Below are 115343 nucleotides of genomic sequence, written 5' to 3'. Positions count from 1 at the left end.
GATCGCCTGGTCTGGCTGGCGCATGCCGGCGACGCGGCCGAGCTGTCCGAGGAGTCGCTGATCGCCGATCAGGAGCGCGGCGCGCTGCGGGCCTTGCGCCTCGCGCGGGCTTTGCAGCGCGCCGGTTTGGATTCGCAGGCGCTGGAATGGGACTGGATCACCATCGGCGCGCTGGCCACGCACAGGGCCGAAGCGGCCAATCCGGCCCACGCCGGCCTTCAGGGCCTGTGCGGAAGCTTGGCCGACGCTTACCCAGCCTGGTCGCTGAGGCTGTGCGATTTGCAAACCTGGAGCGCGGACGCGGTGGCGGCGCTGGGCGGCTTGTCGTCGCGGGGCAAGGGCGCTTGCTACGCCTGGCGCAGCGGCGAGTGGTTCGCGCGCAAGCTGGTGGAAGCCAGAATGGCGCAGCCGGCGGAGACGCCGTACCGCGCCGGCGGCGTATATGTGGCGATAGGCGGCGCCGGCGGCATTGGCGAGGCCTGGACCCGGCATGTGATGTCCGCCTGCGGCGCGCAGGTGGTCTGGATAGGCCGCCGGCCGCTGGACGAGGCGTTGCGGCGCAAGCTGGATGATCTGGCCGCCTTCGGCCCCCGGCCGGAATACATCCAGGCCGACGCCCGGCAGACCGGCGCGCTGGAAGCGGCTCGCGACGAGATCAAACGCCGCCATGGCGCCATCCACGGGGTGGCGCACTCGGCTGTCGGCGCATTCGACCAAAGCCTGAAAACAGTGTCCGAGGCCGATTTTCGCGCAGTGCTGGCCGCCAAGGTGGACATCAGCGTCCGCATCGCCCAGGCTTTCGCCGGCGAGGCGCTGGATTTCGCATTGTTCTTCTCTTCCAACGCCTCCTTCGTCCGCGGCGCGGGCATGGGCGGTTACGCGGCCGGCTGCGCGTTCAAGGACGCCTTCGCCGGCCAGCTGGCCCGCTTGTGGCCGTGCGCGGTCAAGGTGGTGAACTGGGGCTATTGGGACATCGGCGCCGGCGACAAGCTGAGCGGCGCGCTCAAGGGCTTCTTCCATGCCAGCGGATATCGTCCGTTGCGGGAAGCCGAAGCCATGGACGCGCTGGACGCCTTCCTGGCCGGCGATTTCACCCAGATGTCGATATCGCGGGTGGCGCGCGGCTCCGCCGCCCGGCTGTGCGCGGACGGCGAATGGCTGGCCGAGCCGGTCCAGGCAAAAACGCGGCTGGCGCTGCCGGATTTCGACAGCCTGCCCCTGCCCGAGGCTTTCGCGGCCCTTCAGGGCCGGGCGGGCGAGCAAATGGAGCCGCTGCTGATCCGGCTGATGGCGGGCGTGATCCGCGGCGCGGCCCATCCCGCGCCCGGCCTGCGCCGCTGGTTGGAGGAAAGCCGCAAGATCATCGCCAGGGCCGGCGTGGACGAGAACGCGTCGCTGGATGCCGCGTGGCGGGAGTGGGATGCCGCGCTGCCGGCCTGGCTGGACAAGCCCGGCGGCAGCGAGCTGTGCCGGCTGGTGGACCGCTGCGTCCGCGCGCTGCCCGACATCCTGAGCGGCGCGCGCAAGGCGACCGACGTGATCTTCCCCGGGTCTTCGCTGGAGTGGGTCGAGCGGGTATATAAAACCGACGTCCACTCGCTGGCCTTCAATCAAAGCCTGCGCGACACGCTGCTGGCGGCGGTGGACGCGCGGCTGGCGGCGGAGCCGTCCGCGCGGCTGCGGCTGCTGGAAATCGGCGCAGGGACAGGCGCCACCACCTCGGGCATCCTCGATCGGCTGGCGCCGCGCGCGGACCGCATCGAGGAGTACGGTTACACCGACATCTCCAAGGCCTTTCTGTTCCACGCCGAGCGCGAGTACGCGCCGAGGGCGCCGTACTTGCGCACGCTGCTGCTCAATGTGGAGAAGCCGCTAGCCGGCCAGGATGTGGCGCCGGGCAGCTACGATTTCGTGGTGGCGGCCAACGTGATCCATGCCACCCGCAACATCCGCAACACGCTGCGCAACGCCAAGGCGCTGCTGCGGCGCGGCGGCGCGCTGTTGATGAACGAAATCAGCCTGCACTCGGTGTGCGGCCATCTGACTTTCGGCCTGCTGGACGGCTGGTGGCTGAACGAAGACGACGAGGTGCGGATTCCGGGCTCTCCAGGCCTGTACCCGGAAGCCTGGCGGCGGGTGCTGGAGGAGGAGGGTTTCTCCGCCGTGCATTTCCCTTGCCGCGGCGCGCATGCCGCCGGCCAGCAGATCATCGTCGCCGTCAGCGACGGCGTGATGCGCCAGCGCGAGCCGGACATTCCGCCGCCGGCGCCAGCACCCCAGCTGGCCCGCGTGGAAGCGCCCGCCGCCGCCGTTCGCCCATCGGCGTCGTCGCTGCGCGAAGGCGCCGTGGCCCTGTGCAAGCGGGTCATCGGCGAGGCGCTGAAAATAGACGAGCGCGAGCTGGACGCCGAGACGCCGATGGAACGCTACGGCATAGACTCCATCGTGATCGGGCTGGTCAACCAGCAGCTGCAGCGGCATTTCGACGACGTCGGCAGCACGCTGTTGTACCAGTTTCAGACCATAGCCGCGCTGGCGGAACACCTGCTGCAGACGCAGCGCGGAAGGCTGGAGGCGATGTTCGGGGGAGGAGAGGGTTCTGCCTCGCCGACGCAGACCTCTGCGGCCGCGGCGCAGCCCGATCCGGCTGCGTTGCGGGCCAAGGCGGTGGAGCTGTGCCGCCAGGTCTTCGCCGACGCGCTGAAGCTGGACCCGAACCATATCGACCCGGCCGAGCCGCTGGAGCGCTACGGCTTCGACTCCATCATCGTCAATCTGGTCAATCAGCGTTTGCAGCAGCATTTCGGCGAGATCGGCAGCACTTTGCTGTTCCAGTTCCAGACCCTGGACGCCCTGGCCGGCCACCTGGCGCAAACCCGCGCCGACGTGCTGACCCGCCTGTGCGGGCAGGGCGCGGCGGCCGCATCGACGCGCGAGGCGGAGCCTGCCGCTGCGGTGGCGTATCCGGCTATCGCGCCGAAGCAGCCGGGACGCGGCCCTATCGCCGTGATAGGCATCAGCGGCATGTATCCTGGCGCGGACAATCTGGAAGCTTTTTGGCAGCGGCTGAAAAACGGCGACGACTGCGTCGGCGAAATCCCGGCGCGGCGCTGGAAACTGGCCGGGTTTTACGAGCCGGACGAGCAAAAGGCTGTGGATGCCGGCCTCAGTTACTGCAAGTGGGGGGGCTTTGTCGACCGCTTCGCCGAGTTCGACACGCTGTTCTTCGGCATCCCGCCGCGCGAGGCCTACAACATGGACCCGCAGGAGCGGCTGTTCATGCAGTCCGCCTGGCACGCGCTGGAGAACGCCGGCTATACCCGCCGGGACCTGCGAGAGCGTTTCGGCGGCAGGGTGGGCGTGTTCGCCGGCATCACCCGCGCCGGCTACAACCTGCACCGGCCCCTGAACGGCAACGACGAGAAGTTCTGGCCGCGGACCTCCTTCGCCTCGGTGGCCAACCGGCTGTCCTATTTCCTGGACATCAACGGCCCCAGCCTGCCGGTGGACACCATGTGCTCGTCCTCGTTGACCGCGCTGCATGAGGCCTGCGAGCACATCGCCAATGGCGATTGCGACTTGGCCTTCGCCGGCGGGGTCAACCTGTACCTGCATCCCACCAGCTTCACCGACATGTCGTCGCAGCACATGCTGTCCGCGGACGGCAAGTGCAAGAGCTTCGGCGCCGGGGCCAACGGTTTCGTGCCGGGCGAGGGCGTCGGCGTGGCCTTGCTCAAGCCCCTGGAGCGGGCGGTGGCCGACGGCGACATCATCCACGGCGTGATCCTGGCCAGCCAGGTAAACCACGGCGGCAAAACCAACGGCTTCACCGTGCCCAATCCGGCGGCGCAGGCCGAGCTGGTGCGCCGCGCGCTGGACAAGGCCGGCATCAGCGCCCGCGACGTCAGCTATATCGAGGCGCATGGCACCGGCACCGAGCTGGGCGACCCCATCGAGATCTCCGGCTTGCAACAGGCTTTCGCCCAGGACACCGCCGATACCGGCTTCTGCGCCATCGGCTCGGTGAAATCCAACATCGGCCACTGCGAGGCGGCGGCCGGCGTGGCGGGGCTGAGCAAAGTGCTGCTGCAGATCAAGCATGGTCAACTGGCGCCGTCGCTGCACGCGCAGACGTTGAACCCGCATATCCGCTTCGACAAAACGCCGTTCCAGGTCAACCGCCAGCTGGCGGCGTGGAACCGGCCAATAGCGGGCGGAGGGGAGAAGCCGCGCGTCGCCGGCATTTCCTCGTTCGGAGCCGGCGGAGCCAACGCCCACGTGATCGTCGGCGAATACCGGGCCCAGAGCCCAGCGCGTCCGGCCGGGCCGCCGGTTGGCGGCATCGCCGCGCTGCCCTTGTCTGCGCGCACGCCGGAGCAGCTGAGGCAGAAGGCGCGGGAGTTGCGCGACTACCTCGCCGCATCAGGCGAGAAGGTGGACCTGGCGGCGCTGGCCTACACCCTGCAAGTGGGGCGCGAAGCGATGGAGGAGCGGCTGGGTCTGGCGGCGGAATCCCTGGAACAGCTGATCTCGATGCTCAGCGCCTATGCCGACGAGGAGCGTGTGGTCGACGGCGTCTGGCGCGGCCAGACGCAGCGCGGGCCTGAGGGCTTGAAGCGGATTCTGCAGGACGACGACATCAGGAGCGCGATCTCGGGCTGGGCGGCCGCCGGCAGGCAGACCAAGCTGCTGGAGCTGTGGGTCCAAGGCTTCGATATCGATTGGCGCGGGTTGTACCGCGGGCGCGAACCGCGCCGGATCGAGTTGCCGGGCTATCCGTTCGCAAGGGACGAGTACTGGTTGCCGGAAACCGTTCAAGGCAGCGCCGAATCGGCCGCGCCTCAAGCTGACGGCCTGTCCCGGCTGATGGAAACCCTGGGCCGGATAGAGGACTCGACGCTGAGCCCCGCCGAAGGCGCGCGCTTGCTGAAGAACCTGGTTTGACAAGCCGCCGCGCGCCGCCAGCGCGGCGCGCGCGAGTGCGATCCATGACAGCGCGGCGGCTGCGGCCGCGCGGAGAAAGAGACGAGAGATGATGGATTTTATCGAGTACGTGGCGAGCGAATTGAAAGAAGGGCGCCTGTCCCGCGACAACGCCTTCGGCCTGATCCGGCAGTACGCCGGCCAGCGCGGCGCGGGGCGTCAGGACGGCGCGCGCCACCCGCTGCTGCAGCACAATATTTCCGATCTTTACCACCAGCGCTACGGCTCGTCCTTCGACGGTGGAGAATTCTTCCTGGCCGACCATCGGGTGGCGGTGCAGACTGGCGAGCCCATCCGGGTATTGCCCGCGGTCGCCTACCTGGAAATGGCTCGCGCAGCCGTGGTGGACGCTTCGCCGGAACGCCAGGCATCCGACGCGCTGCGCCTCGACGACGTGGTATGGCTGCAGCCGGTGGTGGCGGACGGCCGCGTCGATGTGCTGCTGGAGCTGTCGGCCGACGAGGGCGGTAGCATCGCGTTCGAGGTGCTGAGCGTGCCCGGCGGCGGCGGGGAGTCATCGCCGCACTGCCGCGGCACGGCCAGGCCGTCGCCAGACGAACCGGCGGGCAAGCTGGATCTGGCGGAGCTTCAGGCGCGCATGATGGTCGGCCGGCTGGACGCGAACGAGTTGTATGCCGCCTATCACGCGATGGGCATGCGTTTCGGCCCGGCCCACCGGCCGGTGGACTGGGTGCTGCGCGGCGATGGCGAAGTCCTGGCCTGCCTCAGCCTGCCGGCCGCGGTGGGCGACACGCTGGGCGCGTTCCGGCTGCATCCCAGCCTGCTGGACGGCGCGCTGCAAGCTGCCATGGGCTTGCTGGCCGACCCGTCCGCCGCGCCGGACGAGCCTTCGCTGCCGTTCGCGCTGGACAGCCTGACCGTTTACGCCGGCTGCGCGCGGCGCATGTTCGCCTGGGTGCGCCGCTGTCCGGGCGAGCCCGGCGGCGATCTGACCGCGCGGCTGGACATCGACCTTTGCGACGAAGATGGCAGGGTATGCGCCGCGCTGCGCGGTTTTTGCTCGCGGCCGTTGCAAAACGGCTCGGCCGACGAGCTGGTGATCGCCAAGCCGGTCTGGCGCGAAGCGGTGGCGTCCGGCAGCCATCAGGGCCGCCGCCATGTGTTGTTGTGCGGCGTGGCAGATGGGCAGGCCGATGCGCTGCGGAGGGCGTTGCCGGACGCGTCCATCGAATGCCTGCCTTGGCTGGGCGAAGACGCGGCCAGCAGCTACGAGGCCGCCGCGCTGGCCTGCCTGCGCGCGATCCAGCGGCTGTCCTCCGAAGAAGAAGGAGTCCTGTTGCAACTGGCGGTTGCCGATGAGCTGCACGCTGGTTTGTCCGGCCTGCTGCGCACCGCCGCCCTGGAGCGCCCGCGGCTGCGCGCGCAATTGCTGTTGCTTGAGCCGGATTGCGGCGCGGAGACGCTGGCCGAGCGACTGCAGGCGGAGTCCGGCGCCGACGCGCTGGTCGATTATCGCGACGGCACGCGCAAGACGCGCGGCTGGGCGGCGCTGCCGGCGGACCAGCGCGCGCCGCTGGCGTACAAAGAAGACGGCGTCTACCTGATCACCGGGGGGCTGGGCGGCATCGGAGGGTTGTTCGCCGCCGACATCCTGACTCAGGCATCGCGCGCCCGCGTGGTGCTGGCCGGCCGGGCCGCTGGCGGGGAGGGCACCCAGGCCCGGCTTGACGAGATCGCGCCCGACCCCGCGGCGCGGGAACGGCTGCACTATCGGCAGCTGGATCTGGCCGACCGCAAGGCGGCGGCTCGCGCGGTGGCCGATATCGCATCCGCTCACGGCGGCCTGAACGGCGTGCTGCATTGCGCCGGCATGGTCAGGGACAAGCTGCTGGCGGGCAAGGATGAAGCGGAATTCCGCAGCGTGCTCGCGCCAAAGGTGGCCGGCACCATCAATCTGGACCTGGCCTGCGCCGATTCGCCGCTGGATTTCTTTGCCTTGTTCTCATCCGGCGCATCCGTGCTGGGCAATCCGGGACAGGGCGATTACGCGGCGGCAAACGGTTTTCTCGACGCTTTCGCCGCGCACCGCGAGCAATTGGCGGAGCAAGGCTTGCGCCAGGGCCGCGCGCTGGCCGTCAATTGGCCGTTGTGGCGCGACGGCGGCATGGGCATGCCCGAGAGCCAGCTTGCCGCGATGTTAGAATCCACCGGCATGCGGGCGCTGCAGACGGAAAGCGGCATGTCCGCCTTCCGCATCAGCCTGGCGTCCGGCGTCTCCCAGACCGTGGTGGTAGAGGGCGATGGCCGCCGCATCCGCCAGGTTTTGTTCGACGCGCCGGCATCCGCCGCATTGGAGCCGATTGAAGAGTCGATGCCGGCCATCGGCGGCGGCGGTCTGGCCGACAAAACCCGCGACTACTTGCGCCGCCAGTTCGCGGCGCTGTTCAAGCTGGCGCACCACAAGATAGACGCGCGCGCGCCGCTGGAAAAATACGGCATAGACTCCATCCTGGCGATGGACCTGACCAGGCAACTGGAAAAGACCTTCGGCCCGCTGTCCAAGACGCTGTTTTTCGAATATCAGTCCATAGAGGAGCTGACCGGCTATTTCCTGCGCGCGCATGCGGATAAGCTGGACGGCCTGTTCGCTGGCGAGGCGCCGCAAACCGCCACGAAGCGACAGCCTCCCGCCGCTCCGCGTCCAGCCGCGCGCGCAATGCGGCCTTTGGCCAAGCCGGCAGCCGCGCCCGCCCTGTGCCGCGACGAGCCCATCGCCATCGTCGGGCTCAGCGGCCGCTATCCGCAGGCCATGGATGTGGACGCCTTCTGGCAAAAGCTGCGCGACGGCGAGGACTGCGTCACCGAGGTGCCGCGCGAGCGCTGGGACTGGCGCGAGTATTACAGCGAAGACCGAACCAAACCGGGCGCGCACTACAGCAAATGGGGCGGCTTCATCGAGGGCGTAGACGAATTCGACCCGCTGTTCTTCAACATCCCGCCGGTAGACGCGGAATACCTGGATCCTCAGGAGAGATTGTTTCTGCAGCACGCCTGGATGGCGGTGGAGGACGCCGGCTACAGCCGAGCCGCATTGCAGATTCCGCGCGACGGCGATCTGCCAGGGCAGGTGGGCGTCTATGTCGGCGTGATGTACGGCGAGTACCAGCTGTTCGGCGCCGAAGCCAGTCTGGACGGGGAGCGAGTGGGCGTGCCGGTCAGCTACGCCAGCATCGCCAACCGGGTGTCCTATCTGCTCAACCTGCATGGTCCCAGCATGACGCTGGACAGCATGTGCTCGTCGTCGCTGACCGCCATCCATCTGGCCTGCCAGGACCTGAAAAGCGGCCGCGCCGAGCTGGCCATCGCCGGCGGCGTCAATGTCACGATACACCCCAACAAGTACCTGATTCTCAGCGCTGGCCAGTATATTTCCAGCGATGGCCATTGCCAGAGCTTCGGCGAGGGCGGGGACGGCTATATTCCCGGCGAGGGCGTCGGCGCGGTGGTGCTCAAGCGCCTGTCGGACGCCGAGCGCGACGGAAACGTCATCTACGGCGTGATCCGCGGCAGCGCGTTGAATCACGGCGGCAAGACCAACGGCTATTCGGTGCCGAATCCCCGGGCCCAGGCCAGCGTGATCCGCCAGGCTTTGAAGGACGCCGGCGTCGAGGCCCGCCATGTAGGCTATATCGAGGCGCATGGAACCGGCACCAAGCTGGGCGATCCGATAGAGATCGCCGCGTTGACCGAGGTGTTCCGCGAATCCACCGATCGTCGCCAATTCTGCGCGATCGGCTCGGCCAAATCCAATATCGGCCACTGCGAATCGGCGGCCGGCATCGCCGGCCTGACCAAGGTGCTGCTGCAGATGAGGCACCGCAGCCTGGTGCCTTCGCTGCACTCCGCCCGGCTGAATCCGCACATCGATTTCGCATCCACGCCTTTCATCGTCAACCAGACCTTGCGGCCATGGGACGCGCCTGAGGAAAACGGCCGCTCGCTGCCCCGCATCGCGGGTATTTCCTCGTTCGGCGCCGGCGGCTCCAACGCCCATCTGATCGTGGCGGAGTATATCCAGCCGGCCTTTGCCGGCGAGCAGGCTGGGCCGGCCATCGTGCCGCTGTCGGCGCGCACCGGCCAGCAGCTGGCGCAAAAAGCGAGCGATCTGCTGGCCTATTTGCGCCGTCAAGAGCATGAGCCGTCGCTGTCGGCGCTGAGCCATACGCTGCAAGTCGGCCGCGAGGCGATGGACGCGCGCGCGGCTTTTGTCGTCGACAGCCTCCCCCAGCTGACGGAACGGCTGGAGGCCTTCTGTCGCGGCGAGGCGGAGATCGAGGCTTGCTTCCGCGGCGACGCCGGGCGGGATGGCGACGAGTTCGCGTCGCTGGTCCGCGACGAGGACATGCGCGAAACCGTGGAGCGCTGGATCGCGCGCGGCAAGCTGGAGCGGCTGGCCGAGATGTGGACGCGTGGACTGGAGCTGGATTGGAGCCGCTTGCGCAGCGGCGGGGCGGGCAGATTGATCTCTCTGCCGGCTTACCCCTTCGCCCGCGAGCGCTACTGGATCGCCGACCGGCGCAAGGCGCGCAAAGCCGGGGCCGCCGCCGCCGCGCTGCATCCCTTGCTGCATGAAAACGCATCGGACCTCGCGCGGCAGCGCTACGTTTCCCGTTTTGACGGCGGCGAATTCTTTTTCGCCGACCACAAGCTCGATATGGCCGGCGAGCGCCGGGGCGTGCTGCCGGCCGCTGCCTTTCTGGAAATGGTCCGCGCGGCGGCGGAGCTGGCCATGCCGGCCGAAGCCAGGCCGGCAGCCTGGCGGCTGGACAGCGTGGCGTGGCTGCGTCCGCTGACGGCCGCGCAGGCCGGAGAAGTCCATGTCGCGCTGACGCCGCGCGCGGATGGCGGCATAGGCTTCGAAGTGCTGGCGAACGGCGAAGACGAGCCGTTCTGCCTGGGCGAGGCGACGCCGTTGGCCTCGGCCGCCGGCCCGATGCTGGATCTGGAGGCGCTGCGTGGCGCAATGGGCGCCGGCGAAATGAAGGCAGCGGAGCTGTATCGGGTTTTCGAATCCATGGGCATGCATTACGGGCCGGGCTTCCGCGGCGTGGCCGAGCTGTTTCCGGGAGAGGGGCAGGCGCTGGCCAGGCTGGCGCTGCCTGGCATGGCCAATGGCTACGCGCTGCATCCCGGGATGCTGGACAGCGCCTTGCAGGCCTCAGCCGCCCTGGCCGGCGGGGCTTTGCCGGACACGCCGGCAGTGCCGTTCGCGCTGGGATCGATAACGGCATTCGCACCGTGCCAGGCCGAGATGCATGCCTGGCTGCGCCGGGACGATTCAGGCCGGATAGACATCGATCTGTGCGACCCGTCCGGCCGGGTCTGCGTGCAACTGCGAGGGCTTGAGGTGCGCGAGCTGCGCGCTGAGGGCGGGCGCGACGGGGTACTGATGGCCGAGCCGGCATGGGAGGCGTTGCCGGGTCCCGCCGCAGCGCAAGCGGCGGATGCGGGCCGGCGCCGCGCGGCGCTGTTGCTTGGCATCGACGGCATGGAGCGCGACGCGCTGCGCCGGGCCTTGTCCGAAGTGGATGTCGAAATCCTGGATTTGCCCGACGCGGCCAAGCCGGCCGAACGCTTCCAGGCGGCGGCGCTGGCGACGCTGAAACGATTGCATGCGCTGTTCGCTGGCGGACAAGCCCCCGTTTCGCTGCAAGTGGCGGTCGCATGCGGCGAAGACGAGCTGTTGGCCGGGCTGAGCGGCATGCTGGACAGCGTCCGCCAGGAACGGCCTAACTTGCGCGTCCAGCTGCTGCTGACGGACGCGGCGCGCGACGCGGCGGTTTTGGCCGACCAATTGAATGCCGCCGCGAACCTGCCGTCGGAAACGCTGCTGAAATTCCAGGACGGCCAGGCCTCCGTCCAGCGCTGGCGCGAGCTTGCCGCGCCGCAAGATGCGCCTGTTTTCCGCGATGGCGGCGTCTATCTGATCACCGGCGGCCTTGGCGGGCTGGGCCGCGTGTTCGCGCGCGCCATTCTGGAGCGGACCCGCGACGCCGTCGTGGTGCTGAGCGGCCGCGCGCCGGCAGGAAGCGAGCAGGACCAAGCCTTGCGGGAGCTGGCCGGGCAGGCTGGCGCGGCAGTCGGACGGCTGGCGTATCGCCGCGTGGACCTGGCGGATGCCGCGGATGTGGCGGAACTGGTTTCCGGCATCGTTTCGCAGTTCGGCGGCCTGAGCGGGGTGTTGCACAGCGCCGGCATGACCGCAGACGGACTGCTGGCCGGCAAGGATGCCGCCGGTTTCGCCAAGGTGCTGGCGCCCAAAACGGCGGGCGCGGTCAATCTGGATTTGGCCACTCTCGACATCGGGCTGGACTTCTTCGCGCTGTTCTCCTCGCTGGCCGGCGCTTACGGCAATGCGGGGCAAGCCGACTACGCCGCCGCCAACGCCTTCATGGACCGTTACGCCGAGCATCGCGCGCGGCTGGCGAAGGCAGGCCTGCGCGCGGGCCGCAGCCTGTCCATCGCCTGGCCCTTGTGGCTGGAGGGCGGCATGCGCCTGGACGAGGGCCAGGCGGCAAGCCTGGAGCAGGCCTCCGGCATGCGTCCGCTGGAGACGGCGAACGGCGTCGCCGCGCTGGAAGCGGCATTGGCGTCGGGGGCGGCGCGGGTGGCGGTGGCGCAAGGCGATCTGCCCAAGCTGCGCCGCGCGCTGCTGGAGGCGCGCGCCCAAGCCGAGCCGGCGGCTTCCGTTGCGGAAGGGGCAGGCGGGGAAGCCTTGCGCGACGGCGCGCGCCGTTGGCTGGCCGGCGAGTTCGCCGCGTTGCTGAAGCTGCCTTCAAGGGAGGTGGATGTCCGGGCTCCGCTGGACAAGTATGGGATGGACTCGGTGCTGGCGATGAAATTCACTCAGCAGCTGGAGTGCCATTTCGGCGCCTTGCCCAAGACGCTGTTGTTCGAGTACCAGACGCTGGACGCTTTGGCCGGCCATCTGGCGCGCCAATATCCCGGCGCTGTCGCGGCCATGGCGGGGTCGGGCCAGCATGCCGCCCAGCCTGAACCGTCGCGGCCGCCGCAAGCTGCGCGCTGGCTGCCGGGCGCATCCCGCTTCACCGCGCCGCCGGCCGCCGGCCGCGACGAGGTGGCCATCATCGGCTTGGCCGGCCGATATCCGCGCGCCGCGAACCCGGCGGAATTCTGGGCCAATCTGCGCGATGGCGTGGATTGCATAGGCGAAGTGCCGGCCGAGCGCTGGGACCACGCGCGCTTCTTCGATCCGCGCCGCAACCAGCCGGGCAAGACCTACAGCAAGTGGGGCGGCTTCCTCGATGGCGTGGATCGTTTCGATCCGCTGTTCTTCAGCATTTCGCCCAAGGAAGCGCAGCTGATGGACCCGCAGGAGCGTTTGTTCCTGGAGACCGCCTGGGAGGCGATGGAAGATGCCGGCTACGGCAAGACCGGTTTCGCCGGCCGCCGCGTCGGCGTCTATGTCGGCGCGATGTGGGGCCAATACGAGCTATACGGCGTCAACGCGCCGCAGGACGGGGTGCCCAGCTCCTCGTTCGCATCCATCGCCAACCGGGTGTCGTACTTCTTCGATTTCCATGGCCCCAGCCTGGCGCTGGACACCATGTGCTCGTCGTCGCTGACCGCCATTCACCTGGCTTGCGAGGCCTTGCGCGGCGGAGAGGCCGACGTCGCCATCGCCGGCGGCGTCAATGTCTCCATCCATCCCAACAAATACCTGAATCTGAGTCAGGGAAACTTCTCATCCAGCGACGGCCGCTGCCGCAGTTTCGGCGCCGGCGGCGACGGCTACGTGCCGGGCGAGGGCGTGGGCGCGGTGGTGCTCAAGCCCTTGTCGCGCGCGCTGGCGGACGGCGACCAGGTGTACGGCATCGTCAAGGCCAGCGCGGTCAACCACGGCGGCAAGACCAATGGCTACACCGTGCCCAATCCCTCGGCGCAGGCCGAAGTGATCCGCGCGGCGCTGGACAAGGCCGGCGTGGACGCCGCCGCCATCGGCTACGTGGAGACGCACGGCACCGGCACCTCGCTGGGCGATCCGATCGAGATCGCCGGCCTGGCGCGCGCGTTCGGCGACGGCCTGGAAGCCCAGTCCTGCCCGATAGGCTCGGTGAAGTCCAATATTGGCCACCTGGAGTCGGCGGCCGGCATCGCCGCGCTGACCAAGGTGCTGCTGCAGATCCGCCATGGCCAGCTGGCGCCGTCGCTGCATGCCGACACCCTGAATCCGCTCATTGATTTCAATGCCTCCCCGTTCCGGGTGCAGACCGCGTCTGCGGATTGGCCGCGGCGGAACGGACAAGCACGCCGCGCCTGCGTCAGCTCCTTCGGGGCGGGCGGCTCCAACGCCCACTTGGTGATAGAGGAATGCCTGGCCGCGCGGCCGCCGGCGACAGCCGACCAGCCGGAAATCTTCCTGCTCTCCGCGCGCAGCCGAGCCGCGTTGCGAGTCTACGCCGAGCGCATGCTGGCCTTCGCGGCGACGGACCAATCGGCAGCCTGGGCCGATATCGCGTACACCTCGCAGCTAGGACGCGAGCCGTTGCCTGAGCGGCTGGCGGTCATCGCCGCCAGCCGGGACGAATGGCGGGACAAGCTTGCGCGTTGGCTGCGGGGCGAAGGCGAGGCGGCGCATGAAGGCAATGTCCGCGATGGCGGAAACGGCGCGGCGCTGCTGACCGACGGCGAGGCGGGCGCGGCCTTCCTCGACGTAGCGCTGAGGCAGCGAGACCTGGATCGGTTGGCGAGGTTGTGGATCGCCGGCGCGGACATCGCCTGGGCGCGGCTGCATGCGTCGGGCCGCCGCGTCTCGCTTCCATTTTATCCATTTGAAAGGGAGCGCTACTGGCTGGCGGCGGCTTTGCCCGCCGACGCGCCGCAGGCCGCGCGGATGCCGGAGCTGGCGTTGCGCCGCTATGGTCCGGTTTGGCGAGATCAGCCGCTGGCCGGAGGAGAGTGGAGCGGCGCGATCCTGTTGCTGGGCGCCGAAGCCGCCCTGGCGGATGCGTTGAAAAACGCCGGGGCGCAGGTCGCTTCAGCGACCGCCGCCAGCGAGTATCGCCGCGCAGAGGCGGGTTGTTATGAGCTGGACATGGCCAGCGACGCCGATTTCGACCGCCTGTTGGACGATCTGGAGCAGGACGGACTGGGGCCGCGCGCGGTGTTGCATCTCAGCGCGGAAGGCGAAATCACCGCGCAGCTGGATGGCGGCGTGCATGCGCTGCATAGCCTGTGCCGGGCGCAATTGCGACGCAAGAACGCCGGCGCGCTGCGCATCCTGGCCGCGGCGCGGGGAGCTTTGCCTGCCCATGCCGCCTTGGCCGGCTATCTGCGCAGCCTGACGCTGGAAGCGCCGCGCGTCGCCGGACGCGTGATCGGGACGGAAGCCGCCGCGGCCAGCGATGAGCTGGCCGCCATCGCGCTCGCCGAGCTGGGCGATGCCGACTGGCGCGGGGAGGAAGTGCGTTACGGGGCGCAAGCGCGCCGCCAGGTCCGCGCCATCGAGCGCTGCGATGACGCCGATTTCGTGGCTGGCCGCACCGGCGTGTGCATCCGCCAGGGCGGGGCCTATCTGATCACCGGCGGGCTGGGCGGACTCGGGTATCTGCTGGCCGAGCATCTGGCGCGAGAGTACGGCGCCAAACTGGCGCTCAGCGGCCGCTCCGCGGCGGATGAAAAAACCGAACGCAGGCTGGCGCATCTGCGCGCCTGGGGCGGCGAGGCTGTCTATCTGCAGACGGACGTGGCCGATCGCGGCCAGGCGGACGCGCTGGTGGCGGAGATCCTGACCCGCTTCGGCAGGCTGGATGGCGTGATCCACAGCGCCGGCGCGCATCGGGATGCCTACGCGGTCAACAAGCCGCGCGAAGAGATGGATGCGGTGCTTGCCGCCAAAGTATTGGGAACCGTCCACCTCGATCGGGCGACGCGCGACCTGGACCTGGATTTGTTCGTCTTGTTCTCGTCCATCGCCGGCGTGGCCGGCAATGCCGGACAATGCGACTACGCCTATGCCAACCGCTTTCTCGATGCTTACGCCGAAACGCGGGCCGCGCGCTCGTCCGGCCGGACCTTGTCGATAGATTGGCCGTTCTGGGCCGATGGCGGCATGCGCATCGCCAACGCCGATCTCGAGCTGCTGCGCGAGCGGGCCGGCATCCACCCGCTGCCGACTGCCTTGGGCCTGCGCTGCTGGGATGATTTCCTGGCGTCGGGGCTGACGCAGGGCATCGCGCTGTACGGCGAGGCCGAGCGCTTGGACGCCAATCTGGCTTCGCGGCCGCATGCTGCGGCGGCGAAGCCGGCCGCGGCAAGCGCGGATCTGGGGCAGGAGGCGGTGGAGGCGTACCTGAAACGCCTGTTGAGCGGAGAAATCCGCTTGCCGGAGGATAGGATAGACTCTGACGAGCGTTTCGACGCCTACGGCCTGGATTCGGTGATGGTGAATCGCCTGAACGCCGAGCTGGAGCGCGACCTGGGCGTGCTGCCGAAAACCCTGTTCTATGAATGCGCGACGGTGGCGGAACTGGCCGGCTACCTGCGCAGGGAAGCCGCGCCGGCCCTGTCGGCCTTGCTGGCGGCGCCGATGGCGCCCGCTGGCGGAGCCGGGTCCGCCGAAGCCGCGTGGACCGTGGGTTTGGCTGTCGCATCGGCTGTCGCGCCGATGGAAAGCGGCGAAAAAATCGCAATCGTGGGCATCCATGGCCGCTTCCCCGGAGCGGATGATCTGGATAGCTTCTGGAGCCACTTGCAGGCCGGGCGCGACCTGATCTCGCCAGTGCCGGCGGCGCGCTGGGACGCCGAAGCCTGGGCCGAGGGCGAGCAGGGCATCTATTGCCGCTGGGGCGGCTTTCTCGACGGCGTCGACCAGTTCGACGCGCCGTTCTTCGGCATCCCGGATGACGACGCCAGGCTGATGGACCCGCAGGAGAGACTATTCCTGCAGTCGGCATGGAGCGCGCTGGAGGACGCCGGTTATACCCGGGACAGTCTGCGCAGGCGTCATCCCAAAGGCCGAGGAGCGGATGTCGGGGTGTTCTGCGGCGTCACCACCAACAGCTACCAGATGCTGGCGCCGGACGAATGGCGCCGCGGAAACATGGCGTCCCCGGCTTCGATGCCGTGGTCGATCGCCAACCGCGTGTCCTATGTTTTCGACTTCAACGGTCCGAGCATGCCGGTGGACACCGCTTGCTCGTCGTCGCTGGTGGCGATGCACCTGGCTTGCGAAAGCCTGCGCCGGGGCGAATGCCAGGCGGCGGTGGCCGGGGGGGTCAACCTTTACCTGCATCCGTCCAAGTATTACTCGCTGTGCGGCCGCGGCATGCTGGCGCGCGGCGCGCATTGCCGCAGTTTCGGCGCCGGCGACGATGGTTTCGTGCCCGGCGAGGGCGTCGGCGCCGTGGTGCTGAAGCCGCTGTCGCGCGCGCTCGCAGACGGCGATCATATTCACGGCGTGATCGCCGCCAGCGGCTACGAGCACAGCGGGCGAGGCAACGGCTACGCCGCGCCCAACCCCGGCGCGCAAGCGGCGCTGATCGGCCGCACGCTAGCCCAGGCCGGCCTGAGTCCGGAGGCGATGGGCTATGTCGAGGGGCACGGCACCGGCACCCAGCTGGGCGACAGCCTGGAGGTGGCATCCCTGAGCCAGGCCTTCCGCGCCGGCACCGATAAAAAGCAGTACTGCCCGATCGGATCGGTGAAATCCAATATCGGCCACGCGGAGTCGGCGGCCGGCATGGGCGGCGTGGCCAAGATCCTGCTGCAGCTGCGCCATCGGCAGATCGCGCCGACGCTGCACGCCCGAGAGGCGAATCCCAACATCGACTTTGCCGCTTCGCCGTTCTATCTGCAGCACGAGCTGGCCGATTGGAAGGCGGTCGACGGCCAGCCGCGCCGGGCGATGATCAACTCTTTCGGCGCCGGCGGCGTCAACGCCTGCCTGATTCTGGAAGAGCACCTGCCGCCGATCGGGCGGAGCCGCGAGGCGTTGAAACTGTTCCCGCTGTCCGCGCGCGACGGGGACCGATTGCGCGAGCAGGCCGCCAGGCTGGCCGAGCGCGTGGCCGGGGACCAGGCCATAGACCTGGACGCGCTGGCCTGGACGCTGCAGACCGGCCGCGAGGCGATGGAGCAACGGTTGGCCATCGCCGCGGACGACCGCGCCAGCCTGCTGGACGCGCTGCGGCAGGCGGCCGCCGGCGAAACCGCTCCAGTCATGGCGGAGGGCAGGGTGGAGCCGCATCAGCGGCGCAAGAAGCTGGCGGACGAAGAGCTGGTTCGTCTGCGCGCGCTGCGCGACGCGGGGGAGACGCTGGAAATCGCCCGCGCCTGGGTGGCCGGCCAGGCGCTGGATTGGCCGCTGCTGCACCAGGGCGAACCGCCTGCGCGGCTGCCGTTGCCGGCTTATCCCTTCGCCAAGCTGCGCTACTGGGTGTCCGACGCCGCGCCTTCGCAGCCCGAAATGCGCTCGCAGCCGGCCGCGCCGGCTCCGCGCCTGCATCCGCTGGTGGCGGAGAACGCCTCCACGCTCAAGGAAGTGGCGTTTTCGTCCAGCTTGTCCGGCGACGGTTTCTACGCCCGCGACCACCGCATCAACGGCCAGCGGCTGTTCCCCGGCGCGGGTTTCCTGGAACTGGCCTGCGTGGCCGGCTCCATCGCCGGCGAGCGGCCGGTGGCGGGGCTGGAAGACGTGGTGTGGAACCAGCCGCTGCGGCTGGACGCCGGCCGCAGCCAGCTGGTGAAGACCGTCTTGCGCGGCGGAGAAGATGGCGCGGATTGCCTGATCGTGTCCTTCGACGAGGACAACGAGCGCGTGGTGCATGCCGAGGCCCGTCTGATCTATGGCCGGGCAAGCCATGGCGAGGCGGCGGAGCCCATCCGGCTGGACGATCTGAAAGCCAGGGCTACGCAGACGAAGTCCGGCCCCGATTGCTACGCCGAGCTGGCGAAGCTGGGCTTCCATTACGGGCCCTGCTTCCAGACCATCCAGGAACTGCACATCGGCGAGGGCTACGCGCTGTCGCGGCTCAAGCTAGCCGACAGCTGCCTGGCCGATTTCGACCAGTATTCGCTGCATCCCAGCTTGGTGGACGGCGCGCTGCAAACGGTGCTGGGCGTCGCGGGGCAGGGCGCAAGCGCCGCGCCGCACCTGCCGTTCGCGCTGGGCGGCGTCCAGCTGCTGGGCCGTTTGCCGCCGGAATGCTACGCATGCGCGTGGCTGTGCGAATCTGCGCATGGCCGTCCCTCCGACCTTAAGCAGTTCGATATTCTGCTGCTCAATCAAAACGGCGAACCGCTGCTCCGGCTGAACAGGCTGTATGCGCGGGCTTTCGCCGGAGAGGCCGGCTCCATGGGGGATGCGCGGCTGCAGCACGCCGACTGAGGAGTGGATTGAGCGATGCAGCGTATGCGGATGGAGGAGTGCGAGGTAGCGCCGGTGGTCGACGTGATACGCGTCGAGCACCAGTTCATGAAGAACAACAACTATCTCGCGATGGACCCGCTCAGTCGCGACGCGGTGCTGGTGGACCCGGCCTGGCAGGATGAAAAGATAGAAGCCGCGCTGGCTGGCCGCGCCGCCAGGCTGCGCGGCATCCTGCTCACCCATGCGCATTTCGACCACATTCATCTGGCCGAGCAGCTGTCCGAACGGCACGGCTGCCCGGTATGGATGTCTGAGCGGGAAATCGCCTCCTCCGGCTACCGCGCAGCCCGCCTCGCCGCCATAGACGAAACCCCATGGCAGGTGGGCGGGCTGCGCATCCAGCCCATCCTCACCCCAGGCCATACGCCTGGCTGCGCCTGCTATCTGATCGGCGGCCATCTGTTTACCGGCGATGTGCTGTTCATCGAAGGCTGCGGCATCTGCCCCGACGAAACGGCGGCCCATCAGATGTACGACAGCCTGGAGCGGCTGAAGGCGATATTGCCCAGGGATACGCGCATCTATCCGGGGCATACCTACCAACTGGAACCCGGCCAGCCGCTGTCCAAGGTGCTGGCCTGCAACATCTATCTCCAGTTTCGCGACCGGGAAAGCTTCGCGGCATACCGGCTGCGCAGCGGGCAGAGCATGCAAAAGCTGCTCGCTTTCCGTTAGATCCGGCGCGCCTGCCCTGCGCGGCCGACCACAGTGACCTCGAAAGGAATGACGTGAGTATCGTTGGAATCGAAGCGATGAATGTGTTCTCCGGCACGGTCTGTCTGGACGTGTTCAAACTGGCGGAGCACAGGGGGCTGGACATGAGCCGGTTCGAGAACCTGCTGATGAAGGAAAAGTCGGTGGCGTTGCCGTACGAAGACCCGATCACCTTCGCGGTGAACGCGGCCAAGCCCATCATCGACGCGTTGAGTCCGGAGGAGAAGGACCGGATCGAGATGGTGATCACCTGCACCGAGTCCGCGTTCGACTTCGGCAAGTCGATGAGCACCTATTGCCACGACCTGCTGGGACTGAATCGCAACTGCCGGCTGTTCGAGCTGAAAAACGCCTGCTACTCCGGCGTGGCCGGCCTGCAGAACGCGATCAATTTCGTGCTGTCCCAGGCCTCGCCGGGCGCCAAGGCGCTGGTGCTGGCCACCGACGTGTCGCGCTTCATGGTGGAGGCGGGCGGCGACGCGCTGTCGGCCGACTGGTCGTTCGCCGAGCCCAGCAGCGGCTCGGGCGCGGTGGCGATGCTGGTCAGCGACCGGCCGCATATTTTCCAGATCGATGTCGGCGCCAACGGTTATTACGGCTACGAGGTGATGGACACCTGCCGTCCATCGCCGGATACCGATGCCGGCGACACCGACCTGTCGCTGCTGTCCTACCTGAACTGCTGCGAAAACGCTTTCCTGGAATACCAGAAGCGCGTGACCGGAGCCGATTTCGCCCAGACCTTTTCCTATCTGGCCTATCACACGCCGTTTGGCGGCATGGTCAAAGGCGCGCACCGCAACATGATGCGCAAGCTGGCCAAGGCCACCCCGGCCGACATCGAGGCGGATTTCCAGCGCCGCGTGATGCCAGGCATGACGCACTGCCAGCGCGTGGGCAACATCATGGGCGCGACGGCGGCGCTATCGCTGGCCAGCACGATAGACCACGCGCAAATCGATGCGCCGCGCCGCATCGGCGTGTTCTCCTACGGCTCCGGCTGCTGCTCCGAGTTCTTCAGCGGCATCGCCACGCCGGAAGGCCAGCGCCGGCTGCGCGGGATGAGGATAGGCGAGCATCTGGACCGCCGCCGCGCGCTGACCATCGCAGAGTACGACGAACTGCTGGAACGCAATCTGAGGCTGAAATTCGGCACCCGCAACCTGACGGTGGATACCAGCTTCGTGTCCGAAGCGCGCAAGACCATGGGGCGTCCGGTATTGTTCCTGAAAGAAATCAAGGAGTTCCATCGGGAGTATGAATGGATATCCTGAACCGGAGCTGGGAAACGCTGCAGGTTCGGCTGGAGGATGAGGTCTGCTTCATCCGCATCCACAGGCCGGACGCCGGCAACGCGATAAACGACATGCTGGTAGAGGAAATGTCCGCGGCGCTGGCCGCCTGCGACCAGGCGGCCAAGGTGGTGGTGCTGGAAGGCCAGCCCGAGGTGTTCTGCGCGGGCGCCGACTTCCGCCAGATCGAGCAAAGGCTGGACGCGGGCGACGCGAGCGGGGGCCAGCATCCGGAACCCTTGTACCGGCTGTGGCAGAAGCTGGCGCGCGGACCTTATGTCACCATCGCCCACGTCAAGGGCAAGGCCAACGCGGGAGGCATCGGTTTCGTCTCCGCCTGCGACATCGTGCTCAGCGACGACAAGGCCACTTTCGGCCTGTCCGAGCTGCTGTTCGGCCTGATGCCGGCCTGCGTGCTGCCTTTCCTGATCCGGAGAGTGGGTTTCTCCAAGGCCAATTACATGACCTTGACCACCCAGCCGGTCTCCGCGGCCTTGGCGAGGGAGTGGGGGCTGGTGGACGCCTGCGACGAAAACAGCGACAAGCTGCTGCGCGCCCAGTTGCTGCGGTTGCGCCGCATGGGCAAGACCGGCATCGCGCGCTACAAGCGCTATGCCGCGGAGCTGGACGATTCGCTGCAACGGTCGATGGCGCCGGCGCTGGCCGCCAACGTCGAAGTGTTTTCCGACGCGGACAACCTGGAAAAGATCGCCCGCTTTGTCAGGACCGGCCGCTTCCCTTGGGAAGTCCAGCCATGAGCGCGCCTGTCGTAGCGGTGGAGAACGCCTTGCCCGGCGTGGCGCTGATCCGGATGCAGGACCGCGCCAACAAGAACACCTTCACCTTCGAAATGATAGATCGGCTGACCGAAGCCTTCGCCGAAGCCGGCGCGCGGCAGGATGTCCGCGCCGTGGTGCTGACCGGCTACGACAGCTATTTTTCCAGCGGCGGCACCCAGGAAGGCCTGCGCGACCTGTTCGAGGGCCGTTACCGCTTCACCGACAAGGACCTGTACAGCGTGGCGCTGAATTGCCCGCTGCCGGTGGTGGCGGCGATGCAGGGCCACGGCATCGGCGGCGGTTTCGTGCTGGGGCTGTTCGCGGATTTGGCGGTGCTGGCGCGGGAAAGCGTCTATACCGCCAATTTCATGAAATACGGCTTCACGCCGGGCATGGGCGCGACGCTGGTGCTGCCGGAAAAACTGGGACCGGCGCTGGCCCAGGAAATGATGCTGGGCGCCGGCAACTACCGCGGCGAAGAGCTGCAGCGGCGGGGCGTGCCGTTTCCCGTGCTGCCGCGCGAGCAGGTGCTGCCGCATGCGCTGGAGCTGGCCGCATCGCTGGCGGAGAAGCCCAGGCAGTCGCTGGTGGCGCTGAAACGGCACCTGAGCGCCGCTTTGCGCGCGAAGCTGCCGGCGTTCATCGAGCAGGAACTTGAGTTGCACGAACAGACCTTTCATCAACCCGAGGTCCGGGAACGGATCGAGGCCTTGTTCGGGCGTTGACGCGCAATCGTTTAATTTAAAGGAGAAAACGAATGAATCAGGAAGGCGTGCTGGAAATCATCGCCCGTCACGCGCGGGAAATCGTGCCGGACCTGCAAGACCACGCGTTCAGCGAATCCGACTCGCTGCGCGCGCTGGGCGCCAACTCGGTGGACCGCGCCGACATCATCATGATGACGCTGGAGTCGCTGTCGCTCAACGCCCCGCTGATCGAGATGGCCAAGGCGGAGAACATCGGCGAACTGGCCCGCATCATCCATGCGAAGCTTTGAGCGACGGGATCTGTTCGTCAGCGGCTTGGGCGTGGTTTCGGCCATCGGCCAGGGCAGCAAGGACTTCCTTCAGGGCTTGATGGAGGGCCGTCAGCGTTTCGCGGTCATGCAACGGCCCGGCCGGCAACGCCCGGCGGCCGATCCGGCCTTGTCGCTCTTCCTCGGCGCGGAAATCGGCGAGCTAAGCCTGCCGGATCGGGTCTCCCCGTCGCTGCAGCGCGCCGCGTCCTGGTCGGGCAAGGCGGCGCTGGCGGCGCTGGGCGAAGCCTGGCTCGATGCTTGCCTGGATGAGGTTCCGCCGCACCGGATAGGCCTGGTGGTGGGGGGCTCCAATCTCCAGCAGCGCGAGCTGATGCTGTCGCGGGAAGCCTATCGGGGCCGCGAATCCTTTTTACGGCCGACCTATGCGTTGTCCTTCATGGACAGCGACATCTGCGGACTGTGCACCGAGGCCTTCGGCATACGGGGCATGGCCTATACGGCGGGCGGCGCGTCGGCCAGCGGACAGTTGGCGGTGCTGCAGGCATGCGAGGCGGTTGAAAGCGGCCGGGCGGATGTCTGCATCGCGCTGGGCGCGCTGATGGATCTGTCCTATTGGGAGTGCCAGAGCTTCCGCTCGCTGGGCGCGATGGGCTCGGATCGCTACGCGGACGCGCCCCAGCTCGCTTGCCGGCCGTTCGACGAGGGGCGCGACGGCTTCATTTACGGCGAAGCCTGCGGCGCGGTGGTGGTGGAGCGCGCGGGGCGCAAGAGCATCAATCCCTATGCCAGGCTGTCCGGCCGGGGCATCGCGATGGATGGCAACCGCAATCCGAATCCTTCACTCGAGGGCGAGGTGGAGGCGATACGGCAGGCGCTCGAAACCGCTGGCTTGCGCGCAGCCGACATCGACTACATCAACCCCCATGGCACAGGCTCCGGACTGGGCGACGCCACGGAACTGCAAGCGCTGCGCGCCAGCGGACTGGACCACGTCCGCCTGAACGCCACCAAGGCTTTGGTTGGCCATGGCCTGAGCGCCGCCGGCGCGGTGGAGTTGATCGCGGTCCTGCTGCAAATGCGGGAAGGGCGCTTGCACCCCACCCGCAATCTGGATAGCCCGATGGCGCCGGATTTGGGCTGGACCGGCGCAGAGGCGGCGCGGCACGAAATGCGGCACGCCTTGAACCTGAGCATGGGCTTCGGCGGCATCAACACAGCGGTCTGTTTGAGCCGCGTCTGATCTGTAAAACAATGATTCAGTGGAGGTGAAATAGGATGAAAGTGTTCATGTTTCCCGGCCAGGGCTCCCAGTACAAGGGCATGGGCGGCGATTTGTTCGACGGTTTCAAGGACCTGGCGGACAAGGCGGATGGCATTTTGGGTTATTCGCTGCGCGAACTGTGCCTCGACGACCCGCGCGGCGAGCTGAATCAGACCCGCTTCACCCAGCCGGCGCTGTACGTGGTCAATGCGCTGAGCTATTTCCGCAAGCTGGAGGAGGGAAGCGGCAAGCCGGACTTTTTGGCCGGCCACAGCCTGGGCGAATTCAACGCACTGATGGCGGCAGGGTGCTACGACTTCGAAACCGGGCTCAAACTGGTGCAGAAGCGCGGCGAGCTGATGGGCGAAGTGAGCAACGGCGCGATGGCCGCCATTGTCAACGCCGGCAAGGAGGAGATTGAAAGCGCGCTGGCCGAGAACGGCCTCTCCAACGTATTCATCGCCAACTACAATACGCCCTCGCAAATCGTCATCTCCGGCCAGGCCGACGAGATCGCCCGAGCCGAGCAGCTGTTCCAGCGCGGCAAGATGCGTTATTACCCGCTCAATACCAGCGGCGCCTTCCATACCCGCTTCATGCTGCCGGCGAAGGAGGTGTTCTCCAAATTCCTGAAGCAGTTCAAGTTCGCCAAACCGCAGATCCCGGTGATTGCCAATGTCTCGGCTCGACCCTACGAGGACAAGAAGATCGCCGACACGCTGTCGCGGCAGATCGCCAGCACGGTGCGTTGGTCCGAGAGCATCCAGTACCTGCTGGAAACGGCCGCGGAGCGCGGCCAAGACGCGGCATTCGAGGAAATGGGCGCCGGCGACGTGCTGACCCGGTTGGTTTACGGCATCAAACAGCAGATGCCGGCTTCCATAGAGGCGGCTCAAACAGAGCAGCCCGCCTCAGGGGCGGCAAAAGCGAGCGCAGCCGACAAAGTCGCCGCCTGGAATCGCGGACATCCGATCGGCAGCAAGGTGAAAACCTCGATGGAAGGGTATCCGGAACTGGAGACGCGCACCGAAGCCATGGTGTTGTTCGGCCACCGCGCGGCAGTCTATATGAAGGGTTACAACGGCTATTTCGAGCTGGATGAAGTGTCGCCGGCATGATCCGGCGTTGGCGGGAGTAGAAAAGCCGCGGTGAAGTTCGCCGCGGCTTTTCATGCGTTGAAACAAACGGTTCAGTCCAAGGTTTCGCGCAAACGAGCCAGGTTGTTCAGATCGCGCCCATATGGGGTGAGGATGGCATGCGCGCTGGAACCGCTGTCTTTTCGGAGCAGATATTTGGCGAATGTGGCCATGGTGCCGGATGGTCCGACATCGATATAGCGGCAGCCGCCATCTCGTTCCAGCCGCGCGATGGTTTCGCGCAAGCGGATAGGGTTGCGCACGACGCGCCAGAAAAAGTCGGCCGGCAGACGCTGCAACCGGTCTGCTTGCTCGCAACAGAGCAGTGGCAGCGTACCTTGTTTGAAAGATAGATGCGCGGTGCGCCGCAGAAAATCGTCCCGCGAGTCGTCTATCCAGCGCGAATGGTAGGCATGGCGCACGGGAAGGCGTTGGTGGGCGATCTCCAGGCACCGCAGCCTGGCTTCGATTTCCGGAAGTTGCGCCGCGGGTGCCGACAAGGCGAAGTGGCCGTCGAAATTATCGGCCGCCGGCTCCCATTGCAGCCCATCCAGGCAAGCAACCGTTTTATCCATTGGAGCCAGGACCGCCAGCATGCCGCCAGGCATGGCTCGATCGTGAAAAGCGCCAGCCTGGCCGATTACCGCATCCAGCGCATCTTCAACAGAAATAAAGCCGGCGACGGCTGCGGCGGCGAACGATCCCATGCTGGCCCCAAGCGTCAGGTCCGGATGCAGTCCCTCGCTTTGCAGGCACTGCGCCAGCGCGTACTCCAGCATGAAGATCGCTGGATGGGTGTGTGGGATATGGTCGAACGTCTCGCTCTTGCCGCGCGAGTAGATCGCTTCCAACGCCGATGCGCCGGTTCGCGCCTGAACTTGCCGGTCCAGCGTTTCCATCCAACTGCGGAATTCCAGGTTTGAGCCAAACAATTCCTGACCCATCTGAAAATATTGGGAACCCTGTCCCGAAAACATGAATATCGTGATCATCTGCGCCCGCCCATATCAAGCCGGTTCACGGACCGCGTCCATCGGAGGCAGATGGCCAGACTCAATCACCAGTTCGCCCAGCGCCCGGAAATAGGCGCGCCAAAATTCGACCGCGCGCAATGCGGCCTGTTGGCTGCTTACGCATTCGATTTCGAACAGATCATCTATTTGCAGCGCATCCCGCGCCGGCCAGCTGCGCAGCGGTTCATCGGTCGCCAGCTGAATGTGGCGGAGCAGGGCGTTCTTATCCAGACCCGACGAGGCAGGGACGTAATCGATCAGCAAACTGCATTCCCGGGCAGGGCTGGCGCCGTAAATGCGGTAAGGAGCCGAAGTGGTGGGCGTATGCATGGATCGTCCTTTCGAAGTGCCGAAACAATTATTCAAAGCGGCATGGCCGCGCTGAGCACTCCCGCTTGCGGCAGACTCTAGCAAGTTCTTCCCTGCTTGCATGCGGGTTGATGAATGAATGCATGACTAAGCGAAGCTGCAGTGCTTCGCGTCGATGCGCGGAGCTTCGCTGGAACCGCCCCGTCCGCCTCGAGTCCGAGTTAGATTCACGACAGGTCAAACAAATCAAATTGTCTCTCATACGGAGTATTCTGAGTGCAGAGCACCCTGTTTCCAGTTCAAATTAGCAGGTAAGGCTATGAAGAAAATTTGCATCATCGGCGCATCCGGCAAGCTCGGGCAATACATGGTTCAGCATGCGTTGGACCGGGGATACGAGGTTGTCGCAGTCTGCCGCGCGGCAAGCGTCGGGAAGCTGGCGCGTTTCAAGGATCGGATTACGATTCTTCCCGGCGCGACGGATGATCGCCGCGTAGTGGAGCAGGCTGTGGCAGGGTGCGATGGCGTCCTGACCGTGCTGGTACCATGGGGCATGCAAAAGTACTCCTCGGGAACCGCTCAGGCCGTTCTTGACTTCGCGCCGCAACACGCGCGGCTGATTTTTTCATGCGGCTGGCACATCACGCGTGATGGACGCGACGTCTATCCCTTGTCTATCAGAGCGGCGGTCCTCATCGGCGGCTGGCTGATGAGAGCGCTCCGCATCGGCGAAATCAACGACCAAGTTGAAGCGTTCCGGCGCATATTTTCGAGCAATACGCGTTGGACCGTGGTTCGAGGAAGCAATCTAGAAGAGGGCGAAAGCCAAGGCTTGCCGGTTTGGAGCCAGCATGTGGGCGACGCCATCCTGGCAAGCAACATCACGCGTCGAATCGACTTCGCGATGTTCATGGTGGAGGCGCTGAACAATGATGAGCTGATCCAGCAAGCGCCAGCTATCGTGGGCTGCCAGACGCCGTCTGCGCGGACAGCCGCGGCGGCAGCCGGTTAGTCAAAACAGCCTGCAACCAGCCGCGCGAGTCCCATATAGCCTGTTCGTGGAAACCAATCTCGTGGGCTGACATGCCAAACCGGGAACCACCGCATCAAGGGCGCGTACATGGACACTTGGGCCATCACTTGGCCAAGAACGCGGTCGGTTGCGAGTTCTGCCTATGCTGAAGTGCCGGGTCGACACAACGGCTGGCTTCACGTGTCCAGAGGCTGGCGAGAGTATCAGCGCCGCATGGGCGAGTACTTAGAGGCTATGGTGGCACTGATATCTGCTTTGTTCGCTTTTGTTCGCATAATCTATATTATGTCAAATCTTGTATAGGACGGATTTTCAAGCAAACAGCAAAAATGCTGGTGACACGATTCATGTCGCTCCTACGCAACACTAGGCAGAAACTGACGCAGTTCTCTTACCTCGCGTCGGTTTCTGCATCATGACTAGGCCTTTTGCGAACTTCCATTGCCGCCCGGATGACCTCTACCGGGCGCTTTGTTTTGGTGACATTGAGGAAATGGCCGCCGAACTCGGCGTCCGGGCGCTTTGTTTTGGTGACATTGAGGAAATGGCCGCCGAACTCGGCGTCAGCGCGCAACAGCTGGCCTACTGGCGGCGTGGACGCGAACCCGTGCCGAAGGCAGTTTTTCTGTGGCTGAACCATTTCTGGGGTTTCCGCCTCAGCCGTTACGGCGAGGCCCTAGAGTGTCCGGCAACTGGCGTTCGTATCCCCTACGACGAAATCGCCATGTTGCCGGAGTACCGGCGCTTGAGTCGGTTGGTGAAGCAGCAAGCCGAGCTGATTGAACGGCTGATGACAGAACGCGATTTCTACCAGTCAAACTGCCACCAGCAGGCCCGCGCCGGTTGGCTGATCAATCAGATTTTCCCGCCTGATGAGGATTGATGCCTTAGAATGACTACGTCATTCGATTGGTGGAGGTCTTATGAGGTTGGAAATCCCATTCCTGGCTGCAGCTCTATTCTGTGGCGCGGCAAACTCCCAAGTCCTGGAATGCGTCAACGGCGGCAAGGTCGAATTTACCAATGCAACGGAATGTCCAAACGGCCTCAAGCCCAAGCGAGCCTTACAGCTGAACGAGAACTATCCGCCTCCATCCGCTAATACCCCTCGCACCTACATCTACAACCGCAATTCGCCCACCTATTCGCGCCCTCTCGTCATTGAACCTCCCAGGCGTGCATTGCCATCATGTGAAGAGCTCCGAACATGGCGCGACTATTACATGACGCAAATGGACCCAAAAGCGAACACCAAAATCCGAGACTTATTTACCAAGCTGCGTGACGTGCAAGACAAGATGACGCAACAGGATTGCAGAATTTAAAAGCCCCTCGCCGGGCGGCATCCATCCGGGATGATTGGCTTTGCCATCACCCCGGACGGCTGTCCGGAGGGTATTTCAGCTGGTGGGGGCATCAATGACCGGCCGCCGCAGGGACTGCGGTCTCCCGAGCCGGTCATTGACACCCAGTGAGGCATCTGGCGCGCGCGATGGCGCGACAGAAAAGGAACTACCACATGACGGGGTTGGCCAAGCATTTGACCGACACCCGGTCAACTAAGGCCCAACTGGCCTCCCCTTCCGTCCAATCTATAGGCACGGCCAGGATGCACACCACGCCATCCTGATCCCGCGACGTCAAGTAAGCCCTATAGCCAAGCTTGAGAAGACCGACATCGCCAACATTGTCTTGACGATGCCTATCCAGTGCGCCACCAATGAAGTCGACAACTGTGCTCGACATGTTTGTCACCACTTGCCATGGCCATAGTTGAAATCTAGCCAGTTTGCAGTTGTGATGATATATGAAAAATTACTTATTCAAATCTATCAGTATATTAAATCCGGCCTATTTAATATGGCTTCTCGGACTTCGCTTTCTGACCAGGTTAAAGGTACGGCTATCACGTGCTTTATATCGCCGAGCTGGGATTTGATAATTAAAGCTTGGCGATATCCAAGATGTGTCAACTCAACCTCATCTACCATGCTGCGCGGCGACCCATCAAGCACTCCACCGATAAAAAATGTCTTCATAGCAGGCCCTTAACAAGCTGGATCTATTTTTAAACGCTTGAGGGGTTTTAAAGTCGAAATATAGCACTCCCCCAGCATGCTAAAGCATTTTCGCTAGCATAGGAGCTGTCCATTAGCGCAAGCTGCGGATTTGAGGCCGGATGCTCACCAGTTATCGCACATTCTTGATCAAAGACACGAGCAACACCGGCACGCCAACGGCAGCAATCACAAAGCATACGAGCCACAAATAGAATTCCATCTCTCCCCTCCCCTTTATGAATGGCTGTCCTGGCGCTTCTCTGCCGGTGAATCCTGACGATGGCGATCAAACATATTCGGCTTGTGCGAGCTGTCGCCCAGCATCTGGATGTTGCCGCCCTGCTCTCTTGGCGTCGGCGCGGGCTCGACCTTGGCCACGGGCGCGGGGGCATCCCTGGCGACTTCCACATACGGGTTGAACCGTGGCGCGTTCATTTCTTCCCGGCACTGTTCTTCCGTCATCTGAATTCGCGTGCCTTGCTGGGTGTAGGCGTGGCAGGTATGGCGATTGGCGATGAAGGCGACGGCTTGCGGCATCTGCCTGACCTGGCGCATTTGGTCATACGCCGGCGCGGTTTCAGGGCGGCCAGCAAGACGCGGGTTTTCAGCTTCGAATAGGCTGGCGGCGGTCACGGCGGGTTGTGGCGTGGCGGTGGCTGTCGGTAGTGGTGGCGCGGCATCGGGCGAGGCCTGGGCGGCGGGAGCCGGCTTGCCCGGGTCCATCTTGTTGCTGATGGAGCGGAACGACAGCCACCCCAGGGCGAGCATGGCCGCCAGCGCGCCGCCGAGCAGCCAGACGTAGCCGGGAATGCGCTTGCTTTGCTTCAGGTGCAGCGAAGCCGACTTGTATTGCTCGAACGCTTTCTTGGGCAGCTTGTAGCGCTTCCTGGCGGCAACGTCGCGCGAGGCCTTGGACTTGGGGTCGCCGCATTCCGACCATTCGTAGAGCTGGCGGCCGAGCGCCATATTGCGGATGTGCAGATGGCGGCCAATCAAGGATTTGATATTGGAGTCGATCAGGTGCGGTCCCTGGGTGATCAACCAGAAGTCGACGCCGGTATGGCGGTGCGTTTCGAACGCGGCGACGATGTCCGGCACCTTGGACGCGGCCGAGCGCGGCCGGTAGACGTTTTGCGCTTCGTCGATGACGATGATGGCGTTCGGCGGGAAGGTGAAGACGGGGCGGAACAGGCTCGGGTCCTCTGGCAGTGGCTGTAGCTTGGTCCATTCGGCAATCGGCGGCGTCGGTTCGTGGGTGATCTTCAGCTCGGGGATGCCCATCACGAACAGCGGCCGGTTGCCGACCTCTTCCATCAGCAGCGACACCGCCAGCGCGGTTTTGCCCGCCCCTGGCTCTCCGGTAATCAGCGTCAGCATGGGATCAACTCCGTTTGAATTCGATGCGTTTGAACACGTTCATGGACAGGCGGAAGGCGAACGCGCCGATGACGATGCCCAGCGCTTCGCCCAGGCCGGCGAGGCCCAGCAGATTGGCGGCGATGGACGGGATGCCGCTGAGATTGGCTTGGATCGCCTGATTGAGCTGATCGACGATCAGTTGAATGCCGGTGTAGGTGACGACGGACAGGCCCAGGCTGACCAGGATCTGGCCGATGATGGGCTTGACCATGCCGACCAGGAACGAACTCATGGTGGCCATTAGCTACCCTCCCCCTTTCTGGCGCTGAAGATGATGAAGTAGGCGCTGATGAGAGCGGCCAGGATGATCAAGGCGCGGATGGCGCTGGCGAACTTGCAGAACCATTCGAACGAGTAAGAGAAGTGCTGGCCGTTCGAGAGCGTGAATTCGTAATTCGGCGGACAGGCCGCCGGCATGGAGAAGGCTTTCGGGGAGAACGACACTTCCCGCTTTTCCTCAGGGATCGGCACGGTAGGCGGGTCGCCCCACTTGCTGCAGCCGATGGAGTCGGGGTACTTGTCGCAGTCGGTTTGCTGAGGCTCTGACGGTGGCGGCTTGTTGGTGGTGCTGGTCGAGGTGGAGGTTGAGCAGCTGCCGGCGCCGGTGCAGCTGTTGACCGTGGTGGTCGAGGTGGTGCTTTGCTCGAAGCCGATCGGCTTGCCCATCAGGCCGCCCCCGGTGGGCTTGTAGGTGGTTTGCGTCTGCGTTTGCGTGGTGACGGTGGAGCCGTCGGGGCGGGTTTCGGTGCTGGAGCCGGTTACAGTCTTGGGACCGGTCACCGGATCGCCGCTGACGCTGGATTCGCCGGCGTCGTCCAACTCCAAAATGGTGCCATCCTTGGCCACCGCTTCAATCAGCGGCTTGTACAGCTTCAGAATGACATCGTCCGCCATCGCATCGACATCGGCATCGTTCACCCGGGTTCGCGGCACCGGTGTGCGAATGGGGATATTGGGGTCGGTCTGTTTGGTGTGGAGATCGGCAACCGTGCCGCCGCATACTGAAACCACAATCGCGTCGGGTTTGGTCACGTATACGGGGAAGTAGAATTGTCGATTGCAGCTGGTTTTATGGTCGTCGTAAAACCGATCCAGGCAGGTGGAGAGCGATTTCGCTTTCGGGTAATCCCAGCACGACACCGGATAGTCGGGGTTATAGCCCTGGTGGTACGGGTCGCGCTCGCTGCCCGGGCCGGTGGAGCCGGCATTGGTGGGCCGGGTCCATTCCTGGGCGTCTCCCATCCATTCCCAGCCCTTTTCGATGGCGTAATCAATGGCGATGCTGGCCGCCGCGCCGCCGATCATGCCGCCGAGCCCGCCGCGCATATTCTTGCGCAGTGCCGGGCCGATGCGTTCGGACAAGGATTTCGCCGGGATTTTGTAGTGATCGAACATCCGGCCCTGAATCATATTGGATTCCATGCCGTAGGCGATCTGGGTGGTGACGCCGAGAGATTTTCGGTCGTCCAGGTAGACTTTCATGATGGTCCCGGACAGGCGTTCTTTATCCGCCGCGGTGGTGGCCTTGCGGGTGATCTGGTCGCCGTAGCGGTAATAGGTGCCGACTTGATAGCCGCCGGCCTGCGCCGGGGGAATGAGGAGGCCGAGCAGCACGGCCAGGAACAGGATAGGCGGGGTGGTCATTTGAGGATCACCCAGCCCGCCAGGATCACGGACAGGAAGCCCGCCAGGAAGTAGACGCTCATGTTTGCAAAGTCCTGCGCAAGACAACGATGCCCCAGGCGATGAAAGCCGGCAGCAGCACCAGCCAGCCCAGCGCCACGCCGTCGCGAACCTGTTCGGCCGGGTTGCATTCCGGCAGCTGGGGCGACATGCCGACGCTGGAGGTTAAAACGGCCCGTTGCGGGCCGTTTTGGTAGGTGTTCAGCTGCCAGCCGGCCCCGGTTTTTTCAAAGGCGCTATAACCGGTATCCGAGAGGTGCGGCGCGGTGGCGCTGTAGTAGGCGTCCGCCGCGTCAGCCAGATTCGAATAGCAGGCCGTGCCGACGCTGTAGCCCATGTCACAGCGCCTTGCGCATCCATTTGAAGCCGAAGATCGCGACGATCACCGCCAGCACCAAGCCGCCCATGATGGCGGCGTCCTTGCCGGAGTTGGTGATGGAGGCTTTGACCTCTTCCGGCACGTCCGCCAGCGCGGAGGCGGCGACGGTGGTCATGGCGGCGGCCAGGGCGGCGCGGGAGCCGTAGCGGCGAGCGATTTCACGGAATTGCATGTTGTTCTCCTTACGATTACGCGCTGAGCGCGGGATGTGCTACGGGGTAGCACGGTGCACATCGAATTGGCGTGGCCAATCGAATTCAGTTAGTGAATCCAGGGTGAATCCGATGGCGGAGAGGAGCCATCAAAGTCAGCGCTGGAGTCCTGTTCATCTAGCAGTCCATCCCTGAATGCGGTCCGGCTAGCTATCCGGATTTCGGTTTGCGTACAGTTATTGACACGAGTCCAAGGGCGGCTTGCGCCGCCATATGCCTCTCGCTGCGCTCGCGTCACATGGCCGTCGGCTGCGCCTGCCTGTGTCGTCAACGTCCATGTGTGTACGCGCGAAATCGTGATGTCCGTCATCGGGACATCCAAAGCGGGATGCTGGCCGAGGCTGAGCTCGACGCCGCGCACGATGGCGGATTCCTCGCCATAGCGATTGGTGACAGTCTCCCTATAGGGGCGGCAGCGCAGGTCTTTGCGGGAGATTTGCGCCCCACCCTGAAGCCGGACGTATTCCGCCCAGTCGCTGGCATCGGCGGCATGCGCCAAGGGCGCCAGTTCGGCGCGCACTTCGTCGGGGTCCAGCCGGCGCAGTTCTCGCCAGACCGTGACCGGCACGCAGCCGATTTGCTGGAATTGGCGGATGCCCCACCCGGCCCAGGCTTCGACCCGGAGCGCGGTTTCGCAGAAGCGGGCCGGATTGGATGGGCTCGACTCGCCGTCAAAGTCCGGCAGGTCCTGGCCGGAAGCGGCGCGGCCGTCCACGTTCTTGGATATGTATTTGGCGACATAGCCGCAGGCGGAGCCGCGCACCATGTCGATGCGCTTGAAGGTGCAGCGGCGACGCCATGCGCCCTTCTCCAGCGGATCTATTTGCAAGGCGTAGTGGCGCAGGATGCGGCGGATTTCCTTGCGTTCGGCTTCATCGAAGAACAGCACCATGTGCCAATGCGGCGTGCCGTCGTGATGCGGTTCGGCGACGCGGAAGCCGTACACGCGGATGTCTTTGCGGTGGAGCTTGGCGCGGGCGCGGGACCAAACGCGCTGAAGGTGTGCTTGCGCCTCGCGCGGGCCGACCTTGGGGTCATAGTTGGGGTTCGGCGCGCCAGACTTGGAAAGCCGCGCATGGTAAGCCCCTGGGCAAGTCAGCGTGTAGAAGTCACAAGCATGGCCCTGCTCTTTCGCGTAAGTCTCGAAGCCGCGCAGCCGGACCATCAGCTCGGCGCGGCGGATGATGGGATTCGACGGCGACACCGCAGCCAGATCGGCAAGACTGAACTCTTGTCCCAGCTCATTGACGACAAGAAGCGTGGACAGCAATTCATTGTTGCGGCGTTTGCGGGCGCGCTTGCGCTTTACGGCGTCGTCTGAGGCGTATAGCCCGGCGCGATTATGCACACGTCCGGCAAGTCGGGCTCCTCGCTCTGCAAGACGAGCGTGAGCCGTCCTAATCTGGCGACGCCAGAATGATGGGTCAGCGGCGCGACTCCACACGCTTTCTTCTGTGTGCGGCTGTCGTGTCCAGTCCGGTAGGTGAAGATGGTAGAGTCCGGCCAGCGCTTCGACATCAGCAAGGGAAGCGCCACACCGCCGCAACCAAGTCGCACGCCGAGCAAGTGCCTTCGCCTTTTCATGGATGGAATCCTCGTCCAGGAGCAGACGACGAGGCATGCCGATTTCCCGGATCGCCTCTGTCGTCAGGTTCAGCCACGCGTTAGCCTCCGGGCTGCGCAGCCAGGATGCCGGCGTCGCAGGTTGCGCCAGCCGGGCAAACCATTCATCGCTGATGGTGTCCGTCAGCGCCGACGGCAAGCCCTTCAGGTGCGGCTTGAGGTAGGCGCGGTTCGGGATCAAAAGCGAATGGATGTTCACGGTTACAACTCCACGAATTCCATGGGGGTCAGGAAGGTCAGGCCCTTGGGCGTGCGATAGATGGCCAGCTGTTCGGGCGTGTACTCGTTGAAGAACTGCGCGCCCAGCTTGTCGAGCTCGACCTTTTCGGAAGCCGTCAGCTCATTGAAATGGACGCGGTTCCAGTCCCAAAAACGGGGGCTATGCGGCATCAGCTCAGGCAGATTGGGCGCGAAGTTCATGGTTAGGCCGCCTTGTCCTTGCCAGGAGCCGGAACGCGCTGGGTGACGGCTTGGCCGATGAGCTTGGTGCACTCCTCCACCGCGACCAGCTGGGCGTCAACGGCCAGGGAGTCGTAGCGGTCCGAATAGATCGATGTCGGGGACAGCATGTAGAAGCCCGGCTGGTAGGGCTTTTGGTCATCCGGCAGACGCAGCTTCACTTCCGTCGGGTAGCGCTTGAGGCTGCTGGTATCGGGATCGAACAGATGGGCGTAAACGACTTGGTTGCGGATTTTCCAAGGCTGGCCGTTATCGCGGGTACCGGTGCGCTCTTGCACGTCGGCGCGTTCAACTTCAATGACGATCATTTTTTTAGCCTCCCCTGCTAGAATTGGTAAGCGAAAGTCGAATACAGCTGTATACGACGAGCAGAGTATACGGCCGTAGACTTCAAAGGGAAAATGACATGAGACAGAGCATCGAGTACCTGCAAGAGGCGATTGAAAAGCTTGGGGTTGAAAATGACACGCAAGCCGCAGCTGCGTTGAAGGTCACGAAGCAAGCACTAAGTCACTACAGGACGGGCATCAGAATCATGGACGACTTCACATGCATCATGGTTGCCAAGACGCTTGGAATCGATGGCATGGAAGTGATTGCGGCGGCACAAATGGAACGCGAGAAAAACGAGGAACGGCGGGAGATTTGGGCGGATTTTCGGAAAAAGTTCGGCGTCAAGGCGGGGATCACCGGACTGGCGGCAGTTTTGATGCTGGGGAGCCTCGCCCCGGATAGAGCATGGGCTGAAAATACGCGCATATCGCAGCATTTCGATGCTGTATATGATGACGGTCTATATTATGTCAAATCTTGTACGTCGAATTAGGGAGAAATTCTACCAGAAGATTTTTATGCGACTGACACGATTCATGTCGCATGCGCGCAACAATTTCGCGAAACTGACGTCATTCCCTGATTCAATCCTTGCCGTCTGATGAAGCACTACAACCCTGTGACCACCTTTCCATGCCGCCCGGACGATCTGTACCGGGCGCTTTGCTTTGGCGACGCCCAGGCCCTGGCCGACGAGCTGGACGTTACCCCGCAAAAGGTTGAGCGCTGGCGACGTGGCCGCGACCCCGTGCCGAAGTTGGTTTATCTCTATCTCACCAAACGTAGCGGCACGATTCTTGGCGAGCAATACGGCCCGTTCCGTGACTTCCGACTCAGCGACCGCGCCGACGCTCTGGTATGCCCAGGAACCGGCACCCGGATCAATTACGCCGAGCTGCCGCTACTGGCCGAGTATCGACGGGCGCACCGGCTGGCGCAGCAACAGGCGGAGTTGATTGAAAGGCTGATGAAGGAACGCGACTACTATCGCCAGAACTGCCACCAAGACGCCCGTTACGGCATGCTGCTGAGCGGCATCTTCAATCACAGAGATAAAGGCTAGCCCGGCCTTTTGCACACCATCAGGATTGGTAATGACAAAAAGGTAGAAAATGGAGGTTTTCCTTGCTGGAGTCCTATCGTGAGCTACCTACTTGTTTTTGTCCTGCTGCTTCTGGTCCTTCTCGCCTTCATCGTTCTGGCCCTAAAGAAAACATCAGGAACGCCCCGCGCAGGCCATACCCAAGCCAGTAAGAGCCGCTTCTTCCTCAAAAGGAAGCAACTGCTGACAGGCCGCGAGATCGATTGCTACAAGCTGCTGGTCAAGGAGTTGGGGCCAGACTTCATCGTGTTCCCACAAGTCGCTTTCAGCCAGATCCTCAATGTGACAGGCGGCACGCAGTCCGAAAACAGAAAGCTGTGGATGACCATGAGCCAGAAAGTGGCCGATTTCGTCATCTGCAAAGACGACCTCACCATGCTGGCCATCTTGGAATTGGATGACCGGTCGCACCAGGGCAAACAAGACAAGGACCGCGCGCGGGATGGCGTTGTGGAAAGCGTCGGACTGAAGGCGCTGCGGATTGCCGGCCCGGCGAAGCAAGAGGACATCGCACGGATCGCCATGAGACTGCGCGGCATGGCCAGCCCGCAGGCAATGGCGGCAGGCGTGACGTTACAGCCCCCTGCCCCGCGCCCTAATCCGGTTCCGTTGCGTGCTGTAGAACGGGACATCCGGCAATAGCTAATATTCAGAATGGTTTTGGGTTTCTCTGTAAAAACTTGCCTATGCTTAATACTCGTGTTCAGCAATATAAGGAGAAACTCTTGAAGACTCTGATGATTGACTTGGAAAACTGTTATGGCATAAGGAAGCTCGAGGAGACGCTGAATTTTTCCACAGCCTCAGCTATCGCAATCTACGCACCTAATGGATCGATGAAGACATCGCTGGCGAAGACTTTTCAGGATATCGTCAGCGACACGGAATCCAAAGATCGCATTTTCCCGAAACGGGATTACAAGCGGATCATCACGGATGAGAGTGGCGCAAATCTGCAGAAAGACAGTGTGCTTGTGATCTGTCCCTATGAAGAGACTATGGGAAGCTCAGCGAAGACTGCTACGCTGCTGGTCAATCCGGGTCTGCGTAAGGAATACGAGAGCTTGCATGCTGATATTGATACTGCACGAGACGAGTTTCTGAAGGGCATGCGCGAGCAATCAGGCTCTAGGCGTGACCTTGAAAAGGAAATCTCGCTGGCCTTCACTGAGTCACCCGATAAATTCTACATTGCGCTGAGCCGTATCAAGGATGAGGTTTCAGATCTCGCGGAAGCTCCGTTGAAGGACGTGCCCTATGACTTGATCTTCGACGACAAGGTGCAAAACTTCTTGGATACCAAGGATTTTAAGACGGCTATTGATGGTTTTGTCAGGAAATACAATGATCTTTTGGCTGCTTCGACCTATTTCAAAAAGGGTGTTTTCAACTACTATAATGCTGCGCAGATAGCCAAGCAGCTGGCTGAAAACGGGTTCTTCGAAGCCAATCATTCCGTAAACCTCAATTCAGCCGAAAAGAAGGAAATCACGACACAGAAAGAACTGGAAGACCTGATCGCCAAAGAGAAGGAGGAAATATCCAGCGACAAAGAATTGCGTAAAAAGTTTAGTGAAATCGAGAAGGTCATCCATAAGAACGTCACCGTGCGTGATTTCGAGGCCTATTTGCTTGATCATGAAGAGATTCTAACCAAATTTACTAATATGGCTGGCTTCCGCCAGGAGGTGTGGAAGTCTTATATTAGTAGTCGCTTTGATCTCTACAAGGCGCTTCTAGATAGCTATCAAGCGGCAGAGGCACGTCGCAAGGAGATCGAAGATCAAGCAAGCAAGGAGCGTACGCAGTGGGAAGAAGTCATCGATATTTTTAACGACCGCTTCTTCGTGCCGTTTAAGCTGAAAGCCTCCAATCGGATCGATGTCATCCTAGGCCAGCAGGAGTTTTTGAACCTGGACTTTATCTTCGACGATGGTACCGAGCAGGCCCCCGTTGACCGTAACTCCTTATTGCAGGCACTCAGTACTGGTGAGAAGAAAGCCTTATATGTGTTGAATATTCTGTTCGAAATCGAGGCCCGGAAGAAAGCAGCGCAAGAGACACTGATTATTGTTGATGATATTGCCGATTCGTTCGACTACAAGAATAAGTACGCAATCATCCAATATCTGATGGATATTTCGGAAGCCCCATACTTCAAGCAGATTCTGCTGACACACAACTTCGACTTCTATCGTACGGTCGAAAGCCGCTTCGTTGGCTATAGCAACTGCTTGATGACTTCAAAAACTGCCGCAGGTGTCAAATTGGAAAAAGCGGTAGGTATCAAGAATGTGTTCTTGAACGACTGGAAGAAAGCTTTCTACACTAACGCCATGAAGAAGATTGCTTCTATCTCCTTCATGCGAAATCTGATCGAATACACGCGGGGATCCGCAGCACCAGCCTTCTTGACGCTGACTTCACTATTGCACTGGAAGGCTGACTCGGCCGTGATTACTGTGGCTGACCTTGACACGATCTACAACGAATTGTTCGACAAAACGGGAACATCAGTCGACAACACCAAGTCAGTGATTGGTCTGATCGCCGAAGAGGCAGATGCATGTCTTCGGGCAGCTGACGGGATTAACTTCGAAAACAAAGTCGTCTTGGCTATAGCTACGCGTATTGCCGCCGAGCAGTTCATGGTCAAGAAAATCAATGATCCCGCGTTTGTCGCTACGGTTGATGCTAACCAGACTGCTCTCTTTCTGAAGAAATTTCAGACGCTGTTCTCAGATGACCGTGCATCACTAGCTGTATTGCAGCGGGTAGTTCTTATGACGCCAGAAAACATCCATCTGAATTCATTCATGTACGAGCCGATCCTCGACATGTCTGATGGGCATCTGCGCAAACTCTATCAGGACGTGCAGAAGTTGACGTAAGGCGCTCTAAGTCGAGAATGACAATGGTATTGCTTTATCTAGAGATGGAGGGGAAATAGCCCAGATTTTGGTCAAAATGGGAAAGAAAGACGGGTAATACCAGTCACCCGTCTAGGCCGGCTTCGCCGGCCTTTGTGGAACCTTGCAGCCGCGCCGCTGGCCACCAGGAAAGAAAAAGCGATGAACACATCTCAACCTCAATGGACAATTACAGGTACCGATCAGGATGGCAATGATATTGGCGCCGAAATAGAGTCATTCAGGCAGTTCACTGGTCTAGAACAGGTGGTGCCTGATCGGTATAGCTTCCTGCTGCTGCTAAGCCTATTTGGTGGCTGGAAGTCGGGAACAGTAAATCCACACAAAGTAGTCCACGAAATCAAGCTACTTGAGAATGGTGAAGCCAGCGTCTTGAAGCCGCCGATCCAGAATCGCCATCCACCTCTTAAGGGACTATGGCATAAGCACTATCTTGAACAGGGTCTTGCGTCGCTTGCGATGAACCTCAAGAGAGGTCTTCACAAGTACGGGATCCCATGTATTGATCAGAAAATCGCCGACGCAGAGGCTGCAGGGGAAACCCGCTACTTCACTACCGAGGATGTGCAAGAACTGACAGCAGATGTAGTGCTTGGCAATCTCCGGCGATTGAGGGAAGCGGAAGCAATGACCGGGGAGTGGATTCTATTCGCGAAGTACGAAGGCAAAAACTACTACCTCGACATCACTACGCACGATCAGAGCTTACATGACCAAGTGCGCAATAATATCAATGCCATCTGTTGCCAAGAGTTTCCATTTCTCAGCGATCTGCTGGAAAACCCCTGAAGTTAGAAAAAGCAGAAATAGATATACGAGGCAACACTTATGAAAAAACCCGCCGAGGCGGGTCCTTGCTTCCGGTAGGCTCAACACCTCATCCTTCTGTCTTCTGAACCTTGAAGTCAGCCCAATCAGGGGTCCAGCCAGACTGGCCGCCGCACTCAACCCGCTTGAACAGATAGACCTTGTTCTGTTGCTCCTCCGTGAACAAGCAGCTCTCCCCGGCCTGCACAACAAAGGCAATATCCTGCGTGCCATCAATTGGAGCCTTGTAGACCTTCACTTCTTTCTGTGCAATGGCCTGCTGTGGAGCATAAGAACAACCAGCAAAACCAAGACCAGCTAGCAAAACAAGTTTCTTCATCAGCCACCTTTCGGGTGCGGTATGCGTTGTTGCACAGACTTGCCGTATCCAAGTACTGCGTGCGTCGGCGCACCCTGCCTCAGCTGTGAGGCTGATTTTTGTTAGCCACTTTTAGAAAGCAAGCATCTTTGTCTCTGCTTGGCTGGCGCGCTCGTCCAGCCGTTGTTCCAGAAGAACCCGGAGACCTTCCGGCTCAAGATGCTTGCACCACTCCTTGGCGGAAATGGCGTCGTTATAATCTCCCAAGGCTTGCAGCAAGCCGCGCAACTTGTTCAGAAAGTGCTTGTGGTTGCCATTCAGTTCTAAGTCTGAAAAGAACTCGATGGCATAGCGCAGTTTTTTGCCTTGCTTGCGTAATTCGTGCAGCTGTTCGGCTGAATGCCTTTTTTGTTTCCATAGTTTGCGCATGTCCGCCCGCTGGCGTTGCAGCGCATGGCTGGCGAATCGCTGCAGATTGTCGAGGCGCGAGGGCGGCAGGCTGGCTAGGCCATCCAGCAAGCGGGTTGGAAGCGTGCGCCATCGATGGGAAGCCAGCGCCACGCGGCAGGCAGCCCGGCCATCCCGTCGGGCGGCGTCCAGCGCCGCCAGGGCGGGCTTCATCGTTTCGCTGGATAGGCCATCCTGGATAGCCGGCAATGTTTCCAACGCCAGAACATCCAGATCGCGCGCCTTGCCGAATATGCGCGCCAGCCATTTCAGATCGTTGGATATGATTCTCCATCTCCGGCCGCGAATCAGCGGCGCAAAGGTTTTGAGCGCGGTTCTCAGCCGCCGGATGGCCACCCTGCCCTGATGAATAGGCTCGGCGTCATTCCCTTCGCAAATGCTTGGCGTATTGGCCAGGAGTTGGCGCAAACACTCCTGAGCGATGCGTTTCAGCGCCGCCGCGCAACTCATTTCGGCTCGCAGGCGTGGAATGCGCGCCTGCGCGCGGCTGCGCATCGAGCAAGAAAGTGGGCGCTGTTGTCGTGCGGAGCGGTTTTTTTCCATGGCGCATGTCTCGGCTGACCGGTGATGGCGGGTATTCATGACAAAGTTTGGCGGTTCCTGTCCTCATTTTGATTCATGAGTATTTTTCACGGCGTTGCGAATCTTCGCTGGCTGCTGCGCAGCCGAGCGACTGCAAATATCAGCAGCCACCATTAAAAATAAATCTACAACTGTACTAATTGACAGTCATGATGATTGGCATTGCCTGACAGCGGTTTGCTCTGGATTTATCGCTGCGCTCATCTGTTTCTGATATGGATAAGCTTGTGTTGGAATGTTGCAATACATGAAAATGCAATCAAATCCAAATTGCACCTTGAACCTGAATGAATTTGATTGCAACCGGCAAGGCGCTGCCAAGCCAGCTTGTCACCGCTGATGACCTTGATGTGAAGCTTGGCTGCCGCCGCGGCCACAGTTTGAAAAAAAGCGGCGTCCATACCCGGCATTTCGCCGGCGATCACGAATCCCAAAGCCAACTTGGCGCCCGCGCGTTGAGGGACGCGCTGGACCGTGCGGAAATAAGCGCATCCGGCATCGATCTGCTGATCGGCGCTTGCGGCATTCCGGAGCAGGCCCTGCCCGGCACCGCCAGCTTCATCGCCCATGCGGCCAACTTGCCGGCCGGGCTGCCCGCCTTCGACGTCAACGCCAGCTGCCTCAGCTTTCTGTCCGCGCTGCAGGTGGCAGACTGCCTGCTGCTTTCCGGCGCGTATCGCCGCATCGCCATCGTATCGGCCGACCTGGCCTCGCGCGGGCTGGACTGGGCTAATCCTGAGGCTTCGCTGATTTTCGGCGACGGCGCGGCCGCCGCCATCGTCGAGCGCGGCGCGCCGGGACGCGGCTTGCGGACTTTCAAGCTGGCCACCTATCCGGAAGGCCGCAATTTCTGCGAGATTCGCGCCGGCGGCACCCAGCGTAACCCGCGCCAGGGCGTGGTCGACGGCGATTTCCTGTTCGACATGAACGGCAAGGCGGTTTTCAAGCTGGCCTCGCGGCTGATGCCGGATTTTCTGGATGCGTTGATGGACGCCACGCCAGGCGGGCTGGGCAGCATCGATTGCGTGGTGCCGCACCAGGCCAGCCACCTGGGCATGCAGCACATGGCCAAGCGGCTGGGCATCGCCGCCGGCCGCATCGTCGACATCTACGCCTCGCATGGCAACCAGGTGGCGGCCTCCCTGCCCACCGCCCTGCATGAGGCCTTTGTCGATGGCCGCGCCCGCGCCGGCAAGCGCCTGTTGATGGTGGGCACGGCCGCGGGACTCAACCTGGGCGGACTGGTATGGGACCTGTGACGCGGGTGCTGGTGACCGGCGCCACCGGGGGACTTGGGCGCAATGCCGTCGCTTATCTGTTGAACAAAGGCTGCGCGGTGCGCGCCACCGGCCGCAATCGGCAGGCGGGCATCGAGTTGGCCGGCCAGGGCGCGGAGTTCGTCGCGCTGGATCTGGCCGCCGCCGATGAGCGCGAGTTGGCTGGCCTGATGGAGGGCGTGGACGCGGTATGGCACTGCGCCGCCCTTTCCGCGCCCTGGGGCCGGGAAGCCGATTTCGTCGCCGCCAACGTTCATGCTACCGACAAGCTGTTGAAAGCCGCGGGACAGTCGCGCGCGCGCCGCTTCATCCATATTTCCACGCCGGCCTTGTATTTCGATTATCAACACCGTTACGCGGTGCCGGAATCGTTCCGGCCGCGCCGTTATATCAATGCCTACGCGCGCACCAAGGCTCTGGCCGAGGACAAGGTTTTGCAAGCTGCGCGCGCCTATCCCGCGCTGCGCACCACCATCCTGCGCCCGCGCGCCATTTTCGGCGAGCACGACCAGGTGCTGATGCCCAGGCTGGCGCGCATGCTGAGCCGGCGCGGCGGACGGCTGCCGCTGCCGCGAGGCGGCGCGGTGACGCTGGATCTGACCTATGTCGGCAACGTGGTCCACGCGATGTGGCTGGCCACCGCGCACCCCAGCCTTGCCAGCGGCCAGGCGTTCAATATCACCAATCAGCAGCCGGCGGTGCTGCGCGATGTGCTGACGCGGGTGTTCGCCCAGGAGCTGGGCCGGCCCTTGCGCATCGTCAGCCTGCCCTACCCCTTGCTGAGCGCGGCCAGCCGCCTGGCGCAGCTATGGGCCGCGCTCACCGGCAGGGAGCCGGCATTGACGCCTTACAGCCTGGGTGCGATCCATTTCGACATGACGCTGGACAACACCCGCGCGCGCGAGGTGCTGGGCTATTTGCCGCCGCACACGCTGGACGAAGGCTTGGCGCGCACCGCGCGCTGGCTGCGGGAGCATGGGCATGGCTAGCGTCACCGCGTTCAGCGTCGGATACTGCACCCACCCGGCCTGCATGGCGCTGAAAGGCGCGGGGCTGGCCAGCCGCTGTTTTCCTTCGCGCGCCTATCTGATCGAAACCCGGGACCGCCTATTGCTGTGGGACACCGGTTATTCCGAGCATTTTTTCGACGCCAGCCGCCGCGGCGCCTACCGGTTGTACCCGATGGTGACGCCGGTGCATTTCGACGGCGCCCGATCGCTGCGCGAGCAGCTGCGCGGGCGCGGCATAAGCCCAAGCGATATACACACATTATTGCTGTCGCACTTTCATGCCGATCACATCGCCGGCCTGCGCGACTTCCCCCATGCCCGCATCGTGGTTTCGGAGCCAGGCTGGTGCGCGGTGCGGGGGCTGAGCGGGCTGGCCGCGGTGCGGCAGGCTTTTCTGCCCGGCTTGCTGCCGACCGACATGGCAAGCCGCCTGTCTTTTATCGAGGCGCTTCCCCTGCAGGCGCTGCCCGCCGAGCTGGCGCCGTTTAGCCATGGGCGCGACGTCAGCTGCAGCGGCGAAGTGTTCGTGGTGGATCTGCCCGGACATGCGGCCGGCCACCTGGGAGCCTTCGTGCTGGGCGATTCGGGTTGGACGCTGCTGGCCTCGGACGCGGCGTGGTCGGAGGAAGGCTACCGGGAGATGCGCGGCCCCTCCGAGCTGTCTTTCCTGGTGCAGCACAGCCGCCGCGCCTACTACGACACGCTGGCCAGGCTGCACGCGCTGCACAAGGGCGGACGCGCGAAGATTCTGCTGACGCACCAGGAGGCCGACACCGCATGCTGAGACTGATCCGCATCCTGGCCGCCTACTGGCGGACCCGGCGGCTGGCCTTTCGCGACCGCGCGGCGCTGGAGCGCCATCAGGCCCGGAAGATGGGCCGTTTCCTGGCCGCATTGCGGCGCCGCAGCCCCTATTTCGCCCGGCTGGGCGCCCTGCCCTTCGCGCACTGGCCGCGGATGGACAAGGCCGCGATGCTCGCGCATTTCGACGAGATGAACACCGCGGGGCTGAAGTTGGCCGATGTGATGGACGCCGCGCTGCGCGCCGAGCGCAGCCGCGACTTTTCCCCCACCTTGAACGGCCACACGGTTGGCCTGTCGTCCGGCACGTCCGGCCAACGCGGCGCTTTCGTCGTCAGCAAGGCCGAGCAGGCGCAATGGGCCGGCATCATGCTGGCCAAGGCGCTGCCTGAGGGGTTGCTGGCAGGCGAAAAAGTGGCGCTGTTCCTGCGCGCCAACAGCAATCTCTACGGCGCGGTGCGCAGCCGCTGGCTGACTTTCCGCTTTTTCGACCTGTTCCAGCCGCTGGACGGCCATTTGCCGCCGCTTGACGCTTACGCGCCCACCATTCTGCTGGCGCCGGCGCAGGTGCTGCGCGCGCTGGCGCTGGCGCAGCTGGATGGCCGGCTGCGTCTTTCGCCCAAGCGGGCGTATTCGATCGCCGAGGTGCTGGAGCCGCAGGATCGCGCGGTGATCGAGCAGGCTTTCGGCTGCGTGCACGAAATCTACCAGGCGACCGAGGGCTTCCTGGCCAGCAGCTGCGAATACGGCACGCTGCATTTGAACGAGGAATACATCCATGTCGAGCCGGAATGGCTGGATGAGGAGCGGCGCCGTTTCGTCCCGGTGATCACCGACTTCAGTCGTCTCGCCCAGCCCATCGTCCGCTACCGGCTGAACGATGTGCTGCAGGCGCGCGCCGAGCCCTGTCCATGCGGACGCGCGGCGATGGCGCTGGACGCGGTGGAGGGCCGCTGCGACGACATGCTGAGGCTGCCGGGCCGCGATGGCGGCGAGCTGACGGTGTTCGCCGACGTGATGGGCCGCGCGCTGGCGACCGCCCTGCCGCTCGAGGCCGATTACCGGCTGCGCCAGACCGGCCCGGCCGAACTGGCGCTGGATGCCGAGGTGCCGGCGGCGGCCTTGCCGGCTATCCGGCATTGTCTGGAGCGGACGCTGGCGGACCTGGGCGTGGACGCCGGCGCGCTGCGTTGGACGCTGTCGGACCAGGTGCCGCCGATGGACGCCACGCGCAAGCGCCGGCGCATCGTCAGGGCGTTCGCATGAGGCGCGCGCTGGGCTGGCTGCCGTCCAGGCTGCGCCACATGCTGCTGGGCTGGGCTTCGGTCGGCTGCGCTTACTCGCTGGGCAGCCTGTGGCCCCAGCGCGCGATCGTCCTGCCCGAGCTGGCCGTGGATCGCTGGATTCCCTTCAATCCAGCGGCGATCTGGCTGTACGCGTCGTTTTTCCTGATCGTGCCCGCGGCCTACCTGTTCGCCCGTGCGGAGCGCTTGCTTTGGCTGCAGCGTTCGATGCAGTGGTGCGCGCTGGCCGCGGGCGCGGCCTTTCTGCTGTGTCCGACCACGCTGGCGTATCCGCCCATCATCGGCGACGGATGGCATGCCGAAGCGTTGCGCTTCTTCCTGCGTTTCGACACGCCGCACAACTGCCTGCCCTCCCTGCACGGCGCGCTGACCGCGTTGGCCGCCTGGGCCTTGTGGGATGGCCGCAGCAAGCTGAGCTCATGGCTGTTGCTGGCGTGGGCGCTGGCCATTCTGTTCTCCGTGGTCCAGTTGCGCCGCCATCTGTTCATCGACCTGTCCTCCGGCGTGGCGCTGGGGCTGCTTTGCGGCCTGCTGGCGGCGCGGCCGGCAACCGTTTTCTCTTTTTCATATCGACGCACATGAACGTATTCGCCCTCACCTTCGCCGTCATGTTGGCGGTCGTGCTGCTGGAGCTGTTCGCCTTGCGCCATTGGCGCCGCGAAACCATTCCCTGGCGCGAGATCATTTTCAACCTCAACTCCGGCCACATCGTGATGTGGGTGTTCCGCGGCGTGGAGGTGGCGGGTTTCGGCCTGCTGCTGCAATACGCCAATCTGCATCTGGTCGACCGGCTGCCGGTGTTCTGGCAATGGGTATTCGCTTTCGTCGCCTGGGACTTGAGCTTTTACTGCATGCACCGCGCCCACCATGCCTGGCGCATCTTCTGGGCGGTGCACGTGGTGCATCACCAGGGCGAGCATTTCAGCCTGTCGCTGGGCATACGCAACTCCTGGTATTCGTCGCTGACCTCCTTCCTGTTCGTCGCGCCGCTGGCGGTGCTGGGGCTGCCGCTGGAGATGTTCGTCGCCGCGTCGTCCTTTCATTACGCAGTGCAGCTGTACAACCACAACGCCTTCGTCGGCAAGAGCGGCTGGCTGGACCGGGTGCTGGTGACGCCGTCCAATCATCGCGTCCACCACGCCACCCACCCGGTGTACCTGAACAAGAATTTCGGCGGCACCTTCCTGATCTGGGACAAGCTGTTCGGCAGCTATCAGCCCCAGCGCGACGACGTGCCGCTGCATTACGGCGTGAACGGCGCCTCGCCCGGCTACAATCCTTTCTGGGCCAGCAACCAGAGGCTGCAAGCCTGGTTCCGGCGCCGCTTCGATCCGTCCGGACTGCCCGCGATGCGGATGCCCGCCGCCTACATCGCCACCGGCGGGGTATTGCTGTTCGGCATGGTGATCTATTACGTGGAGCGGGTGGCCAGCTGGGACGCCATCGGCCGCTGGAGCGTGTTCGCCTGCCTGGTGGCCGGCACCATCGCCATCGGCGGCATGTCGGATGAGCGGCGTTGGGGCTGGCGGGGTTGGCTGGCGCTGACGCTGGCGATGCCGGCGCTGTGCGCCGGTTTGTTCGGCATGCGCGACGGCTGGGCATTGGCCTTGCTGGCGTTGCTGCTCGTGCACGGCCTGGCCGGGCTGCGTCTGCGGGAGGCCGCATGGGCAAACTGAGATTCCAATCGTCGGCGCAACTGCCGTTCCGCATCGACCTGCAGCGCGCAGCCCAGGCCTACCTGGCCGAGCGCGGCGACCATCGCCACGCCGACTGGCGCGTGGGGCTGAAAGGCGCGGCGCTGGCGGCGCTCAGCCTGGCTTGCTATGCGCTGGCATTGCGCGCGACGACGGCGTGGTCGTTCGCGCCGGCCTACATCGCGGCCATCGTCATGGCGATGCTGCTAGCGATGAACACCTTGCACGATGCCGCCCATGGCGCGCTGTTCCGCAACGCAAGGCTCAACCGGTGGCTGACCCGCGCCGCCAGCCTGCCGATGGGCATAGACGCCGATATCTGGACCCGGCGGCATGTGCACTTGCACCATACCTACCCCAATGTCGACGGCTACGATCTGGACATCGAGCCCAATCCGTTCCTGCGGCAAACGCCGTTCCAGGACTGGTCGCCGCAATTCCGCTACCAGCACCGCTACTGGCCGCTGGTGGCGGCGCTGTCCCTGCCCTACCTGTGCTGGTACGGCGATTGGCTGGACCTGCTGGGCAAGAGCAAGCTGCGGCAGTACGACAGCCAGCCCATTACCGCAGGCGGATTCCTGCTGGGCAAGCTGGGACACCTGATCCTGCTGCTGGCGTTGCCCTGGTATTGCCTGCCGGCCGGCGCGATCAGCTGGGGCGGCCTGCTGATTTGCTATCTGGCCGGCTTGATGGCGGCTTCCTGTTTTCTGGTGGCGATGATTCTGGGGACTCATTGGGCCGAGGTGGAGTTTTTCCGGCCCGAAGGCGCGGAAATGCCGCATACCTGGCATGAGCACCAGTTCCTGACCTGCTGCGATTGGCAGCCCAGGCCGCGGGCGCTGGGGCATTTATTCGGCGGCTTGCATTTGCACCTGACCCACCATTTGTTTCCGGCCTATAGCCACCGCCACTATCCAGCGCTGGCGCGCATCGTCGAAGAGCAGGCGCAGCGGCATGGCCTGCCCTATCGTTGCATCGGCTATCAGGGGCTCTGGCGCGCGCAGCAGAACTTCCTGCGGGGTATGGGCCGTCGGCCCGAATAAAAAATGTCGGTTTGAATCAAAACGCCCGCGCAGCTGCGCGGGCGTTTTGCTTTCTAGCCGCGATGGCCGTGCGGATGCGGCGCGAAGAGCCTGCTCAGGCGGTTCAGCAGCATGCGCCCGGTGGCGTGCGCCATGCAGCCCAGCGTGACCGGCACCAGCGTCAGCAAGCCATGGCCCTTGGTGTAGCCGGGGTTGCGATGGATATAGAACTGGGCCGCCGAATTGGGGCTGGCTTGCCACTGCCTGCGGTCGCCCTCGTTGTCCCGCGTTTGCCAGCCCACGTGGACCACGCCCGGCTTGTCCGGATCCACCGGCTTGAGACCGAACAGCCGCGCCAGCTGGCCGATCACGCCGCCGTAATCCAGCTCAGAGGATTGTTGGGCGCTGGGCCATACCCGGGTGGCGTACTTGTCCAGCAGCATATAGCTGGATGGATGCACCAGGGCCCCCAGGTAATAAATCCGGCGGCCAGGCCGGGTCAGGCGGTAAGCCAGCACCTGGCGGCAAACGAACGGCGCGTTGCGGTTTTTGCCACGGTAGGCGCGCATCAGCCCCGCCTCCATCCGGATTACGGTCGACTCTCGTCCTTCCAGGTTTTGTTCGAAGAAATGGATCGCGCAATAACCAACGGATTGGCCTTGCGCATTCTTATGAATCAAAATGCGGGTTTCATTGGCTTTGGAATATACGACATAGCTGGCGAAATCCTCCTTGCTGACGCCATCGAATATATCGCAATGCACCAGATATAACTCATCCACCAGTTTTTCCCTGTCGTGCGCCGCCATCAAAGCCGGCGCAACAACAACAGACTTTCCCATTTCAGACATGTTAGCCCCTATTTTATTTGAATGGAAAATATCAATTTCACTGCTAATAACATGAAATTTATTGCAATAAAACGGCAAATATCCGATGTAAATATTAATTCAAACGTTTGAGTGACTGAAATAGGAAAAAAGGCCAGTCAAAGACTGGCCTAGTTATATTTGGATGAATTTAATTTTATTAATGAAAATATTGAAGGATATATTTTCTAAGCTGAAACCATTTTGCGAATGAAATAGCCTTTCATTCTTTGGGCCGGCTTGGCGGCCGCAATGGTCAATGCTTCCAGCTCCACCGCCGCCTGGCCGGTCAGGTTGATCCAGCCCTCGTCGGTGACGGCCAGGGTGTCGGAATGGCGGTAGCCGCCTTCGTCGGCGAGATAGATGCCCGGCTCTATCGATACCACCATGCCGGCCTGCAGTACATCGGCGCTGCCCTGCGCCAGCCAGGGGGCTTCGTGATTGCCCAAGCCCAGGCCGTGGCCGCAGCGGTGCAGCCGCAAGCGCCAGTCACCGAAGCTCTTGTCCTGCAGGAAATCGTTGACCTTTTCGTCGATCTCGCCGCAGGCGACGCCCGGCCTCAGCATGGACATCGCCAGCCTGCGCGCTTCGCTCATCAGCTGGAAGCGCTCGCGCTGGGCGGCGGTGGGCGCGCGAGTGAAGAAGGTGCGCTCGCATTCAGCGGTGTAGCCGTCCAGGCGCACGACGGAAATCACCACGTGGGGGCCATCCTTCAGCCGCTGCGACAGCTGCGGAATCGCATGCGGCTGCGCGCTCAGCGGTGCCGGCCAGGGCGCCAGCAGCACCCGGGTGCACAGCGGGTCGAAATCCGGCTCGTCGCGGATGATCCGCCGCAGCAGCTGCTGGCCGGTGGCGTAGCCCTCCGCCACCGACACGCCGTCGTAAACGCCGCGCAGCAGCTGATTCACGCCTTCCGCCGCGTAGCGTCCGGCGCGCGCCAGCTTGGCGATTTCCCATGGCGATTTGACCATCCGCATCCGGTCCAGCGCGTCGTCGGCGCGGCCGCCCACCGACTGCATGAATTCGGCGTGGTGCAGCGGCGTGGCGGGGTCGAAAGCGAAGCGGTCGTCTAGCAGCGGAATTAGCGCGTCCTCCCAGCGTTGCCCCGCCGGCGCCGGGTACTCGCGGTAGCTGTGCACGTCTTCCTCGGCGACGTTCCAGGCCTGTTTCAGGTGCGCGTGCTCAAGCTGCGGCACCAGCAGCTTGCGCTTGCCGCTGGCGGCATCCAGCAGCAGGAAGAACGGGCGCTCCAGCGGCTCGTAGCTGATGCCTGACAGGTAGTAGATGCTCTCCGTGCCGCTGGCGACGTACTGGCGTATGCCTGCCTGCAGCAGGCGGCTGCGCAGCAATTGGTCGCGGCGCGCCATTTCCAGATGGTGTTCTTGCGCGAAATGCGCCATGTCGTCATCCCCAATCCATGATCAGAGATATCAATATGGCATGTTGGAATTGACTTTTCCGGTCAAGAGGCATTATTGGCAGCCAGACGCCCGCCGCTGAGCAGGGCCAGTTGCCGCCATAGCAACGCCGCCACCGCCAGGCCCAGCGCCAGATTGACCAGCGGCATCGCCAGCCAGACGCCGTCCAGGCCCATGGCCATCGGCAGCAATGCCAGCGCAGGCAGCAGCAGCGCGGTCTTGCCAACGGTCACGCCCAGCGCGAGGCGGGTCAGCGCCATCGCCTGCAGCGCGGTGGCGCCGACGACGACCAGTCCGTCCAGCGGCATGGCCAGCAAGTGCAGACGCAGCGCGCGGCTGCCCGCTTCGATCAGCTCCGCGCTGCCATCGCTATACCAGCCGGCGATCCAGGCCGGAAACAGCTGCACCGCCGCCCATGCGGCCGCGCCGATGGCCAGGCCCACCTTCAGACCGTGCAGCAAGGCCGCGCGCGCCCGTTCCGGCTGGCCTGCGCCAATGGCGTGTCCCAGCAGCGGCTGCATGCCCACCGCCAGGCCGTGAATCACCAGCGTGAACAGCGACTCACTATAGCCAGCCACCGCATAGGCGGCCACGCTCAGGTCGTCGCCCCACACCAGCAGCTGGCGGTTGTGCGCGAACAGCAGCAGGGCGAGGTTGAGCTCCATCAGCAGGCTGGGCGCGCCCAGCGCCAGAATGGGCCACAGTCCCTGCCAGTCCGGCCGCTGCCGCCCCAGCTGGATGCGCAGAGCCGCGCGCGGGCTGAAAAAATACGCCAGCGCCAGAATCAGCACCACGGCCTCGGCCAGCAGCGTGCCGATGGCCGCCCCGGCCAGGCCTTGGCCCATCACGCCGACGAACAAATAATCCAGGCCGATGTTCAGCAGCGCGCCCAGCGTCATCAAGGCGGTGGCCAGCTTGGGCCGCCCGTCGTTGCGCACCAGATAGGTCAGAAGCATCGGCCCCATGGTCAAGCCGGCGCCGGACAGCATCAGCAGCAGATAGCCGCGCGCCTGTTCCGCCACCTGGGGCTGGACGTCGGCTTTCAGCCAGGACAGCAGCAGATCGATATTGGGCAGGCCCAGCGCGGGGATCAGCGCGCTCAGCAAAACCAATAGCGCCAGCGCCGCCAGCAAAGTGCCGCGCGCGGCGCTCATGTCGCCGGCGCCTTGCTGAATGGCGATGCGGGTGGCGGCGCCCATGCTGATCATCGCGCCCAGGCCCACTTGCAGCATCACCAGCGGATAGGCCAGATTGATCGCCGCCAGGCCGTGGCTGCCCACGTAGTGGCCGACGAAAATCCCGTCTATCACCGCATACAAGCCGGTGACCAGCATGCCGGCGATGGAAGGGATGGCATAGCGCCAGAAAAGCGTGGAAACGGGAAGCGTGTCCAGATCACGGATGTGGGTATTGGTATTCTGCATGGGGTGGTTGCGGCAAAGAGCGATGGGGAGCGATCATTCTAACACTTAATTAATCATGCATGATTGATTAAATAATGACAGAATGTGACTGTCCATGACATGAAAGAACAGACGGATGGCCCGCAAAACCAAGGAAGACTCGCAGAAAACCCGGGACGCGATACTGGATGGCGCGGAACGGGTGTTTCTGGACAAGGGCGTCGCCAACGCCACCATGGCCGAGATCGCCGACGCGGCGAAGGTATCGCGCGGCGCGGTGTACGGGCATTACGACAACAAGATGGAAGTGTGCCAGGCGATGATAGACCGCGCGTTCGCGCTGGACGCGTTGCGCTTCCCTTCTCAAGGCGAATCCGCCGGCGACACGCTGCTGGCGGCCGGGGTTTACTACCTGGCGCAGTTCCTGGAGCCGGGCTCGCCGCAGCGGGTGTACCAGATCCTGTATCAGAAGTGCGAGCAGATCGAGGAAAACCGCAGCGTGCTGCGGCGCCGGGAACTGGCGGACCGTCTGACCATGCACTACGCGCGCAGGCAGCTGCGGCGGGCCATCGCCCAGAACGAGCTGCCCGCCTCGCTGGACGTGGGGCTGGCCGCGGATTATCTGGTCTGCCTGTTCCTGGGCTTGTACGAGCTGTTGGAAGCCAGCCCAGGTGCCCTGCCCCGCTGCGAGCGGATTCTGCGCGGCGCGCTGCAGGGTCTGCCGCATGCGGCCAGCATCATGCGCGGGCCGCCGCTACTCGACATGGCGCCGGAAGCGCCATAGCGCCAGGCTCAACGTGGCCGCGGCGATCAGCCACAGCGGCAGCAGCCAAGGCCAGGCGTCGGCGAAGCCATAGCCTTTCAGGAACACCCCCTTCAGGATGGGGATGAAGTAGCTGAGCGGATTGATCCGCGCCAGCCATTGCAGCGCGTCCGGCATGTTCTCGATCGGTGATACGTAGCCGGACAGGATCACCGCCGGCACCATGAAGGAAAATACGCCCAGAAACGCCTGCTGCTGGGTGCGGCAGATCGACGAGATGAACAGCCCCACTCCGGCCAGCGCCAGGCCGTAGCTGGCCATGCTGGCCAGCAGCAGGAAAATGGAGCCGCCGAAAGGCACCCGGTAGGCCCAGACCGCGGCGATGGCGATCAGTCCGCCTTGCAGCAGCGCCACCAGCACGCCCGGCACTGCCTTGCCCGCCATCACGTAAGCCGGGGTCAATGGCGACACCAGCAATTGGTCGTAAGTGCCCTCCTCGCGCTCCCGCGCCACCGACAAGGCCGTGACGATCAGGCAGCCTATGGTGGTGATGATGGCCACCAGGCTGGGCAGCACATGCCACTGAAACGCCAGATTGGGATTGTACAGATTGCGGACCGACAGCTGCGCCCCCGCGCCGGCGCGCTCCTGCCGGTAGGCGGCGACCACTTGTCCGATGTAGGCGCTGGCGATCTGTCCGCTGTTGGAGCGGCGACCATCCACGATCACCTGCAGCGCCGCGGGTCGGCCGGCGGCCAGCGCGCGCGAAAAATCCTGCGGAAACACCACCGCCAGCAGCGCGCATTGCCGGTCTATGCAGTCGCGCAGCTCGGCATGGCTGCGCATCGGCACGATATGGTCGAACGTGGCGCTGGCCGCCAGCCGCTTCACCAGCTCCTGCGAAGCCGCGCCGGCATCCTGGTTGTAAACCGCCAGGCTGGCATGCTTGACCTCCAGCGTGGCGGCGAAGGGAAACACCAGCAGCTGCAGCAGCACCGGCACCACCAGCAACAGGCGTCCCTGGCGGTTGCCGGCCAGCGCCTGCAGTTCCTTGATGATCAGCCACAGCAAGCGTTGCCACATGGCTTCAGTCCAGCGTGCGGCGGGTTTTGCGCACGGTCTGTCCCAGCCAGAACGCCCCCAGCAGGATCAGACTGCCGGCGTTGAACCACAACAGGGACGGAATCACCCCGGCCTGGAACAGCGTCTGCAGCGTGCTGGCGAAATAACGCGCCGGCAGGATGCGCGTCAGCCATTGCAGCGGCGCCGGCATGCTGGAGATTTCGAACACGAAGCCGGACAGCATCAGCGCCGGCAGATAGCCGGCGGTCAGCGCGGCCTGGGCGGCATCGAACTGGGTGCGCATCACCGTGGACAGGAACAGGCCCATGCCCAGCGCGTTGGCCAGGAACAGCGAGGACATCAGCCACAGCAGCCACAGCGGCCCGCGGAACGGCACCCGCATCACGAACACGGCGACGACCAGGCACAGCAGCATGGCGGCGATGCCCAGCGCGTAATACGGCAATATCTTGGACAGCAGCAGCTCGGCACGGCTCACCGGCGTGGCCAGCAGGGCTTCCATAGTGCCGCGCTCCCATTCGCGCGCCACCACCAGCGAGGACAACAGCGCGCCGACGATGGTCATCACGATGGCGATGGTGCCGGGCACCAGGAAATTGGGGCTCTCCGCGCTGGGGTTGAACCAGAAGCGCTGGCGGATATCGATGGCTGGGGTGAAGGGCTGCGCGCGCTCGTCGCCTTCGGCCTGTTGCCAGCGCAGCCAGGCGCCCTGGACATAGGCGGCGACGAAGTTGGCGGTGTTCGGCTCCGCGCCGTCGGTCAGCAATTGAACCGTTCCCCGCCCGTCGATCCAGTCTCGGGAGAAGCCTTCCCGAATCACCACCGCGCCGCGTATCTTGCCATGGGCCAGCTTCTCCTCCATCTCCGGGCGGGAACGCAGCGGCTGCACGTCCAGCGCCGGCGTGGCGCACAGCGTCGCGGCCAGCCGTTGCGCGGCGCCGCCGGCGTCCTCGCGCAGCAAGCCCAGCCGGATGTGGGCGGAGTCCAGGTTCACCGCATAGCCCAGGATGAACAACAGCGCCACCGGCAGGATGAAGGCGATCAGGATGCTGCTCGGGTCGCGGACGATCTGGTAGCTTTCCTTGCGGCACAGCGCAGCTAGGCGGCGCAGGTTCATCGGTCGGCCTCCTCCACCAGCTGGATGAAGGCATCCTCCATCGTCGGATCGGGCAAGGCCGCGCTTTCTACCCGGCGTTTGAGCGCGTCCGGCGTATCCAGTGCCAGCAGCCGGCCGCGATAGACCAGCGCGATGCGGTCGCAGTATTCGGCCTCGTCCATGAAATGGGTGGTCACCAGCACGGTGACGCCTTTCTCCGCCAGGCCGTTGATGTGGGTCCAGAACTCCCGGCGGGTTACCGGATCGACGCCGGAGGTGGGCTCGTCAAGAAACAGCAGCGGCGGCTCATGCATCACCGCGCAGGCCAGCGCCAGCCGTTGCTTGAAGCCCAGCGGCAGCTCGCCGGCCGGGCTGTCCATGTGCGGCCCCAGGCCGAACACCCGCTCCATCTGCGCCACCTTGTCGCGCTGCGCCTTTCCGGCCAGCCCGTAGACGCCGGAGTAGAACATCAGGTTGCGCCGCACCGTCAGCTGCGCGTACAGCGAAAACTTCTGCGCCATATAGCCCAGCTGCTGGCGGGCGGCGCTGGGGCTGGCTTTCAAGTCCAGCCCCATGACCAGAGCCTGCCCCTCGCTGGGCTTGAGCAGGCCGCATTCCATCTTGAATGTGGTGGACTTGCCGGCGCCATTCGGCCCCAGCAGGCCGAACACCTCTCCGCGGCGCACCGCGAAGCTGATGTCGTCAGCGGCGCGGAAATCGCCGAAACGCTTGCTCAGCCGCCGAGCCTCGATCACCGCTCCGTCATCGCGGCGCGGCAGGTCGGGCATCACTTCCGCCAGCGCCGAGTCTCCGCCCGGACCGCCGTCCAGCAAGCTGATGAACGCGTCCTCCAGCCTGGGCCGGGTGGGCTGCAGTCTGGCATCCGGGCCCGCCTCCGCCGCGGCCAGGTCGGGCCAGCGATTTTCGTCGCGCAGCAACAGGCGCAGGCTGTGGCCCTGTATCGTGCCGTCCATCAGCGCCGGCTGACGCAACAGGCGCTGCAGCAGACGTCGGCGGCTGCCCGAGATGCCGGCCAGTTGCAGACAGCGCCCGGCCAGCGGCGCGGTCAGTTCGGCGGGCGGCCCGCCGGCGCGTATCCGGCCGCCGGCCATCAGGTAGACCCTGTCGCAGGATTCGGCCTCGTCGAGGTAGGCGGTGCTGAGCAGCACGGTGATGCCGTCGGCCGACAGCGCGCGGATCAGCTTCCACAGCTCGCGCCGGGAGATGGGGTCGACGCCGACGCCGGGCTCGTCCAGCAGCAAGGCGCGCGGCTTGCCCAGCAGCGAGCAGGCCAAGCCCAGTTTCTGTTTCATGCCGCCGGACAGCTTGCCGGCGTGGCGGCCCGTGAACGGCGCGAGATCGGTCAGCGCCAGCAGGCGCGCGAAATCCCGCTCGCGCTCGGCGACGGGCACTTCCCGCAAGTCGGCGTACAGGTCCAGGTTTTCCTGCACGGTCAGGTCTTCGTACAGGCCGAACTTCTGCGGCATATAGCCTATGCTCCGCCGCAGCGCGTCCCTGTCGGCGACGGGATTCAGCCCGGCCACGCTCGCCTCCCCCGCGCTGGGCGTCAGCAAGCCGGCCAGCATGCGCAGCAGCGTGGTCTTGCCGGCGCTGTCCGGCCCGACCAGTCCGGCCACGCAACCGGGGGGGATGTCCAGATCCACGCCGGATACCGCGTCCGCCGCCGCGCCGGGAAAGCGTTTGCCCAAGCTTGCGGCGCGGATGGCGGCGCTCACTGCGCCAGCCTCACCGTCACCGGCATGCCCTGGCTGAGCGCGGCGTCGGCATCCCCGACCACCACGCGTATCCGGTAGACCAGCGCCGTGCGCAAATCGGGCGTCTCCACCGATTTGGGCGTGAACTCGGCAGTGGGCGACACGAAACCCACCACGCCGCGATAGCTCTTGTCCGGGCGGCTGTCGCTGGAGACCCGCACTTCGGTTCCGGTGGAGAACTTGCCTAGCTGGAATTCGCCGACATAGGCGCGAACCCATACCGGCTGGCGCAGCGACAGCGTGAACGCCGGCGTGCCGGCCTGGACCAGGCTGCCGGCCTCCACCGCGCGGGCGAGGATGATGCCGGCGCTGGGAGACTGCAGGCTGGCGTCTTTCAACGCGAGGCGCGCGGAGGCGACGCTGGCCCGCGCCTGCTTCAGCTGGGCATCGGATTCGGCGATCTCCTCGGGCCGGAAGCCGGCGACCAGCGCCTTCAACTGCTGGGCGGCGGCATCGCGCTGGGCGAACGATTGATCGCGTTGCGAACGGGTGGCCTCCAGCAATTGCCGGCTGCTGCCGCCGGCCGGGACCAGGTCGCGCTGGCGCCGGTATTCGCTCTCGGCCTGGGTCACGGCGGCCTGGGCCGCCTCCAGTCTGGAACGCGCCTGGGCGATGTCCTCGCTGCGGCTGCCCTTGCGTATCAGCGCGTTGCGCGCCGCCAGCGCCGCCTCGTTGGCCAGGGCGGCGTTCAAGCTGTTCTTCAGCGGCTCGATATCGAGCCGCGCCAGGATCTGCCCCGGCTGCACGCTGTCGCCTTCGTCCACCAGCACGGAGGCCAGCCGGCCGGAAACGCGGAAGGCGAGCGCCACTTCGCGAATGTCGACATTGCCGTAAAGCGTGCCCTGGCGCGCGGTCTCGGCCTCGCGCTGGTAAAGGTAATAGCCCCCCGCCAGCGCCGCCGCCAGCAACAGCGCCGCGGGCGCCATCCATTTTTTCATTCCGCCCCCCTGTTCCGGCCGGAAGCGGGCGCATCCGCCATTCGGCCTCGCCGCCGCCCAAGCAGTCAGAATGCGGCGGCTAGCCGATAGCATACCCGCGCGGGGCCGCCGCGCATGGCATTCCGCGCGGGATTGCGGAGGCGGAACGGCTTCCGGGGCGCGGATGCAACAGCTAAAGCGCGCGGGACATCAAAAAGCCGGCGCCGAACCACAGCAGCACCGTCATGATGGGCTCGGCCATTTTGGGGCGCAGCAGCATCAGCGGCGCCCGGAAACGCACCCGGATCGGCCACAGCAGCGGGATGCCGGCGGGCGTCAGCCAATCGCCGACCAAATGGGAGGCGTAGCCGACGCACAAGCCCAGCACCATGGGCATCGCATGGCCCAGCCGCACGTTCCAGCCATGCAGGCAGGCGGCGCTGGCGTAGAACACGCCGACCACCGCCAGCAGGCTATGGGTGATGCCGCGGTGGCCGAACAGATAGGCGATGGGACGGGAAAGAAAGGGAATGCGCCGGCCGAGCCAGCTTTGGGGGTGGTCAATGTCCGGCAGCAGCGAGCCGGCCAGCCCGCCGGCCAGCAGCAGCACCGCCATCATGGCGGGCAAATGCAGGATCAGCGCCGCGGAGACCGCGCAAAACGCGCCGAATGCGACATGGGTGGCCACCATCATGACGCCACCCCGCCGCGAAAATTTTCAGTCATTATTGTTGTCGCCTTTGCGGCCTGTTGCTTCGTTGTCCCGCCGCGCCCTTGCGCGGGGCGCACATGCTACTGCAGTCTGGCGGCGGAAGCAAAAACGGCCCGCTGAAAAGCCCAGTCTGCGCCGTTGCGGCAAGGCAGACCGCGCGAAATCCGTCAGTAAGGCAGGAACAGACCGTCCGCTGAGCAATTGGTTGCTGAAAATCGACGGTCTAGAATGAATTCAGCGGCCTGGGCGCCGCATGGAGTGCCGATGCTCGCGTTCCCTCCCGTCATCTCGTGGCGCAATCTGGCCCGTTTCGCCCTGTTGGCGCTTGCCGCCGCCGCGGCCCGCGCAAGCGAGCCTTACCAGATCACCTGGGTGTTGTCCGACTGGGCGCCCAACTTCATCATCCGCGACGGCAAACCCACCACCGGCCAGAACGACATTTATCTCAAGCTGATCATCGCGCGCTGGCCGGAGGCCGAGCATCGATTCATGGTGATGAGCACCGCGCGCAGCACACTGGAGCTTCAGCGCGGCAGCCAGCTATGCAGGATGAACCTGATTCCGACGCCCGAGAGGGAGAAATTCGCCTTTTTCACGCTGACCCACATGCAGCTGCCGTTGCGGCTGGTGATCCGCAAGGAGGCGGCGGCGCAAGCGCCGCTGAACGAGGCGGGAGAGGCGGTGCTGGACAAGCTGATCCGCAAGCCCGGGCTGCGCGGCATCGCCGCCGCGGGCAGAAGCTACACTGCTGAAGTCGATCGCCTGCTGGCGGATGGCAAAGGGGGATCGAACGTCAGGGAGATTCCCAATCTCCCGACCAACGACGGTTTGTTCAAACTGCTGGAATTGGGGCGCGCCGACTACACCCTGGATTACGAACCCAACTTCAAATACCGGGACGAGCAGAGCCGGGAGCACCCGCTGACCAGTCTGCCCATCGTCGGCGCGACCTTGATTCCGGTGGGCATCGCCTGCCCGCGCACCCGCTGGGGCAGGATGGCGATATTGAAGATAGACCAGTTGCTGAGCGAGGTTGTCGCCGACCCCGCCTACCGCCAGGCCCAGGAGCGCTGGCTGTCTCCCGAATCCTCGCAGCGCTACCGCGCCGAGCTAGACCGTTTCTACCGCCAGCGCGCGCGGGCGGCGGATCCCGCGCGCTACTCGCTGGCAGGGCGCTGAGCGTCAGACCTGGAATTGCGCGACCGACAGCCTGAGGTTGCCGGTCACCTCGTCTATCCGCTGTATGCTTTCCGACGCCTGGGTGGCGGCGACCGCGTTGCCGGACGCCACCTGGGCGATCTGCTCGACATGCCGGGCGATGTCCTGGCTCGCGGTGCCCTGCTCCTGCAGCGCGTGCGAGATGTCGTTCACCACCTGCACCACCTGGCTGGCGCTGCCGCGGATCTGCTGGATCAGTTCGCCGCCCTGCTCCGCCAGCTCCAGGCCGGTTTTCACCTTGGCCACCGTATCGCTCATATTCCTGCGCGACAAGTCCGAGCTGGCCTGGATTTCGGCGATCATGTCGGCGGTCTGCTCGGTGGCCTTGGCCGTGCGCTCCGACAGCTTGCGCACCTCGTCCGCCACCACCGCGAAGCCGCGGCCGGTCTCGCCGGCCCGCGCCGCCTCTATGGCGGCGTTCAGCGCCAGCAGATTGGTCTGATCGGCGATGTCCTTGATCACCTGCATGATGCTGGAGATGGTGGATGTCTTGCTGGCCAGCTCGGAAATGGCGGCCTCGGTCAGGTCCACGGTGGCGCTGATGCCCTGCATTTCCTCCACCGCGCGCGCGATCACCTGGCTGCCGGCTTCGGACAACTGGCCGGAATCCTGCGATACCGCGCGGGCGTCGGACGCGTGCTGGGCGATATGGTTGATGCTGACCGTCAGTTGCTCCACCGAGGCCGCCATCGCCGCCGCGCCTTCGCTCTGCCCCTGGGAGTTGCCGGCCACCATGCGCGCGCCATCCACCACGTCGGCGTTCAGACGGCCCAGCTCCTCGGCGTCGCGCATGATGTCGCCCACCAATTGGCGTAGCTGTCCCTGCATCTCCCGGATGTGGGCCAGCAGGCTGTCCTGATGGCCGGCCCCCACCTGTATCTCCCGGTCGAGCTTGCCGGCGGCGATCTCGCGCACGATGTCGGCGGCTTCGGACGGTTCCGTGCCCAACTCCCGCATCACGCTGCGGTACACCCACCAGCCAAGCGACAAGCTCACCGCCATGAACAGCAGCACCTGCGCGCCCACGCTCAGCAATTGCCGCGTCAGCGTGGCGTTGATGTCGTCCAGATACAGTCCGGTGCCCACTACCCAGCCCCAGCGCGGCGTACTCTGGAAATAGGCGAGCTTGGGCTGCGGCGAGCTGGCGCCGGGCTTGTCCCATACGTAGTTGACGAAGCCCTTGCCGCCGCCGCTGCGCATGGTTTGCTCGAACAGCGCGCCGATATTGGCCCCGGCGCCGTCCTTGACGCTGTGCATGTCCTTGCCGACCAGCTTGGGGTTCATGCCGTGCGACAGCCACTTCAGATTGCGGTCCAGCGTGAAGAAGTACTCGTCGCCGTCGAAACGCAGCCTTGCCAGTTCCTGCAGCGCCATTTTCTGCGCCTCCGCCTCCGGCACCAGGCCGGCGGCGGCCTGCTCTTCATGCATCGCCACCAGGCTGGCGGCGTTTTCCACCTGGGTGCGCACCTGGTCGTGCCGGTCATCCATCATCTGCCGATGCAGGGCGTTCATCAACAAGGTGCCCAGCACGCAGACCAGGACGATCGCGCTGACGGTCTGCAGCAACAGCCGCCGTTTCAAGGAAAGGGTTCTGGCCATGTTTCGCTCACGGAATTTGTAAACAACTGCCAACGATAACCGATGCCATTATTCAATTTCAATATTCAAATGTATTTTGTTGATTTTTGTCATGGAAACGGCGCTCAGGCTTGATCTGCCCGCCAACCTGGCTTCTTCACTTGACTTTATATCTTACGATATATATCGTAAGACACATCATCCAGAAAAAGGCCTGGCCATGCCGTGCAATCCATACCGACATCCGATTCGCCGTAGGTTGCGGGCAATGCGCGGATCGCATCGCCGCGGAGGCGATGACGGCGCGCTGGCCCGCGGGCGCAAGTTCGGCTCCGACGATCTGCAGCTGCTGCTGCTGGCGTTGATCAATGAGCGCTCCTGTCATGGCTATGAACTGATCAAGGAGCTGTCCGCCCGTTCCAACGGCTATTACAGCCCCAGCCCGGGGGTGGCCTACCCCGCCCTCACCCGCATGGAGGAAGCGGGCCAAGTCACCGCCTCCAGCCACGGCAAGCGAAAGTGCTACGCCATCGCGGACGCCGGCCGGGAGCGGCTGGCGCTCCATCGCGAACATGTGGAGCTGACGCTGGCCAAGCTGACCCACATCGGCCGCAAGATGGAGCTGGCGCGGCGCGCCTACGCCGGCGAGGAGATCGGCGAAGACGGCGCGGCCGGCTGGACCCGCGAGCTGATCGAGGCCAGGCGCGCGCTGAAGCACGCGCTGCTGCTCCGAGACCAGGCGGAGCCTGACGAACAGCGCCGCATCGCGGCCATCCTGCAACGCGCCGTCGCCGAAATCGCCGGCGCGGAAAAATCCTGAGGAAATCTTATGAATACCGAACTTGAGATCCAACGCCTGCGCCATCCCTTGCGCTTCCGCCTGCTACTGGTGGCGCGCGTATCGCGGCTGTCGCCTTCCATGTTGCGCGTCACCCTGACGGGCGATGATCTGGATGGATTCGTTTCCGCATCCTTCGACGATCACGTGAAGCTGTTCTTCCCCGAACCTGGCGCCGAGCAGCCAGCCTTGCCCGCCGTCGCCGAGGACGGCGGCATCCGTTTCCCGGCCGACAAACCCAAGCCGCCGATGCGCGACTACACCCCGCGCCGCTACGACGCGGCTGCCGGAGAGCTGGATATCGATTTCGTCGTCCACGCGGGCGGCATCGCCGCCGACTGGGCCTTGAGCGCCAAGCCCGGCGACATGCTGGGCATCGGCGGTCCGCGCGGCTCGCGCGTCATTCCCTCCGGTTTCGACTGGCACTGGCTGCTGGGCGACGAGTCCGCGTTGCCGGCCATCGCCCGCAGACTGGAGGAATTGCCGGGCGACGCGCGGGGATTGGCGCTGATCCTGGCCGACAGCCCGGATTGCCGTTTCGAGCTTGCCGCGCCGGCCGGAGTGGAGATCGTCTGGCGCTACCGGAGCCGGGGCGAGGATCTGGAGCAAGCGCTGGACGGCCGCGATCTGCCTCCTGGCGCCGGCTTTGTCTGGGCGGCCGGAGAAAGCGGCGAGATGCGTTCCATCCACCAGTTGCTGAAACAGCGCGGTTTGTCCAAGGACAGGATGCGGGTGGCGGGCTACTGGAAGCGCGGCGACGCCGGCGCGCATGAAAGCATCAGCGAGGAGTGACGCCGGCGATGCGATCCGCATCGCAAACGGGCCGCCGCCAATGCCAACACGCTGACCTGGCGGTTCTCGCGCGCGTTTCGTCTATATTGGTTTACACGAGGGGTGGCGCTGGGTAGAATCTCGCCGCTTCAATGGGCGGGTTGCATGCGCTGTCTGACGACGGCGCGGCGCCCGCCTCGTCGCATCCTGTCGCTCGAGGCCTCCCTCTCCCCGGCACGGCATGTCCCCTCGTTGAAGCGCCCGCGACAGGCTCGCGGGCAAGCCATCTCGAAAACTACTACTAGAAAAGCTGATGAAAATGACGTTTGCGATCAAGACCGCAGGATGCGCCGTAGCCGCCGCCCTGCTCGCCGGCTCCGCGCTGGCCAAGGACTTCAACGTGGCCGTGGTGTACGACCAGGCCGGCAAGTTCGACAAGAGCTTCAATGAAGCGGCCTATACCGGCGCCGAACGCTTCAAGAAAGAGTTCAAGATCAATTACCGCGAAGGTCAGCCCAGCAACGATGCGCAGAAGGAGCAAGTGCTGCGCAATATGGCGCGCAAAGGCGCCGACCTGGTAGTGGCCGTGGGCTTCGCCTACACCCAGTCGATCGAGACCGTGGCCAAGGAATTCCCGAACACCAAGTTCACGCTGGTGGACTCGGTGGCCAAGGGCGCCAATGTGCAGAGCATCGCCTTCAAGGAGCAGGAAGGCTCCTTCCTGGTGGGCATGGCCGCCGCGCTGAAATCCAAGACCGGCAAGGTGGGCTACCTGGGCGGCATGGACGTGCCACTGATCCGCGCCTTTGGCTGCGGCTATGCGCAGGGCGCCCGCTACGTGAACCCGAAGGCCGTGGTGCTGCAGAACATGCTGGGCACCACCCACACCGCCTTCAATGACCCGTCCCGCGGCAATGAGCTGGCAAAGAGCCAGTTCGATCGCGGTGCCGACGTGATCTTCGCCGCGGCCGCGCTGTCGAACGTGGGCGTGATCCAGGCCGCCAAGGCCACCGGCAAGTACTACATCGGCGTGGACAGCAACCAGAACTACATGCAGCCGGGCACCGTGCTGACCTCCATGGTCAAGCGCGTGGACAACGCGGTGTACGAAACCATGCGCGATGCCAAGGACGGCAAGTGGAAGCCCAGCGTCAAGGTGATGGGGCTGAAGGAAAACGGCGTGGACTGGTCGCTGGACCAATACAACCGCGCGCTGATCACGCCGGAAATGGAAAAGAAGATCGTCGCCGCGCGCAAGGACATCATCGCCGGCAAGATCAAGGTGGTGGACTACCGCGCAGCCAACAGCTGCCCGGTGAACTGAGCCTCGCCGCATCCGGTTTGCAGAAAAGCCCCGCGTGCGGGGCTTTTTTTATCGGCCCGCCGCTTCGGCTTCAGCGCAAATGCCATGTTTATGGTATCCTTGCGCCCCCTCGTTTACTTGCCGTGACCCGTCACTCTTCGATGAAAGACCCTTGCGATCACTACACCTTCGACCTGATAGGCGGAGTGCCCAAGAAACCGGGCCGCAAACCGCTGGGCGAACGGGCGATGACGGTGGCCGAGCGCAAGCGCCGCAGCCGCGAGCTGCGCCGAAACCGGCTGCAGGAGTTGTCGGTGACGGTGGAACTGAGCCGGGACGCGCAGAAGTCTTTGGACAAGATGATCGAATGGTGGGGCGTCAGCAAGAAAGAGGCGATCAACCGCGCGCTGATGATCGCCTGCCAGTCGCAAACCGGCCGCACCGGCAGCCTGTTCGAGCTGGAGCTTGGCATGCAATTGCCGGCCAAGGCGCCGCGCCGCAAAGCGCCGCGCTGACGCTCAGATTAACTCTCCCGGCGGCAAGCCCAGATTGACCGTCGCGCCGCGGAACGACGCTTCCGCCGCCCTGGCCCGCTCCGACAGCAACTCCAGCACCACAACCTTGCCCAGCGCGTCGCTGCGCAAGGCCTCTTCGTCGTCATTGGCAATCAGCACGATGTCAGCCGCCTCCCACCCCGCAGCCCGCCGGTAAAACGGCAATAGCCCGGCATCGCAGGAGAACGCCGCGATGTCGTAGCGGCCGCAGGTTCTGAGCCAATCCGAAGCGGCGGCGACCACGCGCTCGCCCAGGCCGCGGCCGCGCATTGCCGGCTGGGTGGCGACGCAACCGAGGCTGCCCAGCGAAAAGACCGCTCCCTGGTGGATGATGGTTTTGCCAAACGCGGACGCGTAGGCGGCAAGCCGCCCATTGTCCGCCAGCCAGAACGCGCGGGCATCCAGCGCCGGCCTGTGCAGCGCCTCGTCCAGATCGGGCTCGCCTTCGCATTGGTAGGCCAGATGCAGCATGGCGTTGATCTCCCGGCGCCAGGCCGGCGGCAGATCCTGATACGGCGCGCTTGTGACTTCCATATTCGCTTCATTTCCTTGACGCATTGAGATGGCCGGGTTGGTCTGCGGCATCCCCAGCCAAGTTCCCGTAAAAAAAACGCCGCCCGCCCATGCGGGCGAACGGCGCCATCACCAAGGTAATCGATTCGGCTATCAGGCCTTGCTGGCGGCCAGCTCCTGATATTCGGCGATCTGGTCGAAATTCAGGTACTGGTAAACTTCTGCGCTCTTCTCGTTGATGATGCCGATATTGGCCTGATACTCCTCCACGGTCGGGATCTTGCCCAGCTTGGAGCAGATCGCGGCCAGTTCCGCCGAGCCCAGGAACACGTTGGAGTTCTTGCCCAGACGGTTCGGGAAGTTGCGGGTGGAGGTGGACATCACGGTCGCGCCTTCGCGCACCTGGGCCTGGTTGCCCATGCACAGCGAGCAGCCCGGCATTTCCATGCGGGCGCCGGCGCGGCCCAGCACGCCGTAGTGGCCTTCTTCGGTCAGCTGCTTGGCGTCCATCTTGGTCGGCGGAGCGACCCACAGCTTGACCGGAATGTCGGCCTTGCCTTCCAGCAGTTTGGACGCGGCACGGAAGTGGCCGATATTGGTCATGCACGAGCCGATGAAGACTTCGTCGATCTTGGTGCCGGCCACTTCGGACATGAATTTCACGTCGTCAGGGTCGTTCGGGCAGGCGACGATCGGCTCTTTCACGTCGGCCAGGTCGATGTCGATCACGGCGGCGTATTCGGCGTCGGCGTCGGCCTTCAGCAGCTGGCCGTTGGCGATCCACTCTTCCATCGACTTGATGCGGCGCTCCAGCGTGCGGGCGTCCTGATAGCCGTCGGCGATCATGGCCTTCATCAGCGTGATGTTGGAGCGCATGTACTCGACGATCGGCTCCTTGTTCAGGTGCACGGTGCAGCCGGCGGCGGAGCGCTCGGCCGAGGCGTCGGTCAGCTCGAACGCTTGCTCGACCTTCAGATCCGGCAGGCCTTCGATTTCCAGGATGCGGCCGGAGAAGATGTTCTTCTTGCCGGCTTTAGCCACGGTCAGCAGGCCTTGCTTGATCGCGTACAGCGGAATGGCGTTGACCAGGTCGCGCAGGGTGACGCCCGGCTGCAGCTTGCCCTTGAAGCGCACCAGCACCGATTCCGGCATGTCCAGCGGCATCACGCCGGTGGCGGCGGCGAAGGCCACCAGGCCGGAGCCGGCCGGGAAGGAAATGCCGATCGGGAAGCGGGTGTGGCTGTCGCCGCCGGTGCCGACGGTGTCAGGCAGCAGCAGACGGTTCAACCAGCTGTGGATCACGCCGTCGCCCGGGCGCAGCGATACGCCGCCGCGGGTGGAAATGAAGGCCGGCAGTTCCTTGTGCATCTTCACGTCCACCGGCTTGGGGTAAGCGGCGGTGTGGCAGAACGATTGCATCACCAGGTCGGCGGAGAAGCCCAGGCAGGCCAGGTCTTTCAGCTCGTCGCGGGTCATCGGGCCGGTGGTGTCCTGAGAGCCGACGGTGGTCATCTTCGGTTCACAGTAAGTGCCCGGGCGCACGCCCTTGCCTTCCGGCAGGCCACAGGCGCGGCCGACCATCTTCTGGCCCAGGCTGAAGCCCTTGCCGGAATCGACCGGCGCCTTCGGCAGGCGGAATTCGGTGGAGGCCGGCAGGCCCAGCGCTTCGCGCGCCTTGGCGGTCAGGCCGCGGCCGATGATCAGGTTGATGCGGCCGCCGGCGCGCACTTCGTCCAGGATCACTTCGGATTTCAGCTTGAACTCGGCCACCACGGCGCCGTTCTTTTCAATTTTGCCGGCGTACGGGTAAACGTCGATCACGTCGCCCATTTCCAGCTTGGACACGTCCACTTCGATCGGCAGCGAGCCGGAGTCTTCCTGGGTGTTGAAGAAGATCGGCGCGATCTTGCCGCCCAGCGTCACGCCGCCGAAGCGCTTGTTCGGCACGAAGGGGATGTCCTGGCCGGTGGCCCACACCACCGAGTTGGTGGCGGATTTGCGGGAGGAGCCGGTGCCTACCACGTCGCCTACGTAAGCGACCAGATGGCCTTTCTTCTTCAGATCGTCGATGAACTGCATCGGGCCGCGCTTGCCGTCTTCTTCCGGCTTGAAGGCCGCGTCGGCGCGGGTATTCTTCAGCATCGCCAGGTAGTGCAGCGGGATGTCCGGACGGCTCCAGGCATCGGGGGCCGGCGACAGGTCGTCGGTATTGGTCTCGCCCGGCACCTTGAACACGGTGACGGTGATTTTCTGGGCCACTTCCGGGCGGCTGGTGAACCACTCGGCGTTGGCCCAGGACTCGACCACTTCCTTGGCGACGGCGTTGCCCTTGTCCATTTTCTCCTTCACATCGTGGAAGGAGTCGAACATCAGCAGGGTTTTCTTCAGGCCGGCGGCCGCGATCTTGGCGACGGACGGATCGTCCAGCAGATCGATCAGCGGCTTGATGTTGTAGCCGCCCAGCATGGTGCCCAAAAGCTCGGTGGCCAGCTCGCGGGAAACCAGCGGCGATTTCACGCCGCCTTCGGCGACAGCGGCCAGGAAGGAGGCCTTGACCTTGGCAGCGTCGTCCACGCCCGGCGGCACGCGGTGGGTGATCAGGTCGACCAGCACGCTCTCTTCGCCCTTGGGCGGATTTTTCAGCAGTTCGACCAGTTCTTCGACCTGCTTGGCGGACAGCGGCAGGGGCGGAATGCCCAGCGCGGCGCGCTCGGCTACGTGCTGACGGTAAGCTTCTAACATGACTCGAGACCTTCTTGGCTTAAGGTTGTCGCAGGCCTGGCGGCATGCCGCCAGTCTCCACTTGCAGGGTCTGCATCGCTCCCGGCTCATCGCGCCGGAATATGCACTTTGTAGTGACTGAAGATTACGCTGTTCGGCGCTTGCATACAAACGAGTAATCGCAACATGGATTGTGAGATAAAATCACAACATGAGCACTTACCCCCCTCTTAATTCATTGCGCATTTTCGAGGCCGCGGCAAGGCTGGAAAGCTTTTCCGCCGCAGCTGGCGAACTCTTCGTCACCCATGGCGCTGTGAGCAAACAGATTAAGCAGCTGGAAGATTGGCTGGGCGTGCCGCTGTTCGAGCGCAGCGGCGGACGCGTCAGGCTGACCGACGCCGGTTGGCGCTATCTGGTGCAGGTGCAGGACGGCCTGGACTTGATCGCCAACGCCACCGCCCAGCTGCTGCAACCCAACCGCCAGCGGCGGCTCTCCATCAATTCCACACCCACTTTCGCCGCCTATTGGCTGCTGCCCAGACTGGGGCGCTTCCGCGAGCGCTTCCCCGATCTTGAGCTGCACCTGGCCACTTCGGACCGCGATCTGAGCCGGCTGGATTCGCCGTTCGACATCGCCATTCGCCGCGGCCCCGGCGATTGGCCCGGCCACATCGCCAAGCCATTCCTGAAGGAGTGGGAGCTGCCGCTGTGCAGCCCGGCGCTGCTGGACCAGCTGCCGCTGAACCGCCCGGACGATCTTACCACCCATACACTGCTGCACGCGGACACTCGCCCCACCGCCTGGCCCCGCTGGCTGACGCTGGCCGGCGTTCCGGAGCTGAAGCCCGCCAGCAGCATGCATTTCGACAAGTTCTCGCTGGCGCTGCAGGCCGCGATAGACGGGCTGGGCGTGGTGTTGGGCCCCATGCCGATGGCGCAGGCGCTGATAGACGCGGGCCGGCTGGTGTCGCCGCTGCCGGCGCCGGTGGTGACGGTGCGCGACTATTGCTGGGTGGCGCCGCGGATGTCGGCGGAGGATGCCGCCGTGGCGACCTTCTGCCGCTGGCTGGAAAGCGAAGCGGACAAGGCCGGAACTTCGCCGCGCTGAGCCCGGGCTTGCCTCTGCATCGTTTCGGCCAGTACAATCGGTTCAAGCGGAGATGGCATGCCTCCCGTAACCGCCTCGCCAAGAGGCTGATGATGCCTACAGTATTCCTGGACCGGGAAGCTGTAGGCCTGCCCTTCAAAGCATGCCCGTCCAGACGTTTGCCATGACAACGCATTGGACGCCCATGAGACACCTTCTCTCCCTGGAAAGATTTTCCGCCCCGCTCTATATCGGCAAATGGCTGCTTTTGTCCGCGCTGGTCGCCGCGCTGGCTGGTAGCGCCTCCGCCTTGTTTCTGTTTTCGCTGGATTGGGCCACGCAAACCCGCCTGAGCCACCCGTGGCTGGTCTGGATGCTGCCGCTGGCCGGCTTCGCGGTCGGCCTGGCCTACTGGCGACTGGGGCGCGAAGTGGAGGCCGGCAACAATCTGCTGATCGATGAAATTCACGATCCCAAAAAAACCATCCCGTTGCGCATGGCGCCGCTGGTGCTGATCGGCACCGTCGCCACGCATTTGTGCGGCGGTTCGGCCGGCCGGGAAGGCACCGCGGTGCAGATGGGCGGCGCGCTGGCCGACCAGATCCACAAATGGCTGCCCCTGAGGCGGGAAGACCGCCGCATTCTGCTGATGGCCGGGATCAGCGCCGGCTTCGCCTCGGTTTTCGGCACGCCGCTCGCCGGCGCGATCTTCGGCCTGGAAGTGCTGGCCATCGGCCGCTTGTGCTATGACGCGATTCTGCCCTGCCTGGCGGCGGCCATTCTCGGCGACCAGATCGGACTGCTGTGGGGCGTGCATCACACGCACTACCGGATTCCTTTCATTCCCGCGCCCAGCGCCTGGGGATTGTGCGCGGCGGTGCTGGCCGGCGCCGCCTTCGGCCTGGCCGGCAAGCTGTTCGCAGAATCCGTTCACAGCGCGGCCGGCTGCTTCAAGCGCTTCATCCCTTACGCGCCGCTGCGGCCATTGATCGGCGGCGGCGCGGTCGCGATCGCCGCTTCGCTGATGGACGCGCAGGCCTATCTGGGCCTGGGCATCCCCACCATCGTGTCCGCCTTCCAGCAGCCGCTGCCGGCGTATGATTTCATCGGCAAGCTGGGCTTCACCGTGGCGACGCTGGGATCGGGATTCAAGGGCGGCGAGGTGACGCCGCTGTTCTACATCGGCGCGGCGCTGGGCAACTCGCTGGCGCCATGGTTGCATCTGCCCTTCCCCTTGCTGGCGGGCATGGGCTTCGTCGCGGTGTTCGCCGGCGCGGCCAATACGCCGCTGGCCTCCACGGTGATGGCGATGGAGCTGTTCGGGCCGGAAATCGGCGTTTACGCCGGGCTGGCCTGCGTGGTCAGTTATTTGTGCTTGGGACATTCCGGCATCTACCGCGCGCAGCGGGTGGGCGTGGCCAAGCGGCGCGGCGTGCCGGAAAACATCCGGCTGGCGGAATGGCCGGCATTGCGCCGCGCCGCCGGCCAGAAGGCGGGCGCGGCGGAGCGCGGCGCCGATTAGCGCGCCGGCCCGGGAGGCAGGCCGATCAGCTTCACCTCCATCGGCGCGGCGTCCCGCGGCAGCCATTTGTTATAGGTGCGCTTGTAGGTGCCGTCTTTCTTGATCGCCGCGAAGCCATCATGCCAGCGCTTGACCTCTTCGGCCGGCGTGCCGCGGGAAAAGGCCAGGTAGAGCTCCAGCGATTCCAGCACGCGCACCACTTCCACCGCATCGGCCGGCTGATGGATGTCCTTCAGGACCGAGGGGACCACGAAGCCGCCTTCCACCCACATGTCGTAACGCCCCATCAGCATCTTCTGCGCGGTCAGTTGAGGGGTCGGCGCCAGGTCCACTTCGACGAAGCCGGCCGCGGAGGCCGCGTCGGCGAAGATGCTGCCGCGATAAGCGCCCACCGGGCGCTGATAGATGCCGGCGCCCAGCGCCAGCAGCTTGGCCGCCTCGCCCTTGCGCGCCAGCAGCACGGTTTGCGACACCGCGATCGGCCCCAGCAGCGTCATCTGCCTCTCCCGCGCCTCGCTGCGGCCGACGGTGAACAGCATCACGCCCGGATTGGTCAGCAGCTCTTTGTAGCCACGCGCCCAGGGAACGACGTCGATCGGGCTGTTGTCGTGGATGCGGGCCTGGATCTCGCGCACAACCTCCACCGCCATGCCGTCGGCGATGCCGTTGCGTTGGAAAGTGATGGGCGGCCACTCCTCGGTGAAGATGGTGATCGCCTGCGCCCGGGCCGACCAGGCGGACAGGCTGAACAGCAATAGGACAAGGGCGCGCACTGGCATGGGATTCTCCTACGTATAACTACCTTTTTCTTGATAGCCTCCGGCCGCCCCGCCTGCCGGCTTATTCGCTATAATGCCGCGTTGTGCCGCCAATCCGGTGGCATTATCATTCGCGCACCTACCCAGCCTAAGGAACGTCATGAGCCGCATCACCCTCTCCCGTTTTCTGATCGAACAACAGCGCAAGGCGGGCACGCTGCCGCCGGAACTGCGTCTGCTGATCGAAACCGTGGGCCGCGCCTGCAAAGCCATCAGCTATTCGGTGAACAAGGGCGCGCTGGCCGACGTGCTGGGCGAAGCCGGCACCGGCAACATCCAGGGCGAGGCGCAGAAGAAGCTGGACGTGATCGCCAACGACTTCCTGCTGGACGCCAACGAATGGGGCGGCAGCCTGGCCGCCATGGCGTCTGAAGAAATGGAGCTGCCTTACCACATCCCGGGCGAGTACCCGAAGGGCGAATACCTGCTGATGTTCGACCCGCTGGACGGCTCGTCCAACATCGACGTCAACATCTCGGTCGGCACCATTTTCTCCATCCTGCGCTGCCCCGAGGGCGTGACGCAGCCGACAGAAACCGATTTCCTGCAGCCGGGCACCCACCAAGTCGCCGCCGGCTATACCGTGTACGGCCCGCAAACCATGCTGGTGCTGACCTTCGGCAGCGGCGTGCACGGCTTCACCCTGGACCGCGAGCACGGCTCTTTCGTGCTGACCCACCCGGACATGAAAGTGCCGGAACGCACCGCCGAATTCGCGATCAATATGTCCAATATGCGCCACTGGGAAGCGCCGGTGCGCCGCTACGTGGAGGAGATGCTGGCCGGCAAGACCGGCCCGCGCGGCCGCGATTTCAATATGCGCTGGGTGGCGTCGATGGTGGCCGAAGTGCATCGCATCATCACCCGCGGCGGCATCTTCATGTATCCGAAGGACGCGCGCGATCCGTCCAAGGCCGGCAAGCTGCGTCTGATGTACGAAGGCAACCCGATGGCCTTCATCATCGAGCAGGCCGGCGGCGTCGCCACCAACGGCCATCAGCGCATCATGGACATCCAGCCGACCAAGCTGCACGAGCGCGTGGCGGTGTTCCTGGGCTCGAAGGAAGAAGTGGAGCGGGTGACGCGCTACCACGCCGAGCAGCAATAAGCGTCAGTCTCCCTCGGAAAAGCCCGCGTCCCGCGGGCTTTTTGTTTGACTCAGTCGAACAGCGATCCCTGCTGGGGCGGATTCGGGATTTCGCCTTCCGCGCGCATCGACTCGGCGGCGAAGAGCTGCAGAAAAGCCCGGGCCTGCTCGGGATTGCGGCAATGCAGCCACTCCTGATGCAGCGCCGCGGGGATGATGACCAGCGAGCGCTTCTCGTCGCCCGGCCGATGCATGCGGCCCATCACCCCGTGGCCGTCGGCGTTGATGGTGATTTGGGTGAAGGCCAGGCTGACAGAGCCGTCCGCCTCGCGCCATTCCCGCCACAGCCCGGCCACCGCGAACGGCGCGCCATCCGCCATGCTTATCTTGGTGCGCACCGCCCGCCCGCTCTCATAGCAGGGTTCGTAAAAGGCCTGCATCGGCACCAGGCACAGCTGGCAGTTGCGCCAGGCGTCGCGATAGCTGCGCAGCTGGCCTATGGTTTCGGCGCGGGCGTTCATGGTGCTCAGCCGCACCCCTTCAGGCTGATGGCGCTTGGGGATGAAGCCGTAGCTGGCCATCCGCAGGCCGTCGCGGGTCAGAATGGGCGCGAGGTAGTCTTGCCAGGCTTCGTCCTGCCATTGCCACTCGCCCGGATCGCAGCCGAACCATTCGCGCAGCTGGCTCCGGCTGGGCGGAATGAAATTGACGCACATGCTCAGGCCTTACTCCGCCTTCGAGGGCGAAATAAAAACAGCCGGCACCGCTTCGGCAAGCCAGACGCCGTTGTCGGCGAGATAAAACGTTAAGCCGGCCTTCCGCATTGCGCGGGCGTCGATGTCCAGCACCATCGGCTTGCCGTGGCGGGCGCCCACTTTGCGAGCGGTCTGCCAGTCGGCGGACAGGTGCACGTGCTGGCGTTGCCCTGGCCGCAACCCTTCCGCCAGGATGGCGTCCAGGAAACGGGTGGCGGTGCCGTGATACAACCTGTCGGGAGGCTCGCTGGCGGAAAGTCCCAGGTCTATTTTGATCGAGTGGCCCTGATTGGCGCGGATGCGCAGGCCATCCTCGCTGATGGCGAAGCGTTGCTTGTCGTTGTCGCGGACGATTTCGTCCAACTGTGTGCGATTCAAGGCCCTGCCCCTGGCGGCGAGTCGGGCCAGCAGCTCGGAGATGTCGGCCCAGCCATGGGCATCCAGTTTCAGCGCTATGGTTTCCGGCTGATGCCGCAGCACCAGGCTGAGGAATCGGGAATGGTCGTCTTGCTTGTTGCGCATGGAATGATCTTGCTTGATGGGGCTTGGCGCAATCATACCCTGTCAGCGGCGGATGGACGACCCGCAAGCCTGCGGCCGCTCTCTTTGCAAAATGCCGACATGCCCCCATGTCATTCCTTCCACTCTCAAGCCAGAAAGCGAACGATGATAGACCTCTATTACTGGACCACGCCCAACGGCCACAAGATCACCCTGTTCCTCGAGGAGGCCAGGCTGCCTTACCGCATCGTGCCGGTCAACATCTCCACCGGAGAGCAGTTCAAACCGGACTTCCTGCGCATCGCGCCCAACAACCGCATCCCGGCGATTGTGGATCATGCGCCGCAGGGCGGCGGAGAGCCGATCAGCCTATTCGAATCCGGCGCCATCCTGCTGTATCTGGCGGACAAGACCGGGCGCTTCATTCCGCAAGATTTGCGCTGCCGCAACGAGGCATTGCAATGGCTGTTCTGGCAGATGGGCGGCCTGGGGCCGATGGCGGGCCAGAATCACCATTTTTCCCAGTACGCGCCGGAGAAGCTGCCGTACGCGATAGACCGTTACGTGCGCGAAACCGCCCGCCTCTATCGCGTGCTAGACACGCATTTGTCCGATGGACGCGACTTCATCGCCGGCGAATACTCGATCGCCGACATGGCATGCTATCCGTGGATCGTGCCGCACCAGCGCCAGCAGCAGAATCTGGACGACTTCCCCTCCCTCAAGCGCTGGTTCGACCGCATCGCCGAGCGTCCGGCCGCGCAGCGAGCCTACGCGCTGGCGGAAACCATCAACACGTCGCCCTCGGTCACCGACGCCTCCCGCGCCATCCTGTTCGGCCAGGACGGCAAGCAGCGGAGCGGCTGAGTCCGATCCGCATCTTGCCCATGCGCGGCGGCCGGCAGGCCGCCTTTTGATTGGAGCTTGCTAGTGCGAGGCCATCGTTTCGCCGCGCCGCTCATGGCTGAAGCGGATCAGGATCGCGATCGCCAGCGCGACGATGCCGGCGACGATGGCCATCGCCAGGCCGTAATCGCCGCCATTAGTCTTGGCCATATGCGCCTGCAAGGGGCTGTTGACCGAGGCCAGCAGATTGCCCAACTGGTAGACCAGGCCAGGAAAAGTGGCGCGCACCGCCGACGGCGAGATTTCGTTCAAGTGGGCCGGGATCACGCCCCACGCCCCCTGAACCGAAATCTGCATCAGGAAAGCGCCGATGGCCAGCAGCAGCGGCGTGCTGGTGAACGCCCATAGCGGCAGCACCGGCAGTGCGAACAGCGCGGCCAGCGTGATCGCGTTGCGCCGGCCGATTTTCTCGGACAGGCTGCCGATGGCCAAGCCGCCGGCAATGGCGCCGACATTGAGGCAGATGGCGATCATCTGCACGGTATGCGGATCGAACTTGTGCTGCACGCGCAAGAAGGTGGGGTACATGTCCTGCGTGCCGTGCGAGAAGAAGTTGAAGCAGGTCATCAAGACGATGGCGTACAACGACAGCCGCCATTGCGCCGATATCGCCTGCAGCAGGCCTGGTTTTTCGTGATGGCGGGAAGCTTCCCAGCTGGGGCTTTCCGGCACATTGCGGCGGATGTACAGCGTCAGCAGCGCCGGCAGCAGACTGAGCATGAACATGCCGCGCCAGCCTATGTGTTCGAACAGCTGCCCGAACGCCAGCGTCGCCAGCAGGTAGCCGCTGGGATAGCCCGCCTGCAGCAAGCCTGAGACGAAGCCGCGCGATTCCTTGGGTATGCTTTCCATGGTCAGCGAAGAGCCCACGCCCCATTCCCCGCCCATCGCCACGCCGAACAAAGTGCGCAGCACCAGCAGCGCCATCAAATTGGGCGCGAAGGCCGACGAGAATCCCAGCACCGAATACAGCGCGATATTGGCCATCAATACCGGCCTGCGGCCGAAACGGTCGGCCAACCGGCCGAATATCAGCGCGCCGATCGGCCGCGCCGCCAGCGTCAGCATGGTGGCCCAGCTGACCGCCTCGATATCGGTGCCGAAATCCCGGGCGATGTCCTTCAAGACAAACACCATCAGGAAAAAGTCGAACGCGTCCAGCGTCCAGCCCAGATAACAGGCGAACACGGTTTGTTTCTGCTCCTTGCTCCAAGCCATGCCTCTTCTCCAGCTCTAGTTATTGTCAGGTTGCTCATTCATGATAAGTGCATTTCGCGCAGGGGTCTGGCATCGCAAAAAATAGCAACAAACTTCCACGCGCCCTGCTGCGTCGCGCCAGCCCATTCCAATGCCCGCGCGCCCCGATGCGTGATGAAGAAATATCCATACGCGCTTGCGGATTGACTAATCTGGGAGCACAGCCGTATGAACCGAGGGGGAAAAGGAATGAGAATCCATCGCGCGTTTCTTGGACTTGCCTGCTGCGCCGCACTGGTTTCATGCGGGGGCGGCGGAGGTGGAGGCGGGAGCACAAGCACCGGCTCTTCCAGACTATCCGGCACGGTCGCAGTCGGCGCGCCGATGCAGAATGCCACGCTGACGGTGCTGGGAGCCAATGGCCAGACCGCCAGCGTCAGCGTCAATAGCGACGGCAGCTACAGCAACCTGGACATCAGCGCGCTGACCACGCCCTTCCGCCTGCAAGCCTGCGGCCTGGTCAATGCGGTCTACACCTGTCATTACGCCGTGGCCCAAAGCGCAGGCACCGCCAATGTCACGTCACTGACCACCGCGCTGGTCACGCTGGCCTCCGGCAGCGACGCCGCCAGCATCATGAGCGCCGGCGCGCCATCCGCCAGCGCGCTCAACAGCAGCCAGCAAACACTCCAGAACGCCTTATCGCAAGTGCTGACCGCATCCGGCCTCAGTAGCGGCGCCGATCTCACCACCACGGCCTTCAGCGCCAACCGCACCGGCATGGACAAGGTGCTGGACGCCATCGCCACCAATACCGGGACCAATAACGGGCATACCTTCGTGCAACTGGAAGGGCGCTTTGGCAGCAGCAATTTCTACGCCGACAATAGCGGCAGCCAATCCGGCAGCCTGAGCGACAACACCTTGCTAAACGGGCTGGGTTTGGACCTGACCAGCATCAGCCAGATATTCGCCGCATTGAACAGCGCAGCCGGCAGCAGCAGCGCCAGCGCCTGCACTGCCGTGCTGAACAACAACGCCAGCATGCTGGATCCGCAGTTCACGCTCAGCATCAACCAGCAATCCCTCAATACCAGCAATTTCGCTTCGTCGATCTGCGGCTTCCTGTCCCAAGGGAGCTTGCTCGGCGGCAGCGTCGCCAACCCCACGCTGCGCGATTGCGACTTCTCCGGCAGCGACAAAACCTGCACGGTCGGCTTCGATGTCATCAACGGCAGCACCGTGCAGGAAGGCGCGGAAATGGCGGTAGTGCTGCGCAACGGCGCCGCGGCATGGAAATTGCTGGGCCAGGCGTCACCCTATGAAATCCATGTCAACGCCAATGCGCAGCGCACGCTGCGGGTTGGCATCAGCAATCCGCAACCCAGCTATTACCGCGCGATTTCGTTTGACATCAACACCAGCGCCAACGGCGTGAGCAACGCTGTTCAATCCGCCAAGGTTTACCAGCGCAACGCCGCCGGCACCGGCTGGGACGGCACGCCCATCGCCACCCTCAGCAACGCCGGCTGCAGCAGCCAGCCCAGGCTGACCATGCAAGGCAGCACTTGCGGCAGCACCTGGCTGGGACTCGACAGCTTCAACAATGGCAGCCTGGCATCCGGCGACGCTTTGATCTCCGCCTTCTTCCAGCGCGGACGTAGGGTGAAGATCGACCTGTACTCCGACAATGCCTTCAGCAGCCTGCTGGCCAGCGTCGTCACCCGCGTGGATGGCGTGCCGCCGCAATCGTCCCAGCTGGCGACGCTGCCCTGGCTGACCCTGGACAGCGCCAGCCAGAGCGCGCTGGCAAACTATGCCAGCGCCCAGGGCGGCGCCTTGAGCTTCTCCTGGACCGGCAGCAATAGCGTCGTCCCGCATGATGCCTCATTCTGCAACGCCGGCAGTTGCAACAGCCCGGTGCAAATCGATCTGAGCGGCAAGCTGGGCAGCGCCGGCAGCGCCAGCTTCAACCTGTCCAGCCTGACGCTGGCCGCCAGCGACTACAAGATGATCGCGCTGTACGGGCGAGACCGCAGCAATCTAGGCTTCGAGAGCAATTACGTCAGTTGTACCAGCGGCAGCAACAATTGCCCGTGATCCGGCGCCCAGCCTGATCAGGCGCTGATTGTCCGATCCCCGCCAGGGCTTGCTTGTCGGCAGGTCCTGGCGGTAGCGGCCGTCTATCAGCACATCGACGAAGTGCAGCACCTCCAGCTCCCGCACCTCTTCGTAGTCATAGCCGGTCCACAGCCAGATGTTCTTCTCCGGATAGCGCTGCTTGAACATCCGGCACAAGGCCAGAATCTCGTCGCGGTTGGCCGGCAGCAGCGGGTCGCCGCCGGACAGGCTGAGGCCATCATGGCTGGCGCAGTGACGCAGCAACTCCTCCCTCGCCTCCGGCGTGAATGGCCGCCCGCTCTTGCGATCCCAGGTCGAGCGGTTGTGGCAGCCGTCGCAGGCGTGCGCGCAGCCGGTGACGAAGAGCGTGACGCGCACGCCCTCGCCGTTGACCAGATCGCAGGTGTAATAGCGATCGTAATTCATCCCGCGCTCAATGCTCGCCGCCGAAGTGCTTGACCCGGCGCATCACTTCTTTTTGTTTGCCGGCGTTGAATGGCCGCGAGTTGGGGCTGCCTAGATAGCCGCACACCCGGCGCGTCACCGACAGCGAGGCGCTGTCGCGGTTGCCGCATTGCGGGCAGCAGAAGCCGTCGGCGTCCGCCTTGGCCTCGCCCATGAAGCCGCAAGCGCCGCAGGAATCCACCGGCGTATTGCTGCCGAAGTAAGGCACCCGCTCCAGCGCGTAATCCCAGATCCGTTCCAGCGCCTGCAGGTTGTGCTTCATATTGGGCAGTTCGACATAGGTGATGTGGCCGCCGGTCGCGAGTTCGGCATAGCCGGCCTCGAAGTCTACCTTTTCAAATGGATTGACCTTGCGGAAAACATCCAGATGGAAGGAGTTGGTGTAATAGCCCTTGTCCGTCACCTCGGCGATATCGCCGAAGCGCTCGCGGTCCAGCTTGCAGAAACGGTGGCACAGCGACTCGCTGGGCGTCGAGTACAACGAGAAGCCGAAGCCGGTTTCGCGCCGCCACTCCGCCGCCGCCGCGCTCATGCGGCCAACCACTTGGCGCAAGAAATCGCGGATCGCCGGGCTGTCGGCCGGGTGCGAGCCGAACAGCAGTGTGCCCACCTCGTGCAGGCCGATATAGCCGAGCGAGATCGAGGCGCGGCCGCCCTCGAACAGCGCCATGATTTCCTCGTCCGGCCCCAGCCGCACGCCGAACGCGCCCTCGGTGTAGAGAATCGGCGCCACGTTGGCCTTGACGCCGCGCAGCCGCTCTATGCGCAGCATCAGCGCGCGAAAGCATAGGCCGAGGCGCGAATCCAGCAGCGACCAGAATGCCTGCTGGTCGCCCTTGGCTTCGATGGCGATGCGCGGCAGATTGAGACTGACCACGCCCAGATTGTTGCGTCCGTCCAGCACCTCCCTGCCCGTCTCGTCCCGCCAGGCGGGCAGGAAGCTGCGGCAGCCCATCGGCGAAACCGGCGTGGAGGAGCCGGTGATGCGCCGGTTCAGCTCGGCGGAGATGATGTCCGGATACATGCGCTTGGACGTGCACTCCAGCGCCAGCTGCTTGATGTCGTAATTGGGGTCTTCCGGCCGCAGATTGACCCCCTTGTCGATGAACATGACCAGCTTGGGAAAAACCGGCGTGATGCCTTCCTTGCCCAGGCCCTTGATCCTTACCTTCAGGATGGCCTGCTGAATGATGCGCTCTTCCCAGGCGGTGCCCATGCCGAAGGAGAAGGTGACGAAAGGCTGCTGGCCGTTGGAGCTGAACAAGGTGTTGATCTCGTACTCGCAGGCCTGGATGCCGTCGTAGCACTCTTTCTCCGTGTGCTCGCGCGCATAGCGTTCCGGCTCGGCGATGCCGTACTGCTCCGCCACGTCTAGGTTCTTGCGATAGCTTTTCAGCACGTAGGGCGCCAGCGTCTGATCGATATTCGGGATGGTGGTGCCGCCGTATTGGTGGCTGGCCACCTGGGCGATGATCTGCGCGGTGACGGCGCAGGCCACGCCTATCGACCTGGGACTCTCTATCTGGGCGTTGCCCAGGCGAAAGCCCTGCTCCAGCATGCCTTTCAGGTCCACCAGGCAGCAGTTGGTGAAAGGCAGGAACGGCGAGTAATCCAGATCATGGAAGTGGATATCGCCGGCGTTGTGGGCGGCCAGGATGTCCTTGGGCAGGAAGTTGCCGGCGAACTGCTTGGACACGATGCCGGCCATCAGGTCGCGCATCACCGGGAAAACATTGGCGTCCTTGTTGGCGTTTTCGGTGGTGGCTTCCTCGTCGGTCTTGTGCACCAGCCCCATCAGCTTGGCGTGCAGTTCGGAGCCGCGGGCGCGCACCATCTCGCGGTCGTGGCGGTATTCGATGTAGACGCGCGCCACTTCCGGGTAGCGCTGCATCAGCGCGTCCTCCACCCGTTTCTGGATGGCCGGGATGTCCAGCCGGCCGTTCCGGGCCAGCTCTCGGCATTCGCGCTCCACCTGCGCGGCGATTTCCAATGCCAGTCTGGCCGGTTCAGCATGCCCGGCCGCCATGGCCGCCCGCTGGCAAGCATTGGCGATCTTGCCGATGTCGAATCCCACTACCGCGCCGTCGCGCTTGCTCACTTGCAGCATCGCCTGGTTCTCTCCTGACTCTTGGCCGTATCCGGCCATATAGAACACGCCTGCGCCAAGCAGGCCCTGAAACCGTCAATACTGTAGGCGATTTAACCGGGAGGCGGGCTGGTTTTTCTTCAAAATATGGTTATCAATCTTGAGTACGATCAATATATTGTGTTCGTCGTCTAAAAAAGAGGCGATTCCGGACGGGATTGCAATCGTCATCGATTTCGGATTGAATGTCATGTCATTGTTTTGACGGAAACCTCCAATGAAACGCATGCTCTGCCTGCTGCCGCTGACGTTCTGCCTGGCGGCCTGGGCCGCCGGTAACGAACAAATACAGGGCCAGGGCGGCCGCATCCTGCACTACAGCTCCACACAGGTTCGGGTGGAACCTTCGAGCGAAGACATGCGCAGCTATCTACAGGCGCGGGACGCGCGACTGGAGGGCGCGAGCGCGGCGGCGGCGCTGCAGGCCGGCCGCAAGGCATTGGAGCGTCTGGGGTACGGGCGGGTGGATGTCGATGCCGATTACGGCGTGATCCGCGCGGAGAAGGACGAGAAGCTGATCAGCGAAGCGCGCCAGGTGCTGCGCGGGCTGCTGAAATTGAAATTCCCGCTGCCGGGCAAGCCGGATCATCAGACCACCGAGGTGCTGCTGACGCTGAAGCCGGGCGGCCAGCCCCGGCAGGTATTGTTGCGGGCGAACATCCGCCAGACCATCTGGGACAGCAACGGCAATTCGCGCACGTTGCTGTGCAGCGATCAGGCGGTCTATCGCCAGCTGTTCGACCAGTTGAGCGACGCTCTGGCCAGGCCGAACTAGCGCGCAAAACAAAAGCCCCGCTTGCGCGGGGCTTTGCTCATGCCGGACAAGGTCCGGATTAGATGCTTTCCACCTTGGCCATCTTGCGGCGCTCGTGCTCTTGCAGGTAGCGCTTGCGGATGCGGATGGACTTCGGCGTGATTTCCACCAGTTCGTCGTCGTCGATGAACTCCACGGCGGATTCCAGCGTCAGCTTGATCGGGGTGGTCAGGCGAACCGCTTCGTCGGTGCCGGAGGCGCGGACGTTGGTCAGCTGCTTGCCCTTGACCGGGTTCACCACCAGGTCGTTGTCGCGGCTGTGAATGCCGATGATCATGCCTTCGTACAGCTTGTCGCCCGGGGAGACGAACATGCGGCCGCGGTCTTCCAGCTTCCACAGCGCGTAGGCGACGGCTTCGCCGTTCTCTTGCGAGATCAGCACGCCGTTGTGGCGGCCCGGCAGGTCCGGCTTCACCGGAGCGTAGTCGTCGAACACGTGGCTCATCAGGCCGGTGCCGCGGGTCATGGTCATGAAGTCGGACTGGAAGCCGATCAGACCGCGCGCCGGAATGTGGTATTCCAGGCGGGTGCGGCCCATGCCGTCGGATTCCATATTGGTCAGCTCGCCGCGGCGGCGGCCGATCTCTTCCATCACGCCGCCCTGGTGGTCGTCTTCCAGGTCGATGGTCAGGTTCTCGTACGGCTCGCACTTCTGGCCGTTGATTTCCTTGAACACCACGCGCGGCTTGGCCACGGCCATTTCAAAGCCTTCGCGGCGCATGCTTTCCAGCAGGATGGTCAGGTGCAGCTCGCCGCGACCCGATACGCGGAAGATGTCGGCGTCGGCGGTGTCTTCGACACGCAGCGCCACGTTGGTCAGCAGCTCTTTGTTCAGGCGGTCGCGGATCTGGCGGCTGGTGACGAACTTGCCTTCGGTGCCGGCCAGCGGCGAGGTGTTCACCATGAAGTCCATGGTCAGCGTCGGTTCGTCCACTGACAGAACCGGCAGGCCGACCGGCTGCTCTTTGTCGCAGATGGTCACGCCGATGCCGATGTCTTCGATGCCGGAGATGATCACGATGTCGCCGGCTTCGGCTTCGGGCACTTCCACGCGCTCCAGGCCCTTGAAGCCCAGCACTTGGTTGATGCGGCCGGTGGCCACTTGCTCTTCATGGTTCATCACCACCACTTGCTGGCCGGACTTGATGCGGCCGTTCAGGATGCGGCCCAGGCCCAGGCGGCCGGTGTAGGTGGAGTAGTCCAGAGCGGAGATCTGCAGCTGCAGCGGGGCTTCCGAGTCGCCGGCCGGGGTCGGCACATGCTTCAGCACGGTCTCGAACAGCGGGCGCATGTCGTTGGACTCTTCTTCCAGCTCATGCTTGGCGAAGCCGGACAGGCCCGAAGCGTAGATGATCGGGAAGTCCAGCTGCTCGTCGGTGGCGCCCAGCTTGTCGAACAGGTCGAAGGTTTGGTCCACCACCCAGTCAGGACGGGAGCCCGGACGGTCGATCTTGTTGATCACCACGATGGGGCGCAGGCCCAGGGCCAGCGCCTTCTTGGTCACGAAGCGGGTCTGAGGCATCGGGCCTTCGACCGCGTCGACCAGCAGCACCACGCCGTCAACCATGCCCAGCACGCGTTCCACTTCGCCGCCGAAGTCGGCGTGTCCCGGGGTGTCGACGATGTTGATGTGCACACCTTCGTAATTGATGGCGGTGTTCTTGGCGAGAATGGTGATGCCGCGCTCTTTTTCAAGATCGTTGCTGTCCATTACGCGTTCGTCGACCTGCTGGTTTTCGCGGAAGGTGCCGCTTTGTTTCAGCAGTTGGTCGACCAGGGTGGTCTTGCCATGGTCGACGTGGGCGATGATGGCGATGTTGCGGATTTGTCGGGTCATGTTTAGCGTGTTTCGGCTGGAATTCTGAAAACAGAAAAATCGAAAGATTATAGCATGGTAGAACCACACCGAGAAAATTTCAGTAAAGACAGATGACAATCCTGTAAAGGCCGCGTGTATTTTTCAGGGATTAGTCCGAACCGCGGTTTGGCGCTACACTTCCGGCCATCTGGCAACAAGGAACACGCAATATGTACGACTGGAACGCACTGTGGCATGAGCGCGAGGCCTACCGCACCGGTTACGACATCCACCATGACGACGTGAACGAGCTGGCCGGCGCGCTAAAGGCCCGGCTGATCCACCCCGCTGCCGCCGGTCAAATCGCGGTATACGAAGATGACAACCGCTACATCCTGGCCGGCCATGACGAAGGGCTGCAACTGCTGGAAGTGATGAAGCATGGGCTGTTCGACATCACGCTGCGCTTTGTCAGCGAGGACGAAGGCCAGGACGTCCCCCTGCCCTATGTCGAAATCCACGTCGACAATCTCTCCACCGAAGAGCAGGCAGTCTGGCGCGCGGAAACCCGCGTCGACGACGAGGGCCGCGTCTGGGTCGGCAAGCGCACGCTGGACGAGAACGTGCTGCCGGCCATGCCGTTCGACGACCTGTCCTTTACCGACAATGCCGAGTTTCGCGAAGAGCTGGCGCGCGTCTGGCACGAGGATCTGCCGCAACTGCGTCCGCTGATCGAGGCCTGGTTCCATCATGGCGGCGAAATCGGTCCGGTTGACGAGCCGGCGCATTACGGCGACGCGGAGCGGGTGCAGCAGATGTGCGACCGTTACGCGGAAATCGTTCGCCGCGAGCAGGCCCAACTGTCGCGGATGTTCAGCGACGATGAATTGCGCCTGATCGCAGGCGTGATCGCAGGCATCCATTTCGACAGCGCCGCGTCTTGCCGCGGCGTCTGGCTGGCGGTGGAAGCCAGAATCATCGAGGACGAGCTCGACCAGCAGCATCAGATCGACGCCGAAGCGCTGCTGTCCAAGATGAAGGGCTTGAGCTACGCGCAAGAAGTGGCGCTGATCGAGGCCCTATCCCCGCTGAGCTGAGCCCCGTCCCTGGTCTTGCCGACGCGCATGCGGGCAAGACCGCTCCCTCCCTCTTCTTCACCCGACCTTCCCGGGCCCATCGGTTTCGATGGATGCGGCTGATTCGTGCGCGTCTGCACCATAGGACAGGTTCTTTCCATCCTTGGCCATCTACCCTCATTCATAGGGCGCAGTCTGGAGGACCGGACTGTTCGTGCCATGGGGAGAGTCGCATGAAGCCATTGACGGGCCTGTCGGGCCGCGCATTCCTGCTGATGACCGTTTTGACAGCCTCGCCTGCCTGGGCCGCCTCGCCAACCGCGGCCAGCTCGGGGAGCCGGCCGGGCGGCGTCCCGCAAAACTATGTCGTCACGCCCTTCGGCTACTTCCATCCCTCCTGCGTCCGTGAGGCGGCGGACGGCGCCAGGCTGGCGGATGCCGACGCCCCGCCCGCCTGCGCCAGCCGCGCGCATTACGACGCGCAAGGCAAGGCTGTGACGGCGCCCGGTTCCGCCACGAAGGCTGCGCGCGCGGGAGCTCCCTTGGCGGCAATCAACGGCTGGGTGGAGGATTCGGAGCTGATCGCCTCGTCTCCCTATGCGGGAATCAGCGCCAGTTGGCCGGTTCCGGCGGCGCCGGCGAGCAAGATTGGACAAGTAATCTATTTCTTCCCGGGCCTGCAGGACAGCGACAATGTGCAAAGCATTCTGCAGCCCGTGCTGGGCTGGAATGCGTTCAATGATCAGGCCTGGACGATAGCCAGCTGGAATTGCTGCAGAAACGGCGCGGTGAATTACAGCGCGCCGCGCAAAGTGGCCAGCGGCGACTTGATCACGGGCCGGGTCTGGCATGACTGCGCGGCAGGCGCGGCCGCTTGCGGCTCCTGGAATGTGGAAACGCGCGACGCCACGCAAAATACGCTGACAACGCTGAGCCATGCCAGCAACTACGGCCAGCGCTTCAACTGGGCATTCGGCGGCGTGTTGGAAGTGTATGGCGTCGCCAATTGCGAAAACTATCCAGCCGACGGCGCGATCAGCTTCAGCGACATCCGGCTGCTGGACATCAACAAGCGGATCATTTCGAACCCGGCCTCGCTTGCCTGGAACGCAAGCGTTCTGCAACAGGGCGGCGGCTGCAACTACCATGCGGCCGCCAGCGCCGCCGCCACCACGCTCAGCTATTGATCGTCAAACAGGCAAAAGCCCTCATTTCGATTTCACCGCCGCCGTGGTTGTCAGCCCCCCTGTCGCCATGGCGGTTTTTTTATTCTTCCTTGCTCGCGGCGGATCGGTCCTGGCGGGCGTAGACCATGCGTCCAGAACCGTCATCCGCCTCCAGCTTGCCGTCTTTCCGCACTGTCAGCGTCAGGTTGCGGAATGGAGGCTGGCTCAGATAGGCCGCATCGTCGATGGCGAAGGCGGCCAGACGCTGGGCGGAGCGCGCCGCGGGCACGTCTAGCCACTGCACGGCATCCTTGCCCTCGGCGCGGCGCAAGCCGGCCTTGGTCCAGGTCTCTCCCGCGGGCGCGCTGACCGAGGCGTCGCCATTGCGGTCGGTGATCGCCGTCAGCACTTTGCCGGATCGATCCTGAAAGCTGACCTCCACGCCCGGCATCGGGCCGACGCCAGGCATGCCGACGATCGCCAGCCAGGTGCCATCCTCCGCCGGCCGGCGGATTCGAAACTCTTCATCGCGGAACGGGCGGAAAACCGGGGCTTTTTCCGGTCTCGCGCTCAGGAGCTCCACTTTGCCGGCGCGCTCAGTCCACCTGCCTTGCGCATATTGATCCACGGCGCCATAGCTCATGCCCCACTCAAAACTGCCATCCGGCTTCAACAGCAGTTCCGCGCCGACTTCCCGCACGCCTTGCAGATAGTAGTGGCCGCTCAGGGGCTGCGCCTCAGGATTGGCGGCCGCGACCAGGCCGCTCCACGCGAATGCGCACGCCAGTATCGTTTTTTTCATGGCCCGCTCCAAAAGTTTGAGATGCGGGCATTCTATCCCACTCGAACGGCATTCGGAATTGAACGATATCAAGCGCTTGGCAAAATCGACTGCGGATGAAAAAAGCCCCGGCCAGGAGGTCGGGGCAGATTCAACCGACCGCCCTGAGGCCGATTGAAACTTGTTCCATATTCAGCATAGTCCGTTTGCGGGCGATCGTAATGGTTTTGGCGCGCCTCGCCGCCGAGGCGGCGTTTGTCAGTCGCGAAATTGTCTGCGGAGTTCGGCAATGCTCTCCCGGCGAATTCTCACCGGCATCAGGGCCCGGCGGATCGGCCGCTCGCGCCCCAGCACGAGCTCTTCCAGTTGCAATGCGGTCGCGCCATCTTCGCCGGGTTCGCATTTGATGCCCATCCGGTTCAGGCACAGGGTCACATTCTCCAGGCTGAAGTAATCGCCCGGATGCTCAAGCACGTGCCGAACCGTGTCCAGCGCCCCTTGCAGGCTGTTCAATTCCCGCAGGCTCTCCAGCTGAGGGCGCACTTCCGACAGGCGCTTGTCCAGATCGGTCAGCGTATTTGGGAGATCGTCATCGCCCTGCCCGTCCACAACCACCCGGGAGGGGGATTGCAACGTCAGCCTGCGCAATTGCAAACGTCCCAGTTCCGCCTCCAGGTGGAGCCGGGTCTGCTCCAGCCATTCAAGCTGACGGGCGATGACCGCCGTCAGCACGTGCAGCGCCCGCTCTCCGGATTGCTTGCGAAATGCCTCCTCGCTGGCGCAGGGCATCTGCAATCCATGGCCATCGAAGCTGACGACGATTTGGGCGACGTCATTGCGCAGCTCGCCATTTTCCATGGCGACGCCGAATCGGCTGGTTTCGCTGCGCAGCATGGTCATCAGCGCCCAGGCTTCGTCGCCATTCGAGGCCGCAGAGAAAAACGTCCGCAACGATTCGCTGCTCTCAAGGACGTCGAGCAAGCTGGACGGTCCGGCGAACAATAAGCCCAGGCGGGGGTCGCGGGAAAAGTTTTGCAGCGACAACTCCAGCGCCGGGGGCAGTTTGTCGCTTAGCGAGGCGAGGTAGGACTGGGCGATGCGTATGCCGGGCGTCAGCGCATGCTGGCGGCCGGGCAACAGGCACAGTCTTCGATCGCACGCCTCCAGCAATTGCTCGACTTGCCGCGCCAGCTCGCGGGCCTGCTGCCGGCTGGCGGCATCCCATCCCAGTTTGCGCAGCAAGAACTCGAACATGCCCACTCTCCCGCCGCTAGTCAAAATTGCTCGTCGTCCCTAAGGTAGCGCCACTGTCCGGTAGGAAGGTTGCCCAGTTTGACATTGCCGATGGAGATGCGCTTCAGTCCGATCACTCTCAAGCCCACCAGCTCGCACATGCGGCGAATCTGGCGCTTTTTGCCTTCACGCAGCACGAAGCGCAGCTGATCATCATTCTGCCAGCTGACTTTGGCGGGAAGCAGCTTTTTGCCATCCAGGGCCAGTCCGTGGTTGAGCAATTTCAGGCCGTCGGCCGACAGCTCGCCTTCGACGCGCACCAGGTATTCCTTTTCCACCTCGGAATGCTCGCCGATCAATTGCTTGGCGATGCGGCCATCCTGAGTCAGCACCAGCAGGCCGACGGAGTCGATGTCCAGGCGGCCCGCCGGGGCCAGGCCGCGCAGGTGCGACGGCTGGAAGCGCTTGCGGCTGCCGTCTTCGGCCCAGCGATTTTCGGGCTTCACCAGCGCCGCGGCGGGCAGATAGCCATCCTCGGCCTGCCCGGAGACATAGCCAACTGGCTTGTTCAGCAGAATGGTCACGCGCGCGGACTGCGCATCCTGCGCCTTCCTGTCGACTTCTATCTGGTTGTGCGGCAGGACTTTCTGGCCCAGGATGGCCACTTCGCCATCCACTTTGACCCAGCCCTGTTCGATATAGCTGTCGGCTTCGCGGCGCGAGCACAGCCCCAGTTCGGCCATTCGCTTGGACAGTCGTACAGGTTCCATTTGGTCTTTCCGTAATGAAAAAGCGGGCTCCGGGCACGCGTTCGCGCATGGAGACCGCCATTGAATCGACCATCATTGTAAGAGATTGCCGCCCGGCTGACCATGCGGGGCGGCAAATTTGGACTGCCGGGAGGCGGGTCTCAGGCGGGGACTGCCGGCGTGGATGGCGGCGCGCCCGCGGCGCCGCTTGCCTGCTGGGCCGGAACCGTTGCAGCCTGAACCGTCTGAGCGCGGCCCTCTTTCGACTTCATGCCGACGTAAGTGGCGCTGCTCAAGCCTAGGACCACCAGCCAGTTTGCATCCATCGGATAAAAGCTCTGCAGTTGCGCCGACTTGTACAAGAATGCGACGCCCAGGCCGACATTGGCCAGCAAGGCTTGGTAGCGGTGGATCGATACGCCCTGGCCGTCGTCCAGGACATCCCGCAGCCAGCCCTGGCTGCGCAGTACGGGGGCGGGAGCCGCGCCCGCGGGAGCGTCTATCAGCGAGGCTGCGCCGGAGGTGGCTACGCTGATGCCCAGCAATCCCAGCAGTTCGAGCGTCGGCGCGGGCAGATTGTTGGTGGTGAGCAGCGTCCAGCCGGCAATCACGGCGACCAGAAAGGTCCACCAGATCAATTGGCTGCGCGCCAGGCTGAAGGTTTGCTGTCCATCGGCGACTCCCGGCGCGAGCGGGCCGCGATCGCGCAGGATGTCCGTTTTCCAGACGACGGCGGCGAATAGCGCGATGACAAGCGCCGAGTAGAGTACGGCATAGCCTTGCATGGTCATATCGACTCCCTGCTGTGAGTGGGCGAAACTCATTCAGCATAGACAAGGGGCGCGTGATTTCTGTCGATCCTGCCTGTTCCGACGGACAGGCGGCTTGCTCAGTCCGCGAGTTGCTCGCCCAGCCAGTCGCGCAGGGTTTGCTCAGGCGCCGGCCGGCTTCCCGCATCCCAGACCGCGCACGCCCGCTCCATGCCTCTGGCGCGCTCCTGCCTGCTCCGCTCCTCCAGGCGGGCGCATCGCGCGGCCAGCTCCTGCAGCTGGGCGCTGCCGGCATCCAGCGCCTGCTGCCTGGCTTGCGCCTCCTGGCGCAAGGCTTCTTCTCTTTGCCCCATCAGCTCCAGCCGCGCCTGCAGGCCGCCGTTCTCCCGCTCTCGCTCCAGCAAGCGCTCGCGCCACAGATTCTCCACCGCGGCGGCGTCCTGCCGGGCCTGGCTCAGCGCGTCCTCCAGTTTTTGAGTTTGCAGCTTCATGTCCCGGCGCTCTTCTTCCACTTGCTGGTACAGCCTGACGCGCAGGCCCTCCAGTCGCTCGTAGGCTAGCGCCTCCTTGCGTTCCGACTCCTCCCGTTCTGCCTGCAGCTGCTGCTGGTGCTGGCTTTCTTGCTCCTCCAGCCGCTCATTCGCGCGCTTGCGCTCCTGCTTCAGCTCGTCGCGCAGTTGCGCGGCTGCGCTCTGTAGCTCCGCGCGCTCCTTTTCCAGCGACTCGGCCAGCAGTTTTTCCCGTTGCAACAGGCTGTTCAGCTCAACTTGGCGCGCCGCGCGCAGCTCCAGCTCATGCCGCAGGGACTGCGTCTCCGCTTCGGCCTGCTCATGCTTGCGCGCCAAATCTGTCAATTGCCTGCCCAGCGCTTCGACTTCGGCTTCGGCCTCTTCGCGAACCGCGGCCAGCTGTTGATCAGCCTCGTCGCAAGCCTTCTGCCATATCTGGTCAAAGGCTTCAGCCAGCGCGGGAGGCCAGTCCGGCCTTCTCGAGGAAACGGCCACTTTGCTCAGGAACTCCTGCCGCCAGGTTTTCAGCGTGTTGTTGATGGTGGTGTTGGAGCCGCTGCCGAGGCGGGCTCGCACGTCCACCACGGTGGGCCAGACCCCTTCCGCAACCAGCTCGAACGCCGCCTGGCGTATCCGCGAATAAATATCGGCCGTCACTTGGGCTTCCTTTGCGCACTTTTGTCCGGACTGAAGTGTAGCAGAAGCATGCCAATAAATATATTACGTATAACATTTTAAATTTATCAAATTGTTTAAATTTTTCCTATAATTTTACTTATCGGAATTATTTTATGGCGTATGTCGATGAAAGTCTTCTGTCGAGCAGACGCACACCCACGCAGCGCTCCGAAGTGAAATTCACACATTTCTTGAACCAATTCTCACACATCATATTTTTGCATTCATGTATAACTTTTAGTTCACAGCGTGAGTCAGTCTCGCCCCCTGTGACCGAACTAGGGCGATGACGCTGCCCCCAAAATGGGCGGACCGCAGCCGATCAACGTGCACGACTGGGTCTGAAGAGCGAACTGACTTGCGATTGATCCTCAATGAATGACATCATCATCAGCGGAGTGCGAGGGATGTGAAACGACATGGCCTGCAGATAGGCGCATGCCATTCTGCTCATAGCCCTGATGCCAGGCTCCACGCCCACCGACCCTTGAAACGAGGCAGACATGACAACTCCAGTAGCAGCAGAAGCATCGCCCATCAGTCAGTGGTACGACATGATGACTCGGATGTTCCCGGACAGTCGCCTGACTTTCCTGAATTACGGCGTGCAAGAGGAAGGCGAGAAGTTTGACTGGATCCGGGACGAAGACCGCGAGCAGCGCTGTTCTGTCAATTTGATCCGGATACTGCTGGGCAACGCCGACCTTCGAGGCAAGAAGGTTCTCGAAATTGGCTCAGGGCGAGGCGGCAACTGCTCTTATCTGGCGCGCTACGCCGGCGCCGCTTCGGTGACGGGCGTGGATTTCTGCCCCGCGCACATCGAGTTCTGCGAGCGGGTGCATCGTCTGGAAGGCGTGTCCTTCATCGGCGGCGACGCGACGAACCTGCCTTTCGAAAACAGCGAATTCGACGCTGTGGTCAACATCGAGTCCTCCCACTGCTACCCGGACCTGAACAAGTTCGGCGAGGAGGTCCGCCGGGTGCTGAAACCGGGCGGATTATTCTTCTACGCCGACACCATGCAGGGAGACAATCGCAGCGAGTTGTCCGAGCAGGACAAGGTAGGCGTCGACTTTTTCACCAACGTGCTGGAACAGCATCTGACGATGATCCGCCACTCCGGTTTCGAGGTGGCGCATCATGCCGACATCTCCGCTGGCGTGGTCAGGGCGTTTGAAAGCGAGCATGGCCATCTGAAACACATGCTCAAAACGCTGGTAGACGAGAAGAAACAACAGGCCAGCGCGCTGCCGCCCGAGGTATGGCATGCGTTCGACACCATGTTCCACTTCTTCGACGACAGCGGCGTCAAGGCTTACAAGAACGGCCACTTGGTATACAAGCTCTGGCGCTTGACGAAAACGGTCTAAGCGAAAACGGCCATACCGGGCAAGGCGTCCAGCGCCTTGCCCGGCCCTTCCTCTCCGGGCGGGTCAGACCTGGACATTCTCCATCCGCTCCTGCGTATACAGCCCGCTGCAGAACTCGGCGATGATTTCGAACGGTTCCGACTCACTCAACAAAGTCATGTGATTGGACGAGGGCACGTCCCGCAGCACGAACCTGGGCAGTTGCTCTCGCCACTTCTGACAATAATCGGAGTGGTTGAACGCGGCGAATTCGCTGTCGTCGATGGAGAAATACGGCTCCAGCGCCCCCAGCCACCATCCGCCGGCGTTGCGGAAGTAATAGCAATCCACCTCTTCCGCGCGCGGCAAGGGCTGGATCCGGTATTGCTCCACCTGATATCCATCCTGTATCCGCGCGGACTGCTCAACCATCCGCCCCAACCGCTTGTCGTCCATCTTCAACCCCCGCTTCCGCGCCAGCGCCGTCAAACGAAGCCGGTATTCCGGCAAAGGCAGCGACGCGTCCACTTCGTCGCGGCGGATCAGCACCTCGGCGAAGCGCTCCGGCTCGTCGGCTATCGTCATCTGCAGTGCCATGTTCACAGCCTGCAGCACGCGGGTGGCGTCGGCCAGCTTGGCGCAGCGTTCGCCGGTGACGTCCGGGGAGTCAAGCATCACCAGCGTCTTCACCGTCTCGTCCCGCTCCTGCAACTGGCGCGCGGTTTCATAGGCCAGCATGCCGCCCAGCGAATAGCCGCCCAGATCGTAAGGGCCATGCGGCTGCACCGACTGGATGGCCTGGACGTAATAGGCAGCCATCTTGGCGATACCCTGCAACGGGGCCCGCTCGGTCATCCAGCCGCGGGCCTGCAGTCCGTAAAACGGACGCTCGATTCGAGCCGCCAAGGGCTGGTAGATTTCGCAGCCGCCAAGCGCGCCGTGGAACCAGAACACCGGCCTGCCCTGGCGTTCCGCATTGAGCAGCTGCAGTTCGAGAAAACGTCCGCGCCCACTTTGCCCTCTTCCGCCCACCGGGCCTTGCTTATCCCGCGCGCCAAGCAACACCATCAGGTCCCGCACGGTCACGCACTCCATCACCTCCGCCAAAACCGGTCCGGCATCCATTTCCGTTTGCAGCCGCATCGCCAGTTGCACCATCACGATGGAGTCGGCGCCATAGGCTGCCAGCGGCTTGCCCGGGGACAGTTCGCCGGGAAGCATGCCCAGCAGCTCGGCCAACAGACGCAGGCCATGCTCGCCGCCGGTCGCGCTCCGCTCATTTGCCCGGGAAGCCTCGGCCGGCGCGGCTTCTCCGATTGCCGCGGTCTTGGCTTGCGCGTCGGGAGGCGTCAACCAATAGCGTTTCTTGTCGAACGCATAGGTGGGCAGCGGAATGATCGCAGGACGGCGAACGCCGGCCGCATATTCCGCCAGCCGGACCCAGGGCACTTCGCCGCCCTGGGTCCAGAACAAAGCCAGCTGGCGCCGTTCGTCGGCGGCGATCAGGCCCAGGCCGAACGCCTCCGCTCCGGGACCGGACAGCAGGCTGGCCGTCGCGGCCGGCACTTCGTCCACATTGCCCAGGCAGATGGGCAGGTCCAGCGCCTCCAGCGCGGCCGGCCCCTGATCCGGCCCCCAAGCCCGCAGCATATTCGCCAGCGTCGCGCGCAGCTCCTCCAGGCTGGCGGCCAGCAGGGCCAACCGCCATTCCATCGCCTCCCGCCCGGTTTGCAGGGTGTAGGCGAGATCGACCAGTCCCGCATCCGGATGGGCGTCCAGATGGTGCATCAGCCTCTCCGCGGCGCGGCGCAGCGCGCCCGCGGTCTTGGCCGACAAGGGCACGACGCAAAGCACGCCGGCCGCTGGCGGCTGGACTGGCTCCAGAGCCGGGTACTCCTCTATGACCAGATGGGCGTTGGAGCCGCCAGCGCCGAAAGCGCTGAGGCAGGCCCGCCGCGGGCATTCGCTCCGCCCATCCGGCGTCTCCACCGTCCGGCGCGGCCAATCGGCCAGCTCGCGCTGCAGCGCGAAAGGCGTGGACGCGAAATCCAGCTTGGGATTTTGCGGCGCCAGCAACAGGGACGGCGCCAACTGGCGGTGCCGCAGCTGCAGCACCAGCTTGCTCAGCTGCGACATGCCCGAGGCCGCTTCGGCGTGCCCCAGATTGGACTTGACCGAACCGATCGCGCACGACTGCCGCGCGGCGCCGGCCTCGCCGAACACCCGGCTCAGCGCGCTCAGCTCGATGGCGTCGCCCATCGCCGAGCCGTTGGCCGCCGCCTCGACATAGCCTATGGTGCGCGGATCCACGCCGGCGCGACGGAAGCCGGCTTCCAGCAACTCCGCCTGCGCCTTGGCGCTGGGCATGGAAAAACCGTGGGTATGGCCGCCGTGATTGACCACAGTGGACTTGATCACCGCCAGGATGGGATCGCCATCGCGCTCCGCGTCCGCCAAGGTCTTGAGCAGCACCGCGCCCACCCCTTCGGACGGCAGGTAGCCGTCGCCGTCGGCGAAGCTGCGGCTGCCGGCATGGCTGCCCAGCACCTTGCCCACGCTCAAGCCTATGTATTTCTTCGGGTGCAACGTCAGGTTGACGCCGCCGGCGATCGCCAGCCGGCAATCGCCGTTGCGCAGCGCCTCGCCCGCGGCGTGGATGGCTGAAATCGACGACGCGCACATGGTGTCCAGCGCAAGGCTGGGACCCTGGAGGTCGAAAAAATAAGACACCCGGTTGGCGATCGCGCTTGGCGAGCTCACCGATACCAGCGATTCCCGCACCAGGTCGGATTGGAACGCCTGGTACTGCTGATACATCACGCCGACGAACACGCCCACCTGCTGCCGGTACTGCCGCTTCAGCTTCTGCCGGGTCAGCCCGGCGCCTTCCAGCAGGTTCCAGCACGTTTCCAGGAACAGCCTGTCATTGGGATTGATGATTTCCGCATCGCGCGGCGACAGGTTGAAGAACAGCGGATCGAAATCCTCGACGCCGTCCAGAAAGCCGCCCCATTTGCAGTAAGTCTTGTCAAAGCTGTCGCGCTGCTCGTCGAAATAGGCGGCATGGTCCCAGCGGCTGGCCGGCACCTCGCGGATCAGGTCCTCTCCGCCGGCCAGCCTGCGCCAGAACGCGTCCAGATCGTCGGCGCCGGGAAAACGGCCGCTCAAGCCTATGATGGCCAGTTCCTGTCCTTCGCGCGCGGGCGCTTCCGTCCGCTCGACGCGGCGGGCCGCTCGCTCCCAGTTCCGCCGCCGCGGGGCCGCCGCCGCGGGTTCGCGATCTTGCGCCGGCTTGGCGGCCGCGCCGCCGAACAGCAGGCCCTGCAACGCCGCGCGGTGCTTGTCGACGAAATAGCCGCTCAATTCGGCCACCGTCTGGTATTCGTACAACAGGGTATTGGGCAGCGAGCCGAATGCCCGCGCCAGCTCGGCGGTCAGTTCGGCCAAGATGATGGAATCCACACCGTACTGTTCGAACGAGCCTTCGCTGGCGATCTTCTCCACCGGCCGTTTCAGCATTTTCGACAACAGCTGCTTGAAATGGCGGACAGCCGCTGCGGCCAACTCGTCATCCGGCGCATCGCCGCCAATCCTTGCCATCGGCTCCCGTGGCGCGCCGGACGCCTCCTCCTTCCATTCCAGATCGGCAACGAAAGCGCGGATCCGGCCGGCATCGCCCTCCAGAACCATCAGCCGTTCGGGCGCGCCGGCATCGGCGAGCGCGCGGCGCAACAGCCCCAGCCCGGTCCGGTCGCTCAAAGGCCGGATGCCGGTCTGCTCGGCCATCCACTGCTCGCGCCGCGCGTCGATGCCCATGCCGCCGTTGCGCCACAACGGCCAGTTCACCGACAGCGCGCGCCCATGCCGCAGTCCGGCCTCCGCCAGAGCGTTGCGCCAGCCGGCGAACGCGTCCAGAAACGCGTTGGCCAGCGCGTAGTCTCCCTGGCCCGGATTGCCGATCACCGCCGCCAGCGACGAGAACAGCGCGAAGCAGTCCAGCCTCAGATGGGCGCTTGCCCGGTCCAGATTCAGCGCGCCCGCCGCCTTGGTCGCCAGCACGGCCTGCAAATCCGCCTCGCTCTTGCCGGCCAGCAGGCCGTCGCGCAGCAGCCCGGCGCAGTGGAAGATGCCGTCCAGGCCACCGAACTCGCGCTCGATGCGCCCGATCAGCGCCTCCACCGCCGCTGCGTCCGCCACGTCCAGCGCCTCAAGCCGCACATCGGCGCCTTGCGACCGCATGGCGTCTATCCGTTCCAATGCCGCATCCGGCAACCGGCCGGCCGAACGGCTGGCCAGAATCAGACGAACGCCTTTCGCCTCCCCGGCCATGGCTTCGGCCAACAGCAATCCCAACCCGCCCGCGCCGCCGGCCAGCAGGTACACTCCGCCCTCGCGCCAGGGCGCGCGGCCGTCATCCGCAAGCGCCGCCTCCCGCCACGACAATACCCTGCGTCCGGCCAGCCCGCCCGCGCCCAGGCGGACTTGATCGCTGTGTTGGCCCGCCTCCTCGCGCAAGCGCGCCGCCAGCCATTCCGGGCTGGCTTCGCCCGCCAATCCGACCCACTGGCCGCCAGCGATCAGCCCCTCCTTGCGCGCGGTTTTCAGCAGGGCGTGCAGCGACGCGTATACCGGTGCCGACGATTCCATCCCGCCGCCATCCGGCACCACCAGCTGCACCAGGCAATCCCGTCCGCAGGTTTTCAGCCTGGCCAACAGGAAGCCGGCCAACGCGCTCAGCGCGGCGGCCGGATCGCCATCTGCAGCCGGCAACACATCAACCGCGACTCGAGCATTGCCGGCTTCAAGGGTGCGGCAACGCTCGGCCAGCGCATCGCACGCCATCGCCAGGCCGGAGGCCAACAGAACCAGCCGCTCCGCAGATCCGCGGGAGGCTTCCACGCCCAACGGGCGGTCGATCCAGACCGGCGCCATCGTCAGCGCGCCGGTTTCTCTCCCTTCCAGCCTTCTCGACGAAAAACCGCGCAGGCCTAGCGCGACCCGCCCCTGTTTGTCGCAAATGTCCACATCCAGCTTGCTGATCCGGCCCGGCCTGAGGCCAGCGGAATAACGCACCCAGACGAGGCAATCTCCAGCCAGCAGATCGAGGTTGCCCGGCACCGCCGCATCCAGCGCGAAAGGCACCATCGCGCCCGGATCCCGCTCTTCAGACTCAAGCGGCGCCAGCCCCAGCGCCGACTGCAGCGCGGCGTCCAGCAAGCCGGGCGGCAGCCTCAGCGCCTCTTCGCCATCCGCCCCCGCCAATTCGGCAAGCGCCTGCCCCTCTCCCGTGCGCATCGCGCGGATGCGCCGGAAAGCGTCGCCATAATCCAGCCCCATGCCGGAGAAGACGCGATAGCATTGCCCCGGCTCCAGGCTCCGCGCCGACGTGGCCGCCGAAACGGCGGAAACATCCACTGCAGGCAGCGGCTCGGCGGCGCCTATCACCGCAGCGCCCCGGCAATAGCTGACGCCGGCCGCGTCGACCACCTCGAAGCGGATCTCGCCGTCACCACCGCGCTCCAGTTCGATGTCCACCGCCAGTTCGCCGCCATCATGGCGCAACGGGCGCAGCCAGGCGACATGCTTCAACCTGGCCAGCGTCTCGCCGCCGGCCAGCGACAGCTCGATCGCCGCGCGAGCCATTTCCAGATACGCGACCCCGGGCAGCACTTTCTCGCCGTTGACCCGGTGCTGGTCGAAAAAGAACTCTCCGCCGTCGAAGCGGCTGCTGAAGCGCAGCCCGGCCAGATCGGAGGTGTTGCGCTGCGCCAGCGGATGCAGGACATCCACCCCGGCTCGGCGCGGGGGTTCGGCCGCGGCGCCGCCCAGCCAGTATGGGTCGCCGCGGAACGGATAGGTGGGCAACGCCAACCGCGGCGCGCGGCCATTCGGGTACAGCGCCCTCCAGTCCACCTGCTCCCCTCTGCGCCAGCGGGATAGCTCGGATGCGGGTGTCGCGGCGGGATCGGCTTCCCCGTCATCAGCGAGATAGCGCCGGAGGCCGGCCAGCAAACCATCCTGGCTGTCCGCCGCGATCGCCAGCCGGCATTCCATCCCTTCCCGCCCCAGCTGCAACCCGGCGGCCAGCGCCGGCAATGAAAGATCGGGAATCCGCTCGATAAGGTCGACCAATTGCTCCGCCCGCGCCCTCAGCGCCTCGGGCGTCCGGGCCGACAGCGGGAACATCGTCGCCGCGGCGCCTGCCGGGACGACGGGCGCCGGTTCGGCCTCCTCCAGCACCACGTGGGCATTGGCGCCGCCGAAACCGAAAGAACTGATCCCGGCCCGCCGCGGCGCGCCGGCCTGCCTGGGCCAAGCCCGGCCCTCGCGCAGCACCTCGAACGGGCCGCCCTCCAGGTCGATATAGGGATTGGCCGGCTCGCTGTGCAGGCTCCGGGGCAGGTAGCCATGGCGGAGCGCCAGCAGGGTCTTGATCAGCCCGGCGACGCCGGCGGCGGACTCCAGGTGGCCGATATTGGTTTTCACCGAGCCCAGATAACAGCGCCTCTCGCCGCTGCGCCCCAATTCCGAGAACGCCTGCTTCAGGCCGCCGATCTCGATCGGGTCGCCCAGACGAGTGCCGGTGCCATGGACCTCGATGTAGTCGATGCTGTCGATGTCCACACCGCGGCAGGCCTGCCGGATCAGATCGGCCTGAGCGCCGGGGTTCGGCGCGGTCAGCGAATTGGCGTGGCCGCCGTGGTTTTCGGCCGAGCCGACGATGACCGCGGCGATATTGTCGCCGTCGGCCAGCGCCTGCCGGTAATCCTTGAGCACCACGATGCCGACGCCCTCGCCCCGCACATAGCCGTCCGCCTCCGCGGAAAAGGTCCGGCACAGCCCGGTAGGGCTCAGCATCCCGGCCTTGGCTGCGCCGATGAACACCATGGGCTCGAAGCAGAGATTGACGCCGCCGGCGATCGCCAGCGCGCACTCTCCATTCAGAATGGACCGCGCGGCGCGGTGCACCGCCACCAGCGAACTGGAGCAGGCGGTGTCCACCGGAGCGCTGGGGCCGTGAAGATCGAACAGGTAGGAAATGCGATTGGCGACGATGGAGTGCGCGTTGCCGGTGGCGTCGTGCGCGCCAGCCGCCGCTCGGGCCAGCAGGCCGCTGTAGTCCGCCGAGGAAATCCCGATATATACGCCGGTATCGCTGCCGCGCAGGCTTTGCGGCGGAATGCCCGCGTCCTCGAGCGCCGCCCAGGTCTGCTCCAGCGCCAGCCGGTGCTGCGGGTCCATCGCCTCGGCCTCGCGCGCCGATATCTTGAAAAAATCGGCGTCGAAGGCCAGCGGATCGCTGATGAAGCCTCCGGGGCAAGCGAACGTTTCCCGCAGTTGGCGGCGCTCGGCGATTCCCGGCAGATCCCAGTATGGAAACTCGCCTATCGCCGAACGCTCCTCCCGCAACAGGCGCCAGAACGCCTGCGCGTCGCCGGCCCCGGGAAAACGGCCGGAAAAGCCGACGATCGCCACTTTGCCCGCGGCGGACGGCCCTTCCGCGCCGCGCGCCACCTGGCGTCGTCCGGCGCGCTCCTGCTTGGGCAGGCTGATGTCGTTTGCGTGATTCTTTGTCATGATTTCCAATGCCCTTGCCATCGCGCCCGACCCGGCAACGCGTCAGCCGGGCCAGAACGCCAGATTCCCGCGGTCAGACCGCGTCCAGCCGCGCCGCCAGCTCGCCCAGCCGCCGCTTCTCGTAAAACAGATCCGGCATCAGCCGGGTGCCGAACCGCTTGTTCACGCTGTCGGTCAGCTGCACCACCATGATGGAGTCCAGTCCCAGGTCCTGGACCTGGGCCGATTCGCCGACCTCCTGCTCCGAAAAGCCCAGCTTGTCCCGCAATTCCTGCCGGATGAAGGCCAGCATCCGCTCTCCGCGCCCCAGCTCTCCCCCGGCCTTCTCCTGCGCCGTTGCTTGGCGCTCCTCCATTTCAGGCTGCGGCCCCTCCGCGGAGGCTACCGCAGCCGGCTCGTCGTTTTCTTCCGCCGACAGCCAGCGGTGATCGCGCCGGATGCCTTCCCTTTCCAGTTGGCTCAGATACAAGCGAATCCTGTCCGCCTGAATGAGGACGCGCGCCTGATCGTCCAGCACCCGCAAGCCAAGCGACAGCTCGTCGCCGGCAAGCGCGATATCGGACAGGACCACCGAGTAGCCGTCCGCCGGCGGCCCGTCGCTGCGCAGCCCGTCGATATTGCGCACGATGGCCCGGCCGTTCGGCAGCCCCAGCTCGTCCAGCAACAGGATCAGCGCCTTGTCGATGGCCGTCGCCAGATGCGGCGGCAGCGCAAGCCCGGCCGCGCGGTGATTATGCAGATGCTTCGGCCGGCGTCCCGCCAGCAGCAGGCCGTCGCGGCCTATTCTCAGCGCGAGTTCGCCGTCGAGATAGGGCGTGAAGTCATAGCCGGCCTGGGTCAGCCGCCGCTCCGCCTCGCCGTCTGGCGACAAGCCGGCGCCAAGCAGTTGGAGGACCGCCTCCGGAAGCTGCGCGAAGCTTTCGCCGTCGCGGCGCGGGCGGACCAGCGCGAAGCCGAGGCCCGTCCATTCGCCGCCGTTCCGGCTCAGCTCGAATTCCAGCTCCAGCATGCCGTCTTCCACCTCATACATCCGGTATTCCAGCCCATTCACCGTCGACCAGTCGGCGACGTGGTGTTCGAAGGCGCAGGATACCGACAACGGCCGTCCGGACAGGCGTCCGGACAACTCCGGCAGCGCCAGCGCCGCGTCCGCGAAATGGAATACGCTGAAACGACGCCCGCCTCCGTCACGGTAGAGATAATCGAGCAAGCCCGCCTCGGCGAAACCGGCGCGGAACCGCGCTTCCGGCTCCAGCGTCGACACGCTTTCCTCCACCAGCGGATGCGGCCGGGCCCGGAATATCTGCGGATCGAGAATGGACGGTTCTTCCCCATCTTCCAGATACCAGCAGCGCGCCTTTTCAAAACGGTAGACCGGCAGGCTGACCGGCAGCGGCTTGTGCGCGTAAAGGCCGGACCAGTCCACCCAGTTGTCGCCATCCAGCCAACGGACCAGCATCGCCGCCAGCTCATCGCCTCCGACAACTTCCGGCAGCCGCGCGTCGCCGCTCTCCGGGAAGCGATAATGGATTTCGCAGTCTCCGCCGGCGCGATAGCCGCCCTCGATGCAGGCATCCAGCGCGTCCAGCAACGCCTCTCGGCTGCGGCAGCGGATCGCCAGGCGGTTGCGCAGATTGTTGCGCCCCGCCTGCAGGGTATGGGCGACGCGGGACAACGCCGCGTCGTCGCCGGACAGCCAGTCGCGGAAGGCCGTCAGGTTCTCCGCCAGCAAAGAAAGCTTGTGCACCGAGAACACGAAGACCAGCTTGTCGTCCGTGGCGGCCCCCGCGCTGTCTGACGGCTCCGGGAACTCCTCCACGATCATGTGGGCGTTCATGCCGCCGGCGGCGATGGAGGTGATGCCCGCGCGCCGGGGGAACACCTGCAACCGCCCATCCACCATCCGCTCGGGCCGCCGCCACTCGACCAGCCGCTGCGGCACCACGAACGGCGTGTCAGCGAAATCGATGTCGTGGTTGAGCTCGCCGGAGTGGATGGACGGCGCGATCTGGCCGTGCTTGAGCTGGAGCAGCACCTTGGTCAGCCCGGCGATGCCGGAGGCGGCCAGCAGGTGGCCGATATTAGACTTGATCGAGCCAAGGTGGCAGAACTGCTTGTCGTCGGTTTCCCGGCGGAAGGCGTTGGCGAGCCCCAGCACCTCGATGGGATCGCCCAATTTGGTGCCGGAGCCATGGCCTTCCACGTAGGAAATCGTGGCCGGATGCGCGTTGGCCTGTTCCAGCGCCTGGCGGATTGCCAGCGTTTGCAGCTCGGGATTCGGCACATTGAAGCCGTTGCGCTCGCCGGCGTTGGTGATCGCCGAGCCCTTGATCACGCCGTAGATGCGGTCGCGGTCGGCGATCGCCCGGTCCAGGCGCTTGAGCAGCACCGCGCCCACGCCCTCGCCTATCACCGTGCCGTCGGCTCCCACCCCATAGCTGTTGACCGAGGTGGAGGTGATCGAGGTGAAGTTGCCCTGCGAAGTATTCACCGTGGTGTACGGGTGATACATCAGGTTGAGCCCCCCGGCCAGCACCATCCGGGTTTCGTCGTGCTTGAGCATCTGGCAGGCGGTGTGGATGCAGGTGGACGACGACGAGCACATGGTGTCGATGAACAGGCTGGGGCCGGTCAGACCGTAGAAGTAGGAAACGGTCATCGGAATGGTGGCCATGCCGGAACCCGACGCCATCGCGCCGCGGAATACATTGCGCTCGAAACCGTAGTAGTGGTAGTCGTTGGCCATGGTGCCGACCAGCACGCCCACGTCGCCGCCATATCGGCTTTGCATGGTTTCGCGAGAGTAGCCGGCGTCCTCGAAGGCATGCACGGCGACCTGCAAGAACAACCTGACCTCCGGCGACATGTGGTCGGCGTAGACCTTGGGCATCTTGAAATAGCCGTAGTCGAACTTGTCGACGTCGGCGATGAAAGAGCCGTTGATGCAAGTGGTCTTGCCCAGCACCGAGCGGTTCTTGTAATAGATCCTGCCATGGTCCCAGCGCTCGGCCGGAAACTCGCCCATGCAGTCGACGCCGGCCGCCAGATTGCGCCACAACTGGTCGATATCGTCCGCGCCCGGGTAGTAGCCGCCCAGACCGATCACCGCGATATGGTTGCGCGAATCCTCATCCGACTCCGCGGCTGCGGGCGACCCAACCGGTGCGACGGATTCCGGCGCGGTCCACCGCGGATCTTCCGAAGCGGCCGCGGGAGATTCTTGCGCCCTCTTGCCGCCGAACATCGCCGCGAACGTCGCGCGGTGCTTCGCCGCGAAATGATCGGCCATGCGCGCGATATTGACATGCTCGAACAGCAAGGTCTTGGGCAAGGGCCCAAGATGCTCCTCCAGCGCCTGGGTGACGCCCACCGCCATGATGGAATCGAAACCGTAGGCCTCGAACTTCTCCTCCGGGTGGATCTTCTCCGAGGATATCTGCGCCACCTCGGCGACGATGCCGGCGATGAAGTCCGTAATCCGCCGCCGCAGTTCGCCCTCGTCGATGTCGACATTGGCCGCGTCGAGGTTCGGCGCCGGCGCGGCCGGCATCGAACCGGAAACGCCGGGCACGCCGATGGACGACAGCCGCGACGCCTCGCCGTAGACCACCCAGGCCTGGGCGCCTACCGAAGCCAAGGCGCTGTGCAGACACTCGACGCCGTCTCGCGACGGCAACGGCGCGATGCCGAAGCGGCGGCGCATCTGCTGCTCGATCACCTGCGGCAGCCGCATGCCGCCATCGCGCCACAGCGGCCAGTTGACGCTGAGCGAACGCCCCTTGCGCTTGCCGTCCGCGGCCAGAGCCTGGCGGCGATGCATGAAGGCATCCATGTAGGCGTTGGCGGCGGCGTAGTCCGCCTGCCCCAGATTGCCCATCGCCGACTGCGACGAGCAGCACAGCAGGAAATCCAGCGGCCTGTCGCCTATCGCCTGGTCCAGCGCCTCCACGCCGGCCACCTTGGCCGCCAGCACCTGCGCAAACTCGTCCGCACTCTTGTTGATCAGCATGCCGTCGCGGATCACGCCCGCTGCGTGGATCAGCCCGTGCAGCGCGCCATGCTCGGCGCGGATGCCGGCTACCCATTCGGCCGTCGCCCCGGCGTCCGCTACGTCCAGCGAATGGTAATCGACCCGAGCGCCGTTCGCCCGCAGCGCCGCGATGTCGCGCGTGGCTTGCGGTGACGGATGCTCCGATCGTCCCGCCAGGCAGAGAATCGGCGCGCGGCAGCTGTCGGCGATGTGCTTGGCGAGAATCATCCCCAACCCGCCCGCGCCGCCGGTGACCGCATAGACGCCGCCGTCGCGGAACCGCTGCGCCGCTTCGCGCGCGTCGCCGTCATCCAGTTCGCGCCATCGCCTGCCGTACAGGCTGCCGCTGGGGAAGACGCGCACCGCCTCCGGCCGGTGCCGGCGGCTCTGCTCGGCCATCGCGCCGAGCAGAGCCGCCTCGCCCATCGCCGGGTCCAGCGCCACCAGCCGCGCCTTCAACTCGCCGTTCTCCAGCATCGCGCTTTGCAGCATCCCGTCCAGCGCCATCATGCGCAGATCATCCGGCTCCTGGCCGACGAAAAGCTGCAGATAGCCGCTGCGCTGTTCCTTCAGCCGCTCGAACAGCGCCAGCGCGGCCGCGCGGTAGGCCGCCGCGCCGTTGTCTCCCGGCTCGCCGGGCAGCGCGTCCACGTTGTCGCCGAACGCCTGGCGCGCGCGGGATACCACGGCGGCAGGCAAGCCAAGCAACAACAGCCGCGGCCGCGCGGCCGCCGGCAAACTCTCGCCCGCATCATCCAGCGGCTGCCAGAACGGCGCGCGGATCAGGCTGGCCAACGCTTCGTCGGCGAGCGGCTCAACCAGCGCCTCAGCAGGCGCTACGCCCGCCAGCCTGCGCGAGCTGAAGCCCCGCAGCTCTGCCAGGCAAACGCCGGCTCCGTCGCAGATGCGCAGGTTGATCTTTTCCATCGTGCCGCCGGCGGCCGCTTCGCCGTATTCGGCGACGACGGTCAGCGGACCGTTTCGCCACGCGCCGGCCGGCTCCCCATGCAACCGAAGGCTCTCCAACGCGAAAGGCAGCGCCGGTCCGGAACCGCCCCTGCCGCCCACGCCCAGCGAGGAAGCGACATGCAGCGCGCTATCCAGCAACCCCGGCGGCAACAACGCGCCCTCTTGCTGCGGGTCCAGCGCCTCCGAGCTCAATTGGCCGATCGCCAGGCCGCCGCCGACGCGGATATGGCCGGCCGCGCGAAAGGTCGGGCCGTAGTGGACGTCCAACGCCTCAAAATCGCGGTATAGAGCCTCCGCGTCGCGCTCGTCCCCGCCACGTTTGGCCAGCGCCGGCAAATCGACAAGCGGCGCCGGCGCGTCGACGGCCGCCAACGCCGCATCGCCTTGCGCATGCACCCGCTCCTCCGCGCCGGCCGCGCTGAAAATCCGGAACGAAAGGCGATCCTCGCTTTTTTTCTCCAATTCGCAGAACAATTCGATTTCGGCGCCGCCGCCGACTGGAAAAACCAGCGGCCGCAGCCATGCCACATTGCTCAGCGCCACCCGGCCAGGCGGCAATTCGCTGGCCCGCACGGCCGCCTCGCGCGCTAGTTCCAGATAGGCCGCGCCGGGAAAGACCAGTTGGTCGCCGATGCGGTGGTCGGCCAGGAACGCTTCGCGGCCGGTGAAACGGCTGGCGAAACGCAGCCCGGCCAGCGTCGACGCGTTGCGGTGCAGCAGCGGATGCAGCCGCTCTCCGCCTACGGCAGTCGAAAGCCGGACGCTCTCGCGCGGCTCCGGCCAATGGCGCTCACGGGCGAACGGGTAGCCCGGCAGCGACAGCCGCGGCGGCGCGGCGCGGCTTCCAGCCTCGGAGAACAGCCGACGCCCATCGATGTCGTAGCCCTGGCGGTAAAAGTCTGCCAACGCCGCCAACGCCTCCCGCGCCTCGCCCTCTCCGGCGGCGCGGCTGTCGTCCAGCAACTGGTCGACATAGCGCGACAAGGTTTTCTGCGGCGCGAACCCGCGGTCCACTTCGCCAGTGAACAGATTGGGACGCCGCTCGCCGGCCAGATGCTGCCGCAGCGCATAGCAGGCTTCTTCCAGGTCCGCCGCGACCACCGCCAGACGATGGCGGAACGGATGGCGCCCTTCCAGCAGCGTGAGGCTGATCGACGGCAGCCATCCGTCGCCGTAAGCGCCCGACTCCAGCGCGTCCGCCAGTCTTTCCACGCGTTCGCGCAACGCTTCGGAGGTCTTGGCCGACAACGTCAGCAGGTAGCAGGACCGCCTGAACGGCGCGCAGTCTGGCTCGCGGCCATAGCTCTCCAGCACCGCGTGCGCGTTGGTGCCGCTCATGCCGAAGGCGCTGACCGCGCCGAGGCGTTCGCTAGCGCCTCTAGGCCAGGGCTTGTTGGACGTGTTGACGTAGAACGGGCTGTCCCTCCACTGGATGTAGTCGTTCCCGCGCTCGCAATTCAGGCTGGCCGGAATGGTTTCGTGGCGGAACGCCTGCAGCAGGCCGATCACGCTGACCAGCCCCGAAGCGGCGAAGGTGTGGCCGAAATTGGTCTTGGTCGAGGTCAGCGCGCAATGGCCGGGCCGGTTGCCGCGAAACGCATCGTTGAGCGCGTTGATTTCCACTGGGTCGCCCAGTTGGGTGCCGGTGCCATGGGTGACGATGTATTCGATGGACTCGGTCGCGATGCCCGCGCGCCGGTAGACGTCTGTCAGCAGGCGCTGTTGCGATGCCCCGCTGGGCGCGGTGATGCCGTTGGTCTTGCCGTCGTAGTTGACGCCGCTGCCGCGCAGCACGCCGTAGATGCGGTCGCCGTCGGCCTCGGCCCGCTCCAGCGGCTTGAGCACCACGCAGCACACAGCCTCGCCAGGCACCATGCCGTTGGCCCTGGCGTCGAAGGCGAAACATTTGCCGTCCGGCGACAGCATGCCGGCCTGGGTCATGCCGATGAAGGCGTCCGGCGAGAAGACCAGATTGACGCCGGCGGCGATCGCCATCTCGCACTCACCGTTGCGCAGACTGGACGCCGCCTGATGCAGCGCGACCAGCGCCGACGAGCAGGCGGTGTTGATCGCCATCGTCGGCCCGGTGAGATCGAGAAAATAAGCCAGCCTGGAGGCCAGGATGCCGTTATGGCCAGAGGTGAGGCTCTCCTCGCCGGCCAGGCGCTGGAAATCGCCCTCTTCCACGCCGACGAACATGCCGACCCGCTGCTCGGCCAGATGGCGCGGTCCGATGGCGGCGTCCTCCAGCGCGTTCCAGGCTTCCTGCAGCAGCAGCCGCTGCCGAGGGTCCATATTCCTCGCTTCCCGCGGCGAGATTTCGAAAAACAGCGGATCGAACTCGTCCACGCCGGGCACGCTGCCCATCCAGATGCAGCGGGTCTTGCCCGGGTCCTGCCGCGGGTCGCCGTAGTAGTCGCGCCAGTCGTACCGCTCCGGCGGAATCTCCCCAACCCGGTCCACGCCCTCGGCCAACGCCCGCCACATTTCGTCCGCGTCGCGCGCGCCGGAAACCCGGCAGCTGACGCCGATCACCGCGATGGCCCCGCGGTCCTGCCTTGTCTGCGCGGAAGCGGAAACCGCCGGCAGCGCCGGCGCCGGCGCGGGCGACGGCCGGCCGGCCGGCTTCGCCTCCGCCAGATAGCGCGCCTCTACCGCCGGACGATGACGCTCCAGCAAATGGGCGGCTATCCTGGCCAACGTGGAATGGCTGAAAAACAGTTCGGGCGTCAACGCGAGGCCGAAATGCCGGCTGAGCAGGACGGCGTACTCGGCCAGGCTGATGGAGTCGAAACCGAAGTCGGCCAGGTTGGCGTTTTCATCCAGCGCGTGCCGCTCCGCTTTCAGTGGCCGGCTGGCCAGATCGCGCAGATCCCACAATAAGGCCTGCTCCAGGCTCAAACCCTTGAGTTCCGGCCGTGCGCGCGCCAACTCACGCGACTCCGGCAGCTCGGCAGACGGCGCGCCATTCCGGCGCGCCGTCTGGTTGACCGAGGCCACCAGCCGCCGCAGCTTTTTCGGCTCCCCCGCCAATGCCAGTACTTGGCCGGCGTCGGAAGCGACGACGCGGTCCAGCAGCGCCAGCCCTTCGGCGCTCTCCAACATGCGGAGGCCGCTGGTCCGCAGATAAAGCTCTGTCGCGCCCCGGTCTCCCGCCGCCATGCCGCCCTCGCGCCACAAAGGCCAATTGATCGCCACCACGCGGGCCGCTCGGCCAGCCTGTGCATAGGCAGCGTAGGCCTGCAGAAAGCGGTTCGCGATCGCATAGCAGCAGGCGCCCATATCGCCCAACTGCGCGGAGCTGGAGCTGAAATGGCAGATCAGCCGCAGTGGCTGTTCCGCCAGCGCCCGGTCCAGCGCCTGCGCGGAATCGATCTTGGCCCGCAGCACCGCGTCGAACGCCTCCGGTGCGCTGTCGAACGCGCTGCCACCGGCCTGCAAGCCGGCGGCGTGGATCAAGCCGTCTATCGGTCCGCTTTGCGGCAGCACTTCGGCCAGCGCCGCCGCCAGCTGTCCCGCGTCGGCGCAATCTGCCCGCATGTGGAAAACCCGACACTTGTCATGGCGCAGCGACTCCAGCCGCGCCTGCTTGTCCGCGGTCAGCGGCGAGCGGCCGTTGAGAATCAGCGTCAGCGCGCCGGTCTCGCGGCTGCGCGCGCGTTCGGCCAGCGCCGCGGCCAGCAACAACCCCAGTCCGCCCAACCCGCCGGTGATCAATACGGTATCGAGCCGCTCCAGGGCCAACGGCGATGGCTGCGGCTCAAGCCCGACCGGCTCCAGCAGCGGCCTCAACGCGGCAGCGTCATGGTAGGCGCGGCTGCCGGCCGCCGCACCGCCAAGCTGGCGCAGCAAGCGGCGCAGCCAGCGGCCATCGTCGGCTTCTTCTTGCGGCAGGTCCATCGCCACCTCGACCGGGCAACCCGGCAGCACCGCGCCCAGCGAGCGCTCGACGCCGATCCAGGATTCCAGATGGCAACGCGCCAGCGCATCTTCCGCCCGCCCGGCCAACAACAGGCGATCCACTTTGGCCGCTCCGCCGACCGCCTTCAGCAAGGCCAGAATCGCCCCGCCATCCCGCAGCCAGCGCGCATCATCCATGCTCCACAGGTACAGCACCCGGCCGCCGCCAGTTTCGGACAGAATCCGGCGCAGGCCTTCCTCCAGCCGCGCCGGGTCGCCGGCGTTCACTTGATAGTGGCCATCGGCGTCCCGCCCGTGGCTTTCGCCCGCCGCGACGAAAACCAGCTCCGCCCGCGGGTTCAGTTCTGCCAGCGCCTCGGCCAGCGTTGTCCTCAACCCCTGATCGCCCAGCAGGCAGATCACCCGCGCCGGCGCGACGCCGGCCTCGGGCTCCCCGGCCTCCGCCCATCGCTCGGCGTAACAGACCACCGTCGACGCAGCGGCGCTCTCGCCGTCCGCTTCCGGCGTTTCCAGCCAGTAGCGCTGCCGGGCGAAGGGGTATGTGGGCAGTTCGATTTTCGCCGGCATAAGACCCGAACCGTACAGGCGGGACCAGTCTATTTCGGCCCCATCCTCGCCGCCGGCCAGCCACAGCGCCGCCAGCTGGCTCAGATCGCCTGCGGCCAAGGCCGCTTCGGCGGTGATCCGCGCTGCGCCGAAATCCTCGCTGTTTCCGCCATTGATGAAGGTTTGCAGCTGCCGCCGCAGCCCATCCAGACTTTCGGCCAGGAACGCCGCGCGCGCGGCCATCGCCTCGCGCCCGGTTTGCAGCGTGTACGCCACCGCTGCCAAATCCGGCGCATGCCGCCCCAAATGGTTCAGCAGGCGCTCGGCTTGTTCCCGCAAACGCTCTGGGTTGCGGGCGGACAACGGAACCAGCACCGCCCCCCCGCGGTGGACGGCGAATACGCGGCCTTCTCGGTACTCCTCCAGCACCGCGTGGGCATTGGCGCCGGAAAAACCGAAGGAGCTGACTCCGGCCCGGCGCGGCTCCGTCTGTTCCGGCCAGTCTGCGCCTTCGGTGTCGATCCGCAGCGGGGAATCCGCCAGCCGGATATGCGGGTTGCGCCGCTGGAAACCAGCCAGCGCCGGCAGCTTGCGGTGGCGGATCTGCAGCAGCGCCTTGAGCACGCCGGCGATGCCGGCCGCGCCCTCGGCATGGCCGATGTTGGCCTTCACCGAGCCGATGCCGCAGAAGCCCACATCGGCGGTATGGCGGGCGAAGGCGCGCTTCAGCGCGTTGATCTCGATAGGGTCGCCCAGCTTGGTGCCGGTGCCGTGGGCCTCGATATAACCCAGGCTGCGTGGATCAATGCCGGCGTTCTGCCAGGCCTGCGCGATCACGTTCTCCTCGCCGGCCACGCTGGGCGCGGTCAGCGACGGCGTGTAGCCGCCATGCAGCGCCGCCGATCCCTTGATTATCCCGTGGATGGGATCGCCGTCGGCCAGCGCCTTCGACAGCGGCTTCAGCAGCAACATCGCCACGCATTCTCCGGGCACGTAGCCGTCCGCCCGCTCGTCGAAAGTGTGGCAGCGCCCGGTTGGCGACAAAGCGCGGATCGCCGAGAAATAGCGGTAATGCCAGGACGACAGCAGCAGGTTGCTGCCGCCGACCAGAGCCATGCCGCATTCGCCGTTGCGCAGCGAAACGCAGGCCGCGTGCAGCGCCACCAGCGACGATGAGCAGGCGGTGTTGAACATCAGGCTCGGCCCCTTGAGGTCGAACCAGAAAGAAATTCGGTTGGCGGCGATAGCGCCGCTGCCGGTGGCGATGTAGGGGTCCATCGGCAGGCCAAGTTCGCTGATCTTGTCCAAGTACTCGTTGAAGCAGGAGCCGATGAAGACACCGGTGTCGCTGCCGCGCAGGCGCGGGATCGCGCCTGCGTGCTCGGCCGCCGAGTAAGCGCCTTGCAGCAGCAACCGCACCTGAGGGTCCATCCACTGCGCTTCGCGTCGCGACATGTTGAAGAAATCGGCGTCGAACTTGTCCACGTCACGGATAAAACTGCCCCACTTGGAATAAGTGCGGTCATGCGCGTCCGGATCGGGATCGAACCAGGGGCCGACCTCCCAGTGATCCGCCGGCACTTCCCTGATCAGCTCCCGTCCCTGCCAGATATTGAGCCAGAACTGCTCCAGATCGTCTGCCTCGCCGAAGCGGCCCTGCAGGCCGATGATGGCGATGTCGCGCTCCTCCCCGGCGTCCGCGCGCGCCCTTGACGGCGCGGCGGCCGGCGCGACAGGCGGAATGGCGGCGGCGTCGGGTTGCGCGATCTGTCCCGCCGCCAGCGAAGCGAACGCGGCGCCATGCTCCCGCTGCAGGAAATCCGCGAGTTCGGCGATGTTCGGATATTCGAAGAACAGCGTCGGCTCCAGCTCCATCTTCACTTCGCCGGCGATGCGCCGCGCCAACTCGACCAACTGCCCGGACTCCAGCCCCAGATCCATCAGATTCCGCAGGCGCTGCTTGCGGCCTATCCCCTCGGCGCCCAGCTCCCGCAACAGGGAAAACAGGTAATCCTCGATGCTGCGGCCGTCCGCGACCAGCGCCTCTCGCCGCAAGCGCTTCAGCATGCCGCCCTTGAGTTCGACGATCAGTTGGCCGTCGTCGGCGTACAGCTCGGCGTCGAACAGCACCAGTTCGCCGGAATTCTTCTCCAGCCGGACATGCAGCCAGCCCGACGCCGGCGCGGGCCAGCGGTGGAGGGTCAGCGATTTCACGCCGAATGGAATGAAGTTGCCGGCCAGCCGCTCATCCGCCAGCAACGGGATCAACGCCAGGAAGGCGCTGTTGAGCAGCAAGGGATGCAGGCCGTAGCGGCGATCTGCCGCCTCGGCCTCGCCCAACGCCACCCGGGCGAACGCCTCGCGGCCACTCGGCCGCCGACGCAGCGCCCGCAGCGTGCGGTAGCTGTCGCCGACGTGGATTTGCTCGCTGATCCGGTAAATGGCGTCCAGCGGCTCGACAGCCTCCATCCCCGCCATCAGCCGCTCCAGGTCCGCGCTCTCGGCGCGGGCGACGACGGCATGGAGCTCGCCGCCCGCCGCTTGCCGCCACGGCAGGGAAGCGGCATGACGGCAAACCGCCTCGAACGCCGCGCCGCCCGCCGCGCCGGCGCGCAACGCCACTTCCAGCGCCTGTCCCTCGTCCAGCGCGACGGGCTCGGCGAACAGCAGGTTTTTCAGGCGCAACGCCTCGCCTTCGGCCAGCTGGGCCCGACCATGCTCCAGCGCCAGGCTGGCATAGGTCAGACCCAGCAGGATGCGCCGCCGACTGAACTGGTGATCCCGCAAATAGGGCTCGTCGTAGCGATAGACAGCGGTCGGGGCCGGATTGCCGCTCCCCGGCGGCGGCTGGATCGCCCGCTCCTCATGGCCGAAACGCATGCCCGCCCGGATTTTCTCAAACTCCCTGGCGGCCTCTTCGACGCTGATCTCTTGCGCTTGTATCTTGCGGTGCAGAACCCTGATTTGACTATCCACTGTCTTCTTCACTCTCTGGCGCGCGCTTGGCGGGCGCTGTCCGAATCGATTTTCCCCTGGCCGCCGCTCAGCGGCCGGTCAGGTTCAGGAAGGCCTTGTTCGACGGCCTCAGGAACGGCAGGTAAGCCGGCGGCGGCATCTTGCCGGCCAGCTTGGGCGCGATGCCCTTGGGCCCCAGCTCGCGCGCCAGCATCGCGATGAACAGCGTGATCTCCAGCGCGGCGACATGGCGGCCGAGACAGGCGTGCGGACCGCCGCCGAATTGGCAGGTCTCCACCTGGCTCAACGCCCGGTCCACGCCCAGCCAGCGGTCCGGCAGCCAGCGGTCCGGCTCCGGGTAGCGCTCCGGATTGCGGGAAACGTGCAGCAGGCTGACGCCGACCATCGTGCCGGCCGGCACCTTGCGCCCCATCATGTCGAACTCGGTGTGCGTCTTGCGCATTTCGAACGGCGCCGGCGGATAGAGCCGCATGGTCTCGCGGAAGATCGCCTCCGCCAGCGGCGTCTGGCGGGACAGCTCATCCTGAGTGTGCGGCAGGCGGTCCAGCGCCACCACCTCCTCGCAAAGCCGCTGCCAGACATCCGGATGCTGCGACAGCATCAGCGCCGACCACGCCATCACCGCGGCCGTGGTTTCGGAGCCGGCGAAGCCCAGCCCCAGGATGTTGTGGACCAGCTCCACTTCGGACATGCCGTTGCCGTCGTCGTCGCGGCCGAACACCATCGCGCCGACCATGCTGTCTCGATCGCTGCGCGCCCGCGCGTCGGCGACGATGCGGCCCACCTTCTCCTCCAGCCAGCCGCGCGCCTTGCGGCAGCGCCAGGCGGGGAAGCCCGGCAGGTCGACTTTCAACGGGATCATCCCGAGGAAGAACTCCTCATACTGGCGGCGCCACTGCGACAGCTCGCTGGTTTCTATGCCCATGATGCGGAACACCACTTCCAACGCGATGTCCTTGGTTTCCGGGAAGATCGCCAGCTTGTCCTTGCCGGCCCAGTTGTTCAGCCGCTTGGCGATGGTCTCCTCGATGAACTGGCCCACCTGGGCGCGGGTCAGCCCCTTGGGCGAGAAAGCGTCCATGCTCGCGCGACGCGCGTTGCGGTGGCGGGGACCGTCGAAGGCGTTCATCGCCTCGCCGGTGATCACCGGCATCTGTTCGCGCAGAAAGGAATTGTCGGTGTACTTGTTCTGCAGGATGGCCAGGCCCTCCTCGTCCAAGATCTGCAGCACCGGCAGCTTGGAACCGAAATAGGTCCAGAACATCGGACCGCAGGCCGCCTCCGCCTTGCGCAGCTCGCTCAGCGCGTCCTGTCCTATCTTGTGCACGTGACCCAATAGCGGAATCCGGCCCGGCATCACGGGAAAGCCGTCCTTCATCGCCAATCCGGCGGCGACCGGACGAGCCGTTTTCAACGGCCTGCCGTCTCGCGCCGCATCCGCTTTTTCCTCCGGCGCGGACGCCACGCCCAGCGTCGCCTCCTCGCGGCCTTCCGCCATCGCGGCCGTATCTTGCTTGTGGTTCATCGTGTTCCCCATGAGTCGTCAGATGGTGGTGATCAGCCGTTCGAACTGCTCCGCGTCCAGCTCCCCGCTGACAATGCGGCGATACAGCAGGCTTTCGAACGATGGTTGCGGTATCGAGGCGTCCGCCGCCGGCGCGGCGCGCTCGAACGCGTATCCCGGCAATGGAATCCGGTTGCCGCCCGCCGGATGCAGCATCGCGGCGTCAAACTCCGCCCCCAGGCAATAGGCGGCGGCGATATCCGCCGGCGAGCCCGGCGAAGCGTCGGCGCCGCCCGGCTCCACGCCGTCGGCAGCGGAAATCCAGCATCCGTCGGGCAAAGCCCCGTCGGACAACAGCGCGGACAGCCGCTCGCGGGCTTCATCCAGGCTGGCGGCGGCGACCGCGGCGCGATGGCCCAGCCGCCGGTCGCGCAGGGCCAGGCTGTAGGCCAGGTCCGTCAGGCTCAGATCGGGATGGCCGGCGACAAAGGCCTGCAGGCGTTCCAAATAAGCCCGCAGGCTCTTGCGGCTGGCCGCGGCGAAGAGCAGCACTTGCTCGCCGCCGTCGCTTTGGCGGCGTGGCGGCGGGGCCGGAGCCTCTTCCACCACCAGGCTGGCGTAACTGCCGCCGGCGCCGAAGGAGTTGATCAGGCAGCGGCGCGGCTGTTCGCCGCCGGAGCCGTCCGGCAGCGCCGGCCACGGCGATGCCCGCTCCTGCAGCCGGAAGGCGCTGCCATCCAGCTTGATGTGCGGATTGAGCGGCTGGGCATTGATCGACGGCGCCAGCTCCCCATGCCGCAGTTGCAACAGAACCTTGGTCAGCTGCGAGATGCCGGATGCCGCCTCCAGATGGCCGATGTTCGACTTGACGGTCCCCAGCGCGCAGCTTGCCGGCGCGATGCCGCCGAACGCCTTCTTCAGCGCGGCCACTTCGATCGGGTCACCCAGTTCGGAACCGTTGGCCGCCGCCTCGACGCAGTTGATCTGCTCCGGCCGCAAGCCCGCGCGGCGAATGGACTCGGATATCAGCCGCGCCTGCTGCCCGATATCCGGCGCCGAGTACCGCTGCCTGCCGCCGCCATGATTGGCGCCGGAGCTCTTGATCACGCCGAGAATGCGGTCGCCGTCGGCCAGGGCCGCGGCCAGCGGCTTCAGCAGCGCCATGCCGGCGCCTTCGCCCGGGATCATGCCGTCGCCCTGGCCGAAGCCCCGGCTCAGCTCGCCGCTGCCCAGATAGTTGGCCAGCTGCAGGGTCCGGTATTTGGACGGATCCAGAATCAGGTTGACGCCGCCGGCCAAGGCCATCGCGCAATCGTTCTGCGACAGGCTCTGGCAGGCCAGATGGATAGCCGTCATCGAGCTGGAGCAGGCGGAGTTCACCGCCAGGCTCGGGCCCTTGAGGTCGAAGTAATGGGAAATGCGGTTCGGAATCTGCCAATCAGTGACATTGGACTTGATCGCCGCCCGCTCCAGGCTGCTCTCAGCCCATGGCGACTGGTGGTACATCGAGCCGACGAACACGCCTACGCCGGCCGGATCGCGCCGTTGCAGCCCGGCGATGGCGTCGCGGCTGTAGCCGGCATCCTCGAAAGCTCGCCAGCTCACCTCCAGCATCTGCCGCAGTTCGGGAGAAAGATTGCCCGCCTCCTCGTCCGTCAGGCCGAACAGCGCATGATCGAAGCCATCCACCTCGTTCAGGAAACCACCGTAGCGTTTTTCCGCCGCCCACGGCTCCGCGCCGGTCAACGATCCGGCCCAGCGCCGCGCCGGCGCTTCGCCGACGCAGTTGCCGCCGGCGCGCAGCGCATCCCACAAGATATCCAGCTCATCCGCCATCGGGTAGCGGCCGCCCAGGCCGATGATCGCGATGTCCTGCCCGCCGCCGCTCACCGTCTGGGCCGCCCGCTCCGGAAGCCGGGCATCCAGGACGGTGGTTTCCGCGGCAGAAATCGCGGCGAGGCGAGGCTTGCGGGCGGAAACGACGGGCGCGAAGGCGGGCTCGGACCGACGAGTGTCCGCGCCGCCGAGATGCTTGCGCAAGGCATCGCCGCGCTCCGCCGCCAGGTAGCCTGCCAGCTGGTCCATCGTGTTGTATTCGAACAGGATGGTACGCGACAACTCGCCGGCGGCCTGCTCCAGTGACTGGATCAGGCTGATCTGCAGAATGGAGTCGATGCCGTAGCGGTCGAAGCCGACATCGCCGCGCAGCCTTTCGACCGGGATGTTCACCAGCCTGGACAAGGCATCCGCCAACAACCGGCGGCATTGCGATTCCAAGCCTCCATCGGCCTGTCCATCTGCCGGAACGGGCCGCGCGACAGGCGGGGCAAGCTCGGCGACAACGGTCTTGGGCGCCCCGCGC

At 64.8% G+C, this 115343-nt stretch carries 78 protein-coding genes and 1 riboswitch (1 of these 79 cut by a window edge); of the genes, 39 read left to right on the top strand and 39 right to left on the bottom strand.

Going from position 1 to position 115343, the window contains the following annotated elements; all coding sequences use genetic code 11:
* The 9 genes from ACY3GB_RS02695 to fabD form a co-directional block, all read left to right on the top strand.
* On the top strand, positions 1 to 4944 hold the end of the coding sequence (locus ACY3GB_RS02695) for an SDR family NAD(P)-dependent oxidoreductase (protein WP_463087373.1). The gene continues 9183 nt to the left of window position 1, outside the view; only the last 4944 of its 14127 coding nucleotides appear in the window; its start codon lies off the left edge, out of view; its stop codon occupies positions 4942 to 4944.
* Positions 4945 to 5032: 88 nt separating this feature from the next.
* On the top strand, positions 5033 to 18352 hold the full coding sequence (locus ACY3GB_RS02690) for an SDR family NAD(P)-dependent oxidoreductase (protein WP_463087372.1): 13320 nt from the start codon (positions 5033 to 5035) through the stop codon (positions 18350 to 18352).
* A gap of 15 nt (positions 18353 to 18367) precedes the next feature.
* A complete protein-coding gene (locus ACY3GB_RS02685) occupies positions 18368 to 19069 on the top strand; it encodes an MBL fold metallo-hydrolase (RefSeq protein WP_463087371.1) in 702 nt (233 codons plus the stop codon).
* A gap of 53 nt (positions 19070 to 19122) precedes the next feature.
* On the top strand, positions 19123 to 20382 hold the full coding sequence (locus ACY3GB_RS02680; RefSeq protein ID WP_463087370.1) for a hydroxymethylglutaryl-CoA synthase family protein: 1260 nt from the start codon (positions 19123 to 19125) through the stop codon (positions 20380 to 20382).
* The gene (locus tag ACY3GB_RS02675) at positions 20370 to 21158 is read left to right on the top strand and encodes an enoyl-CoA hydratase/isomerase (RefSeq protein WP_463087369.1); all 789 of its coding nucleotides are present in this window, start codon (positions 20370 to 20372) and stop codon (positions 21156 to 21158) included. The genes ACY3GB_RS02680 and ACY3GB_RS02675 overlap by 13 nt, the downstream gene beginning before the upstream one ends.
* A complete protein-coding gene (locus ACY3GB_RS02670) occupies positions 21155 to 21904 on the top strand; it encodes a polyketide synthase (protein ID WP_463087368.1) in 750 nt (249 codons plus the stop codon). The genes ACY3GB_RS02675 and ACY3GB_RS02670 overlap by 4 nt, the downstream gene beginning before the upstream one ends.
* Positions 21905 to 21936: 32 nt before the next feature.
* Positions 21937 to 22176: an acyl carrier protein gene (locus tag ACY3GB_RS02665; RefSeq protein ID WP_463087367.1), complete on the top strand. Its 240-nt coding sequence runs from the start codon at positions 21937 to 21939 to the stop codon at positions 22174 to 22176.
* Complete coding sequence (locus ACY3GB_RS02660; RefSeq protein ID WP_463087366.1) at positions 22163 to 23398, top strand: beta-ketoacyl synthase N-terminal-like domain-containing protein; 1236 nt, start codon at positions 22163 to 22165, stop codon at positions 23396 to 23398. Before ACY3GB_RS02665 ends, ACY3GB_RS02660 begins: the two co-directional genes overlap by 14 nt.
* Before the next feature lie 35 nt (positions 23399 to 23433).
* Complete coding sequence (gene fabD, locus ACY3GB_RS02655) at positions 23434 to 24537, top strand: ACP S-malonyltransferase (RefSeq protein ID WP_463087365.1); 1104 nt, start codon at positions 23434 to 23436, stop codon at positions 24535 to 24537.
* A gap of 71 nt (positions 24538 to 24608) precedes the next feature.
* On the opposite strand, the gene ACY3GB_RS02650 is transcribed toward fabD, so the two are convergent.
* Positions 24609 to 25547, bottom strand: a complete 939-nt coding sequence (locus ACY3GB_RS02650) for an acyltransferase domain-containing protein (protein WP_463087364.1) — start codon at positions 25545 to 25547, stop codon at positions 24609 to 24611.
* A 15-nt stretch (positions 25548 to 25562) separates the two neighbouring features.
* Complete coding sequence (locus ACY3GB_RS02645; RefSeq protein ID WP_463087363.1) at positions 25563 to 25898, bottom strand: hypothetical protein; 336 nt, start codon at positions 25896 to 25898, stop codon at positions 25563 to 25565.
* Positions 25899 to 26196: 298 nt separating this feature from the next.
* Between ACY3GB_RS02645 and ACY3GB_RS02640 the strand changes: the two genes are divergently transcribed.
* The 3 genes from ACY3GB_RS02640 to ACY3GB_RS02630 all read left to right on the top strand — a co-directional run bounded on the left by ACY3GB_RS02640 (position 26197) and on the right by ACY3GB_RS02630 (position 28235).
* Positions 26197 to 26889: an NAD(P)-dependent oxidoreductase gene (locus ACY3GB_RS02640; RefSeq protein ID WP_463087362.1), complete on the top strand. Its 693-nt coding sequence runs from the start codon at positions 26197 to 26199 to the stop codon at positions 26887 to 26889.
* 436 nt (positions 26890 to 27325) lie between these two features.
* Positions 27326 to 27793 carry a hypothetical protein gene (locus tag ACY3GB_RS02635; RefSeq protein ID WP_463087361.1) on the top strand — a complete coding sequence of 156 codons (468 nt, stop codon included), beginning with the start codon at positions 27326 to 27328 and terminating at the stop codon, positions 27791 to 27793.
* Between the two features lie 40 nt (positions 27794 to 27833).
* Positions 27834 to 28235, top strand: coding sequence for a hypothetical protein (locus ACY3GB_RS02630; protein WP_463087360.1), 402 nt, complete (start codon positions 27834 to 27836; stop codon positions 28233 to 28235).
* A gap of 969 nt (positions 28236 to 29204) precedes the next feature.
* On the opposite strand, the gene ACY3GB_RS02625 is transcribed toward ACY3GB_RS02630, so the two are convergent.
* From ACY3GB_RS02625 to ACY3GB_RS02590, 8 genes are all read right to left on the bottom strand, one after another.
* Positions 29205 to 30347, bottom strand: coding sequence for a zonular occludens toxin family protein (locus ACY3GB_RS02625; RefSeq protein ID WP_463087359.1), 1143 nt, complete (start codon positions 30345 to 30347; stop codon positions 29205 to 29207).
* 4 nt (positions 30348 to 30351) lie between these two features.
* Entirely contained in the window at positions 30352 to 30630 is a 279-nt protein-coding gene (locus tag ACY3GB_RS02620; RefSeq protein WP_021476140.1) for a DUF2523 domain-containing protein, read from the bottom strand.
* Positions 30630 to 32033, bottom strand: a complete 1404-nt coding sequence (locus tag ACY3GB_RS02615) for a virulence factor TspB C-terminal domain-related protein (protein ID WP_463087358.1) — start codon at positions 32031 to 32033, stop codon at positions 30630 to 30632. The genes ACY3GB_RS02620 and ACY3GB_RS02615 overlap by 1 nt, the downstream gene beginning before the upstream one ends.
* 58 nt (positions 32034 to 32091) lie before the next feature.
* Positions 32092 to 32409, bottom strand: coding sequence for a hypothetical protein (locus ACY3GB_RS02610; protein ID WP_463087357.1), 318 nt, complete (start codon positions 32407 to 32409; stop codon positions 32092 to 32094).
* Position 32410: 1 nt separating this feature from the next.
* The gene (locus tag ACY3GB_RS02605; RefSeq protein ID WP_463087356.1) at positions 32411 to 32623 is read right to left on the bottom strand and encodes a major capsid protein; all 213 of its coding nucleotides are present in this window, start codon (positions 32621 to 32623) and stop codon (positions 32411 to 32413) included.
* Positions 32624 to 32712: 89 nt separating this feature from the next.
* A complete protein-coding gene (locus tag ACY3GB_RS02600; RefSeq protein ID WP_463087355.1) occupies positions 32713 to 34485 on the bottom strand; it encodes a replication endonuclease in 1773 nt (590 codons plus the stop codon).
* Between the two features lie 2 nt (positions 34486 to 34487).
* Positions 34488 to 34706: a hypothetical protein gene (locus ACY3GB_RS02595; RefSeq protein WP_076228458.1), complete on the bottom strand. Its 219-nt coding sequence runs from the start codon at positions 34704 to 34706 to the stop codon at positions 34488 to 34490.
* Positions 34707 to 34708: 2 nt separating this feature from the next.
* Positions 34709 to 35053: a single-stranded DNA-binding protein gene (locus ACY3GB_RS02590; RefSeq protein ID WP_070978643.1), complete on the bottom strand. Its 345-nt coding sequence runs from the start codon at positions 35051 to 35053 to the stop codon at positions 34709 to 34711.
* 98 nt (positions 35054 to 35151) lie between these two features.
* Between ACY3GB_RS02590 and ACY3GB_RS02585 the strand changes: the two genes are divergently transcribed.
* From ACY3GB_RS02585 to ACY3GB_RS02565, 5 genes are all read left to right on the top strand, one after another.
* Positions 35152 to 35571 carry a hypothetical protein gene (locus ACY3GB_RS02585; RefSeq protein ID WP_463087354.1) on the top strand — a complete coding sequence of 140 codons (420 nt, stop codon included), beginning with the start codon at positions 35152 to 35154 and terminating at the stop codon, positions 35569 to 35571.
* Between the two features lie 108 nt (positions 35572 to 35679).
* Complete coding sequence (locus ACY3GB_RS02580; RefSeq protein WP_463087353.1) at positions 35680 to 36141, top strand: helix-turn-helix domain-containing protein; 462 nt, start codon at positions 35680 to 35682, stop codon at positions 36139 to 36141.
* A 78-nt stretch (positions 36142 to 36219) separates the two neighbouring features.
* Positions 36220 to 36822, top strand: coding sequence for a DUF2726 domain-containing protein (locus tag ACY3GB_RS02575; RefSeq protein ID WP_463087352.1), 603 nt, complete (start codon positions 36220 to 36222; stop codon positions 36820 to 36822).
* 83 nt (positions 36823 to 36905) lie between these two features.
* Positions 36906 to 39071 (top strand): hypothetical protein, encoded by a 2166-nt coding sequence (locus ACY3GB_RS02570; RefSeq protein WP_463087351.1) that lies wholly within the window; start codon positions 36906 to 36908, stop codon positions 39069 to 39071.
* 180 nt (positions 39072 to 39251) lie between these two features.
* Positions 39252 to 39899: a hypothetical protein gene (locus ACY3GB_RS02565; protein ID WP_463087350.1), complete on the top strand. Its 648-nt coding sequence runs from the start codon at positions 39252 to 39254 to the stop codon at positions 39897 to 39899.
* Between the two features lie 88 nt (positions 39900 to 39987).
* Here ACY3GB_RS02565 and ACY3GB_RS02560 read toward each other — a convergent pair whose 3' ends face one another.
* Together ACY3GB_RS02560 and ACY3GB_RS02555 are read right to left on the bottom strand one after the other, a co-directional pair.
* Positions 39988 to 40257, bottom strand: a complete 270-nt coding sequence (locus ACY3GB_RS02560) for a hypothetical protein (protein WP_463087349.1) — start codon at positions 40255 to 40257, stop codon at positions 39988 to 39990.
* 111 nt (positions 40258 to 40368) lie between these two features.
* Positions 40369 to 41247 (bottom strand): CHAD domain-containing protein, encoded by an 879-nt coding sequence (locus tag ACY3GB_RS02555; protein ID WP_463087348.1) that lies wholly within the window; start codon positions 41245 to 41247, stop codon positions 40369 to 40371.
* 326 nt (positions 41248 to 41573) lie between these two features.
* Between ACY3GB_RS02555 and ACY3GB_RS02550 the strand changes: the two genes are divergently transcribed.
* From ACY3GB_RS02550 to ACY3GB_RS02520, 7 genes are read left to right on the top strand one after another with little or no spacing between them, the layout of a single operon-like run.
* Positions 41574 to 42545 carry a 3-oxoacyl-[acyl-carrier-protein] synthase III C-terminal domain-containing protein gene (locus ACY3GB_RS02550; protein WP_463087347.1) on the top strand — a complete coding sequence of 324 codons (972 nt, stop codon included), beginning with the start codon at positions 41574 to 41576 and terminating at the stop codon, positions 42543 to 42545.
* A complete protein-coding gene (locus ACY3GB_RS02545) occupies positions 42533 to 43552 on the top strand; it encodes an NAD-dependent epimerase/dehydratase family protein (protein ID WP_463087346.1) in 1020 nt (339 codons plus the stop codon). The genes ACY3GB_RS02550 and ACY3GB_RS02545 overlap by 13 nt, the downstream gene beginning before the upstream one ends.
* Complete coding sequence (locus tag ACY3GB_RS02540; protein ID WP_463087345.1) at positions 43545 to 44357, top strand: MBL fold metallo-hydrolase; 813 nt, start codon at positions 43545 to 43547, stop codon at positions 44355 to 44357. Before ACY3GB_RS02545 ends, ACY3GB_RS02540 begins: the two co-directional genes overlap by 8 nt.
* A complete protein-coding gene (locus ACY3GB_RS02535) occupies positions 44351 to 45640 on the top strand; it encodes a F390 synthetase-related protein (RefSeq protein ID WP_463087344.1) in 1290 nt (429 codons plus the stop codon). Before ACY3GB_RS02540 ends, ACY3GB_RS02535 begins: the two co-directional genes overlap by 7 nt.
* Positions 45637 to 46260, top strand: coding sequence for a phosphatase PAP2 family protein (locus ACY3GB_RS02530; protein ID WP_463087343.1), 624 nt, complete (start codon positions 45637 to 45639; stop codon positions 46258 to 46260). Before ACY3GB_RS02535 ends, ACY3GB_RS02530 begins: the two co-directional genes overlap by 4 nt.
* A complete protein-coding gene (locus ACY3GB_RS02525; RefSeq protein WP_463087342.1) occupies positions 46257 to 47354 on the top strand; it encodes a sterol desaturase family protein in 1098 nt (365 codons plus the stop codon). The genes ACY3GB_RS02530 and ACY3GB_RS02525 overlap by 4 nt, the downstream gene beginning before the upstream one ends.
* Positions 47342 to 48415, top strand: coding sequence for an acyl-CoA desaturase (locus tag ACY3GB_RS02520; RefSeq protein WP_463087341.1), 1074 nt, complete (start codon positions 47342 to 47344; stop codon positions 48413 to 48415). The genes ACY3GB_RS02525 and ACY3GB_RS02520 overlap by 13 nt, the downstream gene beginning before the upstream one ends.
* 53 nt (positions 48416 to 48468) lie before the next feature.
* Here the strand turns inward: ACY3GB_RS02520 and ACY3GB_RS02515 are convergent, their stop codons facing one another.
* From ACY3GB_RS02515 to ACY3GB_RS02505, 3 genes are all read right to left on the bottom strand, one after another.
* A complete protein-coding gene (locus ACY3GB_RS02515) occupies positions 48469 to 49323 on the bottom strand; it encodes a hypothetical protein (RefSeq protein WP_463087340.1) in 855 nt (284 codons plus the stop codon).
* Positions 49324 to 49451: 128 nt separating this feature from the next.
* On the bottom strand, positions 49452 to 50663 hold the full coding sequence (locus ACY3GB_RS02510) for a M24 family metallopeptidase (protein ID WP_463087339.1): 1212 nt from the start codon (positions 50661 to 50663) through the stop codon (positions 49452 to 49454).
* Positions 50664 to 50725: 62 nt separating this feature from the next.
* Positions 50726 to 52105, bottom strand: coding sequence for an MATE family efflux transporter (locus ACY3GB_RS02505; protein WP_463087338.1), 1380 nt, complete (start codon positions 52103 to 52105; stop codon positions 50726 to 50728).
* Between the two features lie 115 nt (positions 52106 to 52220).
* Between ACY3GB_RS02505 and ACY3GB_RS02500 the strand changes: the two genes are divergently transcribed.
* Entirely contained in the window at positions 52221 to 52868 is a 648-nt protein-coding gene (locus tag ACY3GB_RS02500) for a TetR family transcriptional regulator (protein WP_463087337.1), read from the top strand.
* Here the strand turns inward: ACY3GB_RS02500 and ACY3GB_RS02495 are convergent.
* The 5 genes from ACY3GB_RS02495 to ACY3GB_RS02475 form a co-directional block, all read right to left on the bottom strand.
* On the bottom strand, positions 52839 to 53930 hold the full coding sequence (locus ACY3GB_RS02495; protein WP_463087336.1) for an ABC transporter permease: 1092 nt from the start codon (positions 53928 to 53930) through the stop codon (positions 52839 to 52841). The two genes, ACY3GB_RS02500 and ACY3GB_RS02495, sit on opposite strands and share 30 nt — an antisense overlap.
* A 4-nt stretch (positions 53931 to 53934) precedes the next feature.
* Positions 53935 to 55047 carry an ABC transporter permease gene (locus tag ACY3GB_RS02490; RefSeq protein ID WP_463087335.1) on the bottom strand — a complete coding sequence of 371 codons (1113 nt, stop codon included), beginning with the start codon at positions 55045 to 55047 and terminating at the stop codon, positions 53935 to 53937.
* Positions 55044 to 56762, bottom strand: coding sequence for an ATP-binding cassette domain-containing protein (locus tag ACY3GB_RS02485; protein WP_463087334.1), 1719 nt, complete (start codon positions 56760 to 56762; stop codon positions 55044 to 55046). Before ACY3GB_RS02485 ends, ACY3GB_RS02490 begins: the two co-directional genes overlap by 4 nt.
* Positions 56759 to 57739 (bottom strand): secretion protein HlyD, encoded by a 981-nt coding sequence (gene hlyD / locus ACY3GB_RS02480; RefSeq protein WP_463087333.1) that lies wholly within the window; start codon positions 57737 to 57739, stop codon positions 56759 to 56761. The genes ACY3GB_RS02485 and hlyD overlap by 4 nt, the downstream gene beginning before the upstream one ends.
* Positions 57740 to 57911: 172 nt before the next feature.
* Entirely contained in the window at positions 57912 to 58412 is a 501-nt protein-coding gene (locus tag ACY3GB_RS02475) for a metal-dependent hydrolase (RefSeq protein ID WP_463087332.1), read from the bottom strand.
* A 282-nt stretch (positions 58413 to 58694) separates the two neighbouring features.
* Between ACY3GB_RS02475 and ACY3GB_RS02470 the strand changes: the two genes are divergently transcribed.
* Positions 58695 to 59609, top strand: a complete 915-nt coding sequence (locus tag ACY3GB_RS02470) for a TIGR02285 family protein (protein ID WP_463087331.1) — start codon at positions 58695 to 58697, stop codon at positions 59607 to 59609.
* Positions 59610 to 59612: 3 nt separating this feature from the next.
* On the opposite strand, the gene ACY3GB_RS02465 is transcribed toward ACY3GB_RS02470, so the two are convergent.
* A complete protein-coding gene (locus tag ACY3GB_RS02465; protein ID WP_463087330.1) occupies positions 59613 to 61247 on the bottom strand; it encodes a methyl-accepting chemotaxis protein in 1635 nt (544 codons plus the stop codon).
* A 247-nt stretch (positions 61248 to 61494) separates the two neighbouring features.
* Between ACY3GB_RS02465 and ACY3GB_RS02460 the strand changes: the two genes are divergently transcribed.
* The 4 genes from ACY3GB_RS02460 to ACY3GB_RS02445 all read left to right on the top strand — a co-directional run bounded on the left by ACY3GB_RS02460 (position 61495) and on the right by ACY3GB_RS02445 (position 64653).
* Entirely contained in the window at positions 61495 to 62046 is a 552-nt protein-coding gene (locus ACY3GB_RS02460; protein WP_463087329.1) for a PadR family transcriptional regulator, read from the top strand.
* A 9-nt stretch (positions 62047 to 62055) separates the two neighbouring features.
* Positions 62056 to 62856 (top strand): siderophore-interacting protein, encoded by an 801-nt coding sequence (locus tag ACY3GB_RS02455; RefSeq protein ID WP_463087328.1) that lies wholly within the window; start codon positions 62056 to 62058, stop codon positions 62854 to 62856.
* A gap of 292 nt (positions 62857 to 63148) precedes the next feature.
* Positions 63149 to 64159, top strand: coding sequence for a BMP family lipoprotein (locus ACY3GB_RS02450; protein WP_463087327.1), 1011 nt, complete (start codon positions 63149 to 63151; stop codon positions 64157 to 64159).
* Positions 64160 to 64299: 140 nt separating this feature from the next.
* Positions 64300 to 64653, top strand: a complete 354-nt coding sequence (locus ACY3GB_RS02445) for a hypothetical protein (protein ID WP_166439110.1) — start codon at positions 64300 to 64302, stop codon at positions 64651 to 64653.
* A gap of 3 nt (positions 64654 to 64656) precedes the next feature.
* Here ACY3GB_RS02445 and ACY3GB_RS02440 read toward each other — a convergent pair whose 3' ends face one another.
* Positions 64657 to 65226, bottom strand: coding sequence for a GNAT family N-acetyltransferase (locus tag ACY3GB_RS02440; protein ID WP_463087326.1), 570 nt, complete (start codon positions 65224 to 65226; stop codon positions 64657 to 64659).
* 132 nt (positions 65227 to 65358) lie between these two features.
* Positions 65359 to 67947, bottom strand: coding sequence for a bifunctional aconitate hydratase 2/2-methylisocitrate dehydratase (gene acnB, locus ACY3GB_RS02435; RefSeq protein WP_463087325.1), 2589 nt, complete (start codon positions 67945 to 67947; stop codon positions 65359 to 65361).
* A 190-nt stretch (positions 67948 to 68137) separates the two neighbouring features.
* Between acnB and gcvA the strand changes: the two genes are divergently transcribed.
* Together gcvA and ACY3GB_RS02425 are read left to right on the top strand one after the other, a co-directional pair.
* Positions 68138 to 69037, top strand: a complete 900-nt coding sequence (gcvA, locus tag ACY3GB_RS02430) for a transcriptional regulator GcvA (protein ID WP_463087324.1) — start codon at positions 68138 to 68140, stop codon at positions 69035 to 69037.
* A 39-nt stretch (positions 69038 to 69076) separates the two neighbouring features.
* Positions 69077 to 69143: riboswitch (Fluoride riboswitch) on the top strand.
* Positions 69144 to 69221: 78 nt separating this feature from the next.
* Complete coding sequence (locus ACY3GB_RS02425; RefSeq protein WP_463087323.1) at positions 69222 to 70538, top strand: voltage-gated chloride channel family protein; 1317 nt, start codon at positions 69222 to 69224, stop codon at positions 70536 to 70538.
* Here the strand turns inward: ACY3GB_RS02425 and ACY3GB_RS02420 are convergent.
* Complete coding sequence (locus ACY3GB_RS02420; protein WP_463087322.1) at positions 70535 to 71317, bottom strand: substrate-binding periplasmic protein; 783 nt, start codon at positions 71315 to 71317, stop codon at positions 70535 to 70537. The two genes, ACY3GB_RS02425 and ACY3GB_RS02420, sit on opposite strands and share 4 nt — an antisense overlap.
* A 139-nt stretch (positions 71318 to 71456) precedes the next feature.
* On the opposite strand from ACY3GB_RS02420, the gene ACY3GB_RS02415 reads away from it, so the two are divergent.
* Positions 71457 to 72464 carry a class 1 fructose-bisphosphatase gene (locus ACY3GB_RS02415; RefSeq protein WP_463087321.1) on the top strand — a complete coding sequence of 336 codons (1008 nt, stop codon included), beginning with the start codon at positions 71457 to 71459 and terminating at the stop codon, positions 72462 to 72464.
* A gap of 50 nt (positions 72465 to 72514) precedes the next feature.
* On the opposite strand, the gene ACY3GB_RS02410 is transcribed toward ACY3GB_RS02415, so the two are convergent.
* Positions 72515 to 73159, bottom strand: a complete 645-nt coding sequence (locus tag ACY3GB_RS02410) for an SOS response-associated peptidase (protein ID WP_463087320.1) — start codon at positions 73157 to 73159, stop codon at positions 72515 to 72517.
* Between the two features lie 9 nt (positions 73160 to 73168).
* Positions 73169 to 73720, bottom strand: coding sequence for an RNA 2'-phosphotransferase (locus ACY3GB_RS02405; RefSeq protein WP_463087319.1), 552 nt, complete (start codon positions 73718 to 73720; stop codon positions 73169 to 73171).
* 144 nt (positions 73721 to 73864) lie between these two features.
* Here ACY3GB_RS02405 and ACY3GB_RS02400 point away from each other — a divergent pair, with 144 nt between their 5' ends.
* Positions 73865 to 74566, top strand: a complete 702-nt coding sequence (locus ACY3GB_RS02400; protein ID WP_463087318.1) for a glutathione binding-like protein — start codon at positions 73865 to 73867, stop codon at positions 74564 to 74566.
* A 60-nt stretch (positions 74567 to 74626) separates the two neighbouring features.
* Here the strand turns inward: ACY3GB_RS02400 and ACY3GB_RS02395 are convergent, their stop codons facing one another.
* Complete coding sequence (locus ACY3GB_RS02395; RefSeq protein ID WP_463087317.1) at positions 74627 to 75823, bottom strand: MFS transporter; 1197 nt, start codon at positions 75821 to 75823, stop codon at positions 74627 to 74629.
* A 363-nt stretch (positions 75824 to 76186) separates the two neighbouring features.
* On the opposite strand from ACY3GB_RS02395, the gene ACY3GB_RS02390 reads away from it, so the two are divergent.
* Positions 76187 to 77902 (top strand): hypothetical protein, encoded by a 1716-nt coding sequence (locus ACY3GB_RS02390; RefSeq protein ID WP_463087316.1) that lies wholly within the window; start codon positions 76187 to 76189, stop codon positions 77900 to 77902.
* Here ACY3GB_RS02390 and nrdG read toward each other — a convergent pair.
* Complete coding sequence (gene nrdG / locus ACY3GB_RS02385; protein WP_463087315.1) at positions 77846 to 78349, bottom strand: anaerobic ribonucleoside-triphosphate reductase activating protein; 504 nt, start codon at positions 78347 to 78349, stop codon at positions 77846 to 77848. The genes ACY3GB_RS02390 and nrdG overlap by 57 nt on opposite strands.
* 7 nt (positions 78350 to 78356) lie before the next feature.
* Positions 78357 to 80495: an anaerobic ribonucleoside-triphosphate reductase gene (gene nrdD / locus ACY3GB_RS02380; protein WP_463087314.1), complete on the bottom strand. Its 2139-nt coding sequence runs from the start codon at positions 80493 to 80495 to the stop codon at positions 78357 to 78359.
* A 256-nt stretch (positions 80496 to 80751) separates the two neighbouring features.
* Here nrdD and ACY3GB_RS02375 point away from each other — a divergent pair, with 256 nt between their 5' ends.
* Positions 80752 to 81309 carry a hypothetical protein gene (locus tag ACY3GB_RS02375; RefSeq protein WP_463087313.1) on the top strand — a complete coding sequence of 186 codons (558 nt, stop codon included), beginning with the start codon at positions 80752 to 80754 and terminating at the stop codon, positions 81307 to 81309.
* Between the two features lie 58 nt (positions 81310 to 81367).
* On the opposite strand, the gene typA is transcribed toward ACY3GB_RS02375, so the two are convergent.
* Positions 81368 to 83185 (bottom strand): translational GTPase TypA, encoded by a 1818-nt coding sequence (gene typA / locus ACY3GB_RS02370; protein WP_046158126.1) that lies wholly within the window; start codon positions 83183 to 83185, stop codon positions 81368 to 81370.
* Between the two features lie 191 nt (positions 83186 to 83376).
* Here typA and ACY3GB_RS02365 point away from each other — a divergent pair, with 191 nt between their 5' ends.
* Both ACY3GB_RS02365 and ACY3GB_RS02360 read left to right on the top strand, forming a co-directional pair.
* On the top strand, positions 83377 to 84243 hold the full coding sequence (locus ACY3GB_RS02365; RefSeq protein ID WP_463087312.1) for a hypothetical protein: 867 nt from the start codon (positions 83377 to 83379) through the stop codon (positions 84241 to 84243).
* 212 nt (positions 84244 to 84455) lie between these two features.
* The gene (locus ACY3GB_RS02360; RefSeq protein ID WP_463087311.1) at positions 84456 to 85409 is read left to right on the top strand and encodes a hypothetical protein; all 954 of its coding nucleotides are present in this window, start codon (positions 84456 to 84458) and stop codon (positions 85407 to 85409) included.
* Between the two features lie 79 nt (positions 85410 to 85488).
* Here ACY3GB_RS02360 and ACY3GB_RS02355 read toward each other — a convergent pair whose 3' ends face one another.
* From ACY3GB_RS02355 to ACY3GB_RS02335, 5 genes are all read right to left on the bottom strand, one after another.
* Positions 85489 to 86262 carry a hypothetical protein gene (locus tag ACY3GB_RS02355; protein WP_463087310.1) on the bottom strand — a complete coding sequence of 258 codons (774 nt, stop codon included), beginning with the start codon at positions 86260 to 86262 and terminating at the stop codon, positions 85489 to 85491.
* A 165-nt stretch (positions 86263 to 86427) separates the two neighbouring features.
* Positions 86428 to 87429 carry a hypothetical protein gene (locus tag ACY3GB_RS02350; protein WP_463087309.1) on the bottom strand — a complete coding sequence of 334 codons (1002 nt, stop codon included), beginning with the start codon at positions 87427 to 87429 and terminating at the stop codon, positions 86428 to 86430.
* 14 nt (positions 87430 to 87443) lie between these two features.
* A complete protein-coding gene (locus tag ACY3GB_RS02345) occupies positions 87444 to 88172 on the bottom strand; it encodes a pseudouridine synthase (protein WP_463087308.1) in 729 nt (242 codons plus the stop codon).
* 140 nt (positions 88173 to 88312) lie between these two features.
* The gene (locus tag ACY3GB_RS02340) at positions 88313 to 88975 is read right to left on the bottom strand and encodes a hypothetical protein (RefSeq protein WP_463087307.1); all 663 of its coding nucleotides are present in this window, start codon (positions 88973 to 88975) and stop codon (positions 88313 to 88315) included.
* 65 nt (positions 88976 to 89040) lie between these two features.
* On the bottom strand, positions 89041 to 90087 hold the full coding sequence (locus ACY3GB_RS02335) for a DNA-binding protein (RefSeq protein ID WP_463087306.1): 1047 nt from the start codon (positions 90085 to 90087) through the stop codon (positions 89041 to 89043).
* A gap of 524 nt (positions 90088 to 90611) precedes the next feature.
* Between ACY3GB_RS02335 and ACY3GB_RS02330 the strand changes: the two genes are divergently transcribed.
* Positions 90612 to 91478 (top strand): methyltransferase domain-containing protein, encoded by an 867-nt coding sequence (locus ACY3GB_RS02330; RefSeq protein WP_463087305.1) that lies wholly within the window; start codon positions 90612 to 90614, stop codon positions 91476 to 91478.
* Positions 91479 to 91541: 63 nt separating this feature from the next.
* Here ACY3GB_RS02330 and ACY3GB_RS02325 read toward each other — a convergent pair whose 3' ends face one another.
* From ACY3GB_RS02325 to ACY3GB_RS02310, 4 genes are all read right to left on the bottom strand, one after another.
* Positions 91542 to 99035, bottom strand: coding sequence for an SDR family NAD(P)-dependent oxidoreductase (locus ACY3GB_RS02325; RefSeq protein ID WP_463087304.1), 7494 nt, complete (start codon positions 99033 to 99035; stop codon positions 91542 to 91544).
* A gap of 73 nt (positions 99036 to 99108) precedes the next feature.
* A complete protein-coding gene (locus tag ACY3GB_RS02320; RefSeq protein WP_463087303.1) occupies positions 99109 to 111477 on the bottom strand; it encodes an SDR family NAD(P)-dependent oxidoreductase in 12369 nt (4122 codons plus the stop codon).
* 67 nt (positions 111478 to 111544) lie between these two features.
* Positions 111545 to 113002 carry a cytochrome P450 gene (locus tag ACY3GB_RS02315; protein WP_463087302.1) on the bottom strand — a complete coding sequence of 486 codons (1458 nt, stop codon included), beginning with the start codon at positions 113000 to 113002 and terminating at the stop codon, positions 111545 to 111547.
* Between the two features lie 18 nt (positions 113003 to 113020).
* A partial coding sequence (locus tag ACY3GB_RS02310) for a beta-ketoacyl synthase N-terminal-like domain-containing protein (protein WP_463087301.1) occupies positions 113021 to 115343 on the bottom strand: 2323 nt, incomplete at its 5' end.

The sequence above is a fragment of the Chromobacterium sp. Ag138 genome, from assembly GCF_055181315.1.
This window is presented reverse-complemented; position numbering and strand designations above follow the sequence as displayed.

What these genes read in the sequence shown, in the direction of transcription:
- ACY3GB_RS02690 (WP_463087372.1), top strand. Translation starts at nt 5,033, where the DNA reads ATGATGGATTTTATCGAGTACGTGGCGAGCGAATTGAAAGAAGGGCGC.
- ACY3GB_RS02450 (WP_463087327.1), top strand. Translation starts at nt 63,149, where the DNA reads ATGAAAATGACGTTTGCGATCAAGACCGCAGGATGCGCCGTAGCCGCC.
- ACY3GB_RS02375 (WP_463087313.1), top strand. Translation starts at nt 80,752, where the DNA reads ATGAAACGCATGCTCTGCCTGCTGCCGCTGACGTTCTGCCTGGCGGCC.
- ACY3GB_RS02360 (WP_463087311.1), top strand. Translation starts at nt 84,456, where the DNA reads ATGAAGCCATTGACGGGCCTGTCGGGCCGCGCATTCCTGCTGATGACC.
- ACY3GB_RS02460 (WP_463087329.1), top strand. Translation starts at nt 61,495, where the DNA reads ATGCGCGGATCGCATCGCCGCGGAGGCGATGACGGCGCGCTGGCCCGC.
- acnB (WP_463087325.1), bottom strand. Translation starts at nt 67,947, where the DNA reads ATGTTAGAAGCTTACCGTCAGCACGTAGCCGAGCGCGCCGCGCTGGGC.
- ACY3GB_RS02675 (WP_463087369.1), top strand. Translation starts at nt 20,370, where the DNA reads ATGGATATCCTGAACCGGAGCTGGGAAACGCTGCAGGTTCGGCTGGAG.
- ACY3GB_RS02595 (WP_076228458.1), bottom strand. Translation starts at nt 34,706, where the DNA reads ATGAACTTCGCGCCCAATCTGCCTGAGCTGATGCCGCATAGCCCCCGT.
- ACY3GB_RS02630 (WP_463087360.1), top strand. Translation starts at nt 27,834, where the DNA reads ATGAGGTTGGAAATCCCATTCCTGGCTGCAGCTCTATTCTGTGGCGCG.
- typA (WP_046158126.1), bottom strand. Translation starts at nt 83,185, where the DNA reads ATGACCCGACAAATCCGCAACATCGCCATCATCGCCCACGTCGACCAT.
- ACY3GB_RS02540 (WP_463087345.1), top strand. Translation starts at nt 43,545, where the DNA reads ATGGCTAGCGTCACCGCGTTCAGCGTCGGATACTGCACCCACCCGGCC.
- ACY3GB_RS02670 (WP_463087368.1), top strand. Translation starts at nt 21,155, where the DNA reads ATGAGCGCGCCTGTCGTAGCGGTGGAGAACGCCTTGCCCGGCGTGGCG.
- ACY3GB_RS02620 (WP_021476140.1), bottom strand. Translation starts at nt 30,630, where the DNA reads ATGGCCACCATGAGTTCGTTCCTGGTCGGCATGGTCAAGCCCATCATC.
- ACY3GB_RS02510 (WP_463087339.1), bottom strand. Translation starts at nt 50,663, where the DNA reads ATGGCGCATTTCGCGCAAGAACACCATCTGGAAATGGCGCGCCGCGAC.
- ACY3GB_RS02325 (WP_463087304.1), bottom strand. Translation starts at nt 99,035, where the DNA reads ATGACAAAGAATCACGCAAACGACATCAGCCTGCCCAAGCAGGAGCGC.
- ACY3GB_RS02500 (WP_463087337.1), top strand. Translation starts at nt 52,221, where the DNA reads ATGGCCCGCAAAACCAAGGAAGACTCGCAGAAAACCCGGGACGCGATA.
- ACY3GB_RS02465 (WP_463087330.1), bottom strand. Translation starts at nt 61,247, where the DNA reads ATGGCCAGAACCCTTTCCTTGAAACGGCGGCTGTTGCTGCAGACCGTC.
- ACY3GB_RS02525 (WP_463087342.1), top strand. Translation starts at nt 46,257, where the DNA reads ATGAACGTATTCGCCCTCACCTTCGCCGTCATGTTGGCGGTCGTGCTG.
- ACY3GB_RS02505 (WP_463087338.1), bottom strand. Translation starts at nt 52,105, where the DNA reads ATGCAGAATACCAATACCCACATCCGTGATCTGGACACGCTTCCCGTT.
- ACY3GB_RS02420 (WP_463087322.1), bottom strand. Translation starts at nt 71,317, where the DNA reads ATGCCAGTGCGCGCCCTTGTCCTATTGCTGTTCAGCCTGTCCGCCTGG.
- ACY3GB_RS02340 (WP_463087307.1), bottom strand. Translation starts at nt 88,975, where the DNA reads ATGAGTTTCGCCCACTCACAGCAGGGAGTCGATATGACCATGCAAGGC.
- ACY3GB_RS02440 (WP_463087326.1), bottom strand. Translation starts at nt 65,226, where the DNA reads ATGGAAGTCACAAGCGCGCCGTATCAGGATCTGCCGCCGGCCTGGCGC.
- ACY3GB_RS02530 (WP_463087343.1), top strand. Translation starts at nt 45,637, where the DNA reads ATGAGGCGCGCGCTGGGCTGGCTGCCGTCCAGGCTGCGCCACATGCTG.
- hlyD (WP_463087333.1), bottom strand. Translation starts at nt 57,739, where the DNA reads ATGAAAAAATGGATGGCGCCCGCGGCGCTGTTGCTGGCGGCGGCGCTG.
- ACY3GB_RS02365 (WP_463087312.1), top strand. Translation starts at nt 83,377, where the DNA reads ATGTACGACTGGAACGCACTGTGGCATGAGCGCGAGGCCTACCGCACC.
- ACY3GB_RS02410 (WP_463087320.1), bottom strand. Translation starts at nt 73,159, where the DNA reads ATGTGCGTCAATTTCATTCCGCCCAGCCGGAGCCAGCTGCGCGAATGG.
- ACY3GB_RS02615 (WP_463087358.1), bottom strand. Translation starts at nt 32,033, where the DNA reads ATGACCACCCCGCCTATCCTGTTCCTGGCCGTGCTGCTCGGCCTCCTC.
- ACY3GB_RS02585 (WP_463087354.1), top strand. Translation starts at nt 35,152, where the DNA reads ATGAGACAGAGCATCGAGTACCTGCAAGAGGCGATTGAAAAGCTTGGG.
- ACY3GB_RS02405 (WP_463087319.1), bottom strand. Translation starts at nt 73,720, where the DNA reads ATGCGCAACAAGCAAGACGACCATTCCCGATTCCTCAGCCTGGTGCTG.
- ACY3GB_RS02475 (WP_463087332.1), bottom strand. Translation starts at nt 58,412, where the DNA reads ATGATGGTGGCCACCCATGTCGCATTCGGCGCGTTTTGCGCGGTCTCC.
- ACY3GB_RS02490 (WP_463087335.1), bottom strand. Translation starts at nt 55,047, where the DNA reads ATGAACCTGCGCCGCCTAGCTGCGCTGTGCCGCAAGGAAAGCTACCAG.
- ACY3GB_RS02555 (WP_463087348.1), bottom strand. Translation starts at nt 41,247, where the DNA reads ATGGAAAAAAACCGCTCCGCACGACAACAGCGCCCACTTTCTTGCTCG.
- nrdG (WP_463087315.1), bottom strand. Translation starts at nt 78,349, where the DNA reads ATGAATTACGATCGCTATTACACCTGCGATCTGGTCAACGGCGAGGGC.
- ACY3GB_RS02605 (WP_463087356.1), bottom strand. Translation starts at nt 32,623, where the DNA reads ATGCAATTCCGTGAAATCGCTCGCCGCTACGGCTCCCGCGCCGCCCTG.
- ACY3GB_RS02625 (WP_463087359.1), bottom strand. Translation starts at nt 30,347, where the DNA reads ATGCTGACGCTGATTACCGGAGAGCCAGGGGCGGGCAAAACCGCGCTG.
- ACY3GB_RS02560 (WP_463087349.1), bottom strand. Translation starts at nt 40,257, where the DNA reads ATGAAGAAACTTGTTTTGCTAGCTGGTCTTGGTTTTGCTGGTTGTTCT.
- ACY3GB_RS02665 (WP_463087367.1), top strand. Translation starts at nt 21,937, where the DNA reads ATGAATCAGGAAGGCGTGCTGGAAATCATCGCCCGTCACGCGCGGGAA.
- ACY3GB_RS02660 (WP_463087366.1), top strand. Translation starts at nt 22,163, where the DNA reads ATGCGAAGCTTTGAGCGACGGGATCTGTTCGTCAGCGGCTTGGGCGTG.
- ACY3GB_RS02610 (WP_463087357.1), bottom strand. Translation starts at nt 32,409, where the DNA reads ATGGGCTACAGCGTCGGCACGGCCTGCTATTCGAATCTGGCTGACGCG.
- ACY3GB_RS02470 (WP_463087331.1), top strand. Translation starts at nt 58,695, where the DNA reads ATGCTCGCGTTCCCTCCCGTCATCTCGTGGCGCAATCTGGCCCGTTTC.
- ACY3GB_RS02650 (WP_463087364.1), bottom strand. Translation starts at nt 25,547, where the DNA reads ATGATCACGATATTCATGTTTTCGGGACAGGGTTCCCAATATTTTCAG.
- ACY3GB_RS02545 (WP_463087346.1), top strand. Translation starts at nt 42,533, where the DNA reads ATGGGACCTGTGACGCGGGTGCTGGTGACCGGCGCCACCGGGGGACTT.
- ACY3GB_RS02345 (WP_463087308.1), bottom strand. Translation starts at nt 88,172, where the DNA reads ATGGAACCTGTACGACTGTCCAAGCGAATGGCCGAACTGGGGCTGTGC.
- ACY3GB_RS02315 (WP_463087302.1), bottom strand. Translation starts at nt 113,002, where the DNA reads ATGAACCACAAGCAAGATACGGCCGCGATGGCGGAAGGCCGCGAGGAG.
- ACY3GB_RS02520 (WP_463087341.1), top strand. Translation starts at nt 47,342, where the DNA reads ATGGGCAAACTGAGATTCCAATCGTCGGCGCAACTGCCGTTCCGCATC.
- ACY3GB_RS02590 (WP_070978643.1), bottom strand. Translation starts at nt 35,053, where the DNA reads ATGATCGTCATTGAAGTTGAACGCGCCGACGTGCAAGAGCGCACCGGT.
- ACY3GB_RS02330 (WP_463087305.1), top strand. Translation starts at nt 90,612, where the DNA reads ATGACAACTCCAGTAGCAGCAGAAGCATCGCCCATCAGTCAGTGGTAC.
- ACY3GB_RS02645 (WP_463087363.1), bottom strand. Translation starts at nt 25,898, where the DNA reads ATGCATACGCCCACCACTTCGGCTCCTTACCGCATTTACGGCGCCAGC.
- ACY3GB_RS02635 (WP_463087361.1), top strand. Translation starts at nt 27,326, where the DNA reads ATGACTAGGCCTTTTGCGAACTTCCATTGCCGCCCGGATGACCTCTAC.
- fabD (WP_463087365.1), top strand. Translation starts at nt 23,434, where the DNA reads ATGAAAGTGTTCATGTTTCCCGGCCAGGGCTCCCAGTACAAGGGCATG.
- ACY3GB_RS02400 (WP_463087318.1), top strand. Translation starts at nt 73,865, where the DNA reads ATGATAGACCTCTATTACTGGACCACGCCCAACGGCCACAAGATCACC.
- ACY3GB_RS02580 (WP_463087353.1), top strand. Translation starts at nt 35,680, where the DNA reads ATGAAGCACTACAACCCTGTGACCACCTTTCCATGCCGCCCGGACGAT.
- ACY3GB_RS02455 (WP_463087328.1), top strand. Translation starts at nt 62,056, where the DNA reads ATGAATACCGAACTTGAGATCCAACGCCTGCGCCATCCCTTGCGCTTC.
- ACY3GB_RS02395 (WP_463087317.1), bottom strand. Translation starts at nt 75,823, where the DNA reads ATGGCTTGGAGCAAGGAGCAGAAACAAACCGTGTTCGCCTGTTATCTG.
- ACY3GB_RS02495 (WP_463087336.1), bottom strand. Translation starts at nt 53,930, where the DNA reads ATGTGGCAACGCTTGCTGTGGCTGATCATCAAGGAACTGCAGGCGCTG.
- ACY3GB_RS02445 (WP_166439110.1), top strand. Translation starts at nt 64,300, where the DNA reads ATGAAAGACCCTTGCGATCACTACACCTTCGACCTGATAGGCGGAGTG.
- gcvA (WP_463087324.1), top strand. Translation starts at nt 68,138, where the DNA reads ATGAGCACTTACCCCCCTCTTAATTCATTGCGCATTTTCGAGGCCGCG.
- ACY3GB_RS02550 (WP_463087347.1), top strand. Translation starts at nt 41,574, where the DNA reads ATGAATTTGATTGCAACCGGCAAGGCGCTGCCAAGCCAGCTTGTCACC.
- ACY3GB_RS02565 (WP_463087350.1), top strand. Translation starts at nt 39,252, where the DNA reads ATGAACACATCTCAACCTCAATGGACAATTACAGGTACCGATCAGGAT.
- ACY3GB_RS02640 (WP_463087362.1), top strand. Translation starts at nt 26,197, where the DNA reads ATGAAGAAAATTTGCATCATCGGCGCATCCGGCAAGCTCGGGCAATAC.
- nrdD (WP_463087314.1), bottom strand. Translation starts at nt 80,495, where the DNA reads ATGCTGCAAGTGAGCAAGCGCGACGGCGCGGTAGTGGGATTCGACATC.
- ACY3GB_RS02425 (WP_463087323.1), top strand. Translation starts at nt 69,222, where the DNA reads ATGAGACACCTTCTCTCCCTGGAAAGATTTTCCGCCCCGCTCTATATC.
- ACY3GB_RS02415 (WP_463087321.1), top strand. Translation starts at nt 71,457, where the DNA reads ATGAGCCGCATCACCCTCTCCCGTTTTCTGATCGAACAACAGCGCAAG.
- ACY3GB_RS02390 (WP_463087316.1), top strand. Translation starts at nt 76,187, where the DNA reads ATGCAGAATGCCACGCTGACGGTGCTGGGAGCCAATGGCCAGACCGCC.
- ACY3GB_RS02535 (WP_463087344.1), top strand. Translation starts at nt 44,351, where the DNA reads ATGCTGAGACTGATCCGCATCCTGGCCGCCTACTGGCGGACCCGGCGG.
- ACY3GB_RS02685 (WP_463087371.1), top strand. Translation starts at nt 18,368, where the DNA reads ATGCAGCGTATGCGGATGGAGGAGTGCGAGGTAGCGCCGGTGGTCGAC.